89 protein-coding genes and 3 tRNA genes (1 of these 92 running past the window's edge) are annotated in these 115,343 nt (G+C 46.3%); 40 read left to right on the plus strand and 52 right to left on the minus strand.

Going from position 1 to position 115,343, the window contains the following annotated elements; all coding sequences use genetic code 11:
• Positions 1-68: 68 nt before the first annotated feature.
• The 9 genes from ACX0G9_RS02585 to ACX0G9_RS02625 form a co-directional block, all read right to left on the minus strand.
• On the minus strand, positions 69-1,472 hold the full coding sequence (locus ACX0G9_RS02585) for a RagB/SusD family nutrient uptake outer membrane protein (RefSeq protein ID WP_459063285.1): 1,404 nt from the start codon (positions 1,470-1,472) through the stop codon (positions 69-71).
• A 56-nt stretch (positions 1,473-1,528) separates the two neighbouring features.
• Positions 1,529-4,984, minus strand: a complete 3,456-nt coding sequence (locus tag ACX0G9_RS02590) for a SusC/RagA family TonB-linked outer membrane protein (RefSeq protein ID WP_459063286.1) — start codon at positions 4,982-4,984, stop codon at positions 1,529-1,531.
• A 260-nt stretch (positions 4,985-5,244) separates the two neighbouring features.
• A complete protein-coding gene (locus tag ACX0G9_RS02595; protein WP_459063287.1) occupies positions 5,245-6,441 on the minus strand; it encodes a FecR family protein in 1,197 nt (398 codons plus the stop codon).
• Positions 6,442-6,570: 129 nt separating this feature from the next.
• On the minus strand, positions 6,571-7,164 hold the full coding sequence (locus ACX0G9_RS02600) for an RNA polymerase sigma factor (RefSeq protein WP_459063288.1): 594 nt from the start codon (positions 7,162-7,164) through the stop codon (positions 6,571-6,573).
• 90 nt (positions 7,165-7,254) lie between these two features.
• Positions 7,255-8,034, minus strand: a complete 780-nt coding sequence (locus ACX0G9_RS02605; RefSeq protein WP_459063289.1) for an NADPH-dependent F420 reductase — start codon at positions 8,032-8,034, stop codon at positions 7,255-7,257.
• Between the two features lie 7 nt (positions 8,035-8,041).
• Positions 8,042-8,581, minus strand: coding sequence for an SRPBCC family protein (locus ACX0G9_RS02610; RefSeq protein WP_459063290.1), 540 nt, complete (start codon positions 8,579-8,581; stop codon positions 8,042-8,044).
• A gap of 32 nt (positions 8,582-8,613) precedes the next feature.
• Entirely contained in the window at positions 8,614-9,060 is a 447-nt protein-coding gene (locus tag ACX0G9_RS02615; RefSeq protein ID WP_459063291.1) for an SRPBCC family protein, read from the minus strand.
• 147 nt (positions 9,061-9,207) lie between these two features.
• The gene (locus ACX0G9_RS02620; RefSeq protein ID WP_459063292.1) at positions 9,208-9,951 is read right to left on the minus strand and encodes an isocitrate lyase/PEP mutase family protein; all 744 of its coding nucleotides are present in this window, start codon (positions 9,949-9,951) and stop codon (positions 9,208-9,210) included.
• A 28-nt stretch (positions 9,952-9,979) separates the two neighbouring features.
• The gene (locus tag ACX0G9_RS02625; RefSeq protein WP_459063293.1) at positions 9,980-10,693 is read right to left on the minus strand and encodes an SDR family NAD(P)-dependent oxidoreductase; all 714 of its coding nucleotides are present in this window, start codon (positions 10,691-10,693) and stop codon (positions 9,980-9,982) included.
• Positions 10,694-10,842: 149 nt separating this feature from the next.
• Between ACX0G9_RS02625 and ACX0G9_RS02630 the strand changes: the two genes are divergently transcribed.
• Positions 10,843-11,823 (plus strand): GlxA family transcriptional regulator, encoded by a 981-nt coding sequence (locus ACX0G9_RS02630; protein ID WP_459063294.1) that lies wholly within the window; start codon positions 10,843-10,845, stop codon positions 11,821-11,823.
• Positions 11,824-11,906: 83 nt separating this feature from the next.
• Here ACX0G9_RS02630 and ACX0G9_RS02635 read toward each other — a convergent pair whose 3' ends face one another.
• Positions 11,907-12,428 carry a hypothetical protein gene (locus ACX0G9_RS02635; protein WP_459063686.1) on the minus strand — a complete coding sequence of 174 codons (522 nt, stop codon included), beginning with the start codon at positions 12,426-12,428 and terminating at the stop codon, positions 11,907-11,909.
• Entirely contained in the window at positions 12,409-13,089 is a 681-nt protein-coding gene (locus tag ACX0G9_RS02640; protein WP_459063295.1) for a Crp/Fnr family transcriptional regulator, read from the minus strand. The genes ACX0G9_RS02635 and ACX0G9_RS02640 overlap by 20 nt, the downstream gene beginning before the upstream one ends.
• A 241-nt stretch (positions 13,090-13,330) precedes the next feature.
• Between ACX0G9_RS02640 and ACX0G9_RS02645 the strand changes: the two genes are divergently transcribed.
• A complete protein-coding gene (locus tag ACX0G9_RS02645; protein ID WP_459063296.1) occupies positions 13,331-14,233 on the plus strand; it encodes a sugar phosphate isomerase/epimerase family protein in 903 nt (300 codons plus the stop codon).
• Positions 14,234-14,326: 93 nt separating this feature from the next.
• Positions 14,327-16,060, plus strand: a complete 1,734-nt coding sequence (locus ACX0G9_RS02650; RefSeq protein WP_459063297.1) for a tetratricopeptide repeat protein — start codon at positions 14,327-14,329, stop codon at positions 16,058-16,060.
• A gap of 14 nt (positions 16,061-16,074) precedes the next feature.
• Here ACX0G9_RS02650 and ACX0G9_RS02655 read toward each other — a convergent pair whose 3' ends face one another.
• Entirely contained in the window at positions 16,075-17,043 is a 969-nt protein-coding gene (locus tag ACX0G9_RS02655) for a hypothetical protein (RefSeq protein WP_459063298.1), read from the minus strand.
• 283 nt (positions 17,044-17,326) lie between these two features.
• Between ACX0G9_RS02655 and ACX0G9_RS02660 the strand changes: the two genes are divergently transcribed.
• From ACX0G9_RS02660 to ACX0G9_RS02680, 5 genes are all read left to right on the plus strand, one after another.
• Positions 17,327-18,298, plus strand: coding sequence for an aldo/keto reductase (locus ACX0G9_RS02660; protein WP_459063299.1), 972 nt, complete (start codon positions 17,327-17,329; stop codon positions 18,296-18,298).
• Between the two features lie 46 nt (positions 18,299-18,344).
• Positions 18,345-19,154, plus strand: coding sequence for a helix-turn-helix domain-containing protein (locus ACX0G9_RS02665; protein ID WP_459063300.1), 810 nt, complete (start codon positions 18,345-18,347; stop codon positions 19,152-19,154).
• A 160-nt stretch (positions 19,155-19,314) separates the two neighbouring features.
• Positions 19,315-19,614 (plus strand): S24 family peptidase, encoded by a 300-nt coding sequence (locus ACX0G9_RS02670; protein WP_459063301.1) that lies wholly within the window; start codon positions 19,315-19,317, stop codon positions 19,612-19,614.
• Between the two features lie 186 nt (positions 19,615-19,800).
• Positions 19,801-20,268, plus strand: coding sequence for a hypothetical protein (locus ACX0G9_RS02675; RefSeq protein WP_459063302.1), 468 nt, complete (start codon positions 19,801-19,803; stop codon positions 20,266-20,268).
• Positions 20,265-20,792: a hypothetical protein gene (locus tag ACX0G9_RS02680; protein WP_459063303.1), complete on the plus strand. Its 528-nt coding sequence runs from the start codon at positions 20,265-20,267 to the stop codon at positions 20,790-20,792. The genes ACX0G9_RS02675 and ACX0G9_RS02680 overlap by 4 nt, the downstream gene beginning before the upstream one ends.
• A 133-nt stretch (positions 20,793-20,925) precedes the next feature.
• Here ACX0G9_RS02680 and ACX0G9_RS02685 read toward each other — a convergent pair whose 3' ends face one another.
• From ACX0G9_RS02685 to ACX0G9_RS02755, 15 genes are all read right to left on the minus strand, one after another.
• Positions 20,926-22,113, minus strand: a complete 1,188-nt coding sequence (locus ACX0G9_RS02685; protein WP_459063304.1) for an AhpC/TSA family protein — start codon at positions 22,111-22,113, stop codon at positions 20,926-20,928.
• A 12-nt stretch (positions 22,114-22,125) separates the two neighbouring features.
• Positions 22,126-23,574 (minus strand): RagB/SusD family nutrient uptake outer membrane protein, encoded by a 1,449-nt coding sequence (locus tag ACX0G9_RS02690; RefSeq protein ID WP_459063305.1) that lies wholly within the window; start codon positions 23,572-23,574, stop codon positions 22,126-22,128.
• A 9-nt stretch (positions 23,575-23,583) separates the two neighbouring features.
• Complete coding sequence (locus ACX0G9_RS02695; protein ID WP_459063306.1) at positions 23,584-27,057, minus strand: TonB-dependent receptor; 3,474 nt, start codon at positions 27,055-27,057, stop codon at positions 23,584-23,586.
• Between the two features lie 186 nt (positions 27,058-27,243).
• Complete coding sequence (locus ACX0G9_RS02700) at positions 27,244-28,431, minus strand: FecR family protein (protein WP_459063307.1); 1,188 nt, start codon at positions 28,429-28,431, stop codon at positions 27,244-27,246.
• A 179-nt stretch (positions 28,432-28,610) separates the two neighbouring features.
• On the minus strand, positions 28,611-29,168 hold the full coding sequence (locus tag ACX0G9_RS02705; RefSeq protein WP_459063308.1) for an RNA polymerase sigma-70 factor: 558 nt from the start codon (positions 29,166-29,168) through the stop codon (positions 28,611-28,613).
• Positions 29,169-29,334: 166 nt separating this feature from the next.
• Positions 29,335-30,321, minus strand: a complete 987-nt coding sequence (locus ACX0G9_RS02710) for a HipA domain-containing protein (RefSeq protein WP_459063309.1) — start codon at positions 30,319-30,321, stop codon at positions 29,335-29,337.
• Positions 30,314-30,643, minus strand: coding sequence for a HipA N-terminal domain-containing protein (locus ACX0G9_RS02715; RefSeq protein ID WP_459063310.1), 330 nt, complete (start codon positions 30,641-30,643; stop codon positions 30,314-30,316). The genes ACX0G9_RS02710 and ACX0G9_RS02715 overlap by 8 nt, the downstream gene beginning before the upstream one ends.
• Positions 30,640-30,849, minus strand: a complete 210-nt coding sequence (locus tag ACX0G9_RS02720) for a helix-turn-helix domain-containing protein (protein ID WP_459063311.1) — start codon at positions 30,847-30,849, stop codon at positions 30,640-30,642. Before ACX0G9_RS02720 ends, ACX0G9_RS02715 begins: the two co-directional genes overlap by 4 nt.
• Before the next feature lie 884 nt (positions 30,850-31,733).
• The gene (locus tag ACX0G9_RS02725; protein ID WP_459063312.1) at positions 31,734-33,188 is read right to left on the minus strand and encodes a TlpA family protein disulfide reductase; all 1,455 of its coding nucleotides are present in this window, start codon (positions 33,186-33,188) and stop codon (positions 31,734-31,736) included.
• 45 nt (positions 33,189-33,233) lie between these two features.
• Entirely contained in the window at positions 33,234-34,616 is a 1,383-nt protein-coding gene (locus ACX0G9_RS02730; RefSeq protein WP_459063313.1) for a RagB/SusD family nutrient uptake outer membrane protein, read from the minus strand.
• A 9-nt stretch (positions 34,617-34,625) separates the two neighbouring features.
• The gene (locus ACX0G9_RS02735; RefSeq protein ID WP_459063314.1) at positions 34,626-38,171 is read right to left on the minus strand and encodes a SusC/RagA family TonB-linked outer membrane protein; all 3,546 of its coding nucleotides are present in this window, start codon (positions 38,169-38,171) and stop codon (positions 34,626-34,628) included.
• Between the two features lie 160 nt (positions 38,172-38,331).
• The gene (locus ACX0G9_RS02740; protein WP_459063315.1) at positions 38,332-39,543 is read right to left on the minus strand and encodes a FecR family protein; all 1,212 of its coding nucleotides are present in this window, start codon (positions 39,541-39,543) and stop codon (positions 38,332-38,334) included.
• 96 nt (positions 39,544-39,639) lie between these two features.
• On the minus strand, positions 39,640-40,227 hold the full coding sequence (locus tag ACX0G9_RS02745; RefSeq protein ID WP_459063316.1) for an RNA polymerase sigma factor: 588 nt from the start codon (positions 40,225-40,227) through the stop codon (positions 39,640-39,642).
• 145 nt (positions 40,228-40,372) lie between these two features.
• Positions 40,373-42,658, minus strand: a complete 2,286-nt coding sequence (locus ACX0G9_RS02750; RefSeq protein WP_459063317.1) for a Gldg family protein — start codon at positions 42,656-42,658, stop codon at positions 40,373-40,375.
• Positions 42,659-42,665: 7 nt separating this feature from the next.
• Entirely contained in the window at positions 42,666-43,598 is a 933-nt protein-coding gene (locus ACX0G9_RS02755) for an ABC transporter ATP-binding protein (protein WP_459063318.1), read from the minus strand.
• Positions 43,599-44,355: 757 nt separating this feature from the next.
• Here ACX0G9_RS02755 and ACX0G9_RS02760 point away from each other — a divergent pair.
• A complete protein-coding gene (locus ACX0G9_RS02760) occupies positions 44,356-45,744 on the plus strand; it encodes a M20/M25/M40 family metallo-hydrolase (protein ID WP_459063319.1) in 1,389 nt (462 codons plus the stop codon).
• A 408-nt stretch (positions 45,745-46,152) separates the two neighbouring features.
• Here ACX0G9_RS02760 and ACX0G9_RS02765 read toward each other — a convergent pair whose 3' ends face one another.
• The 4 genes from ACX0G9_RS02765 to ACX0G9_RS02780 form a co-directional block, all read right to left on the minus strand.
• Positions 46,153-46,269 (minus strand): type II toxin-antitoxin system HigB family toxin, encoded by a 117-nt coding sequence (locus ACX0G9_RS02765; RefSeq protein ID WP_459063683.1) that lies wholly within the window; start codon positions 46,267-46,269, stop codon positions 46,153-46,155.
• Positions 46,270-46,444: 175 nt separating this feature from the next.
• Positions 46,445-47,398: a hypothetical protein gene (locus ACX0G9_RS02770; protein WP_459063320.1), complete on the minus strand. Its 954-nt coding sequence runs from the start codon at positions 47,396-47,398 to the stop codon at positions 46,445-46,447.
• Between the two features lie 272 nt (positions 47,399-47,670).
• Positions 47,671-47,853 (minus strand): hypothetical protein, encoded by a 183-nt coding sequence (locus tag ACX0G9_RS02775; protein ID WP_459063321.1) that lies wholly within the window; start codon positions 47,851-47,853, stop codon positions 47,671-47,673.
• Between the two features lie 437 nt (positions 47,854-48,290).
• Positions 48,291-48,366, minus strand: a tRNA-Lys gene (locus ACX0G9_RS02780).
• A gap of 209 nt (positions 48,367-48,575) precedes the next feature.
• Between ACX0G9_RS02780 and ACX0G9_RS02785 the strand changes: the two genes are divergently transcribed.
• The 5 genes from ACX0G9_RS02785 to ACX0G9_RS02805 all read left to right on the plus strand — a co-directional run bounded on the left by ACX0G9_RS02785 (position 48,576) and on the right by ACX0G9_RS02805 (position 56,813).
• Complete coding sequence (locus ACX0G9_RS02785) at positions 48,576-49,382, plus strand: SDR family oxidoreductase (protein WP_459063322.1); 807 nt, start codon at positions 48,576-48,578, stop codon at positions 49,380-49,382.
• 9 nt (positions 49,383-49,391) lie between these two features.
• A complete protein-coding gene (locus tag ACX0G9_RS02790) occupies positions 49,392-50,213 on the plus strand; it encodes an SAM hydrolase/SAM-dependent halogenase family protein (protein ID WP_459063323.1) in 822 nt (273 codons plus the stop codon).
• A gap of 165 nt (positions 50,214-50,378) precedes the next feature.
• A complete protein-coding gene (locus ACX0G9_RS02795; RefSeq protein WP_459063324.1) occupies positions 50,379-53,603 on the plus strand; it encodes a glycosyltransferase family 117 protein in 3,225 nt (1,074 codons plus the stop codon).
• Between the two features lie 551 nt (positions 53,604-54,154).
• The gene (locus ACX0G9_RS02800; protein WP_459063325.1) at positions 54,155-55,252 is read left to right on the plus strand and encodes a vWA domain-containing protein; all 1,098 of its coding nucleotides are present in this window, start codon (positions 54,155-54,157) and stop codon (positions 55,250-55,252) included.
• A gap of 34 nt (positions 55,253-55,286) precedes the next feature.
• Positions 55,287-56,813: a sigma 54-interacting transcriptional regulator gene (locus ACX0G9_RS02805; protein ID WP_459063326.1), complete on the plus strand. Its 1,527-nt coding sequence runs from the start codon at positions 55,287-55,289 to the stop codon at positions 56,811-56,813.
• Here the strand turns inward: ACX0G9_RS02805 and murB are convergent.
• On the minus strand, positions 56,806-57,942 hold the full coding sequence (murB, locus tag ACX0G9_RS02810) for a UDP-N-acetylmuramate dehydrogenase (RefSeq protein ID WP_459063327.1): 1,137 nt from the start codon (positions 57,940-57,942) through the stop codon (positions 56,806-56,808). The genes ACX0G9_RS02805 and murB overlap by 8 nt on opposite strands.
• 117 nt (positions 57,943-58,059) lie before the next feature.
• Here murB and ACX0G9_RS02815 point away from each other — a divergent pair, with 117 nt between their 5' ends.
• Together ACX0G9_RS02815 and ACX0G9_RS02820 are read left to right on the plus strand one after the other, a co-directional pair.
• On the plus strand, positions 58,060-58,743 hold the full coding sequence (locus ACX0G9_RS02815) for an NAD(P)H-binding protein (RefSeq protein WP_459063328.1): 684 nt from the start codon (positions 58,060-58,062) through the stop codon (positions 58,741-58,743).
• Positions 58,744-58,885: 142 nt separating this feature from the next.
• The gene (locus tag ACX0G9_RS02820; protein WP_459063329.1) at positions 58,886-59,875 is read left to right on the plus strand and encodes a c-type cytochrome; all 990 of its coding nucleotides are present in this window, start codon (positions 58,886-58,888) and stop codon (positions 59,873-59,875) included.
• A 22-nt stretch (positions 59,876-59,897) separates the two neighbouring features.
• On the opposite strand, the gene priA is transcribed toward ACX0G9_RS02820, so the two are convergent.
• Both priA and ACX0G9_RS02830 read right to left on the minus strand, forming a co-directional pair.
• Positions 59,898-62,336 carry a replication restart helicase PriA gene (gene priA, locus ACX0G9_RS02825; protein WP_459063330.1) on the minus strand — a complete coding sequence of 813 codons (2,439 nt, stop codon included), beginning with the start codon at positions 62,334-62,336 and terminating at the stop codon, positions 59,898-59,900.
• Between the two features lie 18 nt (positions 62,337-62,354).
• On the minus strand, positions 62,355-62,966 hold the full coding sequence (locus ACX0G9_RS02830; protein ID WP_459063331.1) for a DUF4258 domain-containing protein: 612 nt from the start codon (positions 62,964-62,966) through the stop codon (positions 62,355-62,357).
• Positions 62,967-63,082: 116 nt separating this feature from the next.
• On the opposite strand from ACX0G9_RS02830, the gene mtaB reads away from it, so the two are divergent.
• Together mtaB and ACX0G9_RS02840 are read left to right on the plus strand one after the other, a co-directional pair.
• A complete protein-coding gene (mtaB, locus tag ACX0G9_RS02835; RefSeq protein WP_459063332.1) occupies positions 63,083-64,345 on the plus strand; it encodes a tRNA (N(6)-L-threonylcarbamoyladenosine(37)-C(2))-methylthiotransferase MtaB in 1,263 nt (420 codons plus the stop codon).
• A 78-nt stretch (positions 64,346-64,423) separates the two neighbouring features.
• The gene (locus ACX0G9_RS02840) at positions 64,424-64,714 is read left to right on the plus strand and encodes a hypothetical protein (protein WP_459063333.1); all 291 of its coding nucleotides are present in this window, start codon (positions 64,424-64,426) and stop codon (positions 64,712-64,714) included.
• Between the two features lie 8 nt (positions 64,715-64,722).
• On the opposite strand, the gene ACX0G9_RS02845 is transcribed toward ACX0G9_RS02840, so the two are convergent.
• Both ACX0G9_RS02845 and ACX0G9_RS02850 read right to left on the minus strand, forming a co-directional pair.
• Positions 64,723-65,304: a YdcF family protein gene (locus tag ACX0G9_RS02845; RefSeq protein WP_459063334.1), complete on the minus strand. Its 582-nt coding sequence runs from the start codon at positions 65,302-65,304 to the stop codon at positions 64,723-64,725.
• The gene (locus tag ACX0G9_RS02850; protein WP_459063335.1) at positions 65,304-65,876 is read right to left on the minus strand and encodes a DNA-3-methyladenine glycosylase I; all 573 of its coding nucleotides are present in this window, start codon (positions 65,874-65,876) and stop codon (positions 65,304-65,306) included. Before ACX0G9_RS02850 ends, ACX0G9_RS02845 begins: the two co-directional genes overlap by 1 nt.
• 147 nt (positions 65,877-66,023) lie before the next feature.
• Between ACX0G9_RS02850 and ACX0G9_RS02855 the strand changes: the two genes are divergently transcribed.
• From ACX0G9_RS02855 to ACX0G9_RS02875, 5 genes are all read left to right on the plus strand, one after another.
• A complete protein-coding gene (locus tag ACX0G9_RS02855; RefSeq protein ID WP_459063336.1) occupies positions 66,024-68,024 on the plus strand; it encodes a M1 family metallopeptidase in 2,001 nt (666 codons plus the stop codon).
• Between the two features lie 104 nt (positions 68,025-68,128).
• Positions 68,129-69,034 (plus strand): DUF4349 domain-containing protein, encoded by a 906-nt coding sequence (locus ACX0G9_RS02860; RefSeq protein ID WP_459063337.1) that lies wholly within the window; start codon positions 68,129-68,131, stop codon positions 69,032-69,034.
• 31 nt (positions 69,035-69,065) lie between these two features.
• On the plus strand, positions 69,066-69,944 hold the full coding sequence (locus ACX0G9_RS02865) for a bestrophin family protein (protein WP_459063338.1): 879 nt from the start codon (positions 69,066-69,068) through the stop codon (positions 69,942-69,944).
• A gap of 102 nt (positions 69,945-70,046) precedes the next feature.
• Positions 70,047-70,667, plus strand: coding sequence for a hypothetical protein (locus ACX0G9_RS02870; RefSeq protein ID WP_459063339.1), 621 nt, complete (start codon positions 70,047-70,049; stop codon positions 70,665-70,667).
• Between the two features lie 95 nt (positions 70,668-70,762).
• A complete protein-coding gene (locus tag ACX0G9_RS02875) occupies positions 70,763-71,461 on the plus strand; it encodes a hypothetical protein (RefSeq protein WP_459063340.1) in 699 nt (232 codons plus the stop codon).
• A 204-nt stretch (positions 71,462-71,665) separates the two neighbouring features.
• Here the strand turns inward: ACX0G9_RS02875 and ACX0G9_RS02880 are convergent.
• The 4 genes from ACX0G9_RS02880 to ACX0G9_RS02895 all read right to left on the minus strand — a co-directional run bounded on the left by ACX0G9_RS02880 (position 71,666) and on the right by ACX0G9_RS02895 (position 72,798).
• A tRNA-Lys gene (locus tag ACX0G9_RS02880) sits at positions 71,666-71,738 on the minus strand.
• Positions 71,739-71,794: 56 nt separating this feature from the next.
• A tRNA-Val gene (locus ACX0G9_RS02885) sits at positions 71,795-71,872 on the minus strand.
• Positions 71,873-72,021: 149 nt separating this feature from the next.
• Entirely contained in the window at positions 72,022-72,324 is a 303-nt protein-coding gene (locus ACX0G9_RS02890) for a carbonic anhydrase (RefSeq protein ID WP_459063341.1), read from the minus strand.
• A 120-nt stretch (positions 72,325-72,444) separates the two neighbouring features.
• Entirely contained in the window at positions 72,445-72,798 is a 354-nt protein-coding gene (locus ACX0G9_RS02895; protein ID WP_459063342.1) for a hypothetical protein, read from the minus strand.
• A gap of 473 nt (positions 72,799-73,271) precedes the next feature.
• Here ACX0G9_RS02895 and ACX0G9_RS02900 point away from each other — a divergent pair, with 473 nt between their 5' ends.
• Entirely contained in the window at positions 73,272-77,879 is a 4,608-nt protein-coding gene (locus tag ACX0G9_RS02900) for a gliding motility-associated C-terminal domain-containing protein (protein WP_459063343.1), read from the plus strand.
• A 60-nt stretch (positions 77,880-77,939) separates the two neighbouring features.
• On the opposite strand, the gene ACX0G9_RS02905 is transcribed toward ACX0G9_RS02900, so the two are convergent.
• On the minus strand, positions 77,940-78,797 hold the full coding sequence (locus tag ACX0G9_RS02905) for a DMT family transporter (RefSeq protein ID WP_459063344.1): 858 nt from the start codon (positions 78,795-78,797) through the stop codon (positions 77,940-77,942).
• 243 nt (positions 78,798-79,040) lie between these two features.
• Here ACX0G9_RS02905 and ACX0G9_RS02910 point away from each other — a divergent pair, with 243 nt between their 5' ends.
• Positions 79,041-81,398: an ABC transporter permease gene (locus tag ACX0G9_RS02910; protein WP_459063345.1), complete on the plus strand. Its 2,358-nt coding sequence runs from the start codon at positions 79,041-79,043 to the stop codon at positions 81,396-81,398.
• 38 nt (positions 81,399-81,436) lie between these two features.
• On the opposite strand, the gene dinB is transcribed toward ACX0G9_RS02910, so the two are convergent.
• Entirely contained in the window at positions 81,437-82,591 is a 1,155-nt protein-coding gene (gene dinB / locus ACX0G9_RS02915) for a DNA polymerase IV (protein ID WP_459063346.1), read from the minus strand.
• Positions 82,592-82,646: 55 nt separating this feature from the next.
• Between dinB and ACX0G9_RS02920 the strand changes: the two genes are divergently transcribed.
• Positions 82,647-83,411: a class I SAM-dependent methyltransferase gene (locus ACX0G9_RS02920; RefSeq protein ID WP_459063347.1), complete on the plus strand. Its 765-nt coding sequence runs from the start codon at positions 82,647-82,649 to the stop codon at positions 83,409-83,411.
• A gap of 12 nt (positions 83,412-83,423) precedes the next feature.
• On the opposite strand, the gene ACX0G9_RS02925 is transcribed toward ACX0G9_RS02920, so the two are convergent.
• The 3 genes from ACX0G9_RS02925 to ACX0G9_RS02935 form a co-directional block, all read right to left on the minus strand.
• A complete protein-coding gene (locus ACX0G9_RS02925; RefSeq protein ID WP_459063348.1) occupies positions 83,424-85,847 on the minus strand; it encodes an ABC transporter permease in 2,424 nt (807 codons plus the stop codon).
• A 175-nt stretch (positions 85,848-86,022) separates the two neighbouring features.
• Positions 86,023-86,496, minus strand: a complete 474-nt coding sequence (locus tag ACX0G9_RS02930) for a group II truncated hemoglobin (protein WP_459063349.1) — start codon at positions 86,494-86,496, stop codon at positions 86,023-86,025.
• Positions 86,497-86,516: 20 nt separating this feature from the next.
• Positions 86,517-86,882 carry a winged helix-turn-helix transcriptional regulator gene (locus ACX0G9_RS02935; RefSeq protein ID WP_459063350.1) on the minus strand — a complete coding sequence of 122 codons (366 nt, stop codon included), beginning with the start codon at positions 86,880-86,882 and terminating at the stop codon, positions 86,517-86,519.
• A 186-nt stretch (positions 86,883-87,068) separates the two neighbouring features.
• On the opposite strand from ACX0G9_RS02935, the gene ACX0G9_RS02940 reads away from it, so the two are divergent.
• A complete protein-coding gene (locus ACX0G9_RS02940) occupies positions 87,069-87,476 on the plus strand; it encodes an antibiotic biosynthesis monooxygenase family protein (protein WP_459063351.1) in 408 nt (135 codons plus the stop codon).
• Between the two features lie 14 nt (positions 87,477-87,490).
• Here ACX0G9_RS02940 and ACX0G9_RS02945 read toward each other — a convergent pair whose 3' ends face one another.
• From ACX0G9_RS02945 to ACX0G9_RS02965, 5 genes are all read right to left on the minus strand, one after another.
• Positions 87,491-87,766 carry a hypothetical protein gene (locus tag ACX0G9_RS02945; protein WP_459063352.1) on the minus strand — a complete coding sequence of 92 codons (276 nt, stop codon included), beginning with the start codon at positions 87,764-87,766 and terminating at the stop codon, positions 87,491-87,493.
• 151 nt (positions 87,767-87,917) lie between these two features.
• Positions 87,918-88,220, minus strand: a complete 303-nt coding sequence (locus tag ACX0G9_RS02950; RefSeq protein ID WP_459063353.1) for a hypothetical protein — start codon at positions 88,218-88,220, stop codon at positions 87,918-87,920.
• Positions 88,221-88,607: 387 nt separating this feature from the next.
• Positions 88,608-89,402: an SOS response-associated peptidase gene (locus ACX0G9_RS02955; RefSeq protein WP_459063354.1), complete on the minus strand. Its 795-nt coding sequence runs from the start codon at positions 89,400-89,402 to the stop codon at positions 88,608-88,610.
• Between the two features lie 81 nt (positions 89,403-89,483).
• A complete protein-coding gene (locus tag ACX0G9_RS02960; protein WP_459063355.1) occupies positions 89,484-89,951 on the minus strand; it encodes a hypothetical protein in 468 nt (155 codons plus the stop codon).
• 108 nt (positions 89,952-90,059) lie between these two features.
• Positions 90,060-90,185 (minus strand): hypothetical protein, encoded by a 126-nt coding sequence (locus ACX0G9_RS02965; RefSeq protein WP_459063356.1) that lies wholly within the window; start codon positions 90,183-90,185, stop codon positions 90,060-90,062.
• A 301-nt stretch (positions 90,186-90,486) separates the two neighbouring features.
• Here ACX0G9_RS02965 and ACX0G9_RS02970 point away from each other — a divergent pair, with 301 nt between their 5' ends.
• The 13 genes from ACX0G9_RS02970 to ACX0G9_RS03030 all read left to right on the plus strand — a co-directional run bounded on the left by ACX0G9_RS02970 (position 90,487) and on the right by ACX0G9_RS03030 (position 114,130).
• Positions 90,487-91,068 (plus strand): RNA polymerase sigma factor, encoded by a 582-nt coding sequence (locus tag ACX0G9_RS02970; RefSeq protein ID WP_459063357.1) that lies wholly within the window; start codon positions 90,487-90,489, stop codon positions 91,066-91,068.
• 144 nt (positions 91,069-91,212) lie between these two features.
• Positions 91,213-92,271, plus strand: coding sequence for a FecR family protein (locus tag ACX0G9_RS02975; RefSeq protein WP_459063358.1), 1,059 nt, complete (start codon positions 91,213-91,215; stop codon positions 92,269-92,271).
• Between the two features lie 278 nt (positions 92,272-92,549).
• Positions 92,550-96,017, plus strand: coding sequence for a SusC/RagA family TonB-linked outer membrane protein (locus ACX0G9_RS02980; RefSeq protein ID WP_459063359.1), 3,468 nt, complete (start codon positions 92,550-92,552; stop codon positions 96,015-96,017).
• Between the two features lie 11 nt (positions 96,018-96,028).
• The gene (locus ACX0G9_RS02985) at positions 96,029-97,438 is read left to right on the plus strand and encodes a SusD/RagB family nutrient-binding outer membrane lipoprotein (protein ID WP_459063360.1); all 1,410 of its coding nucleotides are present in this window, start codon (positions 96,029-96,031) and stop codon (positions 97,436-97,438) included.
• Positions 97,439-97,594: 156 nt separating this feature from the next.
• Positions 97,595-100,759 carry a prolyl oligopeptidase family serine peptidase gene (locus tag ACX0G9_RS02990; protein WP_459063361.1) on the plus strand — a complete coding sequence of 1,055 codons (3,165 nt, stop codon included), beginning with the start codon at positions 97,595-97,597 and terminating at the stop codon, positions 100,757-100,759.
• Positions 100,760-100,776: 17 nt separating this feature from the next.
• Entirely contained in the window at positions 100,777-102,531 is a 1,755-nt protein-coding gene (locus tag ACX0G9_RS02995; RefSeq protein ID WP_459063362.1) for a serine hydrolase, read from the plus strand.
• Between the two features lie 51 nt (positions 102,532-102,582).
• On the plus strand, positions 102,583-103,554 hold the full coding sequence (locus ACX0G9_RS03000) for a serine hydrolase (RefSeq protein WP_459063363.1): 972 nt from the start codon (positions 102,583-102,585) through the stop codon (positions 103,552-103,554).
• A gap of 50 nt (positions 103,555-103,604) precedes the next feature.
• Positions 103,605-104,657, plus strand: a complete 1,053-nt coding sequence (locus ACX0G9_RS03005; RefSeq protein ID WP_459063364.1) for a DUF1611 domain-containing protein — start codon at positions 103,605-103,607, stop codon at positions 104,655-104,657.
• Between the two features lie 34 nt (positions 104,658-104,691).
• Positions 104,692-105,759 (plus strand): mandelate racemase/muconate lactonizing enzyme family protein, encoded by a 1,068-nt coding sequence (locus ACX0G9_RS03010; protein WP_459063365.1) that lies wholly within the window; start codon positions 104,692-104,694, stop codon positions 105,757-105,759.
• Between the two features lie 71 nt (positions 105,760-105,830).
• On the plus strand, positions 105,831-107,198 hold the full coding sequence (locus ACX0G9_RS03015; RefSeq protein ID WP_459063366.1) for an APC family permease: 1,368 nt from the start codon (positions 105,831-105,833) through the stop codon (positions 107,196-107,198).
• Between the two features lie 5 nt (positions 107,199-107,203).
• A complete protein-coding gene (locus tag ACX0G9_RS03020) occupies positions 107,204-108,385 on the plus strand; it encodes a cystathionine gamma-synthase family protein (protein WP_459063367.1) in 1,182 nt (393 codons plus the stop codon).
• Between the two features lie 45 nt (positions 108,386-108,430).
• On the plus strand, positions 108,431-111,502 hold the full coding sequence (locus tag ACX0G9_RS03025; RefSeq protein WP_459063368.1) for a serine hydrolase: 3,072 nt from the start codon (positions 108,431-108,433) through the stop codon (positions 111,500-111,502).
• A gap of 174 nt (positions 111,503-111,676) precedes the next feature.
• Positions 111,677-114,130 carry an ABC transporter permease gene (locus ACX0G9_RS03030; protein WP_459063369.1) on the plus strand — a complete coding sequence of 818 codons (2,454 nt, stop codon included), beginning with the start codon at positions 111,677-111,679 and terminating at the stop codon, positions 114,128-114,130.
• A gap of 58 nt (positions 114,131-114,188) precedes the next feature.
• Here ACX0G9_RS03030 and ACX0G9_RS03035 read toward each other — a convergent pair whose 3' ends face one another.
• Both ACX0G9_RS03035 and ACX0G9_RS03040 read right to left on the minus strand, forming a co-directional pair.
• Positions 114,189-114,689 (minus strand): hypothetical protein, encoded by a 501-nt coding sequence (locus ACX0G9_RS03035; RefSeq protein ID WP_459063370.1) that lies wholly within the window; start codon positions 114,687-114,689, stop codon positions 114,189-114,191.
• A gap of 194 nt (positions 114,690-114,883) precedes the next feature.
• Positions 114,884-115,343, minus strand: the final stretch of a protein-coding gene (locus ACX0G9_RS03040; protein ID WP_459063371.1) for a polysaccharide deacetylase family protein. 644 nt of this gene lie beyond the right edge of the window; the window shows 460 of its 1,104 coding nt (coding positions 645-1,104); the start codon falls outside the window, past its right edge; it ends in the stop codon at positions 114,884-114,886.

A 115,343-nucleotide genomic window follows, 5' to 3' on the forward strand; every position in this document is an offset into this window, starting at 1 on the left:
GGCCAACTCCCATCTTTTACAAAGCATCAAATGTTAAATTCAAAGAACTCTTCATTTGTTCGTGACACCTAATACCCCGGGTTCTGCTTGATCAACCCGCCTGTAATATCAATTTCCGGCTGAGGAATAGGGAATACATATCTGTTCGCCGGCAATACCCCATTCGGCTGCTTGCTCAGCCGGATTCGGTCATAGCGGTCCTGCCCTTCGAATGCCAGCTCCCATTCCCGCTCCTGCAACAATTGGTCGGTCAGTACCTGGGGACTGGAAAAATTAGCCATAGTATAAGGCATGGGTGCTTGTCCGGGGGGAAAAGACCGTTGATGGATCTGATTGAGTAGATCGATCGAAGGCTGGTTGACCCCATTTTTAGCTACTAGGGCTTCTGCCTTGTCCAGCATGATCTCGGGAATACGGAAGATCACCAGGTTGTCTTTATCATTGGGGTCCGTGAATTTTCGGGGCATGATGTGCGGACTGCCATAGACGTTGACCGTATCGAACATATCCGCGTTGCGAATATCCCCTGCCTGGTAGGTAGCACGGAAACTATCGCTGGCATTGGTAAATCCCTGGAAATACCAGGTATTATTTAGTGCATATTGGGTTGGATCCTGATTATAGCTGACGGGGAAGGCAAAAACGATCTCCTGGTTGAATGGATAAGAGCCCGCTCCGGCCACATTATTCGGGAATACGGATAATATGGAAGGTAGCAGGGTATAAAGGTTGTCGTTCAGGACAGCATCGCAATAGGAACTACAGAGATCGTAATTTCCCATATACAGGGCTGCTCTGGCCGCCAAGGCGGATGCAGATCCCTTCGTAGCGTGGGTACGCTGGGTAAGATCATCAGGGTATCCCGATGGCAGATCCGGTATAGCTTCGCTGAGGTCTTGCAGGATCTGGGCGTATACTAGTCCATTCGTTGAGCGGGGGATATTCTGAGAGCCGTCATATCCGTCGAAAGATTGCAGGCGAAGAGGTACGCCCATATTATTCGCTTTCCCTTGCAAGGCTCCGTCCCCGAACAATTTAAGGAGATTCAGGTAGCTGAATGCCCGGATAAATTTTGCCTCGGCAATATACCTTTTTTGCAAGGCCGAACTAAAGGTTGCCTGATTGGCCAATTTGGTAATACAGACGTTTGCCAGGTTGATCGTGGCATAATTGTTATTCCAGAAGCCAGCAATCGTTCCGTCCCTGGAATCAATAGCCCCGGTGAAATAACGGGGACTATAGTTCATGGCAATACCGGTAGTCAGGTCTCCTAAAAGATAGACATCGCTATTGGAAGCGGTCCATAGGCTGAGATATGCTCCTGCAACCAGGGCTGCCGTATTACCGGAATCCTTCAATGCAGCCTTTTCGGTAAGTGTGCCTTCCGGCGCCAGGTCCAATTGTTTGTTACAGGCAGTCAACGAGCCCGCAACCAATATGACCAGGATAATTTTATGATAGTTCGTTCTCATTGTTCAACTAATTTTAAGAGTTCAGACCAAAATTTTAAGGTTAAAGCTCTAAAAGGTTATAGGCCTAATTTGATTCCGGCGGTAAAGGTTCTGGGTGCGGCCATCGTCAGTTCATCATAACCGGCATTTAGGGAAGAAGAGCCATAGGCGCTCACTTCAGGGTCCAATCCCGAATATTTTGTGATCGTTAATACATTATTGGCTTGCACGTATATTTTCAGGCTGGAAAAGTATTTCGCCCTTTTTATGGTACTTCGCGATACATTATAGGCCAGGGTGACATACCGCAGTTTCACGAAAGAAGCATCTTCCAGGAACCGGGATATATCGCGTCCCAGCGTATAATCGTATGAACTGCCAAAGCTGGCATTCGCATTATTGGATGCATTGATCAGCGCAGGAATATTAGTTTGTTGTCCCACTGCCGTCCAATAGTTCAGGAGGTCCGGTGAAAGATTATTGATCTGTGCATTCGAATAGGTCGACTGGGTATAATTATACAGATTCGCTTTGGCGCCATTGTACATCTTATGGCCAAAAGCAAAAGAGAAAAAGGCATCCAATTCCCATCCCCTATAAGAGAAGGTGTTATCCAATCCTCCATACCAGGTTGGCATAGCATCCCCTTGGGCAACCCGTTGAGTCAGGTAATTCGGATCGCTGTAATTGGCCGGAAAAGGAGTCTCCGTGGTTTTGCCGTTCGTGCTCTGCCATAAAGGATTGCCATTCTGCGGATTGACCCCGGCCCACTGGAATAGGAAGAATTCCGTGGCTGAATGCCCTTCTAACCAATATCGTCCTCCATTTTGTTCAATCTGCTGTGCCAGATCTGTAGGATCGATCTTATGCAGTTTCTGTATAATATTCCGGTTGCGGGCAATATTAAAGTTGGTGGTCCATTGAAAATCCAGACTATGAACGTTCCGGCTATTAATAGTAAATTCCAGTCCCCGGTTATTCAGATCCGCCAGGTTTTGCGTCTGCGAGGTGAATCCCAGGAATCCAGGCACCGCCGACGGCAGAATGGCATTATTGATCTGCTTATTATAGTAATCAAAGGTAAAAGTCAGTCTGGATTGCCAGAGAGAAATATCCAACCCCAAATTATAAGTCTTTGTCTTTTCCCATATCAGGTTGGGGTTAGCAGGCTGTGATACGTTGAGCACCGTCCCATTCCCATATGTGGCGCCATACACATTCAAGGTATACTGGCCCTGGTTACCATAATACCCGCCGCCGCCATCTGTTCCGGAGAAGCCGATACTGCTACGCAGTTTAAGCTGGTCGATGGTGGCCACATTCTTTAAGAAGGATTCACGATTAACTGCCCATCCCAGTGAGAAAGAAGGGAAGCCTACATACCGGCGATTTGCAGCAAATTTAGAGGACCCATCCAGTCGGTAGGTTACTCCGAACATATATTTCTGGTCGTAGGCATAGGTCATTCGGGAGAAATAGGACACCAGGCCCCATTTTTTTTCGAGGGCCGATTGAACACCCTTTTGGGAAGCGGCACTAATGCTTAGAATATCATTATTCAGAAAATTTCTTCCCCAGATGGACGAACTGCTCTCTGTGGATCCTTCGAAGCTTTGCCCCACCACTCCGTTAATGTTATGTTTGGATCCAAAGTTCTTATTGATCGTCAGTGTATTATTGGTCACCCATTTATGATACTGGGTGTTCGTCTCATTGCCAAAACCTCCGGGAGTCTGGGGTTTTACAATATCCCTGCTATAGGCCTTTCCGTTCAGCCAATCCACACCAAATTCCGACCGGAAGGTGAGCCAGGGCGTTAATTTCAAATCCCCGTAAACATTTCCCATCACCCGGCTATCAGGGGAATAATTCTTATAGGTGTTGGCAGTCCCTACTGGATTCAGATCGGCGGTAGGCCCGATGGGGTTGGTACCTTTCCCCCAATTATAAGATCCATCCGGATTATTGATCGCCTGGTTTGGCGATTTGTTGATCGCTCCCCGGTATACGGTCTGGGCATTTAATGCGTTGTTGTTGGTATAGGTCAGGTTCATATCGGTACCTACTGTAAATATTTTTGACAAATGCTGATCGAAGCGAACCCTCATCTGATAGCGGGTATAATCATTATTGATGATCGTCGATTGTTGACGGGTATAGTTCCCACTCACATAATAGGAACCCTTCCCATTCCCTCCCGACAAGGCCAGTGTAGCGTTCGTACTCAAAGCCTGCCTGGTTACTTCCTTAAGCCAGTTGGTATTGACTCCTTTGGGGAATACATAGTTTTGAGCCCAGTAAAAAGGATTGCCGATAGCGTTAATGGAATCCATTGTATGGAAATAGGCCGTATAGAAACCGGCATATTGATCGCCATTCATTAGTTTGGGGAGTTTTTGAACACTGAGGGAGGTCGCCAGGTCAGCAGTAACATTCATTATTCCTTCATGACCTTTCTTGGTGGTAATGAGGATCACTCCCGCCGCCCCCCGGGAGCCATAAATCGCCGTGGAGAAAGCATCTTTCAGCACCTCGATGGATTCGATATCATCCGGGTTGATCGTGGCGAGAGGATTCTTCTCGAATTGGTTGCGGAGTTGTCCGGAAACATCATAATCCTGGGCGGTTTGGTTCCCGCCAAAAGCAAATCCAGCGATGTTCCCTACCCCGAAATCGGCGGTATTATTAGTACGGTCGATCCCATAAATGGGCACCTCATCCACTACGATCAGCGGCGCATTTCCAGTAGTATTCAGGGTACTTACCCCCCGTATCGTTATCGAAGTAGCACTTCCCGGCACTCCCGAGGAGGGGGTAACCAGCACACCGGCGATTTTACCCACCAGGGCATTATCGATGCTTAAGGGAAGGGCCCCGATCTCATTGGCAGGTTTATAAGTACCTACCGCACCCAGCAGACTTCTCCTCTCCTGGCTGCCATAACCCACGATCACAGATTCAGTCAGCAGAGCTGCTCCGATCCTCATGGACACCTGGATGGGAGTCTGCCCTTCTTCCACCTTTACCTGCCTGGGGCTATATCCAACAAAGCTGATCGTAAGAATATCTCCGGCGGAGGCAGTAATAGAAAATTTTCCGGCATCATTCGTAACACATCCGACCTTGGTTCGTTTGTTCCTAACCGATACATTTTGCATCGCTTTCCCTTTCTCATCCGTTACAATCCCCTCTACCGTAAACCGCGGCAGCTGTAGGGCAGGCATCAGGCTTTCCGGCTCTTTCATCTTTATAACAATATTCCGGTCCAGGATGGCATAGGTCAATCCTTCTCCTTTCAGGCAATAATCCAGCACTTCCCCAATAGAAGCATTTTTCATTTCCACCGTTACCTTCCGGGTGTTTTTCAGCAATTCATTTTTGTAAAATAACTGGTAGCCGGTCTGTTTGCGGATCTCTTTGAATATTTTTTCCAGGGGCACATCCCTCTCCGATAGATTAATCTTTTGTGCGGACCCCTCCCTGGCGCTAAGTTGCAAACAGGTGATGAGTAGTAGTACAGCAGTTAGTTTCATAACCAACATAGTTTTGGTTAGTAGCCCGGGCCTGGTACCCCGGTGCATACAGAGAACAGTAATTTTCATACCTTTGTCATGTTTGGGTTAAAATTGTTAAGCAGTCATTAAGCCGATTGTATTTACCGGGTTAACCCAGATACCCGCCGGGAGTGCTGCAAACACTTCCGGCATTTCTTTGGTCAACCTTTTCCTCTTTTTCTCTTTTTCTGCCTGTTCCCGTCTGTTCCCGTCTGTTCCCGATTTATAGGGCAACCGGTTTATCCAGGCAATACGATGACCCTCCTCCCGTCAATCCTGAAATGCACGTCACTTAATTCCAGGATCTTCAGCACCTGGGAGATATTGGTATTCCGGTTCATGGTCCCGGAAAAATGCCAGGCTGGTTTTTTCCCTTCATAACTCACTTCCACATCATACCATCTTTCGATCTGCCGCATGACCGTTTCAATACCTGCCTCATTAAACTGGAAAACACCGTTCCTCCAGGCAACCGCTTCATCCGCATCCGCCTGCTTTATCAATTCAGGAGTGCCGTTCGTCTTAAACCCGGCCTGCTGCCCCGGTTTCAGCAGTATGCTCCCGCCGTCTTTTACCAACTTCACGGCTCCTTCCAGTAGGGTAGTTTTTACCATCTCTTCATTGGCATAGGCGTTCACATTAAAATGGGTGCCCAATACTTCCACTTCGCCTGCGTTGCCTTCCCCCCCGGATGGGGAAACGATCGAGACGATGAAGGGCATCGTCTTTGTTGTCATATGCACCACTTCAAAATAAGCCTCCCCGCTCACCTCCACTCTCCTTTCCCGGCCGGTAAAAGCCGTCGGATACCGGATCGAAGAAGCCGCATTCAACCACACTTTGCTGCCATCCGGCAGGATCAATTGATACTGACCTCCTCTTGGCGTGGAGAGCCTGTTATAACTGACTGCCGCGGTGGCGCCCGTTCCGCTCTGATAGCTGACCCGGCCATTATCCAGTTTGGTAATTTTCGTATTTTCCTGTACTGCGATCGTTCCCGTTTTTGCGCTGTCCAATACGATAGCCGATCCGTCCGCCAGGGTGAGGATGGCCTTATTCCCGCCCGGCAATACATCGTTCTTATAGAGTTTGCCGGTTTCCGGTGGTCGATTTCCTTTTTGCGTTTGGTTCTGCCGGAAAAAATAGCCCCCGGTAACGATACAGAGGATGATGGCGGCTGCAACGGCCACCCTGGGCAGATAAAAGATCCTCCTCCCGGTGATTACCCCTTCAGACCCTGACACAGGTTCATGCATAGCCTGACGGATGCCCGCCTGCAAAGAACTTTCAAAAACTCCCTTTTCTTCTTCCGTCCATGACCATTCTCCGGAAACAGCCATTGTATCGTACCATTGTTCGATCGCTGCGGTTTCTTCCGCAGTGCATAACCCCATCCGGTAACGTTGTAATAATCCTTTTATCTCGTCCTTATTCATATGATCGATAGTTGAAGCGGGGGTAACGCCCTATCAGCGCCCCTCCTCTATTATATTCCCAAAAAGGAAGGTTAGTAGTAGATAAAAGGAAAATTTATTTTTCAGGGGAAAAAGGCAAGGAGAGAATGGCTAGGAGAGAAAGGCTACATATAAAGCGGCTGTTGCGGAGAGACCGCCTACATCGTTTTTGATACTTTTTAAGGCATTGCTAACCTGTTTTTTAACGGTGGTTTCCGCAATCCCCAATTTTTGGGCAATCTCCCGGTAGGAAAGGTTTTCCTGCCGGCTTAAACGATATATTTCACGCATTTTAGGAGGGAGGGCGGCAATGGCCCGGTCTACCCGTTCTTCCAGCTGTCTAAATTCGATCAGGTTGACGGCAGGCAAATCATTCCCAAGTTGCAGATGGTCGGTCAGGGTCGCCAGAAATTGATTCCGGTTAAGATTACGTTCTATGAAGCGGAGAGAGAGATTACGTACGCTCTTTAATAAATAGGCGATCAGGGGGCCCTTGATGACCAGATCCGCCCGTCTTCTCCAGATGGATACGAATACCTCCTGCACGATATCCCTGGCTTCGTCTTCGGAACGGATCACTTTCAGCACATACAGGGCCATTTGTTCCCAGTACCTCCCATAAATTTCGGTAAATGCTCCTTCCTCGCCCTGCCGGAGCAATAGCAGCAATTGCTCATCCGTATTATTGGAAAATGGAGTAGTCATTTGAGCCTTAAGATAGATTAACCTGATTAAAGTTAATCAAAAGACAACAAAGAACCGTTTGCTGGTCATAATAATCTGAGATGGGTCACTTCAAAACCTTCGTCGTTGCAATGTTCTGAGATAAGCCGGATAATCTGTTTTCATAAGCGCTTCATCAGTTTTGCGCTTGGATAGGATTTCATGGCGCATTTGAGACCAGTCGCTGCCTAATTCTTCTACCCTTTTCTTAACTGTTGATAGATTGATATCCCTGCAATATATCGGGCTACCCGGCTGCTGCTTCCATGACTCTTGAATAAGACCAATATCAAAAGGGTCAAAGCCTAATTCATCTACCAACCTAAATACAACCTCCTTTGCGATAGCGTCATCACCGGAAACCGCAATAGCGATGCGATCTTTTTCGCCCCTGGGTTTTCCAAGTACATTTATGCTGGTGGCTAAAATGGAATTAAATACTTTGACGATAGGTACTGCCAGCTGTTGCTGAACCCACAGGCTATCTATACCGCTCTGATCAAGCCCCGGAAGTATGCCATCACGCAGGGTTGGATAATAATTACCTGTATCAATAACCACAACATGCCCTGGGAGACCGGTGAAAATGCTTTTTGGAAGATTGGGTATGCTTTTTTCCGGAATGGAAATGATTACCACTTTTTTATTTTCTGTGACCTCCTCCACGGTGGTTGCTTCTGCCCCGATGTTTCCAGCTACTTGTTTGAATGAATCCGGTCCCCGCGAATTAGCCATGGAAACACGGTGGCCTGATTTGATAAATTTTGAGGCAAGACAAAGTCCCATTTCGCCTGCACCGATTATGCCTATGTTCATAGCTCTTATTTGGTTTTTGGTATTGTTATTTCCCAAACCTGGCTTAACCGATATTTGAGACAGCCTTTATCTTTACCTCATCCGTGGTCATTGGGGTCCCTGTGCTATTAGGTTGTCCTTTGCCTGTGGTTATCAAAGCCAATAAACTTTCACGGATATAGTGGTTCCACCCGTTCTCGCAGATTTCATAACATTCATATTCCGGCACCAGGCCTTTGTGTGTAAATCTGAGTTGTGTTTTGCCATTCTTTTCGGCAATTTCAAAATGAATGGTTGTATTTACCCATTCAGTTTCGTTAGCAATGGCCTCTGCAGTCAATTTATGGGAAGCACCCGGGAAGATTCCTGGCTTAAAATAATTATCCATCACCAGCCATATAACTTTTTGATCAGGGACGACCTCGATCAGTTTTATTTGGCAACGATGGATATCTTCGAAATGATATTTAAATATATCGTGCAGCTTTTGTGTTGGGCCTTCAATTTCTTCCGACCACCAACCGCGCACGTTGTTAATGGCATTGAACACTTCATGTGGAGTTTGGCTTACCGCAATGGTAGCTGTAAAATCTGTAGTTGTCATTTTGTGTGATTTTTATTTTTAGCTTATAAACTTTATCCTAAATTGATCTTCGTGGTTTCACCCTTGGTTATCAAACCAAATAAGCCCTGATGAATAAGCTGGCCCCATGCATTGGAACAGCTTTCAAAACATTCAATTTCAGGACCTAAGCCGATGTGCGAAAAACGGAGTTCGGTTTGGTCATCCTTCTCCCTAATTTCAAAACTAATCTTTGTCCCTGTCCATTCCCTTATATTTTCTGTGAAATTGAGGCTGCTGTCGGTAACCACCCATACCACTTTCTGATCGGGGATCATTTCAACTACCTGCTGTTTCGAAAAATGAAATTCTTTATAACGATAGGTGAATTCGTCGTTCAGTTTGGATGAACTCCCTTCAATTTCGCCCGACCACCAGGCCTGGGGATTATTAATTGCATTAAATACTTGTTCCGGGGTTTGTTCTACGACTATCGTAGTAGTAAAATCATTTTTGTTCATGATTGCTTTTTTTATTCAGTTTGACAATTTTTTGCGTAACCCAAAGGTTACACAAACTTAAAGGTAACTTTTGAGTTACGCAAATTTATTTTAAAAAACAACAATTTTTTTCAATCAGCTAAAGTTGATTTACTACTAAGGGGCAATTTAATACAAAGGGGCAAATGACTGTTCTGTGTGAATATCCCTGAGTACCTTTTCTACCTGATTGTATGTTGCCTTGTATAAAAAAGCAGCCATGCTTATCCGCTTTACACCGCCTTTGGCAAGTGCTTCGATGGATGAAAGGTTGGGCACACCAACTACGTTTACAGGAAGCGTGACCGATGAAGTGATTTCCTTAATGAGCGCAATATCGCTCAGGCCTGTCACAAATAATCCATTAGCGCCGGCATCTTCATATAACTTTGCCCTTTTCAATGTTGTTTCCAGGGGGAATTGCAATTTTTGTAAGAAACCATCTGTTCTGGCATTGATAAATAGTTGCTGGTTATTTTTGGTCAAATAGTTTTTAATGCTGTTTAACTTTTTAAGGTATATTTCTTCACCCTGAGTATCTTCCAGGTTGATGCCAACCACGCCAGCATCAATCAGCTTCTGTATATGATCGTTTAATGTTGTCAGATCGTTAGTATAGCCTCTTTCTAAGTCAACAGACAATGGAATGTTCGTGACGGCTATTATTCTTTGAATAATATATAATAATTCGCTGAACGGAATTTTTTTTCCGTCTGCATAGCCTAACGAATCTGCTATAGCGCCGCTTGATGTTGCAATTGCATCGTATCCATTAATTTCTATGATCTGCGCACTTTTTGCATTCCAGGCATTTGCAATGATCAGGGGGTTTTCCTGATGATGTAGCCTGAAGAATTTTTCGTATTTATTCATATACTTCTGTTGGAATTTAATTATTTACTTATACTGCCTGAACAGCCATAGCGTTCTGGCGCTCCATGGCCTTTGTCCCGCTAACGTTCCAGCTCTGTTCCATGGAAGCCGACATAGGATCGGGGAAAATGTCTTCCTGTTTATCTTCTACTGCGTCAAAGATATTTTGGGCTACGGATTCGGTGGAAGCCTTTGGTATTTCCAGGCCGCGGCTCATCTCCGTATCGACCGGGCCGGTAAGTACAGCATGGACGCTAATATTTTTGGTTTTTAGAAAGGCCCGTAATGATTGTGTCATGGAAAACGCGGCTGCCTTTGAAATACAATAAGACGCGATAGGTGGTAAAGGGGCAAGGGCAAGTATGGAAAGGATATTGACGATTGCACCTTCAGAACCTTTCAGCGCGGGCAGAAAAGCATTTGTAATATTTTGAGTTCCGTAAAGGTTAACTCCAAGATGTTTCTCTAAAATCGTGCTATCACTCAGGTCATCATAAAAGGCTACGCCTGCATTATTGATGAGCATGTCCAGCTTGTCTATCTTTCCGGCAGCTTCCCTAATTTGCTCCATATTGGTTATATCCAGTTTTAGCGGCACTACCCTTTTGTCTGGATGGTCCAGCGCTACACGGGTGCCGGCGTAAACTATCTTTGCCCCTCTTCTGAGCGCCTCTTCCACTAAAGCACTCCCGATGCCGCGGTTGGCTCCTGTAATCAACAGGACTTTGTCTGCTATGTTCATGTTTGCTTGTTTTTTAGAATGAAAAAAAATAACTGGATGTTGACAAGGTAAAATTACTGTCTATATTTAGCATTGAGCTGTGGTGAAATAGACAATCTACCGTGTCGATTTGGACAAAATATTGCCGTAATTTTGTTGGAAAAAGCAAAATGAAGCAGGTAACGATCCTGGTACCAGCCGGTGAAACCAATTTAAGCAGCGTCTTTGGTACGATGGAGATTTTAAAGGAAGCCAATGATTATTGGCAAAGAACGGGAAAAGCACCGGTCATGGAAGTCCGTATTGCTGCTGTCCTTTCCGAATTGAAGCAACATGACCAGTTCGTTTCGATCCATCCCATAGATGTTAGTAAGATCAAAAAACATGACCTGGTGATCATTCCTTCTGTTATTGATCCGGGTGGCTTTGACAGGCTGCTCGTTAATAATAAAATCCTGATTAAATGGCTGTACACGCAATATAAATATGACACAGAAATTGCCAGTATTTGTACCGGTGCATTTTTATTGGCAGCAACAGGTCTGCTGGAAGGAAAAACATGCTCAACACACTGGAGCGCCGAACATGATTTCAGGCGGTTGTTTCCAAATACTGATCTTCATATTGACAAACTGCTGGTAGCTGGACAGGGCCTCTACACGAATGGAGGTGCCTATTCCTTTTTAAACCTGATTTTACTCCTGGTAGAAAAATATTTTGATCGTCAAACCGCCATCTACTGTTCAAAGGTTTTTCAGATTGATATAAGCAGATCCTCGCAATCCCCTTTTGTCATTTTCCAGCCACAAAAGAACCATAATGATGAATTAATTGGCAAGGCTCAAAGTTATATGGAAGAAAACCTGAGCGAAAAAATTTCCTTTGAAAAGCTGGCTTCAAAACTAGCCATCAGCAGGCGGAACTTTGACAGGCGCTTTATTAAAGCTACCGGTAATACGCCGGTCGAATATATGCAACGTGTTAAAATGGAGGTTGCAAAAAACGCCCTGGAAAAAGGTAGAAAAAAAATTTATGAAATTATGGACGAAGTCGGTTATAACGATGAAAGGGCATTCAGGGATGTATTCAGGAAGATAACCGGTTTGCTACCATTAGATTATAAGGCAAAGTATAATAAGGAAATAGTCTGATTTCATGATCTGAAAATTTTGGGATTGATTAAAGTGTGGCAACTTAAAATCAATCCCAATTGTCAGGTTAAATCTTACCTATTTCAAAAATCATGTTTGGCATAAACCGCATGTTCAGCAGTTATTTTTAACCTTTCCCTGTACATCATCGGATTAAAATTTATGCTTTTGTAAAATTCTTTAAGCGATTTCTCAGCATTCTCATAGCTTTCCTGATTCAGCCAGGTGGTAACGGAGATCAAGGTAAGATTTCCCGAATCATCCAGCTTCTCATAAGTTGCGCCATTTAAAAACCCGGGAAGCGTTTTCAAAAACCCACCAGTAACGTTTTGTTGCCTAAATTCCTCCAATGAACTTTGAGGCACAATGACTTTTCCGATTACTACTTTATTTTCCATTTTTTGTTGATTGTTTGAAGATTTCATTTGTGTGGTTTCGGTTTGTGCCCAACTAAGCATAGGCAGTGCCAGCAAGCCTGTTATTACAAGGCTTTTGATTTTAATGAATACCATAATTTTATCAGATTTGTTTACAACAAAGGTAGAGCTTTGTGTACCGAAGGAATTGACATAGATCAAAATCGCATTATTTTTTTGCCTTAACACGGCTAAGGGTTTCTTCTCTCATGTCAAGAAAAGATGCCAATGTTTTATTGGATAGCTTTTGTATCAGGCCCGGGTTGCCTTTTAATAATTTTTGATAACGCTGGGTTGCGTCTAATGTCATCAACGCTTCAATTTTTCTGCTTTGCGTCAAATAAGCCAGCTCTAAACATTTCAGATAAAATTCTTTCCAAAAGTTATCCGCATTAATTTTCCGATGAAATTCCTTATAACTTATTGTCAATAATTGGGTATTTTCTGAAGCTTCAATAAACTGAAGCGAAGGTTGCCTGGATATAAAGCTTGTCCAGGCAGTACCGAAGTCATTTTCACTAATTATGGAGCTTGTCTTTTCCACGCCTTCCTTATCGACAAAAAAAGTGCGAATATTTCCTTGCTGAACGAAATATAACGCATCGCACACTTCACCTTCGCACAACAGATATTTATTCCGGTTAACTTTCAACGGTCTGAAAAAGCCTATGATTTTAGCCAGGTGCGGACTCTCGAAGTGACCGGGGGTTTGATTTATAACTTCGTCTTTCATTGTTAAAGTGGTTGGACCCTGACTATTTTTTTTAAAGTTAACAAATTTGGGCTCAAAACCCAGATCTCCCTGTAAAGTAGCTGATACCCTGTGCTCTACCCGGTTGGCGCCAACCATTTTTGGCAGGAAATTGATTTGTCAGGTCTGTATAAATTCAGAAAGAAAACGATTTAACCGTATAATTTATGCCAATTATTGTAAATCTTGATGTTATGATGGCTAAACGGAAAATGTCTCTAAATGAACTTTCAGAAAAGGTTGAGAATATCACTTATTTAAGATTAAATTGAAAATAAAAGGAAAATTTATGGGCTCCAATAATATTGACAAGACGCAATCAAGAAGAAAATTTATTCAAATGACCACATTGAGCAGCCTGGGTATCCTTGGCGGCTCCTCACTTTTTGCCAAAAACGCTTTATATGGTTTCTCAAAACAACATGCTGTAGTCATAGGTGCCATCACCTATTCCTTTCGCTCCCTCCCGGACGGCATCGATAATATCATAAAATATTGCCATCAAACCGGAATCAAAGCCATTGAATTAAAGGGGGAAGCCGCAGAAGAATTTGCAGGCAAACCCACTCTGAATAAAGAAGAGACGGAGGAAAGCTACAAGGCAAGAGTCCGCAGCTGGAGGGAAACGATAAACTTCGACAAATTCACCGAATGCAGAAAACGACTGAACGATTCGGGCATTTCAGTATATGCCTTCAAACCGGACGCATTGAATGACAGTAATACTGACGGCGAAATCGAATATGCATACAAAGCCGGAAAAGCCCTGGGAGCCAACTCCGTAACCGTAGAATTGCCCAAAGACCCCAATCACTCTTTAAGACTCGGCAAACTTGCCGAAAAAAATAAAATATTTGTTGGCTATCATGCCCATACCCAAGCGACCGATACTGCATGGGATATCGCCTTGAGCCAATCCCCCAACAATAGTATCAACCTGGATTGCGGGCATTATATCGCCGCCGGGGGCGGTAATACCAAAGAAACTTTGCTGGCCTTCATTCAGCAAAAATATCAAAGGATCACCAGCATTCATTTAAAAGACAGGCTATCCAAAGAACACGGCGGAGAAAACATGCCCTGGGGACAGGGAGATACTCCGATCAAGGAAATCATCACGCTGATCAAGGAAAAAAATTATCCGATTCCTATGAGCATAGAATTGGAATATACGATCCCTGCCCATTCCGATGCATTAATGGAAGTAAAAAAATGTTTGGAATTTGCCAATCAATATGTATAAGCCGTTGGGATTAACGTCCCTTCACCCTGGTTGCCCCGGCGCATTCGCAGAAGCAATGGTACAAAAGAAGGAAATAAATAAAATAACAATTTTATGCGTCAACGTTATTTAAAATTTATCGTCATTATTCTCCTTTGGGCATGCAACAACCACCATCCAATCAAAGAAAGTCAGTCAGCCGAAAAAAACTCCAGGATTGTTAGTTGCTCTACCCCTCAAACAAGCGACAAAGACTGGTACAGCTCAGGAAAAAAAGCGCCAAAGCTGGATGGTCTGGAAGGCATTGATTTTAAAATTTCAACCTCCAGTAAAGAGGCACAGGCCTATTTTGCCCAGGGCATGATGCTGGCCTATGGTTTTAACCATGCCGAATCGGCAAGGTCGTTCTATGAAGTAATCCGGTTGGATTCCACCTGTGCCATGGCTTATTGGGGTTTTGCGTATGTTTTGGGCCCCAATTACAATGCCGGGATGGAAGATGATAATTTTCAGCGTGCATACCAGGCATCTTCCAAAGCAAAATTGCTTGCCAAAAACGGTACACCAAAAGAAGTAGCCTTAATCGAAGCATTAACCGCCCGATATGCGTCGAAGCCGCCGGCTGATCGCAGGGCATTGGACTCTGCCTATGCCGCAGCTATGAAAAAAGTTTACATTCGATATCCTTCAGATCCTGACATAGGGGCTTTATATGCCGAGGCGATGATGGACCTGCACCCCTGGGATTTATATGACAAAAAAACAAAAGCCCCCAGGCAATGGACTCCGGGGTTGCTGGCTATCCTGGAGCATCTCATAAAAATCAACCCCAGGCATCCCGGAGCACATCATTTTTACATCCATGCACTGGAGGCATCAGCCACTCCCGAAAAAGCCCTGGCGAGTGCAAAATTGCTGGAGACCTTAGTACCTGGTTCGGGACACCTGGTACATATGCCCTCGCATATTTATATCAACACGGGGGATTATCATTGGGGGTCGAAGTCTAATATTCAGGCAGTGACCGTTGATAGCACATACACTACTGCATGTCATGCACAAGGCGCCTACCCATTGTCCTATTATCCGCACAATTATCATTTTTTGGCTGCAACAGCCACCTTGGAAGGTCATTCAAAATTAGCATGGGAGGCGGCAATAAATCTGCAACGTCATACTGCAGAAGGCATCATGCGCATGCCCGGCTGGGGAACGTTACAGCATTATTATACCATCCCGTATTATATAGCCGCAAAGTTTTCGATGTGGGATACTATCGCTTCTCTCAGACCTCCGGCAAATGATCTTGTATATCCCCGGGCCATCTGGCATTACGCAAGGGGCCTGGCTTATTTAGGAAGGAATAAACTAGCTGAAGCCAAAAAAGAAATGGATACCCTGAACATATTAGCCGCTGACACTAATCTTCAGCACCTTACCGTTTGGGGGATTAATACAACTGCCGATCTTGTGCAGATTGCTAAAAAAGTATTGTCGGCCGGAATTGCATTCAAAGAAGGCAGGTTGGATAAATCGGTTTCTTTGCTGGAAGAAGCAGTTTCCATTGAGGACAATCTCAACTACAATGAACCGCCCGATTGGTTTTTTTCAGTCAGGCATCATTTAGGAGCAGTATTGCTCAAGACAGGAAAATATGCTGAAGCAGAGAAAGTTTACAAAAAGGATCTACAGACCTGGCGAAAAAATGGCTGGGCATTAATCGGATTATATAATTCGCTGGCATTGCAAAACAGATACAGGGAGGCACAAAAAGTCAAATCCTCTTTTGAAAAATCCTGGAAATATGCCGATATAAAAATCCAGACGTCTTCAAGTATCGTGGATTAGAAAAAAAGAAGGAATTAATGTCTTCCGCCAGGAGCTGAAACGGCCTGAGGCGGTTTGCTTATCTTCCAGATCCGGATGATCGGCATATGTCTCCGCGAACCCGCAGCCTGATTGATACCTTCGGCAGGGTCGCTGTACAGGAACTGGTCTACGGCATATAAACAATAATCATCCAGGGACCTCCATTCCGGACTACTGTGCTCCATCATTCGTTCCCAGCCGAATTGCGGACCGGCGATACCCGGTATCCGATCCTTTTCATATACGGGATGATGGGTGGTCTGGTCTGCCCAATACATTTCAAAATTCCGGAAATTGGTATGATTGACCGCGAGTATGGCGGTATGATATCCATTACTCAGGCTGAGGCAGAATACGCTCCATCCTTTTACCCGGGGGAGCATAGACAGGATCGCATGCCAGACGCTGCCTGCAAGGGTGAGCACCCGCAATGAATCGGTAAAATTGTTTTCGTTGATCACCACCGTATCTCCACGAAGATTTTTGCCCAGAAAATAAACGTCTTTGTAATCATTGATGCAGCCTGAATCCGAAAGCATTTTCATCAGATCGATTACCCGGTTGGATCCGGAAATACGGAAAATGGGCCTTTCACTGGTGCTATATTTACTAAAAGGAATTGCGGAATTCCCATAAAAAAGGGTTTCCATCCCGGCCCGGATGGTGTTAATACAGGCAAGGGGCTTCGGGTTCAATGCCCTGGAAGCATTTTTGATAAAAAAAGTCTTCATGGACCTGATCTCCGTGGAAAAGACAAAAATATCCCGGCTGTATATCCTGTCGAGCCGCCGGTTCTTATAAATATTATTGATGGTTTCGTAATAAGGGGAAAGATCCTCTTTGGGAACGATTTGTGACCGGCCATAGCAGAAGGCCAGCAACAACACGAAAAGGAAGATACACCTTGCCATAAGGGTCCGGAACATTGCGGCTGAATTGCGGGTCAGGGGGAAATGCGACATAAAAGTTGGATAGGCCGATTATCTTATCTTCGGCGCTGCTAAAGTAATAAGGTCAATGGAATAAGGAGGAATTTATTTCCTAACTAGTGAAAATTTTCCAACCGAAACAATATTTAAACATTTGCAGTTTTATTGGCGGACAACATTGGTTAAGATTAAAAAAATGGTCGGGCAGTAATAGATGGGGTGGCGAGCCATACAGACAAGTAAATTGAGCCGTGAAGGACATTGCCCATTTGATATAAAGCAGATCTTTGTATCACTACTCAAGAAAATAAAAGCAATGACAACACTAACAAAAATAGCCCTCGGCAAACAGGGTCCGCTCGTGTCTAAACTCGGATTAGGCTGCATGCGCATGTCGTCCGTTTGGGGAGGTCCGGTGAATGACGAAAATGAAAGTATAGCTACCATCCGGATGGCATTGGACAGCGGTATCAATTTCCTGAACACCGGAGATTTTTACGGCAGCGGCCACAATGAGTTGCTTGTAGGCAAAGCCATCAAAGGCAGAAGGGACGATGCGTTCATCAGTGTCAAATTTGGCGCTATCTTCTACGGCGGCAGGTGGCTTGGATTGGACCTGCGCCCCATAGCCATCAGGAACTTTATCAACTATTCTTTGGTACGCTTAGGGATAGATACCATTGATCTTTATCAACCATGCAGATTGGATAACAGCGTTCCGGTGGAAGATGTTATAGGAACTGTTGCCGACCTGATCAAAGAAGGAAAAGTGCGTTATCTCGGCGTTTCTGAAATAACTGCTGATCAACTACGCAAAGCCAATAAAGTTCACCCGGTAACCGCATTGGAAATAGGCTATTCGCTGGCCGATCGTCAGATAGAAAACGATTTGCTTCTTACGGCTAAAGAATTGGGTATAGGGGTTGTGGCCTTTGCCAATACGGCCGAAGGGTTACTTACCGGTGAAATGAAAGCCCCACTTACAGCCGATGACTATCACCTTCACTTCACGCGTTTTCAGGGAAACAATCTTATCAGGAACCTGGAGAAAGTTGAGGTACTGAAGACAATGGCAAAGGAAAAAGGATACACCCCGACACAACTGGCGATAGCCTGGGTGAACGCCCAGGGCGATCACATTATGCCATTGGTCAGCATGAGCCGAAGATCAAGGTTACCGGAAAACATTCAGGCCATGAACATCGTTTTCAGCCCTGACGAGATGAATACCCTTAACACGCATTTTTCGGCAGGCGCGATACTTGGTGGAACGTATTTGCAACGATAGTAGGTGGGGCTGTACATAAGCCCCGCCTATTTTCTATCTTTACAAAATGATAAATCCGACTGAAATAATTCCGGGGGTCATCTTTTACGCCTATCTCTCCACCATGAGAAAGGAGAAAGTGGGCTTTCTGTCGAACAATACCCTGGTATTGCAGGTTTCCGGAAAGTTTACCCTGGAAACGTCCGGCCAGAAAATTTCGATGCGTAGAGGTGAGATGCTGCTAATCGGCAAAAATCAACTGGGGCAGATAACCAAGACTCCACTGCCCGATGAGGATTACGAAACGATTGTCATTTCCCTGCAGGAAGACCTGCTCAGAAAGATCGCGCTGGAAGAGCAAATTGAGATACAGCAGAAATACGTTGGCCCACCCAATATCCTTATTCCCGGAAACGATTTTTTGCAAGGGTATTTTCAATCTATAATACCCTATGTCCGGAATCCGACTGAAAAATTAGCGACGGTTATGGGCATTTTGAAAGTGAACGAGGGGGTGAAGTTGCTGCTGCATGTCATGCCACAGCTCAAGGAGTTTTTATTCGACTTTTCAGAGCCCTATAAGATAGATCTGGAAAAATTCATGCTCAGCAATTTTCATTTTAATGTCCCTGTTGAAAAATTTGCGCAACTCACGGGGAGAAGTCTTGCTGGCTTTAAGCGCGACTTTCAAAAAACATTCGGTAAGCCACCCCGGCAGTGGTTACAGGAAAAAAGACTTGTGGAAGCCCGGCATCTTATAGAAAAAAGAAACAAGAAACCATCTGCCATCTATCTCGACCTGGGATTTGAAAGCCTCTCACATTTCTCGCATTCCTATAAGAAAAAGTTCGGCAAGACGCCTACAGAATGGACGTAAAGCTGCCAGTTTGCCCAACAACCAGTTCGGGGATTTACCTTTACCCGAAAATTTAAGCCGGTGTTTGTTGAAGCATCGCCATACCTCTCCACTCTTTTTAGCGCCTTTTACTTTGACTGTTCAACTTTTATATTATTTTTATAGAATTTGAACGATAATTATGAGTTGGGCTACCCATTTTATAGAAAAGTTGAAAACAGGGGAAACGGTTCAATTCCGGCCAAGAGGATATTCCATGAAAGGGAAAGTCGAATCAGGCCAATTGGTAACTGTAGAACCCATTGCTAATAGGCAATTGCAGAAAGGAGATATAGTTTTATGCAAGGTCAACGGAAGTCAATATCTCCATCTAATCAAAGCTATACAGGGTGAAAGGTATCAAATCGGCAATAATATTGGGCGAATTAACGGTTGGATTTCACAAAATTCGATTTATGGCATCTGTACCAGCATAACCTGAGCGGGATACTTGCGTCTGTATAGATTTTAAAAATCTATATCAAAGTACTACCCGAATTATTACGCTCGCAAAAAAAAAGAATACAGCTTTCTTTAAATTTCCATGTGTCCTATTTTATGCACAATGGACAATATTCAATACCCAATAAACTTTGCATTTTATGCCAAGTTTTCTGTAATTTAGCCTATGGCGATTATCGAGGTGGCTTCTGGTCGAAAACTGACGGCTTCCATTTCTCCCCTTGAGGATAAGGATTTTAAGCTAATAACAAAAAAGAGGCATTCCTTCGACTGGAAAAAGGAAAGAGGCGTCGCGGATTTGTTTAAGTTGACTTTACCGGGAGAATCGGAGATTTTGGGGTTATTGGCGCTCATAGATTTTCCCAGGGAATTCCGGATTCAGATACAACTTCTAAGTGTATCCCGCGAAAACTTGGGCAGGAGTAAGAAATACGAAGGAATCGCAGGTTGCCTCATTGCCTTCGCAGGAAGGATAGCAGTCAGCAAGTATTTTGAACAAGCCTGCATATCTCTGTTGCCAAAAACTGAACTAAGGTCTCATTATAAAAGCAAATATGGCATGCTGGATGGCGGCCCGCAGTTATTCCTGGAAGGTGCCAGATTACAAACGATAATTAAAAACTATTTACCATGAGTTATAAAAAATTGTTGCAGGAACATTCTCCCGAGGAGCTTGCGGAGTCCTTTATCTTTCCGGTAAAGCTTTCTGCTAAGCAGCAGAAGGCTGCGGATCTTCAATTGGCAGAAGCCAGGCTGAAGACCCAGGAAAAAATGACCGATGCTGAGAGGCTGACGGGCAAACTTATGGGGTTAAAATTCCGGATGGAGGATCATTTTAGAGCCGAAAAGCCAAATAATGAGTATTCTTTCGGCTATTTTCTGAAATTATACATACAACTATTGAATAAGAAGCGGCGGGGATTTGCCGACGAAATTAGCATTGATGAAACTCTGTTAAGCCAATTGATAAATCAACATCGCGCCCCACCTGAATATATATCTATTCGACTGGAATTGCATTCCAATAAATCGATCCCCGCAGAATATTGGTTTAGGGTAATTGAAAAAGACCGGGAAGCAGCGATGCTGTTAAACAAGGCAGCGATGAGAAAAAAGGAAATGAAGTACGTAACGGGGGGGATTTCAGTTCGTTTTTAACCAAAAATTGCTCTTTTCCCACAGTTGCGAACTGAACGGAGGCCCAAAAAGCCCTATTAGTCCAAACTATTGATATATAATAAATTATAACCTTTCGGTTAATCTTGTCGTCCCGACTTTGGAAGAACCCAATCTACCGGCCGAATATTTTAGCAAGTTGGACATCCAAAGGTTCCTTATCGCTATCAAACCTTCCTACGATCTTACCATCCCTGTCAATCAGGATCTTGGTAGGCAAAGAGTGAATGCCATATTTCCCACTGATATCGGCGGGGTTTTCTTTTCCGGCACTATTCAATTTCGAATCATACCCTCTCAGAACGTGATGCCATATACCAATACTATCCTTTTCAACGGCCACCTTCCAGGCGGACGGGGAATAGTTGTCATCGGACACTCCTATAATGTCGAAGCCATCTGCATGATATTTCCGGTACACCCCGATCAAATGAGGGTTTCCGTGTCTGCAGGGGACACACCAGCTGGCCCAGAAATCCAGCAGGACATATTTGCCTCTGAAGTCCGACAGATGTAATGGAATCCCTTTTATGTCTGTCGCCGTAAAATCAGCAGCCATACTGCCCGGAGATCCCGCCCTTAGTTCGCTGATTTCTTTGGCTAATGCCTTTCCGGTGGCTCCCCGCTGAATAACGGACCCAAGACGGTCATAAAAGAGTTGCAGGGAATCCAGGGATAAACCGCCGACATATACCCGAAGATTGGTAGCCGTTACATAAGATTGGGGATGCTGTGCAAAAAAAGAATAGGAAATCGCAGCCATTCGGTCATAGAATGGCTCAAAGTCATTATGCATAGCGGCGGCCTTCTCCTTCATCGAGTCCTGCACGGCATCGGGAAGTTTGTCCTGAATAGCTTTAATATAGGCTTCATTGGCTTTATCATAGGCCTGCTTTAAAGGCTTCATATCTACTTTAACAGGCTGCAGCAATCGGTTCAGTACGTTTTGCTCGTCCTGCGTGCGGGAGCCGGTAATTATAGCATCATCAAAATTACCCGTCACAAGTGCCACGGTCATGGTGTCCGGTTCCAGGAAAATGGTAGCCGAATTGTTTCTATCCTGGTAAAGGTAGGCCTCGGTGGGTTCATTCACCAAACCCGTAAACACAAAGGCGCCCTCTTCCACCAGACTGCTGTCATTTCTTTTGTTCCCTTCCCCGTCCGTGAAATATAAACGGATAAATTTTTTATGCGCCCCTGTTATTTTTCCGGTAAGGATAAAACGGCCGGTGTTGGAGGGATTATTTTGCGCATAGGCGCTCATTACTGTCAGCAGGGACAGTAGGGTAAATATTTTGTTCATCGTTTGTATTTTTTAAAAGCCGGGATTTTGTTTGATCAATCCGTTCGATTGTATTTCCACCTGGGGTATGGGCATGATTAAAAGATCTTTAGTCAGCAGGCTGGGCATCCAGGCCTGCAAGGCGGCAAAGGGCAGCCTTCTAACGGCCAGCCAGTCCTGGCCGTCCTCTCCCACAAAATTCTTCATCTCTTCCCTGATGATCAATTGCTGCAGATCTGCCTGGTCTGTTAGTGCATCCACGACGGAAAAATCGGAATACCCCGCGTGCCCCATCACGGTCTTCAGCAGGTCTTTTGCGGTGGCCATATCTGCGCCCGAAGCATTCAGCGCCTCCGCCTCCAGCAAATAGGCCTCGGTGAGCCGGAAAGCATAGGAGTACTCCATAATAGGCGTTGCCATTGGGTTGGTTGTATCTCCGGGAAAATACTTGGAAAACTGTGCCTGGTTACCCAATCCGTAGGGGGAGACGAATATATAATAGTTCCAGTTCTTCCTGGGATCGCCGGCAAACAGGCTTTTCATGAATTTCGTCGGGGCATACTGCCGTTTAGTGAAGTATTCAAAAAACTTCCAGCTTTGCATGGGGGAGACAAAGGGCTGAATCCCCATGATCACTTCATTGCTGCTTAACCCCTCCTTCAGGAAAATATCTTTGACGCTATCCTCCAGGGAATAGGGGGATTGCAGAATGATATCCCGGGTAAGACCGATCACCCGGGCATAATCCCCCGCTCCTCCCCTGTTGATCAATACCCTGGCCATTAATAATTTCGCCGCCCAACCATTGGCCGCGGCTTTGGTGCTGTTGGTATTGGGCAGGTCCGGGATGGCATTATTGATGTCGGCGATGATGGAATCATATACCTCCGCAACCGAAGCCCTGGGCAAACCCGTCGTATGGGGCGTCACAAACTTGTTGTGCAGGATGATCCCGTAAGGACTGGTGGGATCGTAATATTGCCCGAAATGCAGCAACAGGTAACTATCCGCATAAGCCCTGAGGAACTTTGCTTCAGCGATCATTTCCCTTTTGATGGAATCGGGTATGGTTTTTACAGGAGCAATATTTTCCAGGAATCCATTCGCTGCGTTTACAATGTTGTATCCATAGGTCCACATAGTCTGCGCCTCGGAACTGGGCGCCTTATACGTGTGTGAAGTCAGCTCGCTTCCCCCTCCGTAACCGTAATTAAACAAACCGCTCAATTCGGAGGCATACCCCTCTTTTACATCTGCCCATAAAGTGGAAGGGATGGAATTGTAATCGGCTCCGCAGGCGGCAAACTGGTAATACACACCATTCAGAACCGTGGTGGCACTTCTGACATCCACAATAACATTTCCGTTTACCTCCTGCGTGGTGGGAAAAACATTCAATTGTTTTTTGCAAGCCGTCAAAAAAACGGCCGGCAATAGTATGATGATAATAGATCGTTTTATTGGCTGCATGATATATTCCATTTTATACGTTTAAAAACCGGCTTTTACTCCTATGGAGAAAGTTCTTACCGGAGGAAAATTACTTACGTCGAGATATCCGCCACCCACCGTGTAGGGATCATCGGAGGTCTCAGGATCATTGCCGGGATATTTCGTAATAGTGAATACGTTGGTCGCTGACAGGAAAATAGCTGCGTTTTTCACTCCCTTCCTTTCCATCCAGCCTGATTTATCCAGGTGGTAGGTCAGCGTCACTGTTCTTAACTTTATATAAGAAGAATTGAATACGCTCAGACTGGAATTAAACAGTACGGCATCATTCAATAACAGGCGGGGTTGGTTGCTGTTCGGGTTATCCGGCGTCCACCTGTTGAGCATCGCCTGATTGGCGTTGGCCGTCCCGACAAACTCCATGCTATTTACATGATCGCCCCATAAAAGTTTACCTCCTTGTGAAAAGGTGAAATAGAAATTCAGATCAATATGTTTGTAGGAAAACTCCTGGGTAATGCCGCCGAAGTATTTCGGAGCGGCGCTGGCAATGACTGCATTAAAATAAGGATAGGATCCTCCATTCGCCGCATAAGAAACCGTGTCCAGCAAAAACATAGGGTCTCCGATGCTCAGATAACCAAAAGAACCGGCCATGGATCCTAGCCGGGTAGTGTAATCGTCCAGTTGCGCCTTTGTCTTAATTATGCCGGTGACCTTCATGCCCGTAATCAGTCCCAACGGTTGTCCCTTCACCAGGGCCATGTTGGCGCCGCCATATTCCAGACCGGTCAGACTGCCTATCTGGGAGATATCTGCGGTAGGATCCAGTTTTGTCACCAGGGACTTGTTCCAGGTAATATTTATGGAAGCATTCCACCGGAAATTCCGGGTATGGATAAGATCTCCCTGTAGAGAAAGTTCCACTCCCCTGTTCCTGATACCTGCTATATTTTGCAGTAACGAAGGATAAGAGGAACTGGGTGCTAAGGGCAGGGACAACAAGGCGTCATCCGTCTGTTTATTATAATAGTCAAAAGTACCTTGCAAACGGCCTTTGAAAAAAGAAAGATCCAGCCCTGCATCCGTTTGCCTGGTCGTCTCCCATTTGATGGCCGGATTCCCTAACTGCGTCGGCACAAGGGCATTGTTACCATTATAGGTATACGGCGTATATAACGTACGGTACATCTGATCATTGATATTCTGGGTACCCGTCAGTCCATAGCTGCCCCGGAGCTTGATATCATCTATCCAGGGTACATTCCGAAGGAAGTCTTCTTTGGAAATCCGCCAGGCAACGGCGCCCGAAGGGAAATAGCCGAATTTATTATCCGGTCCGAATTTGGAAGAACCGTCCGATCTGCCGGTAAAGGTGAACAGGTATTTGTCCAGGTAGGTATAATTGGCCCGGAGATAAAAAGATAATAAATAGCTCTGTGGTTTTCCCGGATCATCCCCTCTGACATACAAGGGGGTCCCCGCCGAAGAGAGACTGTTCAGGACATTGTCATTGGGAAATCCCTGACCCGTGGCGCTGAAGAAGCTAGTCTTCGTCGTCTCATAAGAAGTTCCCGCCAGGACATTCAGGCTGTTTTTTTCATTAAACTTTTTATCATATGTCAGGGTGTTCTCAAAGAACCAATCATTAAAATTACTGTTGGAATTACTACCGATACCCTCCCCGGCACTAAGGGTTCCGCTATAGCTGCCAACCTGCAGATAGCTGGGTACATAGTTACGCTGGTTGTATTGACGCATGTTCAGGGACACGGTGCTTTTAAATTTCAGGTCATGGGTAAAATCGTATTGGGCCGAAAGAGAACCCAGAAGGCTCAGTGTCTTCGAGGCATTGATGGCGGCGGTAAGGGCCAGCGGATTTTGAAATCCCTGGTAGATGGCGCCCTGTGAGGCAAAATTGGCAAAGGTACCTGCAGAATCATATGGGGAATAATCAGGTCTTGCGTGAAGCGCCTGGCCAAAGGCGCCGTTGGTTATATTTTGGCTGGTATACCCGAGATCGATATTGGTATAAAAATGAAACTGGCTGCCGATTTCATTTTCCAGATTTACCTTGCCGGAAATGCGTTGATAACTGCTTCCCAGGACCACGCCGGGAGTACTATTATAGCCGATCGAGGTATAATACCTGGAGGTTGCACTGCCGCCCTGGACGGCAAGCTGCACATTACTGGAATAGGTATTCCGGGTTACGGTCTTAAGCCAGTCGGTGTTCCCCTTTCCAAAAAAAGAAGAAGGATGGTTCAAAATGGCATCCACGTTGTCCGGAGCAGGGTAGCCTGCGGTCTGGTGATAGTCGTAATCATTCTGTGCGGCCTCGGTCAATAATTTCTCGTATTGTGTCTTATTGAGCAGTTTGGGGTTGATGGGGGTCGTACCTGTGCCATAATAACCAACTGTGATCTGGGGCTTCATATCCTTCTTACCCCGTTTGGTAGTAATCAGGACTACCCCATTGGCCGCTTTAGATCCGTAAATGGCCGTAGAAGAGGCATCTTTAAGAATAGTAATGGATTCTATATCGTCTACGTTTAATCCGCCCAGGTTGTTTAATCCGTTTACAAAAGAAGTAGACATACTTATATTCAGCCCATTGCTGCCCTGGACGGCATTTCCCAGGGGACTAATCAGATCGAACCCGGGTGAGATGTAATTCGATTGCACCTCTAAGGGAACCCCATCGATCACATAAAGGGGAGTATTGCCCCCTAAAAGCGAGGTGGCTCCGCGGACCCTGATACGTACTGCTCCGCCCGGGGAACCATCCGATTTCGTAACCTGAACGCCCGCCACCTTTCCGGCCAGGGCATTGTCCAAGGTAGTAAAGGGAATGTTTTCAATGTCTTTGGAAGAAACGACCGCCAGCGATCCCGTAACGTCTTTTTTCCGGGTGGACCCATAACCGATGATGACCGTTTCGGACAAGCTGGCCATCTCTTGTTGCAATGTAATGCTAACGTTCATTCCATTACCGCTCGCTTTAAATACATCAGCCTTATATCCCACAAAGGTAATTTCCAGCTCATCTCCTTCGCTGCCATAAATATGAAAAACACCTTCTTTATCCGTGGTGGTTCCCCGTTTGGTTTTCTTGTTATACACGGAGGCGCCTGTCACCGGGTTTCCCCGGGCGTCTATGACTTTCCCGTTGATGAGGGCCGGCGGCAAGGGCGCTACCACGACCGGCATGACCGGCTCCTCCGCGGCTTTGATGATAATGGTCTTTTCGGAAATGGTGTAAGTCAACGGCTGGCCTTTGAAGCATTTCTGCAATACCTCTTCCAGCGATGCATGGTCTGCCTCGATGTCTATCTTCCCTGCTTTCTTCATCTGCCGGTCGCTATACAGGAACAGATAGCCGGTCTGAACATGTATGATCCTGAAAACTTTTTCCAGGGAGACATTTTTTTCAGACAGGGTGATTTGTTGAGCTATTCCGTCCGCCCTTGCCTGTAGCAGGGACCCGAACAGCAATACCAACGCAATTCTCATAATCAGTCGCGTTTTGATGGTCAATTTCATACCTTCGTCTAGTTTAGGTTAATGAATCATGTAAATAAATCGTAGTGAAGTCTCTCTGCATTGTTTGCACAGTCAGGCCTGAACACTATTCGCCGGGAGAGGCCCTAATCTCTCCCGGTTTTTTGTGTCCGCCGACAGCTATTTAACCTTATTTTTTTATGGCCTTACCGTAATTTCGTTTGCTTCCACTTTAAAATGAATGTCCTGTGTCAATTCAAGCATTTTTAATACTTGCGATACCTGTGCGTATCGGGATATCTGGCCGGTAAAGGTTTTATCCTCTACCTTTCCTTCGTAGTGAACTTTCACATCGTACCATCTCTCCATCTGTCGCATAATACTTCCAATATCCTCGTTATTAAAGACGAACATGCCCTTTTTCCAGGCCATCACGGCTTCTTCATCCGCCCCTTCGTTAACCTGTATCTGTCCGCTCTTATCCAGGAGTGTCTGCTGACCTGGCTTGGGAGATACGCCCGATGGATTGCCAGAGGCGGCGACCCTGATCCTGCCCTGCAATAAGGTCGTATACAAAATGGTTTCATCTTCATAGGCATTGACATTAAACTGCGTACCCAGCACCTCAATTTCTTCCCTGTCCGCAACCTTTACCTTAAATGGTCTGGAAGGATCGGGGGTTATTTCAAAATAGGCTTCTCCCTTCATCTCTACCAGTCGTTCTTTGCCTCCGAAAGCTACCGGATACCGGATGGAAGAGGTCGCATTCAGCCATACGCTGCTCCCGTCGGGTAATTCCAGCCGGTATTGTCCGCCCCGTGGAACCGACAATAGATTATACAGCACTTCGGCATCAGCCCTGGCAGGTAAGGAATGGTAGGCTAGTGTTCCTTTGGCGGTCTGTTGTACGCTGGTATTGCCTTGCTGAACAAGGATCCCGCTCCGGCTGCTGTCTAATAAAATCTTCGACCCGTCGGCCAGGGTCAATTCCGCCTTATTGCTGCCGGGAGCAATATCCACACCAGTTGTCGCATGACGCTGATGATAGACAAGCCCCGATACCAAACATAAGATCAGCAAGGCTGCTGCTGCCCAATAGGCGGGGAACTTCCGCCTGGATCGGGCCGGCAGGTTCTTTTCCAACTCCAAGGTTCGTAAGATCCCTTGTGCCCTGCCGGACCCTAACTCCAGGTAATTGAATAACCGGTTCTTCATTTTTTGCTCCAATTGGATAACATCCTCTCCTTCTTCTGCGGGTATCTGCGCAACCCATTCCCCCTCCGACGGATTGTCATAATACCACTCATTGAGCATTCGCTTTTCCACCTCCGTGGCTTGCCCGGAGAGGTATTTCTGTGCTAATATGGATAGTTCTTCCTGGGTCATATCAAGGCAATCTTAATGGCTATACCATATAAGTATGGAATAAGGTCTGGAACCCTACCTCACCGGAAAAAAATTGTTGGCTATTAAAAAAGCGGGCTATCCTAACATCGGCCATAAATAAGACAAGCTATCTATAAGACAGGCAATCTATAAGACAGTCTATCGATAAGACAGGCAATCTATAAAAGAAGTAAATGGAGATAGTGTTTTAGCTGAAGACGCAATTTGGTGAGGGCTTTGGTAATATGTTTCTCAACGGACTTTTCAGATATGCCCATTTCTTTGGCAATTTGTTTATTAGACAGTCCGCTCTGCCGGCTGTACTGGAAGACTAATTTACATTTTTCAGGTAGCCGGTTGACTTCCCCGGTGATCATTTGTTGCAGGAATCTGAAATCTATGGCATCATTAAGGGTCGTCTCCGTCACGGAGGCATTGGATAGGGAAATGCCGATTTGTTTTTCGTATTTGGCTAATTCATTGAAAACGGCGTACCGGGTGGCGGCAGAAAGGTAGGCGTACAAGGAACGGATATCGGTCTGTTCTTTATTTTTCCAGAGGCTGGCAAATACTTCATGCACCACATCTTCGGCTGCGGGCTTCGATCCCAGCCGTCGATAGGCGACTACATACAGTTTCTGCCAATACCGTTCGTAAATTCGGGTAAAAGCCCATTCATGGCCCGCTTTTAATTTTTCCAGCAAAGCCTCATCATTATATATAGAAGTATCGCTCACTAATCAGCCATTTATAACCAGATAATAACCCCACCTTCCTTAACCAAGGATATAGCAATAATAATTAAACAAAATGATATTCATCCCATTTCGTTTGTTTTATAAAGAGTGCCCCAAAACCCGATGGATTAGTTTGTGGCTCTCAAAAAAAAGAATACGGCTTTCTTTAAATTTCCATGCGTCTTATTTTATCCGTGTAGGCACTGGCATATTTTACTTTCACTTCATCACTTAAGAAGGATTCCTTAATCATTTCCATGACCCTATCTTTTTCTGATAGGAGAAGTTTTAGAATACGATCTGATCTCGTTGGCAAAAGGCCCAATTTCCCGGCTAATATTTTAAACTCAGGTTTGCCAAAATAGCCATGTTTACAGTAAAATTCACCCTCCGCATCTCCTTGATACAGATCAAGGGCCGTATCTGATTCCAGTGGGTTGTGCAATACGGTACTCATTAGGTCATAAGCAGGAGACAAACCATAATCACTCATGTCCGTTTGAATAAGGGAAAAATTTTTGAAATGAGCGTCTCCATTGGAAAAGATATAATTATACAAAAGCAACCGGAAATAAATTTCCAAGGCCGGTTGATAAGCAGCCACATATTGGCTGATTAGTCTACCAATATCTTCATAAGTTCCATCATACTTAAAATTTTCGCCGTATGTCTGTTTGCTTCTTCCACTGATCTGAGCCATATCTTCCTGGAGGTATTTCGTGCCATCCGGCTTCACATCGAAGCGCCTGGTGATATATCCAGGTGATCCGTCAGAAAAGTAAATCAGCGCATTCTCCGCCGTCTTTATACCAAATACCTGATCTGCAATCTGCATAGTCAAATGCTCATTTTCAGGTGCCTGGCGGGTTTCGGTAATTTGAGCAGAGGGGGGAATGGGTTTTAAAATATATTGGCCTCCTTTATCTGTCAGTAATAAATTATTTCCGTCTAGTCTTAGAGAATACTTTAACTGTACCCCGGATATGGAAAGTCGTTTTGTTTTCTCCTGGTAGATATTAAGATTTTCTGCTTTGGGCTCGTCAAAGGGTAGAATATGACTAACCCTTGCCCCATCAAACAGTTTTTTGCGACAGGAGAGGCAATAACCTTCAACATTTTTCTTATAACATCCGAAGCATTTCATGTCATTCATTGATTTCTTTTACGGTGATCGCACCAATTGTATCATCTCCTGCTGTTTTCAGCAGGCGTGTGAAATCGTCATTTTCATCAATTTTCAAGAGGCGGCATTGAATGTCTTTATTTATTCCTTCTGATAATAACCCCAAAAAAAATGAGAACAACACTTTACTTTGGTACTCACGATGTGTTTTAGGTAAACTAAGGCTAATTGAAGGCTTTGATGGATCTGCGAAGTAGCTGTTCCCGTACACAAAAATATAGTCATCCGGCCCTCTTTTTTCGAGGTGACCCGCGAGCAAACCATTATAGTATACATATCCCCTTTTCATCATTTAGGTTGTTTAATCCGGATGATCAACTCCATGCCTAACACGGTTCCCAGTTTTTCCAGCGTTTTTACAGAAGGATTACCAGCCCCGGATTCTATCAGATGAATGGTTTTTGGGGTTACCCCTGATATTTCCGACAGATCTTCCTGCCGGAGATTCAAAAATTCTCTTCTAAACCTAATTGAATTACCAATTTCGCTTACTTTCATCGGAAATATATTACTGATTTGATGCAAAAATAAGATAAAAAATGAATTAAATCATTAAATAAGAATTATAATGCAGGTCGCCAGAAAAGCATATATCGGAGGAAATTACCCCTGACAAAATTTTCGAGGAGACCGTTCCGCCGGACTAAAATTAAATGAAGCGCAAAAACCGAAATTGTACGAATTACAATTAATGTATAAAACGTTTATTAGCCAATATATCAATGCTACCTCAAGAATATATATATTTATCGCGATGAAACCGGAATAACAGGCTACCCGGTATTTTGGGATTATAGGTTTATTCTTCAGACCGACAATGGAAAATACCTGTAAATTGTTGGTGGAAACAAAAGCTTAAAATCTAATAACCGATTGTAAAAAGTAAATATGGCATGCTGGACGGAGGACCGCAATTGTTCTTAGAAGATGCCAGGTTACAAGCAATAATTAAAAAGTGTTTACCATGAGTTACAAAAAGCTATCGCAGGAGTGTTCTCAAGAGGAATTAGCCGAATCTTTTGACGGGGGGGGATTTCATTGCAGTTATAGTTTCCAGCACATCTAGCGACAGGACGGACGTGGTTATCTCAATTTGGGGGAATGTGATTGGCAGGCAGCACATCGGGATTGAGCCAAATCGATCTCGGAGCGCAAGGGTAAAACCTTTCAAGACCGAAAAGATAAATCAATAAATAGTAGTGCCACCTCTATGTCGAGGTCGAAGCAACTGGAGATGGCGGTACGGTAAGCACCATTGTCTGCCTCTCTCCCGGGGAATTTGTCGCCCTTCTTCACAGCAGGATCTCAACCAGGCAATATATACAAGTGAGCCCCGCGTTTAGCGGGGCTCCATAGCTCGGTCTGCACGACACGATTTATGTCTATTGAATCTCCAATGCGCCATCTAAGATCCGCTTCAGATCAGTTCCGCCATCTTCATTCGGACTGATCGGATTGGCACATATCTTACCATTCTTGTCTACCAGTATCAGTGTAGGATAGCCCGAAACATAGTACCGCCTGATCATCTCATGACCCTCCATTTGCCCGTCCGTATACAGGTTTATTATATCGGGGCTCGTATAGACCTTCGAATTGACGCTTTGTATCCACTGGGCTTTCTGGCGATCGATGCTTACACTGATAAAAACGACATCCTTCATTTCATAATCTTCCTCTATTGCCTTAAGCTTTGGCGCCAGGAACCTACAAGCGCCGCAACCCGTGTAGAAAAAGTCCAAAACCACGACTTTACCCCGGAACTCGCTCAGCCTCCTCATCCGGCCAGAAACATCGGGTAAGGCAAAAGGGTAAGCCACACTTCCTTTCGTTCGGCCAGATCTGATATGCTCTAAAAATTGAGTAAATGCCGCTATTTTAACATATTTCAGCGCATTATCGACCAGCGGACCCAGATCTGTCGTGCCTGAATTCCTGTATTCAAACACGAGGCTGCTGAGTAGCATGTCCCTTTGAACACCCGTGTAGCGATCAGCCAACTGTACACTTACCTTCAGCGCCAGGCTGCTGTCAGGCTCCGCTCCACAAAGACATCGGGCCTTTTCCCTATTGATGACAGCTTCCCCAAATTGACGACAATAAGGCGCCATCGTATTATGGCTTAGCGCCAACAAGGCCATCTCTACCAGTCCCTGATCATGGTAAAGGGAGATCCCATCCACGATCACCTTGTAGTTTTCCCTGGTGATCCTATAAGGACGGACGATCGCTGACAGCAGATCGGCTTCCAGCATATCATATACTTCAGATGACAATAACGATCGCTTACCGGACAAATACCTCAATTTTTCCAGGCAGACCGAATCGTATCGCTTACGGAAGGCAGCAAATTGCTGCCCATCGGACATAGTAGGATCATATACGTCCGGCCATTCATTGAGTGTCTTGATTATGGCGTACTTCCCGGCGCCCTTGCCCAAAAATTGAAACGGAATTCTGTTCCTGGTATCATAACCCGTCCTATCGAAATAACGGGTAATTACCACGTCTTTATCCCCAAAGTCTACATCGATCTCATCGCCGCTCTCCAATAGGTACCGGGAGATACCCAGTGGCGAGAGTGTCTTGGGAGCCAGTCGAAAATAACTGGCATGTTCAAGCTGCGCCGTAAATTTGAATCGGTGATTATACACCGTAGTGAACAAAACCTGTTCATAATCCTGGTTACCTGAAATACCGTATCCATACAAGGTCAGCAACATGCTGTCTCCATCATTCAATTGATAGACCGTACCTGTTATGATGGCCGGCTTTTCAGCCGCCACCACTATATGAGAAACGATCAATAAAAGACACGACAATGCCATTACTCTCATAAAAAAGTATTTTTAAATTGTTGTATAAGAATTATAAGGCTCTTATCAGCGTGGATTCTGTGGTACACCGCCAAGGCGGATCTCTGTATCGGGCAGAAGAAACGCGTATCTTAGGTCATTCGGGGGCAGCGTGTAGGTCACTCCGTTGAGTATCCTTGTCAGCGTGATCGCCCGCTGTGGCTCCTTATTCAGCCTACGCAGATCCATCCAGCGGGTACCTCTATAAAGTAATTCTTTCCGTCTTTCGAGGAGGATTAGGTCCAATGCCGCTTCAGCCGAGGAGGCTGTGTAAGGTACGAATGTACCCGTCTTCCAACGTTTGACCAACAACGTATTTACATCTCCGATAGCTGCGTCCGTATTTCCGGCCCTGGCGTTGCATTCGGCCCTGATCAGGTATAGTTCATCATTGGAAATGCCGCTATAATTATAACCCTTGTAATCATAGGTCCCTGTGTAGTATGGCAGTCCATTTCGGATCAGGGCAAAATAAGACTTACGCAGATCATTATTGTCATAGGACCAATATACCGTAGAGTCCATAACCGCTATACTATTAGGAGAGATTGGATATGTTCCGTTCATGATCGTATGAAAGACGTCCTCTTCCAGAAAATGATCGCTGAGCGTACGGGAATCAGGTTGTAATGAATTGTAATCAGTAAGCACAGAAAATTGTCTCAGACAACTGTCTGCATAGATGTAGGCCTTCGGATATTCGGCTCTCGTTAGATAAATCCTTGCCAGCAAGGCCCTGGCTATCAGCTGTGAAGGGACCGTTTTGGACGGCGTGGCTGCCGGCAGAAGCGTTTCTGCCGTTTCCAGGTCATGGATGATCTGATCATAACATTCTTCTACTGTAGCACGGACAGGTTTTTCATTGATGTCCGCATGTTTGCGTAAAGGAATGCCCAGATCCGTTGCCGAATTCACCGGATCGTAGGGCATCGAATAGATCTGCAATAAGTTGAATAATACATTTGCCCGGAAAAAGAGCGCCCCCCCCATGATCTGGTCATGGCTGGCTTTTTCAGCAGTTGAATAGGCAATACCGGGCAACACATCCAAAATCACATTTGCACTGTAAATGGTGGCATAACCCGATACCCAATCATAATCATATCCATTGGGATTGTACGTAAATGGCGCCCAGGTCAGTTCATTGATCTCGAAATAGGCCAGATCGCCCAGATCTTTGGTCTGCACATATCCTTCATCGGAAGAAACCTGTCCCATGGCGGGAGAATTGGTGTTGAACGTAGATTCATTCTGCAATAGGGATTGAAGATCCGATAAGCTGCTAGGTATAACAAGATCATCCTTGGGCTTTGCATCCAGGAATTCATCCTCTTTTTTGCAGCCCGCAATAGCCAAAATGAATGCACAGATTATAAAAAATGAATACGGGCGTATAGATTGATAGGTCATACAATAGTTTTAGAAGTTTGCTTTGATGCCAAATGCGTATGTCTTGGGTACAGGCAGGGCAGTCGTCAGGGTCTGCGCCAGATCCGGGTCTACATGGGAATGGTTTGCCCGCCAGATAATGCCGAGGTTATTCGCATAGACGTTCAGCTGGAGGTGGCTGAAAGGCATTTTTTTGGCCTGCACCTTGTCCAGATCATAGGAAAGACTTACGTCCTGCAGCCGGATATGATCCGCCTTTTCGACCAGGGCAGAGGAGTTGGCATAGAAGCTCTCGCGGTAGTAGTCGGCGGGAGGATATTGAAAAGACATGACATTCGTATGCAATTCGTCACCCGGCTTCTGCCATCTCTTATAGTAATCTGCCTGGAATCGATCGGGCAGCGATGCCGGGCTGTAAGATGCCCGCCTGAAATAATAATTGAACTTATATATCAGGTTGGCAGACAAGGTAAATCCTTTATAAACAAACGTGTTCCGGAAAGAGCCGGATAAAGTCGGCCTGGCCGATCCATTGTGGACCAGGCTGTCGAATGGGGTACTGTACAAAATGGTATTATAGTCCTTGCTAACGCTTTTACCAACATATCCTAAGGGATCGCCCGTCGCGTGATCCAGACCAGCCCATCGATAACTATACAGCGCATATATGGGTCTGCCCGTCGTCGGATATAGATTACTTGCACTGGCATAAACATATGATGATGGGTTCAACGCAACATCGTATTTCGCAACCACGTCAGATACCGTTTGTAATTGCAGGTTGGTCAGCCAGGTAAAATTTTTATAGCTCAGATTTCTGCTGCTGAGAGAAATATCCAACCCATGCCCCCGGATGCTGGCTGTATTGCCGAAAAAAGTAGTAAATCCGCTGGATGGAGCGATGGACGCGTCACCAAACAAATCGAGCCCCTTTTTAAAGTAATATTCGACGGTGCCCGTCAGCACTTTGTCCTTCGTTCCAAATTCAAATCCCGTATTGACGATCCGTGATCTCTCCCAACGCAGGTCGGAATTCCCGGGACTTGTTACCTGCATGGATGGAACACCGGAATAAGGTGACGATCCCAATAATCGCAACGTGGTAAACGCTGTCGAACTCTTATTGATATTGGCTGTATAACCATAAGACCCTTTCACACGCAGGTATGGCAGCCATGGGATCTTGAAGAACTTTTCCCTGTTTAACTCCCAGGCTCCCCCGATCGAATACAACGGCACTCCTTTCTGGTTGGTATTAACACCGAAAAGGTTTGATTTGTCCTTTCGAACGCTGTAGGTTACCGTATAGCGCTTCCCATAAGTATAGCCCGCTATCCCAAAATAATTGATGTACCGGTCCAAAGTTCCTGAGAATCCATAAGGATTATTCGGGACCTGTTGGCTATATCCGCGGGGAGTGACGGGGTAAGGGGTCGAATAATCTATATTGGTGAAGCTATTGCCTGTCTGCTTATCATATCCATAAAAGCGGCTGGTATTGTCCTTGTAGCGGTCCTGGCTAACCTCCGTGCCCCCCAGCAATGTCACCTGGTGGTCTCCCCAGGTACGATCGTAATTCAGCAACCCCCTGAAATGCCTTGCGACCCGTTCGGTGTTCGTCAGCTGGAGTATACCTCCGACAGGCACAGGATGGGTGACATTACTATTGTTGTCAACCTGGGTATAACCATTGATCAGATCCCTGGCATAATAGCTGGCTACGCTATAATTTTGGTTTATAGCTGCGCTCATCTGCTGGTATTGAAAATTCAGCTCAGCGTTAAGTCCCTTTAGAATAGTATATTTCAACCCAAGGTTCAGGCGAGCTTCGGTGGAGGTCGTGACATTGTCAGCATTATTCAGTTCATCATAAGGACGATAATGCCAATCTTGGTAGACACCATTATTGCTGACGGAGTCTGAAAAATGAGTCGAATAATCTCTGGCGACGGCCATTGCATGACCACTTCCATCCACAAACTGTTCGTAGGGATAGAGGGCCCGTTGGCCATTGGTAAGATCACTGGCAACATCGTTGTTCCTCAACGTATTTTGCACATAGTAGACCTTAGTCGAAAACACAAGGTTCTTCAGAGGATAAAAATTATAGCTGCCCGACAGGGTATTACGCTTTGATCTGTTACCTGTCATATTGGTCCGGTTATTATCCAGGCCCAAAGAGAAGAAATAATCGCTGCTGGCACCCCCACCCCGCAGGTTCATAGCATATTGCTGACTGATCGATTTCTGAAAAAAATACTTGCTCAGCTGTTGACGTACATCATATCCCCGGTAGGCATCAATCTGGGATTTAGCCTTCTCCGCGGAGATCAGGCCCGCCCGTTGATCAGCCAGGATCTGCACTACAGGCGTGACTGGGTCGAAATACGGACTGCTAAGTTTTGAGTCGTAGATGCCCCTTTTGAAAAGCTCCTGCTCCAGATCGACATAATCGCTGGCTGGCATTATTTTACTATCATAATATAGATTCGGCCTGTCCCCTATGGTGACATTCCCTGCGAACTCAACCGACAGTTTTTGGGATTGACGGCCTTTTTTAGTCGTGATCACGATCACTCCGTTACCTGACCGTACCCCCCACACGGAAGCCGCGGCTGCATCTTTCAGCACCGTAATGCTCTCGACGTCGTTTGGATTGAGATTTTTGATATCGCCATCATAAGGAAAATTATCTACCACCACCAGTGGCTGATCATCTGCATAAAGCGTGCTCAGTCCGCGGATGCTGAGATCGATGCCCTCGCTCTCCTTCCTGATGGTATTGGTATTAAATAACAGCCCCGGCACCACCCCCTCCAGCCTACTGAGCACATCCGTGCCGATCCGCCTGTTGAACAGCTTGTTGTCGACCTCAGCAAAACTTCCTGTCGTCCTTTCCTTCGACAACACCTGATATCCTGTATTAAAAACGACTGTCACGTCTTTCATCTGCACTGCAGAAGGACGCAATGCAAATAAGAATGCTTTGGGGTCCCGAGGCACCTTATAGGTCCCCATCTCATAGCCGACATAAGAGATCAAAATCGTTTCTCCGGGTGCTGCCTGGATCGTAAACCTGCCTTCTGCATCAGTGATGGCAATACCGTGCTTGCCACGGACTGTCACTGTAGCCCCTGATAAGGGAGTGCCCAAGGAATCCGTGATACGACCGGTGATCGGCAACGGAGGCGCATCGGTAATATCGGGGACATTCACTGAGTCTCCATTCGACACCCTTGAAGACAACATGATCGTTTTCCCTTCGATAGTATAGCTCATCGGTTGGTCACTCAACACCAGATTTAAAAATTCGGTCAGTGGCATGTTATGTACGTTCACCGACACCGGAACGCTATGCTCCAGTGCACTGATATTCCCAAACACCACAAAGGCCGTCTGCCGCTCTATGGCCGAAAAAACTTTTTGCAGCGGCATGTTCTTCCCTGAAAGCGTGACGGTCTGGGCAATTCCGCTGGCATGCGACGAAAGAATGGCCGTTGTCAACAATAATAAAGTCAGCTTCATCACTAACAGCGTTTTTGTTTGTTCGGCAGATAATTGCCATTTTTTTTGCATAAATTGCAGTGGTTTGTTGGTTAATAATTTGCTCGTCGAACAGCATTACTGATCAATACAAACTACCGCCGGAAGCAGTTCAGAGCGCTTCCGGTTTTTGTTTGCCTATCAGGCATATCTATAGAGGAATTGGTTTAAGGTGATTGGAAAGGCTCGTCGTTCATGGACCAACGATAAGCGTACCACCCGGCTCGATCCGAAAGTGCAAGCCGGCCCCCTGAAGTCCTTTCAATACACCTGCCAGAGAAGTACTCTTATCCATTTTGCCAAAGAATTTTATAGGAGGAGGTTGTTTTTCATATACCACGTGGAAGTCGTACCACCGCTGCAATTGCATCATCACTTCCACAAGATTGGCACCGTCGAAGTTGAACAATCCATTCTTCCACGCTATTACTTTATCAAGGTCCACATCGTTTACAACAGCCATCCTGTCGCCGGGCCAGGCTTGTGCCTGTTGACCGGGCGCAAGCACCATCTTTTCAACTCCATTAACAACCCGCACGCTTCCTTCTAATAAAGTAGTCTTCACCATCGGTTCGTCAGCATAGGCATTTATGTCAAAATGAGTTCCCAAGACCTCTACCCTACCCTTCCGCTCCATATCCACAATAAAAGGCATGCCGTTTTTTTTGGCGACCTCCACATATGCCTCCCCAAGGACCTTTATCCGCCGCGAGCCTCCAACAAAAGAAGTAGGATAGGTTACCGAGGACAAAGCGTTCAACCAGACCTTGCTGCCGTCCGGTAGCACCAGTTGGAATTGTCGTCCCCGGGGAGTGCTCATCGTGTTATAACTGATCGCACGGGCATCGGAAGCGTCATAGGTCAGTTGACCATTGGAAAGGCTCACCTGCGTGCCGCGTTCATCGGCAATGACCCCGCTTTGCATACTGTCTAGTGTGATGGTGCGTCCGTCCCCAAGCGTCAGAATAGCCCCGGGATGCCCTGCCTGCACATCTGCCATTACCGGCGTTTTACCATCCGCCACTGGTAAGGATGGTATTTGTTCAAAATGCCACCACAAATACCCACCGCCGATCAACAGAATAATAGCCGCCGCAACCCGCACAAAAGCCATCCGGAGAATTGGTACCCGACCGGTAGCCAAAACGCCTTTCTCAACGGGTGGCAGCATATTTTTATCAGCGGCTATTGCGGCACGCAACTTTTGTTCCAAACGCTCGTACACAGCCTCTGAAGGTTGGTCTATATCCAAAGATCCGTTATGCAACTGCACAAGTAAGATTTCTCTGAAAGCCGCTTCATAGTCGGGCTCTTTCAATAACCCGCTAAGTTCCATACCTTCATCGCTGGTAATAGTCTCCAGCAAATAAGCAGCTGTCAGCTCCTGCAACCTTTGTTGATCCATACGCGAAATACTGATTTTCGTACATGAGGCTAAAATCTTTTCCCGGACAACTATAAAGACACATGCACAAGGCCTGATAGAGTAGTGATCTAAAAATTATTTTATCTCTGCGATGAGAATGATCACCCAGAGCGGAACACCCGCATTTTCCTGCACGTAAACTTTCAGAAAGCCCAACGCCTTGGTCAGGTACTGATACACCGTATCCTTATGCATGCCAAGCGATTCGGCTATCTGCTCGTTGGTCATACCTTCGAAACGACTCATTTTGAAGACCCTCTTTCTTTTTTCCGGAAGCAGCTCGACCCCTCTCAGCAGGATCTGGTAGGTCTCCCGGTATTCGGTTTGTTGATGGGGCAACGGGTCGGCCGCATGTATTTGATCGGAAGGAAAGAACAACCGGTCGATCCTTTTACGCGCCTCATTATAGATATGATTGCGCGCGATAATGAAAAGGTAATTTTTCAAACTTTTCACCTCGGAAAGCGTTGACCTGCTCCTCCATAATTTCAGAAAAATGTCCTGAGTAGTCTCTTCCGCACGCTCGACAGACTTCAGGTAAGCCAGCGCATGCGAGAAAACCGTATTCCAGTACTTGCGCAACACAGCAGAGAATGCCTGTTCATCGCCATTGGCAATACGTTGCAACAGTAAAGTCTCGATGTCTGGTAATAAGTTGGACACAGATCGGTTATTTAATTGATTGCATGGCTAAGCAAGGTCAGGTAGGAAAGGCTGGATTAGAAAATTAATTGCGGGTGCCTCCAGTCTATAAATATACAAAAATGCCGGAACAAAATATCCGGCATTTGAAGCATAAACCAATAATTTAATTCCTCTTTCTCCTGACCAGAAACACCGTTCCACCGATAAGCAGCAGCCCCGGTAATATTCCCAAAAATGCAATCCTGATAATGTTCACCCCCCCCTGCTCTATCCTCATTTTATCATCTCCCGTTGACGGTCTGTAAGTGTCGATGGGAAACGCCCCCATGCTCAGCCATCTGAAAACCTGCGTCGAGAAAATAAAATTCTGTGTGTTGACATTGTACCTGCCTATCTCGGAATTGCTCATAAAATCGGCGTCGCCAATAACTACGATACGCTGCTCTTTTCCCCCCGCATGACGAGTCAGCGCCAGGGCCGTAGGCAACTGTATACGCCGGTCTCCACGTTCAGCCGAATATTGAACAAGGCCCGAATCGGCATTCAATAATTGCTTTTTCAACCAGGTATTTTTCATCGGTGCTGTAAGAATTGGAATTACGTTGAGCCCCTCTTGCCCTTTGTACTGTAGTCCCGTCGCCCCTTGCATGACGACAATCGGCTGCTTTTCCGTAAAACGACCGAAGCTGGCAGATATTTCGGTCGCCCGCGTTGCGAACTCGGCCATCAGAAAGTCCGGAGCGAACTTTTTGCTCTCTTCTATCAAGACACCGTCTGCAAAACTTACACCCAAAGAACTGACGATCGGATTCAGAATAGCACTCTTTCCCGGTTCGCCCGCAACCAGCAAATTGCCGCCACGCGTGATATATTGCTGAACCCTCATTAGTGCGACTGCGGAAAGCGCCGTCCTGGGGTCCGCGACAACCAGCACATCGATATCCGAGGGTATCTGGCGCTCCAGATCGACCTTGGTGAAGTTAAATCCCTGGTTGATAAGCGAATAACGGAAAGTCAGCGACTGCGTAAGGCCTTTATAATCTTTGTCCGCATCCCGATCGATATCCCGCTCATTATCACCCGTAACAAATCCAACTTTTGGAGCCGGCACCAGCAGCCTTTTTAACGCCGCAGAAGTTTCCGTCTCACTGGGATACTGCGTCGGATCATTGAACATTCTTAAGTACGAACTCCTTTTTCCCAGTTTCAACAGTCGCGTAAACCGGTGTTCCTCAGGGGCCAGGTCGATCATACCCCTGATCTGGGCCGGCGCCATAAACCTGCCAAAGTCGATCCGGTAAGCCTCGGCCTTTCTTTTGGCAACATCCCTCACTGATATATTCTCACTGGGATCAAAAACATTTTTGTCTTCCACCGTATCATAATAATAAACATACTGCTGCTTCATATCAGGCAGATAGCGGGTATAAAGGTCGAAATGCTGTTGATCCCGCAAACGCATCTCAGGCAAACCATAATAGGCAAAATTATCCACCAGATTTACATAGGCGGTCATTGTAACGGGCTCTTTGATCTGTCGTACGATCGCCTGACTGTTGGGTGTCAGGGTTTGCCGTTTCATTCGGGTCATATCCAGGTAACCGATCATAGAAGGCCTGGCGCTGACGTATCCGATAACCAGAACGATGGCCAGCAATGACGAATACCGGGCGACTGTAAGTAGCACCGACCCCGATTCCCTTCCCGATTGCAACTTTAACATACAAAGCCCCAGGAACAAAATGATCACCACAACAAAATAGATAATGTCCTTACTGGTAATCATACCCTCGATCATTTCAGCGGAACGGCCTGAAATTGACAAAAAATTAGTAAGATCACGCACAAAATCGATATCCTGCCAGAGATTTCCCACATATTGCAATATGCCCAGTATAAACAGCGTGCTGATCGCTGCCACTACCTGGTAAGAAGTGAGACTCGACATGAATAGTCCGATGGCAGCATATGCGCAATACAGCAGGTACATCCCGACTATTCCCGATAATACCATTTTTAGATCCAGGCCTCTCACCGAATACGTGGCGGCCATTGCAAAAACAAATAGCACAAGCATCAACAGCAGGCCATATAACATGCTGGCAAGATATTTCCCCGTAATGATCTCGACGATCCGGGCGGGCGAAGATAACAACAACTTGATCGAACCGCTGCTGATCTCTCTACTCATTAATCCCATCGTCAATAACGGTACATACAGATATAACTTCGATTGCACAAGCGGCCATAGTCCATGAGGGAAAGAAAATAATCTTATAGTCAGCTCATCCACATTTGCCCCCATATGTTGTGATGAGACCCACCGCTCCACATTGGACGCGAAATCGATACCATTCTGAAAAATGAAAATGATCAATACCAGCCAGGCGATCGGAGAAAAGAAAAGGATGCTCAGCTCCAGCCGGGCTATTTTTAAAAGCGTTCTCATGGTTGAATCAGTTTTTATTTGCTTGGTTAGATAATTTGGCGAACACCGCGTCAAGCGAGCTCTTTTCCAACGATACTTCGCGCAGGCACCACCCCTTTTGAACACTGGTTCGTATGACTGTTTCTGCGATCGAGGGTCTGCCGTCGAAACTCAGCCTAATCTGCTGGTCACTTAAAAACTCCACGCCTGTTATACCGGGTATACTAGCCAGTTCTTCTCCCGGCGGCAAGTTTTCCATCCATAATAGCATGCTTTTTGGCTCTATATAATTGTTAAATGCGTCCATGGTGTCAGCAAATACCATTCGACCCTGCTCGATCATTTTGATCTCTTTGCATAAAAGCTGCACCTCAGAGAGGATATGTGTAGAAAATATCACCGCCCTTTCCGCTGCAATCTCCCGTATCAGCTTGCGCACCTCGATGATCTGGTTCGGGTCCAAACCGTTGGTTGGTTCGTCCATAACCACCAGTTTGGGATGGTGAATGATTGCCTGGGCAATGCCTACACGCTGCCGGTAACCACCTGACAGGTTGGCTATCAGTCGTTTACTAAAATGAGCTAGGCCACATTTTTCCTTCGCCTCTTCAACGGCCTCCCGGATCTTACCTTTATTTATCAGCCGGAGATTTGCACAATGCACCAGGTACTCGTCCACTGTCAGGTCATAGTACAAAGGCGGGTTCTGCGGCAGAAAGCCGATCTGTTTCTTCGCCTCACGGGCATCTTCCCGCATATCGATCCCGTTGACCACCACCTTGCCTTCTGTCTGGTTCAGTACTCCGCAAAGGATGTTCATCGTGGTCGATTTGCCGGCTCCATTGGACCCCAGTAGCCCAACAATGCCAGTTTGATTGATTGAAAAACTGATATTACGGATAGCCCAGGTCTTGCTATATCTGTGTGAAAGGTTGTCGATTGTTAGAATACTTGCTTGCATGTCAATAAAGACACATCAAAAACTCAAAAATAGAGTAGGGCCTATAAAGTATTGTTCAATTCAATCAAATTTGATGGATTAGACAAATATCTAACCGTGATTGGTACATTTGGGGCAACTCATTGCACTTTTAACAAGATTGATAAATTGATCGAAATGATCAAGGAGAACAAGAAATTATATGAAGCTCTCATGCTGGTTGGCTAAAAGAAAATACAGGGTTTCCAGCTTGGTATGGGCTTGGGAGATCAATTTGTTTATGATGGACAGCTCTTTATTGGCGGCTGTCCCTATTACCAGCTCCGAATGCTGGTCCCAATAAAGGTTATCACAATATACGGCACCAATAAAGGGACCCGATCAGGACTTTTTTCGGACCATTTTCTGCTGAAGATGAAGAAGATCGGCGGTCTACAATTGCCGAAAGCCAGCTAACTCAATGTGGTTCGATCCCAGCTTCAGGAATCTGTGTTTTTAAATTTGCAGTAAATACCTTCAATCCCTGTTGTTTTCCTTGGTTTTTGTATATAGTTTTATCGCAAACACAAGCTTGGTTGTATTTATCTTTTTATGTGTATACAATGGCAGTATACAATTCCAGGCGATATCCGTTAAATTCAAAACAATAATTACAATGACAATTTCGAAATCAATAACCGTGTCGATCTTTGTTTGCTCAACTCTATTGACTAATATAAATTCGACAGCTCAGGATACTAAATCTAAAACTTCGAAAAAGGAACAAATAAAATCGTCCATGACATCTTATGAAAAATATATTGATGCCAACAACGATGTACATTTAAAAGAATTCATTGAACTGGTATCTATACCAAGTATATCTTATATTCCATCGCATAAACCGGATGTTGAAAAAGCGGCTTCATGGATAGTGAATAAATTAAAAGCTATCGGAATGACAACTGCACAAACAATACCAACAGACGGAAATCCTATGGTGTATGGAAGTTGGGACAAAGCGCCTGGTAAACCCACGATTTTAATTTATGCTCATTATGATGTGCAACCAGTAAAAGAATTGGAATGGGATAACCCGCCTTTTGCACCAAAAATAAAAGATGGGAAAATATTAGGGCGTGGTGCGAGCGACGATAAAAGTGGCATTATGATACCTATTTGGGCAGTGGAAACGATATTACGTACTGACGGAAAATTGCCTGTGAACGTAAAATTTATATTTGATGGCGAAGAAGAAAAAGGTAGTCCAAGTTTTAAAAATTTCCTTATCGCAAATAAAGAGTTATTAAAGGCTGATTTCGCTTTGAATGCAGACGGTAGCCAATACAGTGAAACTACGCCATCAATTTTGATGAGTTTAAGAGGGTCTGCAATTCTGGAGTTTAATATAAAAACAGCCAATACTGATGCTCATTCGGGACAATTTGGTGGAAAGACACCCAATGCTGCAGTAATAATGGCTCAAATCATATCTTCTTTTTATACCAAAGAGGGAAATGTAGCAGTTGAAGGCTTTTATGATAAAGTAGTCCCAACAACTTTAGAAGAAAAAGAAATGATAAAAAAAGTGCCCTATAATAAATCTGATGATATGAAATTGTTAGGCACAACAGCAGAAGCAGGCGACACTACTTTTTCGTCATTTGAACGGGTCTGGTATCGTCCAACGCTTGAAATAATTGGCATGCAAAGCGGTTATACAGCGGCAGAAGGACATGCAAATATTATTCCTGGTAATGCTATGGCGAGAATAACCTGTAGATTGGTAAATAATCAAACCGGATCAGAAATTATTGATTTGATTGTGAAGCACATTAATAAAAATTGCCATGCTGGGGCGACAGTTTCTTATAAATTTACCAAAGGTTACGCAAGTCCCTTGAAGTTTCCTGCAGACACTAAAGCCTATAATTATGTATCCGATGCATTAGTCAAAATTTATGGGGCAGCGCCATTACAAATTGGTGCAGGATTTTCTACCGGGGCTTTGATTGATATTAAAGAAACGTTGGGAATTTATCCCTATTCATTAGGCTTTGAACAAGCTGACGAAAGGTGGCATGCTTCCAATGAATTTTTCAGGCTATCAAGTATTAGTAAAGGACAATTGATCTATTGTTATTACTTACAACATGTAGCCGACAAAGAAAGTGAACTGAAAAAGTAGAAACCACTCCGTCTTACGTGGGGTTTAGCATTATTGGGGAAGGACGTTGTTCTCGCTGGGACTATCCTAAATGATTGACTTAATTAATTAGGAATCACTTTTAACCATACCGACCCGAATCACGACCCTCGATATTTTAGGTTAAAAAAGTGGTGATATTTTTCCCTGCAGGGTTCCTGTTTACTTGAAGTCATAATTGAGCCTGTTGGACCAAAGGAATTGAAAGCGATTGACTCTTCTAAACAATTTGGGTATTTGATAGCTTCAATGGGGCTTGGAGCATTAATAACATAGTGTTTGTCTTCGTAGTCTTTAATCAGCAAAGCAAGAACATCGGCTTCGTCGCTTTGGGCAGATCCTGATTTGACTTGAAAAATATCTTCGAACCTTTCTAGTGATTAGGTGGTTTTATTTGTGAACTTTAAATTGATTTACTGTCTCGGGATTTACTTTGTCATATTCTGCATGGGTACCGACAAACTTGATAAACACCCATCCTTTTTGATGGTTAACTTCGACAATCAGCCTGTAATCGTTTTAGCGCCGATACCGGGCATACGAATCCCGGACTTGCCGTTCATGCGTTGGAGGAACTTTGACGGGTCCAACTTAAGCGGGATACTCGTACGGAAGTTTACATTAAAAAAGGTACCGTCCCCGTTTGCAAAACGGGAGACGGTCTCTTATGTCAATATGCGGATTAATTGTCTTTTATCCGGAAATAACGCAGTACCCCCGGGTAATCTATTGAAGCCGGAACATTGACGCCTCCGGGGATAATGATGCACCTGAACTGGTGGGCGTTGGAAATCCCTCCATAGGCATTCGTACTACTGGTTAACTGAATCCGGACATTGGACAGGGTGACTAATGCAGACCAGGTGTCAATATTTGCAACAGCACCATTCAGATAGGTAATGGAAATAGGAAGTTGAGCTACCTGGCTGGTAGGCCAGATAACCGGATTATAGCCATCCAGTTTCCCATACGTGAGCACGGCCCCTCCATTCAGTATGGCCGATGTAATAGCCGGAATGGCCTCATCATGATAAAATCCCCATATGCCGAAAACGGTGTCCTTGATATAGGAAGACGGGGTAAACCAGTTCGTGTACATCACATTGGCCGTCCCTGGAGGACCCTGAGGGCCGGTAGCGCCAAAGGATACCGGCGCTCCCCATCCTGAAACTGTTTTGGGGCCGTACAATAAATAATTGGTTTTGTCCAGGTAATAGTCTCCTGTGACGCCCGATGCTGCCGCTGGCACACCGCTGCCACTGAGCATCCGGCTGCCCGCAGCGCCAGTTGCCCCTGTGGCGCCGGTTGCCCCATTTGCGCCATCTGCGCCAGGCGCCCCTACCAGAGAAAAGCCCACTCCCCATCCCGAGGACGTTTTGGGGCCGTACAATACACTTGCCATCTGGTCGAGGTAGAAATCTCCTAAACCGCCGGTCGTACCGGATGGAGCACCCGATCCACTATAGATCACGGTGCCGTTCGCCCCGACGGGGCCTACTGCCCCGGTTGCTCCTGCAGCACCTGTAGCTCCTGTAGCGCCGGTTGCACCCGCAGGGCCGGTATCGCCTTTAGAACAACTTACTCCCATAAAAATCAAGGAAAGCAAAATCAACTGATAGCGCAATTTTCTTTTCATACAACGAAATTTAGTGATTGAAAACAGTAATTAAATTATCCTAAACTGCGACTTATGTATGAAGGGCAATACGAAGATATGGTTTATTAATAAATTATATTACAATTTACTATAATATTAAAATATGGCTTCACGAGACCATGAACAAAACCACTTATATAAACAGGGGCTGAACGGGAATTGAAGAAATACATCCCAAATCCGGTTGCAACAGAGCTATACAAGAACGTTATACCCGAAGCCTGAATCACGCAATTAAAAGTTCGAAAGAATCAGAAGAACGCATTGATCGTTGAGATTAACGAATTGAATACATGGATCACCAGTGGAAGGGAAAGGAGAAAACGGAGGAAAGACCTGAAGGAATTATGACGGCAGATGGTCAAGGATTTATTCACCGCCTCATCAAGCTGGAGAAAATATTGGAATAACTCCTGTTCTAATGCTTTTGTCATATACTCATCCTTTAGTACTCTTTACTAAGGTATCCAATGGAATATGCAATTCCTCATATAGTTTACGGATCATAGCCAGAGGATTTGTGCCAAGTCCTTGTTTGTTAACCCTTGTTGTTCCATGCGGTATTTGATAGCTTCAATGGGGCTTGGAGCATTAATAACATAGTGTTTGTCTTCGTAGTCTTTGATCAGCAAAGCAAGAACATCGGCTTCGTCACTTTGGGCAGATCCTGATTTGGTTTGAAAAATTTCTTCGAACCTTTCTAGTGATTGTTGATAGTCCTTTTTGTTTTTAATATTTTGAGAGGCATATCAGGTGGTTTTATTTGTGAACTTTAAAACAGAACGAAGCGGTTCAATTGATATACAGCAGGACGCCACTTTTCGAGAAAATAAAAATGGGACAAGAAGCGATTAAAGCAACTTGTCCCATCTGGTGATCCCGCTGGGACTCGAACCCAGGACCCATACATTAAAAGTGTATTGCTCTACCAACTGAGCTACGGAATCAACGATCTTTTCTACCCCTGAACGGTCAACTTTTTGAGGAGTTGTTGTCGTTTTTGGGAGTGCAAAAATAGGTGAAATTCAGTTCGCAACAAATTTTTCTGCAATTATTTTCGCACGATTATTCTTGGGTTATTCCTTTTTTCTTTTTATAAGCCACTTTAAGTCTCCTATTTTTGCACCCACATAATTATCTAATCTTCATATACTGTATGTCTTTTTTCAACAATAAAGTAGTAGTGGTCACCGGGGGTAGCGACGGCATTGGCAAAGCTCTCATTGCAGCGCTTGTTCCCCTGGGAGCGAAAATCGCCACCTGCGGGCGTGACCATGACAAATTGTATCACTTGCAACTGCAGTATTCCAACATTCTTCTTCATGCCCGCGCGTGCGATATCAGCAACGAAGCGGATTGCCGGAACTTTATCGAATCGGTCATCGAAACCTTCGGCGGAATCGATATCCTGATCAATAACGCCGGTATCAGTATGCGCGCCCTGTTCCTGGATTCCTCCACGGAGGTCACCCGCCGGGTCATGGATGTCAATTTTTTTGGATCGGTCTACGCCACCAAATACGCCTTACCCTCCATCCTGGAACGAAAAGGCACCATTGTCGGGGTGTCTTCTACCGCAGGTTATCGCGGCCTGCCCGGGAGAAGCGCCTATTCGGCCTCCAAGTTCGCCCTGCAAGGCTGGCTGGAATCCCTGCGCGTCGAATTGTATAAGACCGGCGTCCACGTCATGTGGGTCTGCCCCGGTTTCACGGCCTCCAATATCCGCCATGCAGCCCTCGATCAGAACGGCCAGGCCAGGGGTGAAAGCGTACTGAACGAACAAAAGATCATGACTGCCGAAACCTGCGCAGACCATATCATCCGGGCTATCGAAAAACGCAAACGAACGATCATTCTGACCTTAACCGGAAAAGTGACCGTACTTTTGAATAAGCTGCTCCCCTCCCTGGCAGACAAGCTTACGTATAAGTATTATTACAAAAACGGGGAATTCGTAAAATAAAAAACAGCAATGGCCTTAGTAACGCTCACTTCTGACATCGGTCAGCAGGATTATTTGGTGGGAGCTGTAAAAGGCCAGCTAACACAGATCAACCCGGCATTTACCCTGCTGGATATCTCCCACGGTCTTTCCCCCTTCAATTACCCCCAGGCAGCTTATGTCTGCCGCAATGCCATTAAGAACTTTCCCCCATTTACCTATCATATTATCCTGGTCAATCTGTTCGAAAAAAAGCCGGAACAACTGCTCCTGGCCTTCCATAACGAACAGTACCTCTTATGCGCCGATAATGGCCTGCTTTCCATGATCCTGGAAGGACGGCCGGAAATGGTCATCGGTCTGCCCCTGGATAAACTGGCGGTCAAAAACACGCTTTATTGCGTCAAAGTGATGGGCCAGGCTATTCAACAACTCGTTAACGGCAGTGGCCTGCTCGATATCGGTACTCCGGATCCTCCTTTTACCGAAAAAAACCACCTTCGCCCCCTCTTCGGAGACAACTGGATCGAAGGCCAGATCATCTTTATCGACCATTTTGAGAATGTGATCGTCAATATTACCCGCGACGAGTTCGAGGAAAGACGTAAAGGAAGGAGTTTCCGGATCGTTTTTAAACGGGATGAGATCATCGAAAAGATCAGCGAGACTTACGCCGATGTCGGAGAAGGCGAAAAACTCGCCCTTTTTAACTCCGCCGGCTACCTGGAAATTGCCATCCAGAAAGGGAATGCCGCCGGCCTCTTCGGCCTCCAGGGCTTTACCGAGCAGTCTCAGAACCAATATCTCCAAAGCCGCCTTTTTTATCAGACCATCCGGGTTTATTTCGAATAAAAAGGGCCATTTCCCTCCAAACCGGGTTAATTAGTGGTTAAATTTCTGGAGCGGCGTTCCGGTCGCGGCTTTTTGGCGAATATTCGCATGATTTGCGGTTTTCGGATTTGTGTGTATGTGCAAAAAACGCGTCCTTTGCGAATTGTGTAAAAAATCAGGTTTTCTATGAGTTTTAACAGAGTAAATAATATAGTCGGCTGGATCGTAGGTGTGATTGCTTGTACGGTCTATGTCATGACTATGGAGGCCACCGGCAGTTTCTGGGATTGCGGTGAGTTCATTTCCAGTTGTTATAAGCTGCAGATCCCCCACCCGCCGGGCGCCCCTCTCTTCGTCCTTATTGGCCGGTTCTTTATCATCCTTTTTGGCGATAATCCGCTTACGGCAGCCAGGGGTGTCAATTTTATGAGTGCTATAGCCAGCGGCATGTCGATCCTCTTCCTGTTCTGGTCCATCACCCATTTTGCCCGTAAGATCGTGCAAAAAAGCAGCCTTCCGGCAGGTAGCCCGACTAAAGGAAGCCTGGACCCGAACGGTACTTATTCACTGGCGGCTCTTACCAGCCAGCAGATCTTCACCATCATGAGCGCCGGTGTCGTCGGCGCCCTCGCCTATACCTTCTGTGATTCTTTCTGGTATAGCGCCGTTGAAGGGGAAGTATACGCCTCTTCCGCCTTTTTTACGGCCCTGGTCTTTTGGGCCGCCCTTAAATGGGAGCACAATGCCGACCAGCCCGGCTCCGATAAATGGATCATCTTCATTTTTTATGTGATGGGCCTTTCCATAGGGGTACACTTGCTGAATCTGCTGACCATTCCGGCCATCGTCATGGTCTATTATTTCAAACGCTATAAACCGACCCTCTGGGGAACAATTATCGCCTTTGTCATTGGCTGCGGTATCACCGGCGTCGTGCAGAAGTTCGTCATTCAATACACCATCAAGGGAGCAGGCGCCTTCGATATATTCTTCGTCAATTCCCTGAACATGCCCTTCTTCGTGGGTTTTGCCGTATTCTTCGTTTTATTGACGATCGCCCTGGTCTTCGCTATCCGCTGGGCCGTCCGTAAACAATATTATTACCTCAAGCTGGGTCTTTGGTGCAGCTGTTTTATGCTGCTGGGTTACTCCACTTATTTCACCACCATTATCCGCTCGAATGCCGATCCTGCAGTGGATATGTATAATGTCGACAACCCCGTGAGCCTGATGGGCTATCTTAGCCGCGACCAATACGGAGACTGGCCCATCGTCTATGGACCCGATTTCCAGGACCAGGCTCCGCGCGTAAAAACCGGAAACCTGTATGTAAGAGGAAAGGAAAAATATGAAGTGGCTGGTAAGACCACCGGGCAGGATTGGGGCAATACCCCATCTTCCCATCTCTTCCCCCGTATGTGGGATGGAGGAAATGACAGGAACCAGGTCGACGCCTACAAACAATTTTCGGGTATGAACGAAGGAGATGCGCCTTCAATGGCTGATAATATCAAATACCTAATGCGCTACCAGGTAGGCTGGATGTACCTGCGTTATTTTATGTGGAATTTCTCGGGCAAACAGAACGACCTGCAAGGGTTCGGCAATTTGCGCGACGGTAACTGGATCACCGGGATTTCCTTTATCGATAATACCCTTTATGGCGATCAGAGTAAATTGCCCGACAGCATCCATACGAATAACAAGTCCTATAACCGGATGTACCTGCTGCCCTTTATCCTGGGGCTTATCGGGCTTGTCTTCCAGTACACCCGTAACCGGAGAGATTTTATGGTGACCGGTCTGCTCTTTTTCTTTACGGGTTTTGCCATTGTGGTCTACCTCAACCAGGCAGGCTACCAGCCCCGTGAACGGGATTATGCCTACGCCGGCTCCTTCTATGCCTTTGCTATCTGGATTGGCCTGGGCGTTATCTGGGTGAAAGAACAGCTCGAAAAGGTAATCAAGGGACCTGCAGCCAATTACGCCGCAGCCGGTCTTTGTTTCCTGGCCGTTCCCATGCTGATGGGCAACCAGGAATGGGACGATCATGACCGAAGCAAAAAGACGCTCGCCCGGGATATCGGAAAGGATTACCTGGAAAGCTGTCCTCCCAATGCCATCCTGATCTCCTTCGGGGATAACGATACCTATCCGCTCTGGTACGCCCAGGAAGTGGAAGGCATTCGTCCGGATGTCCGCGTCATGAATTACAGTCTGCTGGGAACCGACTGGTATATCAATCAATTGCGGTATAAGGTCAATAAAAGCCCCGCCGCCGATGTGATCTTTACTCCTGAACAGATCCAGGGCAGCAGCAGGGAAGTAATAGGGATCGGTAATATGCCGGGCTTCGACCAGAATAAATACTACGACCTTTTTGATATGATGAAAAATATCGTCGGCAGCGACGATCCGAAATATACCAATCAATCCGAAGACGGCGACACCTATAATTTCCTGCCTGTCCGGAAATTGTCCGTTCCCGTAGATGCGCGTGTGGTGCGTGCAAATGGCACCGTGAATCCGGGTGACAGTGTAGTCAGCAGTCTTCAGCTGGAGATCTCCAAGAACAAAAATTACCTGTTCAAAAATGAACTGGCTGTGCTGGCCCTGATCGCCGCCAATAAATGGGAAAGACCGATCTGCTTCAATTCCACCTACGAACTGGAAGACCTGGGCCTGGCTAAATATATACGCCAGGACGGGCTCGCCGGCCGTTTGGTACCGGTAATAGACGGAGGTTCCGCTTATGGCAGTTATAATAATGATCTGGCCTATTCGAATATAATGACCAAGTTCGCCTATGGCAACGCCAATACGCCCGGGGTTTATTATGATGAGGAGAATCGCCGTCACCTCAATACCATCAGGGCCGCACATGCGCAACTGGCGCTCAGTCTGACCGATGGCGGTAAAAACGATTCGGCCCGAAATATCCTGGAACATTTTGACAAAAACGTACTGGAATCCAATTTCCCGTATGGTATGACCTCCAATCGGGGCAATCAGCATAACCGTATTTCCATGAGTTTTCTGCTGGGTTGTTACCGTTCAGGAGACCAGGCTTTAGCCAAAAAGGTCGCGGCTTCTTTGAAAAAGGACCTTCAACAGCAGTTACGTTATTATAAAGGTTTGGGTGAAAGCATGCCGGATGAACAACTGGCGGTAAACGCACAAATGATCATGCAGGGAAAAGGCGGAAATCTTTCAGACCGGCAGGTAGGTTTCGTTCAGGATATCATTTCCTCCTACCAGATGCTGCTGAATCTTGCCGATTGGGAAAAACAATACGGACAGGCAGGCGCAGCTTTACCTCAGCCCGGTTCTTCCGAAAAGAACCCGACCATGCTCAGTAACGGTGCTGCACCCGCAAAAGGTGGAAAAGCTCCTAAATCGGACACACCCTGACAACTGGATGAAAGGAATAATCACCCGGTAAGGACAGATCGCCCCCTAAAAAGGGTAAGCAGTCTTAAAGACTATGGCAAATACCAAATAACATTTGAAAGGGCCGCCCGTTGATGGGCGGCCTTTTCCAATATACCATGCCAGCGGGCCGCCATCAAATCGTTAATTAATTACAACTAAATCATTAATTAATTTGTTTTTAACCATTAGGTTGGTCTCCGGGGGGTATTGGAGGTATAGGGGAGTTACAAAATTATCCTTAACTTCAATCAGATGTGCACCGGGGATGGGTTGAAAAATCCGAAATACCCCAATCCGGAGCACCAGAAACGGGAATACATAATGACCCGGACCGGACCAGCCAAAGCTTGTGGAATAAATCGGAAGGTCTGATTTCCCGTATATATTTTATCATTTAGGTATCCGGAACCATTTTATCCGATTTTACTACATTATCCAATTTCAGGTTAATTTTTAAGGGGGATAAAGACAGATCAGCCGGAGGGTTATTGTAAATTATTTTTCTCATTCATTCAAAACAGGCTGCGTGTATGATAGGGTTCCATTTTACCGGATACGACCCCAATGAACAGGACAAATCCAAGTTTGACCAGTTGCTCGACGTATTTATGCAACTCCTCAGTTATACCAACGGGGATGTAAGCGAAACCTTGCAATGGATGAACCAGCTGGACAAAGAATACCAGTTATCGGACAAGGATTATGGCATGGGGGATTTTATCGATGATCTGAAAGACAAAGGATATATCGACGAGAATAATCAAACCGGAGAGATCAAGATCACCCCCAAGACCGAGCAGGGTATCCGTAAACGTTCGCTGGAAGAGATCTTCGGTAAATTAAAAAAGACCAAACAAGGGAATCACATTACCTATAAACCCGGTCAGGGAGATGAAATGAATCCCGAAAGCCGGCCATTCCGTTTTGGCGATCAGCTGGAACAGATCGATTTTACGGAGTCCATCCGAAATGCCCAGATCAATCATGGCATCGATAGTTTTAATATGCAGGAAGACGATCTGAAGATCCGGGAAATGGATTATAAATCACAGACCTCCACAGTGCTGATGATCGATATTTCCCATTCCATGATCCTTTACGGGGAAGACCGGATCACACCTGCCAAAAAGGTGGCTATGGCGCTCAGTGAACTGATCACCACCAAGTATCCAAAGGATACCCTGGATATCGTTGTCTTTGGGAATGATGCCTGGCCGGTTGAGATCAAGGACCTCCCCTATCTGCAGGTGGGGCCTTATCATACCAATACAGTCGCAGGGGTGGAACTGGCGATGGACATCCTGCGGCGAAGAAGGAATGCGAATAAACAGATCTTTATGATCACCGATGGCAAACCTACCTGTCTGAAAATAGGAAAACGTTATTATAAGAACAGTTTTGGGCTGGACCGGAAGATCACCAGCCGGTGTCTGAACCTGGCCGCCCAATGCAAAAAACTGAAGATCCCGATCACGACCTTTATGATCGCCAGCGATCCCTATCTGCAACGTTTTGTAACTGAATTTACCGAGACCAATAATGGAAAAGCCTTTTTCGCTTCACTCGATCACCTGGGGGCCTTTATCTTCCGGGATTTTGAAAGCGGTAAACGAAAGACGGTTTATTAGAAAATAAGTTAAAAAAAAACTGGAAGCCAAAAAAATGGACATTTCAAAAGTAAAGACACTGGGAGATTTAAAGAAAGCGGGATATGTACATAAGTCCGTAAAAGAAGAGATCCGTACCAACCTTATTAAAAAACTCCAGCATAAAGAAAGTACATTTCCCGGGATCATCGGTTATGAGGATTCCGTTATCCCGGACACGGAAAGAGCATTGCTGTCCCGTCATAATATTTTATTCCTGGGTCTGCGCGGGCAGGCCAAAACGAGAATGGCCCGGCAAATGATCGATTTGCTGGATGAATATATTCCCATGGTCGCCGGCAGCGAAGTCAATGATGACCCCACTGCTCCTATCTCCAAGTATGCCCGGGACCTGCTGGCAGAAAAAGGCGATGCTACTCCCATCACCTGGCTGCACCGCAGCGAACGTTATGGCGAAAAACTGGCTACCCCCGATGTAAGCGTTGCCGATCTGATCGGAGATATCGATCCCATCAAAGCAGCCAATCTGCGTCTCAATTTTGCCGATGAGCAGGTGATCCACTTCGGAATCATTCCCAAAAGTAACAGGGGTATTTTTGTGATCAACGAGATCCCTGACTTGCAGGCACGCATCCAGGTTTCGCTCTTTAATATCCTGGAAGAAGGCGATATCCAGATACGGGGTTTTAAACTGCGTATGCCCCTGGATATGTTATTTGTATTCACCGCCAACCCCGAAGACTATACGAACCGGGGATCGATCGTTACGCCACTGAAGGATCGTATCGAAAGCCAGATCCTCACCCATTACCCAAAAAGCATCGAGACCGCCCTGGCCATTACTGAACAGGAAGCGGATATTCACGCCGATCAAAAATCCCGGGTAACCATCAGCGATCTGGTCAAAAGACTGATCGAGCAGGTGTCTTTCGAAGCCAGGAGCAGCGAATACGTTGACAAAAAGAGCGGAGTCTCCGCACGTCTGACGATAGCGGCTTTTGAAAATGCCGTCAGTGCCGCCGAACGAAGGGCCATCATTAACAATGAAAAAGATACGCAGGTATGGATGAGTGATCTCGTGGGCATTGTCCCCTCCATTACCGGAAAGATCGAACTCGTATACGAAGGGGAACAGGAAGGACCATACCAGGTAGCCTTTAATCTGCTGGAAAAAGCCTTCCGCACCCAGTTCAGCCATTATTTCCCGAACCCGGACCAACTGAAGAAACGTAAAGTGGAATCAAGGGAAGAGAATCCATTCAAATCCATCACGCATTGGTTCGATAAAGGAAACCAGATCAATCTTTTCTTTAATACCAAGGATGATGAAAAGATCCTGCAATTGTACAAAGTAGATGGTCTGCATTCCGTGGTAAAGAAGTTTTTTAAACAAGCCAACGAAAAAGAAACGGCGCTACTTATGGAGTTTGTATTGCATGGTCTTGCCGCGTATTCGTTGATCAGTAAAAAAATTATGGAAGGAAGGATCGAGTTCAAGGACCTGATCGGATCGATGGTTAACCTGGGCTCGGGCAACTTTAATAACCCGGATGAGGATTTTGAAGGGGAGGATTTTAATTAAGAGGCTGGTTACGAAAATCCCTCGGTTTGGCAGGCGGAAGGATATTTACTTCCCGCTCCAATTCAATATTAAACTTTTTCTCTACGCTTTTGAGGATCTCCTGGCTAAGATCATAGATCTCTTTACCCGTGGCATGACCATAGTTAACCAGAACCAGGGCCTGACGGGCATGGCAACCCGCGTCACCCCGCCGGAAACCTTTCCAGCCGCATTGTTCGATCAGCCAGCCTGCAGCGAGTTTTACCGGGAAGGGGGTTACCACTCCGCTCCCGGCCTGGTCGGGGGCTTCTTCCTCTTCAGCGCCCAGGGCTGCCTGGGTGGAGGAGGATGAATTAGAAGGATAACCCGGGATACCTGGAAATTGCTCCTGCAGCTCGGTAAAACGGTCGGCCGTTACGGTTGGATTTTTGAAAAAGCTGCCGGCGTTGCCGATCTGTGCAGGGTCCGGTAATTTGGATGAACGGATCCGGATCACTGCATCCGAGATAGCCTGTATGCTCAGTTCCTGAACCCCTGCTTTCTCCAGTTCTTCCCGAATGGCGCCGTATTCGGTATGGAATTTTGGAGTTTTATTCAGCCGGAAAGTAACATTCAGGATCACGAACCGATCCTTGTATTTTCGTTTGAATATGCTCTCGCGGTACCCGAATTCACAATCATTAACACTAAAGGTGTATACTTTTTTCTCTTCCAGATTCCAGGCCTCCAATTCATAGAATACATCCTTTATCTCCACCCCATAGGCACCGATATTCTGCATGGGACTTGCCCCTACGTTTCCCGGGATAAGGGAAAGATTTTCCACGCCCGCCCAATTCCGTTGGAGACAATACAGGACAAACTGATGCCAGTTCTCCCCCGCTCCTGCCTTCACATAGACATAGTTATCATCTTCGCTCACCTGTTCTATTCCCTTTATCTCATTATGCAATACCCACCCATCGACATTTCCGTTAAACAGGATATTACTCCCCCCTCCTAAAAAAAGAACAGGCCCTTTGGTACCGCTGGCGAATTTCAACAATTGCCCCAGTTCATCCTGGCTGGCAAAGGTGGAATAATAACTGGCATTTACGTCAATACCAAAGGTGTTGAAAGGTTTTAAGGAGATATTTTCTTTGATTTCCATGGTTATTAGATTTCTTTGCAAGTATACGTAATACACGCATATGCAAGTATACGTAATACCCGCTTAACGAAAAGAAGGCTATAACAGAAAAAGGTTATACTTTTCCATAAAAAAACCATGCCAGCAAATACTGCGATCGTATTAGGGGCTACCGGGCAGGTAGGAAATCTGCTGGTTGATCATCTGTTGCAGGATCCCTTTTATGACCGGGTCAGGGTACTGGTCAGAAGACCTTATGACCGGGAAGACCCGAAGCTGGAAAGCCGGATCGTGGATTTCAAGAACCTTACCACCCTAAAGGAATCGCTGGGAGAGGGCCTGACTATTTTTTGCTGTATCGGAACCACCATGAAACAGGTAAAAGGCGATAAATCACTCTATCGGGAAATCGATTATGATATACCCGTGAATGTGGCACGCCTGGCTATTGAGAACGGTATCTTCCGTTATATGCTTGTCTCCGCCGTTGGGGCTAATCCCCAATCAAAGAATTTTTATCTCCGGCTAAAAGGCGAGGTCGAAGAACAACTGAAAAAACTCCCCTTCGGCAGGATTTACCTGATGCGCCCTTCCCTGCTCATGGGCCCGCGGAAGGATCCAAGACTTATGGAGAGGATCAGCAAGGTCGTTATGAAACCTTTGTCTTTCCTTTTTAAGGGAAAACTGCTCAAATACCGGCCCATCGAAGCATCTGATGTGGCGCTGGCCATGATTGTGGCTTCAACGCTGAATATCCCCAGTGCTTACGGGATACAGGTCTGTGAGTATGCGGAGATGATGGATCTTATTTCCAAAGGTTGAACCAGATCTTTACGAAAAATTGTATCCGCCCTTGGTTCAGAAGGTTAATAGAATATATCTTGCAAATCAATACATAAGTACTCTCCTATCTATGACCTGTAGGGTATTTATTCACCCTACACATTAACAATCAAATAGTTACATGAAAAAAATTGCAAAAATTATTGGCGCTGTTCTGGTGGTTCTCATTCTGGTCCTCTCCGGTTTACTGATCTATGTCAAAACAGCCCTTCCAAATGTTGGAGCAGCGCCGGTGATAAAGATCGAATATTCACCGGAGCGGATAGACCGCGGTAAATACCTGGCAAACCATGTCGCCGTCTGCATGGATTGTCATTCCACCCGTGACTGGAGTAGATTTGCGGGGCCTTTAACCGAAGGATCTTTGGGCAAGGGGGGCGAACGATTTGACCAAAGCGTAGGTTTTCCGGGTGTCTATTATTCTAAGAATATTACACCTGCCGGCATCAGCCGTTATACGGACGGAGAGCTTGTCCGTTTGATCACTACCGGTGTGACCAAAGAAGGCAGGGCCATGTTCCCCGTCATGCCCTACCAGCATTATGGGCAAATGGACCCGGAAGATATCAATAGCATTATCGCCTATATCCGTAATCTTGCCCCGATTCAAAATCAAGTCCCGGAATCGGTCTCCGATTTTCCGATGAGTTTTATCATCAATACGATCCCGGCTAAGGCCAATCCACAGAAAAGACCCGCAGTTTCCGAACAGCTGGACTATGGAAAATATATGGTCAATGCCTCCGCCTGTATTGAATGCCATAGCCAGGTCGATAAAGGCAAAGTTATTCAGGAACTCGCTTTTGGCGGCGGAAGGGAATTTAAGATGCCGGATGGCTCCATAGTGCGGTCCTCCAACCTGACACCGGATATTTCCTCCGGAATCGGAAACTGGACAGAAGCAGCATTTCTCGCCCGATTCCAGATCTATGCCGATTCTGCTTATAAACCGCAGCCTGTTGAGCCGGGAGCCTTCAACACGGTGATGCCCTGGAATATGTATGGCAAAATGACCAATGAAGATCTTGCCGCTATTTACCGGTATTTAAAAAGTTTGAAACCCATTAAAAATGAGGTCGTAAAATTTACTCCGGCTCAAAAGGCGAAATAAATTTCGTAAAATTTATCGGCCTCTATACCGCATCCACATCAGGAATGATGACGACGCTTTTGAATTTGGGGTGATTATGCAGGATGGCGGTTTGCTGGCCGATGACCTGTTTGGCATAGGAGATGGTATGGCCGTCCTTGGGTAATTTGAGCAGGATCTCCATCAGGAACTGGTTGCGTATACGGGCGACTACCGGTTCTGCCGGGCCTACGATATATTTCCCGAATTCCTGTTTGAGGTTATTGGCAAAAAAGAAGGCGGCCGAATGGACCACTTCCTTGTCCTTGTGTTTGAAGGTGATCATGATGATCCGGGAAAAGGGCGGATACAGGAAGCTTTGCCGCGCAGGAATTTCGTTCTGAAAAAACAGGGCATAACTATGCGACCGCACATAACCCAATACGGGATGATGCGTGTTGGCGACCTGAATGAGGACTTTTCCCTCGCCATCCTTCCGACCGGCCCGGCCGCTCACCTGTTCCATTAATTGAAAGGCCCGTTCATTGACCCGGAAATCGGCAAAACTCAGGATACTATCTCCATCCAGGATGCCCACCAGGTTGACATGTTCGAAATCCAGTCCTTTCACTACCATTTGCGTTCCCACGAGAATGTCTATACGCTGTTGCTCGAACAGATGGATCAGGCTGTCATGGGCCGTTTTGCCCCGCACGCTGTCGACATCCATCCTGGCTACTTTGGCCTTGGGAAAATTTTCCTCCAGATGCTCTTCGATCTTTTCGGTCCCGAAGTTGCGTTGAATAAAATTATGATTGCCGCAGGCCGCACAAGTATTCAATGGCGGATAGACCGTTCCGCAATAATGACAATGCAGCTTATTGGTCAGTTTGTGAAAGTTAAGGGAGACATCGCAGTTTTTACATTGCGGTATCCATCCGCAAACTTCACAGACCTGGTAGGGAGAATATCCCCGGCGGTTCTGAAATAAAATGACCTGTTTGCCCATCGACAGGGATCGTTCGATCTCCTGATGCAACTGGGGGCTGAGGATGATCTTGTTCTTATCCTTGTTGATGATCTTTTTGGTATCTATGATCTCTATATCAGGCAATTTTACCTGTCCGAACCGTTCGAGCAGACTGACCAAACCATATTTACCGGAAGAGGCATTGTAATAGGTCTCCACAGAGGGCGTCGCACTGCCCAGAAGAACTTTTGCCTGGAAAAGGGAAGCATAATAGATGGCCGCATCCCTTGCATGATAACGGGGAGCGGGCTCCTGTTGTTTGTAAGAGGCATCATGCTCCTCATCCACCACGACCAATCCCAGATCTTCGAAGGGCAGAAAAAGGGAGGACCTTGCCCCCAAAATGATCTTTAACTCTCCCGTCCGGATCTTGCTCCAGATCTCGAGTCTTTCGTTCTGGCTGAATTTACTATGATAGATGCCGATATAACCGCCAAAATGTTTTTGCAGACGCCGGATGATCTGCGAGGTAAGGGCGATTTCGGGAAGAAGATAAAGAACCTGTTTGCCCTGCCGGATGACCTCCTCGATCTGCCGGATATAGACCTGGGTCTTACCGCTCGCCGTAACCCCATGCAACAGACAGACCTGCTTTTCCCGGAAGGCCTGGATTACCTCGTCCAGGGATTGCTGCTGCGCCGGGGTCAGGTCAAAATCGATCTTGATGTCACGGGGGAGATATTTTATCCGGTCTACATTTCGTTTTTCGATGCGGACGATGTTTTTTTCCACCAGCCCTTTTAATTGGGCATCGGAAGCGCCCGATTTTTTCAATAGCGCCGGTTTGGTGACTTCGCCCTCCGTTTTGGCTAAATGTAAATATGCTAGCAAGAGCTCCATTTGTTTGGGCGCCCGGCTCCAGTTATTCAATAGGTCCGCCAGTTTTTCCTCGCTCCCGTATTCGGTATTCAACACTACATAACTTTCTTTTTTGGCCGAATAGGTTTCTTTTAATGCCTCCCAGACAAAACAGGCTTTTTTTTCGATCAGCCGTTTGATGACAGGATAAACATGCGAAGAATCCAGGATCTGCTGTACTTCGGATAACCTTAGCTCTTTTTTGAGCAAAAGCGCCTCGGCAACCAGGTATTCGTCATGATCCAGGGTGGAGAAATCGTCGCCCATTTCCTCATTAAAGACCAGAACGGTCTCTGAACTAAGTTTGAAATGGGCCGGAAGCGCGGCAGCCATCACTTCTCCTTCACTGCAGAGATAATAACCGGCAATCCATTCCCAAAGCCGGAGTTGGTTCGGATGAAGGATCGGCTCGCTGTCCAGCAGGTTCAGGATCTCTTTTGGCTCGAAGGCCTGAGGTTTCTCGGTATGCAAACGCCGGATGATCCCTGCGTATTTTTTGTTTTTTAACTGTACTTCCACCCGGCATCCCTCTTTGGCCAATGAACGTAACCGTTCCGGTACCGTCCAGGTATAGTTTTTGGGTAGGGCGAGCGGTATGATGACTTCGGCGTACATAAAGGGTGTCAAATATAGTCAATGGCAATCGCATTGCCATTCAATTCCCAGTTCAATACAGGTAATGACCACCAGGCCCCGGTCCGACGGAGCGAATACGACGCGCAGATGCTGCCCTTCCTTCGTATGTCCTTCCAGGGCGTATTTTGGATCGGGATGGGAACGGAGCTCGCTTTTATGATAGTTGATCTCGCCATTCTGCAGGATCTCCCTGATCTCGACTTCCGTAATATGCCGGCATCCCATCCGGCACCGGGCATGTCGGGTATAGATCAGGTGTTCCGCCTGACGGTCGATCGGATCCAGGTCCAATACCTCGTCCGCCGCATGGGCGGCATCGTTTTGCCGGGACCTGTTCCCGGCTTTGCCTTTTTGATTTTGGGAAGGAACCTGTTTTTGCTGATCACCTTGCCGCTTATCACCTTTGTGCTGACCCCCTTGCTGCTGATCGCCTCCGGAAGAAGGCTGCTGACATCCGTTCAGGCTATTCAGCAGGAGGAAAAATCCAAATGCCGGGATGAAGGATCGAAGCAGGGCCCTTTTCCCCTGAAAAAACCAGGGGGTTTCCAGGAAACGCAGGGATTTCGCCCTGAAGACCGGTGGGAATATCCTTATCAATGCCTGTTTCACCTTATGAAGATACGGCCATCCCTTGTAATATGCCCTTCCAAAGGTATCTTTGCTGATTGAATACTTTTATGATCCAAGAGGATAGTTTTATACCTGACCTACCTAAAACGAAGAGCGTGGCCTTCCATACGCTGGGCTGCAAACTAAACTATTCGGAAACCTCTACCCTTTCCCGTCTGCTGGAAAACGAAGGTTTCGAAAAAAAGGAGTTTACAGAAAAGGCCGATGTGTATGTGATCAATACCTGCTCGGTCACGGATAATGCCGATAAAGAATGCCGCCACCTGGTCAGACGGATCCAGCGGAACGCACCGGAAAGCCTGGTGGTAATAACGGGTTGCTACGCACAGTTGAAACCAAAGGAAATTGCCTCGATCCCCGGCGTTGACCTCGTCCTTGGCGCTGCTGAAAAATTCAATATCGTTCAGCATCTCAAGGAATTGTCCAAAGGGGATTCGGCCAGGATCTGCAGTTGCGATATCGATGAAGTGAACGTATTCCATCCCACTTATTCCCTGAACGACCGCACCCGTACCTTTCTAAAGGTCCAGGACGGCTGTGATTATAACTGCAGTTTCTGCACCATTCCCATGGCCCGGGGAAAAAGCAGGAGCCATTCCATCGACCGTACGGTTAAACAGGTAAAACAATTAGCCGAAGGCGGGTCTGTCAAAGAGATCGTGCTGACGGGGGTGAACCTGGGTGATTTTGGTAAACCCGGCAGTAAGGACGAACCGGACCTGAACGAGGATTTTTTCGGACTGATGCGCGAGTTGGATAAGATCGATGGTATCGAGCGGTTCCGCATTTCTTCTATCGAACCCAATTTACTTACCCCCGAAATGATCGAATGGGTGGCCGGTAGTAAAAAATTCATGCCGCATTTTCACATACCGCTTCAGAGCGGCAGCGACCGTATCCTTGCTCTGATGCGGAGACGATATAAAAGAGATCTTTACGCATCGAGAGTGAAACTGATCAAGGAACTGATGCCGCATTGCGCCATCGGTGTAGATGTGATCGTCGGTTTTCCCGGTGAAACGGAGGAGCATTTTAACGAAACTTTTCAATTCCTGCATGAACTCGAGGCATCTTATTTTCACGTTTTTACGTATTCTGAAAGAGACCAGACCAAGGCCCTGGAAATAAAACCCGTTGTCCCCCCCAATATCCGCCATGACCGGAATAAGTTGCTCCGCAACTTATCCTATCAGAAAATGCAATATTTTACCCGGCAACATGATGGCCAGACCCGTAAGGTCTTGCTGGAAGGCCATGTAAAAACGCCCATGATGGAAGGTTATACGGATAACTACATCAAGGTCACCACTCCCTACCAGGAGAATTGGGTAAACCAGGTGATCGATTGGAAATTGTAAACGCCAGCTGCCATATGCCTTTTGAACAATCCTTTGGAAGGTTTGTTAGTATATGTTATGATCACTCAACTGATGCCGATGCGAAAGTTCCAGGTTATTATCCAGTTTGAAATGAACGATGAGTTTTCAACGCTCGTTCCCCCTCACCGCTTATACATTAACCGGTTAATCGAAAAAGGGATTATTGACCATTATGTGGTAAGTATGGAAACCCAGCGGGTCTGGATCACCTTCTCCGCTGAAGATAAGGAGTCCGTAGAAAACTATCTGTCCAAATCGCCGCTGTTCAAGTTCTGGGATATCGAGATCAACGAGCTTTTTGTCGTGGATGGTCTTCATTACCGCCTGCCTGTCCTGCAAATGAATTAAGGCCTGGCTTAATAAAAAAGGACATATTTGTAGAACGCTACAAAATCCCTTAAAATACCATAGGTGTCGTTCCAATAAAAAGAATCGGAAGACTCTCCATATACCGTTGGATATCCCAGTTTACGAATGATATATTTGGATCGGGTAATGTGATAAAAACTAGACACCACAAAAGCGGAAGCATAATGATGTTTTTCATTGAGTGCATTAAAATTAACCGCCGTCAGATAGGTATTATCCCCCTTATTATCGACTATGATTTTTTCCGGCGGTACCTTTTGGCTGACCAGGTATCTTTTCATGGCCGTTCCTTCCGGCACTCCATATTCGCCGCTGCCTCCGCTGACAAAGATTTCCCGGACGCGGCCTTCCCGGTATAATTTCAGCGCCTTGTCAACTCTGCCCTGCAATACCGGGGAAAGACTGCTATCCTTATCCACCCGGTTACCCAGAACAATGGCAATGTCGGCTTTGCCTTTCGAATTACGCATCCCGTCAATGGTCATATAAAGGATATGGATCAGGAACCAGACAACAAGCAGTCTGAGGACGAACGATGCTTTTTTACCGAACTGCAATGGAATTTTCATTATTTCTTTTTAGTCATCCACATTGGTTTGTGCTTCTGCACTTTCTTATAGACGGGGCAGCTTTCTATATGCGCACCCGCTAAATAACCGCTGCTCATTAAAAATTCTCCGACGATCTCGCCACCCGTAAAACGGAAGTTCTTTTTAAACAGAGCCACCCACTCTTCCCTGGTGAGCAAATGATGCATATCCAGCCAATGTTTAAAGGATCCGAATTCCTTTTGAAGGGACCTGATCTTACGGGCATTCTCGATAGCGGCATTGACCTTTAGTTTGTTCCGGATGATACCCGCATCGTTCAGGAGCCGATCTATCTGGCGCTGGCCGTAATTAGCGACGGTGCTTATATCAAAGTCATCGTAGGCCCGGAAAAAGTTATCTTTTTTATTCAGGATCGTCGTCCACGACAGGCCGGCCTGGTTGATCTCCAGTACCAGTCTTGCAAATAAGCCATTATCATCCTCAATGGGAAACCCGTATTCTTTATCGTGATAATGAATATGCACGTTACCCTTATCCATTCTTTTGATGGCCTCACAATAGCTGGAGGGTTTTTGTTGTTTGTCTGCCATACCTGATAATTAAAGTTCGCCGGGAGTACCCGGATGATGTCCGGTATCGGATGATGTCCGGTACCCGGACACGAAAATAAACAAAACAGCGGCTCCCCGCGTTGCCTGATAAAATTACTATATTGCAACAGGTAAATTTATAACCCCATGTTAAGGTTCCGGTTCTTCGTTCGATTGGCATCGCTGCCCCTCTTTACATTATCTCCTCTTATCCTTTGTTTTTTTATTGGTCTGTCGGATCTGAAGGCCCAGGAAAGGGGTTATGACCCACACGCTTTGTTTGTCCCGGGATTTTATCCCGGACAGAGCCAGAAACTCCGTAATGCGAATGGCGCACCCGCCGCCAATTACTGGCAGAACCGGGCCGATTATACGATTCAGGCCAGCCTGGATACCGTTACCAATGTCCTGGCAGGGAAGGTAACCATTCATTATTCGAATAACAGTCCCGATACCCTGCATTCCCTATGGTTGCAAATGGATCAGAACACCTACCGGAAGGAGGCCCGGTCCAATTTTTTTACCGGTTATGCCAGCACCCGGTTCACCAAAGGTTATGAACTGGAATCCGTTACGCTGGAACAAGGCGGACAGCTATATCCCGCCGATTATATCGTAAACGATACCCGTCTTCAGATCCGCCTGAAGAAGGCCTTGCCGGCAGCCGGGGGTAATATCAATATATCCATCCGCTATCATTATACCGTTCCCGGCGATTTTGGGAACCGGACAGATTATGTATCCACCCGAAACGGAAAGATCTATGAGATCGCCCAATGGTATCCGCGCATGTGCGTGTATGATGACCGCCAGGGCTGGAATACACTTCCCTTTCTGGGCAGCGGGGAATTTTATTGTGAATATGGCGACTTCGATTATAAGATCACCCTCCCCTGGGATATGATCGTAGCCGGCTCGGGCGAATTACAGAATCCCGGGCAGGTCCTTACCACCAAACAAATTACCAGGCTGAATACCGCCAAAGCAAGCGATAATACGGTCATGATCCGGTCCGCAGCAGAACTCAACGATCCGGCCAGCCGTCCCGTCAATAAAGGCACCCTGACCTGGCATTTTAAGATGTACAATACCCGGGACGTTGCCTTCGGCGCATCCAGGGCCTATATCTGGGATGCCGCCAGGGCTAATATGCCCGAAGGTAAAAAATCCCTGGCCATGTCTGTTTATCCCGTGGAAAGTGCAGGTGACAGCGCCTGGGGACGGGCCACGGAATATCTGAAAGGCTCCATGGAATATTTTTCCACCACCTGGTTCCCTTATCCTTACCCGGTAGCGGTCAATGAAGCCGGGATCGCCGGAGGGATGGAATACCCCGGCATTGTATTCGACGGGATCACCGACAAAGGCAAGGAATTGTACTGGGTCACCGCGCATGAGATCGGCCACAACTGGTTCCCCATGATCCTAGGTTCCGATGAACGCACCTATCCCTGGATGGACGAAGGGTTCAATACCTTTATCGATATTTACGCCTCCGATCTTTTTAATAAAGGCGAATATGCCCCCAAACGCGATGGCGAATATGCGCCGGGAGGCGGCAATCCCGCCGATGAAATTACCGCCCTGCTGAAGGACCCTGCCGCCCCGGTCATGATAACGCGCGCAGATGCCATTCCCGAGAAATACCGTCATCCGATGGCTTACTATAAACCTGCGTTCGGATTGGTGCTTTTACGGGAAGTGATCCTGGGCCATGATCGTTTTGACTACGCCTTCCACCGTTATATACAGAACTGGGCCTATCGCCACCCCTCTCCTTACGATTTTTTCCGCACGATGGATAATGAAGCCGGTGAAGACCTTTCCTGGTTCTGGCGGGAATGGTATTTCCAAAACTGGTCTTTCGACCAGGCCATACTGAATGTACAATATACCGGTAACGATCCGGCCAAAGGCATAGAGATCACTATCGTCAACCTGGACCGGATGGCCCTGCCCACTACGCTGGAGCTTGTACGGAAGGATGGTAGTAAGGAACGTATCTCCGTACCCGTGGAAACCTGGCTGCAATCCGGAACGCATGTGCTGCGGCTGCCGGGCGGACAGGCCTTGTCCACCGTGACACTGGATCCCGATAAGTTGCTGCCGGATGGAAACAGGGCGAACGATAGCTGGAAAGCGAATTAAGATGGCAGATTATAAGATTATAATTTAGGATTAAATTATTAAGGATTTTTTAAGAAGCAGTACACGATCTTTAGGGGCCTAACTCAACCTAAATTTTGACTATTATGCCAACCCCTTTCCGCAAAAGACTCTTCAGACTTTCCCTCTGGATGGTCAGCCTGTTCGTCGTTTTATTCCTGTTTCGCCTATTATATGGATTTTATGGAATGCGGACCGATGAAACAGGGTTCGCGAGTCAATCCGGCGGTGATTTTTTCGGAATGCTTCAGAACCAGCGAAAAAATTATGCCTCGGAAAAATTTTCCAATACCTACAGTAACGGACCTAGTACCCCACCCTCCCAAACCGGCAGTGCATCCTCCCAGAAATACGAAAAGACGGCTACCGTTCAATCCAAAACACTGCACTTCGAAGAGGACGAGGCCCTGATCCGCAAAACTGCCGCAGCCTTTAATGCCCCGATCCAGTACGAACAGGGCCAGGGTAAAAAAGGTAACCGGGAACTTTATCTTTCTATCGGTATTACCCCTTCCTCTTTTGATACGCTGTACCTGGCTGTTCAGAAAATCGGCCTTCTTCGTTCCACCACCATCACCAAGACCGATAAAACCAATGAATACCGGCAGCTGAATGCCAAAAAAGCATCTCTGGAGAAGATTCTGGGTTCGCTAAACGACCTGAAGAACAAAGGCGGGGCTATCAGCGATTTTGTCGAACTCAATGAAAAGATCCTGGAAAAGGAAACCCTGTTACAGGAATTAGGCGTTGACCTGGGGAATTACAATACGGAAAACGAATTTTGCACCCTGCGGTTCTCCCTGTTCGAAGGGACGCCTGGTACCAAAATCGGCTTATTCTACCGGGTCAAGATCGCCCTGGAATGGAGTCTGAAATATTATGCGGTAACCATGATCGCCCTGGTCTGCGTGGTGATCGCTGCCTTTTTCCTGCTGCAGGTGCTGGATAAGTTAAAAGTTATCTCTGCAGTGACAGGAAAACTAAAGGACTAAAACCGCTTATCTTTGAGGGCAAACGGCAGATATGATCGATTATAATCCCAAAGAATGGTTTTCGTTTATTATCAGGTTCCATAAAGCAGATACTTTTCGAAAATTATTCTGGCTGATCATGGCCATATGCGCCTATGCCTGGGCAGTAGCCTACCTGGAAGTCAGCGTACTTAAGCTCTCGGAGAACAGCCAGGTTCGTAATATCACCCAATTGCATTCTTTGCTGGGTTTCGTAATTTCCATGCTGTTGGTTTTCCGCACGAATACGGCCTATGACCGCTGGTGGGAAGGTCGCAAACAATGGGGAGCCCTGGTCAATACCAGTCGTAACCTGGCCATCAAACTGTCGGTTATCCTGGGAAAAGAGGACGAGGAAAATCTTAGTTTTTTCCGAAAGACGATTCCCGCCTATGCGTCAGCGCTGCGGGACCATCTGCGCAATGAGTTCACCCGGATCGAACTTTTTGAAAATAATCCTGCTCTGATGGACCAGATCGATCACAAAAAACATGTGCCCAATCAACTCGCCCGGATGATGTATCAAAAGATCATGGATCTGCATCGCGCGGGGCGAATCAGCGGGGATCAGCTGATCGTGTTAAACAACGAATGGCAGGCCTTTACGGATATCTGCGGCGCCTGCGAACGAATTAAGAATACGCCTATCCCCTTTTCTTATGCCTCCTTTATCAAAAAATTTCTCTTTGTTTATGTCATGAGCCTCCCCTTCGGCCTGGTTTTAAACCTGGGGTATTTCGCGGCGCCGGTTACGGGTTTTGTATTTTATGTGCTGGCCAGTCTCGAACTGATCGGGGAAGAGATCGAAGATCCTTTTGGCGGCGATCCCAATGATGTGCCTACCGATAAGATCGCCCATAATATACAGCATCATATCGGGGAGTTGTTGTAAGAACTGCTGGAAATTCCGGGCAATTAATCAGTTTTTATATAACTGACTAGTAACAACTAAAATAATTCATTATGTTTGAGGGCTCCTAAAATCCCTATAAACATGCTCCGTATCTTATCTGTTGTTCTTTGTTCGTTCGGTATTTTTTTATTTACTGGTTCTGCAAATTCACAAACTTACCTGGGCGGAGGTTTTGGAACGTTCAATATACCAGGAGCCAGTATGAAATTCAGGGGAACAGGTCCTACCTTAAAATTGGAACATATTCAAGACGACGATAGGACCATTCTGTATCTGGATGTTTCCTATTTTTCAAAATCACTTTCTGACGGAACGGCAGATATATACAATGCCAATGGTGTGCCTTTAGGCTCAGTACCCATTACCCGCAAGTTCTCTTATATATATAGCCAAATGGGCGGAAAAGTTTTGTTGGGAGGGGATGCCGACGAAAAAAAGATTATTCCCTATATTGGCGGAGGTGTGGCCATTTTGTATAAAACGATCAAAACTTCTTATCAATCCACGTATGACCTGAGTGACGATGTGACCAGCGCATGGTTATATGGTTTTCATTGTAACGCTGGGGTACAATATAATTTCGGCCCTGTAATATTGGAATTAAGAGGAAATCTAGATCTGATTTTAAAGCCTCTGGTTGACGATGTGTCCAATGTCCTGACTAATCTCAGATTATCTGCATCAATACCTATCCTAAAGTAAAAATTTAAAGATCACATTAACTATTTCCCAACATGAGCAGACAAATCTACTTAGCCCTTCTTGCCGCAATTTTATTATTTGGATGTCAAAAAAAAATGAACAGCAACGGTTGTTTTGTCGGTCTGCGACTTACGCCCAAAGATTCAATACCCTTTGCCGGGGACGATCTAACGATTTACGCCAATCAAATTAACCTGTCGTATGAATGGTCAGGCCCCAATAATTTTTCATACCATGGTTATACCGGTTCGAATAGTGTAACCATTCCGGAGATTAAAATAAAACAATCCGGCTGGTATTACTGTACAGCTTCTGTGCCAGGTTGCAACTCTTATACCGACAGTGTTTATATTCGCGTTCAATTCAATCAGGGTACTCCTTCCTGCAATTTGAACAATAATCAAATAACTTCTACGGCAGGCCTGCCGGATTTTAATGCGGTTTCGGTTACAAAGAGTTACAGTACCAGCTATAGTGCCATTTTGGTATCCGCTTATGCAGGGATGGGGTTCCCGGAATACAATTTTGTATTTAATTCATACTATGGAAATACAGAGCCTAAGGACGGTATATACTATACCACCGACTCCCCCATTTCCGATCTGCAGCAGGATGCGAATCTTATCAACATGAACTGCATTTACGGACCTTATTATTTTAGCAGCTATGCAAACGGGCAAAAAATATATGTATCACATGTAAACGGGAAACTGAGAATTGCCTTTTGCAGTATCGAAGCAGGAGATGGAGGTGGAGTTCATGGTTTATTTACAGGTGAGTTGACCGAACAATAATAAAAAAGCACCTACAAATTTTACTTCGTAAGTGCTTCATTTTCAGTGTCCCCGGACGGGTTGCCTTCGGCGATCCGAAGCGCATTGGCCTTACTCAAAGCCTCCATTCGCTTCGCTCATTTAGTTTTTACCTTTTTCCGAATCGGAGATCAAGATCTCCAATCCTCCAAAATGCAAAAACCCCGCACTATGTGCGAGGCTTTGTGTCCCCGGACGGGTTCGAACCGTCGACCCATTGATTAAGAGTCAATTGCTCTACCAACTGAGCTACAGAGACATCAACAATCCTTAAATTTAATTCTTTTAAATCAAAAAGTCCCTGATGGGACCTCTTGGTGGGAGTTGACGGGTTCGAACCGCCGACCCTCTGCTTGTAAGGCAGATGCTCTGAACCAGCTGAGCTAAACTCCCTTTCACCTTGTTTTTCCTTCTAAAGGAGTGCAAAGATAAGGGCTAAATTATTTCTACAAAATTTTTTTTGCCTGTTTGGGAGATTATTTTTTTCATAAGTCTCAGAGGATCAGGCTAAGCCGAAAGATCGGCCAGGAGATTCACGAAGCTTACCTTGCCCTTCCAGCCTTCGTAGCCTCGGGTATTTCGATCAATTTACCTGTCTTTACATCATAGATGTATCCGTAGACAGGAATATATGCCGGTACAAGCGGATGGTTCTTTATCCTTTGTACATCCTCCAATATACTGGCCGCCTGGTTACTGATGGTGAGAAAGGAAATGTGCTGCGCTTCTGCCGATCCGCCTTCTTCGGTCACGTTCTTCCAGCCTTTTTCATCTACCGATGCAGTAGCCAGGCTTTTGGCCAATAACCCGCGGATGATATCATCTGTTCTCCTGCTGTAATACAATTGACTGGCTCATAAATGATTATTTATTGATTATCAGATGGTTTGTTTTAGCTCATCACTTTAGTCCACTGAAATGATAGACTAAAATTACGAATAAAAAGAATGGATAGTTTTTTACTTCTATAGTTTTTTCAATTCCTCCAGGTCAAAAGATCGTTTAAAGAGAAAGAAATGGACATTCCCTTCAACAGAAGTGTTAACTAATTCCCACCCAAGACGGGTCATATAATTTATGGCATCGATTCTGGTAGTAAATACATTGACCTTCTTCAAATCAGCCAGGACAGAGGTATCTTTAAATGAATAGATGGGGTCAGGCGCTCCTGTATCGATTTGTATTTTAGCTTTATAAATAGTAAATTTTTGTACACAAATTATTTCACAATACCGAACAATCTTTTGAGCATTGGCGGTTTGAGCGTAGGAGGATCCCAGGAGCGAAAATACAAGGACAATCGTAAAAGCTATTTTCATCGTTGTAAGATTTAAGGTTTATAATGATTGCCAGGTTTAAGGGGATTGCCAGGTTTTGGGATAACCCTTAAATCTAAGAATTTTAATCACGCTTCAAACAGGCCCTCGCGTTATTGACCCGTTAAATGGTTTGCCGATGGGCAAGGTTGGAATAAACCTGGACAGACCTGCTCCTATATTACATTTTAACTTAATAACTCCTTGCCAAATAAAGGTATACGCTGAATTTGCCTTTTCCGGCCTTAATATTTATCTTACGCCAGCAAACCCAGAAACCCGGCATACACTCAGAACCCAGCATACACCCAGAACCAATGTGGCACCAGCCAATTAAAACCTTACACTATTTCTCCTTACGCCTATTCCGTCTGTTAATGGGGAAGCCCTTACTAATTATTAGTTCTGTACTATTATTCAGTGCTGTATTATTATTTACTGGTTCCGTACACGCACAGGTAAATGCCAATTTTTCTATGGACAAGCCCGGCGGCTGTTCCCCCCTGGTCATCAATTTTACCAATTTAACGACGGGGGCCTCGGCAAATGCGGTGTATAAATGGGATTTCGGCAACGGAAATTCTTCTGCCTTACTCAACGGAGGAGCGGTATATACGGCAGAAAAAAGCTATACGGTTATCCTTACCGTTACAGATGGAGGTAATACCTCTACCCGGACGCAGCAGGTTACGGTCTATAAACCGCCGGTAATCACGGATTTTACGGTTGCCCCTTCAAAAACCTGTCTGGGCATGCCCGTTACCTTCGTCGGCAAGGCAACCCCCGGAACAGGCAGCATTGCCAGCTATACCTGGGATTTTGGAGACGGATCAACGACCCAGGAATATAACGGCAACCCATCCTATACCTATGCAATTGAACAGACGGCCTCCGCCAGTATGACGGTTACCGATATTTATGGCTGTCACAGTACCCTGCACAAAAACAATATTGTCACGATCATCCCCGCCCTGACCGCAAATTTCACGGCTGATAAAAGGGTGCTCTGTCTTATTTCCGATCCTATTCAATTTACGAATTACAGCGCCGGGCCGGGAACCCTGGATTATACCTGGGATTTCGGCGACGGTCATACTTCGACGCAAAAAAATCCTACCTACGTTTTTAATAAAAAAGGAAATTTTGCCGTGAGTATGAAGGTCCACAGTTCAGAAGGCTGTACCCTCACCACCACGCTGAACAACCCCGTCAATGTGGCTAATTACAGTACTTCCATTTCGGCCCCCCCTCTTATCTGTAAGGGAAGCCAGGTTTCCTTTACGAGTCAGAGCTCGCCAACTCCGGATAATAGTGTATGGCTGATAGATGGTTCACCCCAGTATAATTATGGGACCTTGTACACCTCTTTTTCAACGATTGGGGCACATACGATCACCCTGAGCAATACTTTTGGAACCTGTCCGCAATCGGCCAGTCAGCCCATTTCGGTTAAAGACATTCCAAATCCGAGCCCGTTCTCCGCTGATATCCAGGGCAAATGCGGAACACCGGTAGCCGTAAAATTTAATGACCCTACAGCAGGGGCGGTCAAATGGGCCTGGGATTTTAATTATACGTATTACAATGGCCCCCGGATCGGTTCAACTATTCAGGCCCCGACATTCACCTATACCAGTGATGGATCCTATTTAATCTGGCTGCAGATGACCAATGCGGATGGCTGCACCAATACCATCTCTCAATATATCCAGATAACACGCCCTACCGTCAGCCTTTACGCTGGTGGAGGTACGCTGTCTTCCTGTACTACGCTCCTTACCAATACCTTCAGTACGTATTCCTCGGAACCGCTGGCTTCTACAAAATGGAATTTTGGGGATGGCAGCACTTCGACGGATGCCAGCCCCACGCATACTTTTAAAAACACGGGGAGTTATATCGTCACGCTGAATTATACTACCGTGAACGGCTGTACAGGAACGGTAACTTTTACGCAATACAGCCTTTATCCGCCGCCACCGGTAACCATTTATACGAATCCGGCCAACCCGGCAACCTGTACAGTACCCATAGCCGTTACATTTATCGCCAACTCTTCCGACCCGGTGGCTACGGCGAACTGGAACCTCGGAGATGGCAATACGTCTACAGACCTGTCGCCAACCCATACCTATCTCAACATCGGCAGGTATAGCGCCACGTTGAATTATACGACAAAGGCCGGATGTAAGGGAACAGCCTATTATAGTACGGTAATCATCGATCCGAGATTAAAAATCGATTTTTCTATCAATCCCAATCCTGTCTGTGGTTCGAATAGCGTAAACTTCACTACCACCGCGAATAATTATTACATCAATACCTTCAACTGGGATTTCGGGGATGGCGGGTCTTCCTATAGCGGCAGCCCCAATTCTTCCCATAATTACGCAGCCGTAGGAGATTACACGGTTAAACTATATGCCAGGAATGCCGGTGGCTGTGATACGACCATTACCAAAACGGTGACCGTCAAACCTCCGTTCCCGCAGATAACCGGGCATACCAATACCTGCGATAAAACAAGAGGGGAAGTGACATTCACGCAGGCATCGGTTCTGGCAACCTCGATTACCTGGAATTTTGGTGATGGAAGTACCCTGATCACTCCGGGAGACCAGACTACAGTCAAACATACCTATACCAAAACGGGCAAATATTCCGTATCACTGACCGCTACGAACGGTCAATGTACATTGAGCGCCGGCGATCCTTCACCGGTATATGTGCTGATAAAACAAAACCCCTTACTGACCGGAACACCGGCATCGGTTTGCAGTAATACACCAGTGGCCATGCAGATCACAAAGCTGGACAAAAATCCTTACCAAAGCGATGTGATTTATACCGGCTATTATTATTCCGGTTATTATTTCCAGGGTGCGCAATACGGGGACGGCAGTAATTTTGACGGAAGCCGGTCGGACCAGGGTTATGATTACCGCTGGACTACCACCTATAACGGAATGCTGAATAATTTTACGATCGGCCAAAAAAATCTGCGGTTCATCCTGACCAGTTATGTTTTTGGATGCCAGGACACAACTAATTTTATGCCTCTGACCGTAAAAGGAGCCAACAGCGCCCTACAGGTCGTCGCCGATAAGCTTTGTTACCAGTCACCGGTACAGTTACAGGACAATTCTACTTCCACCCCCGATAATCCCATCCTTTCCCGGCAGTGGAATTTTGGTGACGGACAGACGCTAACCAAGGATAAAGGGGGCATAGTTACGCATACGTATGCTAACCCCGGAAATTATCCGGTCACCTTACTGATCACCGATAAAGCCGGTTGCTCGACGAATGGTCCTGCGCAATATATCAGTGTAAACGGACCCAAGGCGGCCTTCTCCCCTTCCGGTACAGATGTCCATCTCAATACAACCGTATATTTTTATAATTATACCAACGATTATGGAAATTCGGGGACCGTGTATAGCTGGGATTTTGGGGACGGCTCCACCTCCCCGGATGCCTATCCTTCGCATACTTATCCCGTACCAGGCACTTATATCGTAAAGATGACAGCCAGCAATCCAACGTTGCCTTGCAGTTCGACTGCCACCCCGGTGACGATAATCGTACGGAATTTTAATTCTGCCTTCGGGTTCAATTCATCCTATGTGGCAGGCAGCTGCCCGCCGCTGAGGGTTTCCTTTGTAAATACTTCCTATAATTATATCCGGGTGACCTGGGATTTTGGGGATGGCAATACGGCGGATAATGTTAATTACCCAAGTCATGTTTACGAGAAACCGGGAAAATATATCGTTACGCTAAATGTATTTGCCTATAACGGCATCCAGGGTAAGTATATCGATTCCATCATTATAAGAGACCCGGTTGTTACACTGCCTAAAGCCCCTGCCGAGAATTGTATCGGCAGTACGATAGCCTTAACGTCGTCCGTGGTCGACGCGAGTTCCTATACCTGGGACTTCGGCGATGGAAGTCTCGTTCCCAGCCCGGATGGGAACGCCCAACATCAATACCTGACCGCAGGATCGTATACGGCCACCCTGCTCATGAAAAATAACGATGGTTGTGTCAAAGATACCACGCTGCAGGGAGCCATTAAGATAAGACCCAATCCTGTCGCCACCATTTTACCAAAGGACCCATGGATCTGCCTGGGTAAGTCCGTTCCGTTAGAGGCAGATGGAGCAAAGTTCTATTCCTGGTCACCTGCCACCGGTTTGAATGATAATAGTATTTCCAACCCGGTTGCCTCGCCTGCGGTCACAACCGATTATCTTCTTACGGTAAAAGATGATATCGGTTGCCAGAATACGGCGCCGGTGACCGTAAAGGTTACTCCACCCGGAAACTTAAAGGTCAGCCCCAACGATACGGTATGTTTTGGAGAGTCCTCTCAACTGACAGCCAGCGGAGAAACGCTCTATCAATGGATCAATAATACCGAAGGTCTGAGCAATACCGGAATACCCAACCCGGTAGCCCTGGCTTACCTTACGACGACCTATACGGTACAGGCTTCCGATGAACATTATTGTTTCATACACAAAGTAGATGTTTCGGTAACAGTCCGGCCCCTGCCGACGGTAACCGCAGGTCCTGATATAATCGTTCAGGCCGGTTACGATGCCACCCTTACGCCCACGGGCAGCGATGATGTGACACAATGGAACTGGCTTCCGGAAAAATACCTGAATTGTTACCATTGTGCCTCTCCCCTCTGCACCCCGCTGGCCAGCACTGAATATACCGTAATGGTAAAAAATCAGTATGGTTGTAAGGCCTCCGATACGATGGTCGTTGCAGTCGATTGCAAAGAGGCCAGGGTAAGAATCCCCAATGCCTTTACGCCAAATAACGACGGCGTGAACGATGTTTTTATTATAAAGGGGATCTCCATTATCAAACATATGGCCATCTTTAACCGGTCCGGTGAAAAAGTCTATGAACGCAACAATTTTATTTCCGGAGAACGGGAGCACTGCTGGGATGGAACGTTTAAAGGCCAAAGATGTCCATCCGGAACTTATGTTTACTTCGTGGAAATGGAATGTCCGACGGGCGGTGTTTTTTCGAGGAAGGGAAGTTTTGTACTGATACGTTAGAAAAGATCCTGGTATGGCTGGTCTGCCGGTTTATTTCAGGCAGGTTAACTGTTTGGGTTCTCAGCTCATAGCCAGAACCACGATTCCTGCCAGAATGATCAAGGCGGCGATCAGCCGACGCAGGCTGTCCTTCTCTTTTAAAAACTGAATACCGAAGAATACCCCAAAAACGATACTGAGTTCCCTTACCGGGGCAACATACGTCACCGGGGTTGTTTTCATGGCGGCCAGGACCAACAGATAGGACAAGGGTTGAAAAACAGCCACCACTACTATCTGTTTCCAATGTGTTTTGATCTCGAGTTTGACTTCCTCTTTTTTCCGGAGGGAGACCGGCAATAGCAACAGCATGGGAAAAATCATGGAAGCAAAACTGATCAAAACGGCGGAAACCTGGTGATCTACCACCCCTGCCCTGTCCCATAAGGTATAGGAGGCAATAAAAATCCCGGTCAGCAAACCGTATTCTATTCCCTTCATCACCGGCGTTCCTTTTTTGATCTTAAACCCCGTCATTATCACCACCCCCGAAATGATCATAAGGATACCGGCAATGGACCATAATCCTGGTCTTTCTCTGAACAATAGAACAGCGCCAATTACTGAAAATAAAGGACCTGCTCCTCTCGCTACCGGATAAACGACAGAAAGATCAGCTTTCCGGTAACCTATCTGTAAGGCCAGGAAATAGAAAAGATGCAGGATAGCACTACCCAATCCGAAACCCAGGGCCACCTTTCCGTAAGAGATATGCTCGTAACGAAGCTGATAGATCAAAAAAGGGAGAAAAAGTACTGCCGAGGTTATAGATACCAGCCAGAAAAAAGGAAGACTGCCCTTTACCTGTTTGACGGTCAGGTTCCAGATCGCATGTAATAAGGCCGCTGCTACCACTAAAGCCAATGCCGAAAATGTCATGAAAGGTGCTTCCGTTTAAGACACAAATTACTCCTTTCTGTGCCAACACGAGCCACCATGTACGTTAACGATACGGTCTGCTGTATCGTTAACGTACATTTCCATTGGAAGACACTATCTAAACAAATGAATTCCAATAAATTACAAGATGGCATCTTATTAGCACCCTTGACAAAAACTCCAATGATGACAAGGGACAAGTTGAGTTTGCCTTTGAAATACAGTTGGATTTAAAACAAGCCTATGTTTAAAAATTATTTTAAGACCGCATGGCGGAATTTGCTGAAGAATAAATTTTATTCGGTGATCAATATCGCCGGTTTAACAGCAGGATTGGCTATTGGCATCCTGATCCTGTTATGGGTGCAAAATGAATTAAGTTTCGATACTTTCCATAAACAAACACCTGATATTTATAAACTGGAAGCTTTCGGAGGTACCGGAGCCAGCCGTCAGATCTGGACCCAGATGGTAGCCCCTATCGGACCGCTGGCCAAGCAGGAACTTCCTGATGTAAAGGATCAGGTACGTCTTACCAGTAATGAACTTTATTCGCTTTACAAATACCAGGATAAGGTTTTTGGAAAAGAAGAAGTGGTATTTACCGACCCGTCTTTTTTTACTGTTTTTGATTTCCCCCTGGTAACCGGAAATCCTGCCAATCCCTTCCCTGACGATCATTCGGTCGTTATTACCCAAAAGACGGCTAAAAAATTCTTTGGCAATCAGCCTGCGCTGGGCAAGGTGATCAGCGCAGATAATACGACGAATTTCGTGGTGACCGGAGTGATCGGCGATTTCCCCCGGAACTCCAGCATGCAGATGGACATGCTTATGCCGATGAGCCTGCGGGCAAAAAAGTTGCTGGAGGATAAGATCGATATCCAAAACAATTTTTCTTTTTTCGACTATACGACCTTTTTATTGCTGAAACCCGGCGCATCGTTAAAAGATCTTTCCGCCAAATTATTTACCATCCATATCAAACATAAACCGGACGATACGGATATCGAATATCTGTTATCCCCCTTATCCAGGATGCATTTATATCATGCCGACGGAACAAAGGCGGGGATAGAAACCGTCAACATTTTTACGATTATTGCCTTGCTGATCCTGGCCATTGCCTGTATCAATTATGTAAACCTGTCCACTGCCCGGGCCACGCTTCGTTCAAAAGAAGTCAGTATGCGCAAGATAGTCGGCGCAGCCAGGATCCATCTGATCCTTCAATTCATGGTGGAAACCACGCTACTGTTCCTGCTGGCCGCTACTTTAGCTTTATTCATTTTACCTCTGCTGATCCCTTTCTTTAATGAAATATCAGGCAAGGAGCTTGTCTTCAATTTGTCCGACGGCCATATATGGCTGATCATTTTTTGCACGATAACAGCCACGCTGGCGGCATCCAGCATTTACCCGGCCTTCCTGCTCTCTTCTTTCGAGCCCCTGAAAGCGTTAAAAGGAAAGATCTCTGCCGGGATCGGAGACGTACTATTCCGAAAGATCCTGGTTACCACTCAATTTGTTTTTTCGGTCGTGCTGATTGCCGGAACGTTTGTGATCAGCAACCAATTGAATTTTATTCGTTCCCGGGAGCTCGGTTATGATAAAAGTCATGTTTTTTCATTCTGGATGCGTGATATGGGTGCCCATTACGATGCTGTTAAAGCCAATTTATTAAAACAGCCGGGGGTGGAAAGCGTTACCCGTGCCAGCAGCAATATTGTGGACCTGGGCGGCATTACCGGGGACAATGACTGGGATGGTAAAACAACCAATCAAACGTTTATTCTCCGGCCAATGGCCATCGATAAGGATTTTATTCCTTTCTTCAAAATGCATCTGCAGGAAGGCAAAGGCTTTACGGATGCCAAATCCGATTCTGCCCATTTTATCCTGAATGAAGCGGCCATAAAGGAGATCGGCATAATAAACCCTATCGGTAAACGGTTTAAGTTATGGAAGACCAACGGAACCATTATCGGTGTGGTAAAGGATTTTCATTTTGCCTCTATGAAAGAAAAGATCGGCCCTGCCATCTTCTTTATCCAGCCGGACCGATTCTATCAGATCTATATAAAAACCAAAGGAAAGGACGCTGCAGGGGCAATCGCTGCCGCGCAAACCCAGTTCAAACAATATAACGCCGATTATCCTTTCGGATATTCATTTTTGGATGATACGTTTAACCGGCTTTACCAGTCGGAGCAACGCGAAGGATCGCTCTTCCAAATTTTTTCTACCATTGCCATCCTTATTTCCTGTCTGGGACTGCTGGGTCTTGTTGCCTATACCGCGCAGGTACGCAACCGGGAGATCGGGGTAAGAAAAGTATTAGGGGCAAGCGTAACCGGGATCATCCGGTTGCTGGCCAAAGATTTTATTAAACTCGTGTTCATCGCTATATTGATCGCCACCCCCATCGCCTGGTATGTTATGAATAGCTGGCTCCAACAATTTGCCTACCGGGTTTCCATTGGCTGGCCCCTGTTCGCCTGGACAGCCCTGATCATAATCCTGATCGCACTTGTTACGCTAAGTTTCCAATCGGTAAAAGCGGCCTTGGCCAATCCCGTCAAAAGTTTGCGGGCGGAGTGAAATGAAAATGGGTGGCGGTGTCCGCACATGTAGCTCATTTAGAATAACTCCAATTGCCCCGGACGATTTCGGCCTTGCCCTCGTTGATTTTTACCAGCAACTTTCCGTTCACGGTCCTGTTCCGGGTTTGCGGCCGCATCGTCAAAATTGGAAAGGGAGATGCCCAGTAAACGGACCGGCTTGCCTTCAGGATCGGTGCCGGTTAATAATTCGATCGCCGTGGCGGATATGGTTGGAAAGTCGTCCACAGGTTCCGACAGGGAACGGCTTCGGGTGATCTGTTTGAAATCGTTGTATTTTATTTTTAGGGTGATGGTTCTTCCTTTCAGGCTATACTTTTGTAAACGGGTACAAACTATCTGTGCAATTTTTTCCAGCTCCGGGCTCATTTCCTCCAGGGTAGTCAGGTCAAAGGCAAAGGTATCTTCGGCTGCCAGCGATTTGGTCTCCCGATGAGGCTGCACTTCCCGGTTATCTATTCCCCGGGCGATCTGGTAATAAAAACGTCCGGTCTTTCCGAAATGTTTGACCAGTTCCGTCTCCGTCATTTTTTTCAGATCGCCCCCTGTATGCAGATTCATCTTTTTCATTTTTTCCGCAGTGACCCTGCCCACTCCATAGAATTTTTCTACGGCCAATGCTTCGATAAATGATTCCACCCGGGAGGGTCCGATAAAGGTAAGCCCATCCGGTTTGTTCATGTCGGAAGCGATCTTGGCAACAAATTTATTGATGGAAATTCCGGCCGAAGCGGTCAATTCTAATTCATCCTTTATGGCCTGTTTGATTTGTTTGGCGATCTCGATGGCAGATCCGATCCGGAGTTTGTCTTCTGTTACATCCAGATAGGCTTCATCCAGCGACAAAGGCTCGATAAGATCGGTATAGCGGCGGAAGATCTCCCGGATCTTTCCGGACACCTCCTGGTAAGCATCAAAGCGGGGTCGAAGAAAGGTCACCTCCGGGCAAAGCTGCAAGGCTTTTTTGGAGGACATGGCCGATCTTATCCCGAATTTACGGGCTTCATAGCTGGCTGTAGCTACTACCCCTCCCCGGCCCTCCGGCGAACCACCCACTACGATGGGTTTGCCCCGGTACTGCGGATGATCCCGCTGCTCCACGGAAGCATAGAAGGCATCCATATCGATATGAATGATTTTCCGCTGCATAACAGGTGATCCAGAAATTTCCACAATTTAACCTATTTGAGAAGTGCTAATTTACGACACAGTAGTTAATTTTGCAGATATGGCCAATCCGTTACATGAGCTAGACCCAACCGGGCGGTTTTCCAACCGGGCGGGTAATTATGAAAAATACCGTCCCTCATATCCCCCTGAGATCATCCCCTTCCTGGAAAATACCATTGGCTTACGCAAAGGACAACAGATCGCCGATATCGGTTCGGGTACCGGCATTTTTACAGAGATGCTCTTATTGAAAGGTTACTCCGTGACAGGTGTGGAACCGAATATGTCCATGCGGCAAACCGCGGAAGAACACCTGGGCGGTTATGAACGTTTCTTCAGTCTGGACGGACGGGCAGAAAAAACCGGTCTGGCAGATCACCATATCGACCTGATCACTGTCGCCCAGGCTTTTCATTGGATGGATCCCAGGGAGACAAAAGAAGAATTCCTGCGCATTCTGAAACCCGGCGGCCATATCGTACTGATCTGGTATGAACGTCTGACCCATACGGCATTTTTAAAAGCCTATGAAGAATTCTTCCTGTCCTTCGCAACGGACTACAAGGGACCCGGACGAGCAAACGAACAGGTCATTACCTCTTTTTTTTATCCCTATGCTATGGGAACCCAGGTATATTCCACTATAAGGCTCCTGGATTTCGAAGGATTAAAAGGTCTGGTGCTTTCCTCCTCTTTTATACCTCAGGAAAATGATCCCCGTTATGCGGATATGATCGAACGTTTGGAGGAATTATATGCTACGCATAAAGAGAACGAACTTGTTAAAATGGAGTACGAGACGAAGTTGTATTTTACTCAGTGATTGGTGGTAACCTTACTCAGTTCTCAAGCTCTTTATAGGATTAACAATTGCTGCTTTTACAGACTCATAACTCACCGTTATCCATGCTATTGCTAATGCACCTAATGAGGCTATCAGAAAAATAGTCCAACCAACATTTATACGATAAGCAAAACTGCTGAGCCACTTATTGATGGCAAACCATGCAATAGGTATGGCAATTACAATGGCAATTAATACAAGTTTTGTAAACCCTGTTGATAACAAATACACAAGATTGAATACTGATGCTCCCAGCACTTTTCTTACACCGATTTCCCTGGTGCGTTGTTCAGCCATAAATGCCGACAACCCATACAAACCCATGCAGGAAATAAAAATGGCTATTATCGCAAATACATTAAACAGATTGCCCATTTGTTGCTCACCCTTATACAAATTATTAATATCCTGGTCAACAAAACCATAGGAGAAGGGGAAAGCAGGATTTAGCAGTTTGCTTATTTTCTCTAATGCCTGAATGGTGGCTTCTGTTTTTCCGGGTTGGGTACGCACTAACACAATTCCTCCATTCCATTTATTGAACGCAAGGATCATTGGCTCAATGGCTGTTTGCGCCGATTTATAATTAAAATCCTTTACTACTCCTACTATAATTCCTTTGTCGCCCGAAAACGTAAGCGATTTACCAATGGCAGTTGTAGGGGTCATCCCCATAATCTTTGCCGCTTTTTCATTAATCACATAATTACCCGAATCGGCAAATTCAGTAGCAGACAAAGCTCGTCCGCTTGCCATCTTCATTTCCAGGACATCGAAGAAACCATCGGTCACCCATGTTTTTGAAAACCAGATATTTTTATCCGCCAACGTACTTCCCTCCCATTCTACGCCGTAAGTGCTGCTGCCCAGATCGGATATCTGGTCGCTAATGGTTGTAAAGTTTGCCGTAAGCGGGTTCGTTTGGAGCTCCGCTTTTAATGCTCTTTGTTTGTCCCCCATATCTCCGGACATCGGCATATAAAGCAGGTTCGATTTATTATACCCAAGATTCCTGTTCCTGATATAATTCAACTGTTTGTAAACAAGGGCCGTCCCTGCGAGTAATACTATCGAAACAACAAATTGCACGACCACCAACCCATTACGGAAATTTAAATTACTCCCCATCATTTTCATGAACTTCGCCCAGAGCGTCGTCCCTTGCTCCGGGCTCGATCGTAACCATCGGCTGCCTCGGTTACCTTTCAGCACTTCCACCGGCTTAAAACCAGATAAGAACAAAGCAGGATAACTGCCGGAGATAAGCCCGGTACATAATGCGAGGCCGAGCAGCAAGGCTATTAATTTTCCATCCAATAATTGTATAGAAAGTTCCTTGCCCGCCAGGTTACTAAAAACAGGTAGCAACAAGCCTACCAAACCAACAGCAATCAACAAAGCAATAAATGAAATGAATAATGACTCGCCGAGGAACTGACCGATTAGTTGCATGCGGCCCGCTCCTACCACCTTGCGCAGGCCCACTTCTTTTGCCCGGCGCGCAGACCTTGCGGTGGCCAGGTTCATAAAATTGATACAGGCTACTGCCAGAATAAACAACGCCACAACAAAAAATGTGTTTACATACTGGATATTGCCCTGACCGGGCAAACTGGAGTGGTAATCAGAGCGCAAATGAATATCAGCTAAAGGCTGCAGTTTGATATTGGGTGGATTCTCTTTTATATGTTCTCCGACAATTTTATTTATCTGCCTGTTAAGCCCCGCTAAGGCAACTGGCGTGGCCTTGAATTTTTCATCGAGTTGTATATAGTCAAAGAAATCATAACTTGGCCAGATGTTATCCCGCAAACGCCAGTCCGACTGTGCAATGGCGGACATCGGCATAATAAAATCAAATTGCAAATGAGAGTTGGCCGGAATATTTTTGAGCACGCCTGTAACCACCAGGTTGTCTTTGTTATTCCTTTTTAAAATTTTCCCCATCGCATCTTCATGGCCAAAATATTTCTTCGCCATATCCTCCGTTATTAAAACAGCATCGGGCCTCGTCAACGCGGTTTCGGCACTCCCATTTATTAATGGAAATGAAAATACCTGCAACAAGGTAGAATCGGCATAGAAGACGGCTTTTTCTTCAAACCTTTTTGTGCCCATTGCAAAAACGGTAGTCGTGGGCTGGACAAATAAGAGGCGGACAAAGTTTTTTATAGCGGGAATTTTTGCCTTCAGTTCGGGGACCATGGGCCCGGAATTGGTTGCACCACCAGCAGTAAGGCGGTAAATAGTACCCGAGTTTTTGTGGAATTTGTCGTAACTCAATTCATTTTGTACCCACAGCAAAATGAAAATGCTGCAGGCCATGCCAATGGCCAGCCCTGCAATATTGATGGCCGCAAAGGCTTTGTGCCGGACTATATTTCTGAAAGCGATCTTAAAATAGTTTCTTAACATTTCTGTTTTATTTGGTTTCCATACTGAATAATAAGGATACCCAAAGAAATGCCAAATTATAATTTATTGTTATTTAGTTTATTATATATATTTTATTTATTTAAACTGTCCGTATATGATATTGATTATGTTCGCTTTCAAGAGGACAAATACATAGCTGGGCTGTGGTGGATACTTATCCGGGTAAATAGGGACCTCCGGTCTCGCCCCATCCCCAGGCAGGCATAGGCTCCCCTTCTTTTATGGGGTTTTCTTTCGTTTGGGAATTAAGGACCGCTAAACGGGTACCCCACTCCAGATAAGCGACAAAAGCAGACCTGAATTCCGGGTCATCCGCAATCCCATTCTGATCGGCCGTCTCCAATAAAAGTTGGATCCATCTTTTGCGGTGGGTTTCGGTCAGCATCTTGTTCAGGTGATGGCTGACCATGTCAGCATGGCTACCCCCATCCCCTTCCGTATACAAACGAGGCCCTTTGAATACTTCCGCGATAAAATGAGCAACATGCAGCCGGTGTGCCTCCGACATATTCATAAATACCGGAGCCAGTATCTCATCCTGCAATACTTTATCGTAAAAGTCGGACATCAGTTTTTCCAGTACTTCTTTGCCACCGGCCCAATCATATAATGTCGGAATATTTTTCATGGCTATGCCTTTTCGAATTTTTATTTGTACAAATGCTGATCCTGTAGATATTCGATCCCGTTCTCCTTCAGATACCGGATCCCCCATTCACTGATGAAATCAAACAAAGGGGATAAGGAAATACCAGTTTCTGTCAGATGATATTCCACCCGATAGGGCTTGACGGATATCACTTTTTTTTCGATCAATTTATCCCGCTCCAGTTCTTTCAATTGCTGACTCAGCATTTTTTCTGATACACCCGGAAGATCGTTCCTTAATTCACTAAAACTTTTTTTGGCATTATGGTGCAAACCTGAAAGGATCAGCAATTTCCACTTACCTCCGATAAAACCAAGGGTCACATCTACCGGGCAGGTAAAGTTTTTATCGTTTAATTGTATCATTCGGGTACAAAGTAAGTGAAAATAGGCGATAGAAAAATTTTTTGCATGGGCCTACTTTTTGGTAAGCCCGGAGGGTCTGCCACCCTACTTTTTAGTAAGGTATTGTTTGGATAATCCGCTATCGCTAATCTTGTCCTTCCTTATTAAAAACATAAAATTTTTACTTCACTTTAAAAAACAAAAAAAATGAAAAGGAATATTTTATTCGCCTTATTATCCCTGCTGATTTTCAGCCGTAACAGCCATGCTCAAAACACAAAACAAAACGCCATGAAAAAAGAAAATTATTCGATGGAAGTTATCCGGTATACGATACCAGCCGACAGTCATAACAATTTTGAACTGGCCTACCAGGAAGCAGGAAAATACCTGAAAGCCTCTCCTTTCTGTTTGGGCTATCAGGTGATCCACGGTAATGAGGAACCCAACCATTACATTATTCTAATCCATTGGACGTCCGTGAACGACCATCTCAACGGTTTTAGGAAAAGCGGTGATTTTATGCCATTTTTTAATCTGCTGAAACCCTTCTTCGGAAACATCGACGAAATGAAACACTATGACCTGACCTCGAACGCCTGGCAAAAAGAGTAAGGAAGGATGAAACCCTATGCAAGGATCTCTTCGATCTTTGCGGCGATCAGTTTTAGCAAGGATATATCCATATGGCCGGCGGAATGTCCGGCTTTATGGAGATCCTGGACTCCATCCGGCATTGGTGGAAGTATGGCCCGGTAACTCCCTTCTTCATCTCTTTCGAAATATACATCGGTACCCTCCACATTAACCTGGAATTTATGGGTATAACCCTGCTGCAATAATACGGATTCAAAATCACGATCAGCGCCTTTGTATTGAACAGTAATGATAAATGAATCTTCCATTTGGCAAATTTACTACAAAAATAAATTATGCCCGAAACAGGAAGAGAAAGGGAGGCAGGGAAAGAAAGTGAGGCAAAGAAAATCGGGGCCAGAGAAAATGTGGCGGTAAAAAATGTGTTAGGAAAATAGGTGCCTTGAAAAAAGAAAAGAGCTATTTTTTTAAATTTAGCCATTCGGCATGGATGATCTCAAAGATTTTCTTTTCTTCCACACCGATCACCCGGGCCATGGAATAAATATCGCCCAGCATAAATAAAGCAGGATTCTCTATCAATTTATTGAATCGCTCCGGGCTGGTCCGGATATCGCGGGCCAAAGGAGTTTTATCTGCTTCTTCTAAAAGCTGGCTGAGATTTTTTATATGGCCTTCCGTAAGTAGAATTCTAACCGTCTTATACCTTGGATCCATTTCCATGGTGCAAATAAAGGCCCGATGTTCTATAGAATTATCCAAAATAAATGATTTAATGGTTCACGATAGCCAATTCACTGATTTCAAGTAAACGAATTATTTATTTTTATAATTATTAAATAGTTTATATCTTGGCTTTTTATTAGGATTTAAAGTAGACAGGTTAGGGCCCTCTGATTAGCTCTTAAAGCCCTTACAGAATAACGCTTCGTACAGTTCATGTCAATTTTTCGACCCTTCAAAATTGACCTTTCGCAAAGAGTTTGTTAAGATTTTACTATAAAGATATCCCTTACCCGACGCGGGTTGCAGGGGGCTGACGATATTCCAGTTAATAAACAAGGAAGAGGCAGCATTTAGTAGTACGTTATTAATCAATGGTAGCCCTTTCTATTCTTAGCGGGGGCTTTTTTTAAAACAGGCGATGTTTTAAAACAGGCTTTTTTGATCGGCGGGATCATCCACTCCCAGGGGAGGAAGGTTTGCCCATTCGAAAGGCTCTGTCTTTGTCTTATGATCCGGACGCTCCTTGGTAGTACGGATAGTGAAAACCGGCCAATCGTCCAACTCTTCCGGTGGTAATTCATAATCCAGGATCGATTGAAGTTCCTCGTCATTCAGATCGGGCTTCAGCCATTCCAGCTCCTTTTCCTTTGGCAGGAACAAGGGCATTCGCCCCGCATTTGGCCCTCCGTTATGGATCTTTTTCATCAGGGCATTGGCAGACCGGGTGATCACTGTAAAGGTGCCCCTTACCTCCCCTGTCTCCAGATCGGGAACAGGAGAATAGTTATACAGACCCGGAAGACAAAATAAAGGCCGGTCAGCCTGGTGAATCAAATAGGGGACTGTATTTTTCCAACCCTTTATATGACGATGCTCATAAATTCCTGTAACCGGGATCAGCAGGCGTTGTTTGCGAATCCTGCGCCAATATGATTTTTTATCTCCCAGGATCTTTTCACTCTGGGCATTGCACATCCAGTTGCGGTTCTTTTTTATCGCCTCCGGGGTATTCATATAATCCGCAATTACTCCCCATTCAAAAGATCTGAGTTTGTACTCCCCTGCTTCGAAAAGAATAACCGGATACTTTCGGTAGGATTGGGCCTGTACATGATCAAAAAGTTCAAAAGGAATATTGAGCTGCTCTTCAATATGCAAACCGGGCAGATAATCGGTAATAAGTTCGATACCGGAGGTATAGGATATATCGTAACACATGGTTAATAGATTTCAAGGTTAATGGTTAAACTGAAAAATGCTTAAACTGATAAATGGTTCACAGGTCAGGAACTTGCCGGATCAAATATGGTCAATGTCAGCCAGCGGCACGCTTACTTCACGGGTTTGGAATTTTAAGATAATAAAAAGCTCGCCAAATTTCGTAAACAATTTCGCCTCGACCTTGTCCTTCCTTCCGGGCATCCAATGCAACCGTCGTTTAAGATAAAGACGGATTTTCCGTTCGATCAGACCGGTTGGATGCCATTCATCCTTCAGTAATGCGGTGTAGATCTTGTAACCCGCCGGCTGACTGGCCGCTACCATTAACTGCTGCCGCTGTACAGGGTTCGACAGGGCATAAATTTTCCGGTAGGGATCGGATCCTATGGCCTCATAATGACGGGCGGCATCTGCCCGGTCATGGTAATGACTGATCAGATACGCGCCGTTTTCCTCATTAAAAGTCTGTCGTACAAACCATCCATTCCCGGATCTGACCAGAGAATCCAATACCCCGGGAGCTAACAAGATAAAAGGATTGTACATGAAAAGGATTAATACAGCTGCAATATACTAATATTTTTAGCAAATTGGAGTAAAAAACATTAGTTTTTTTGGGAACTAATTCTAACTTTTTTGAATTTATGGGAGATTTTATTCGGTCCGAAGATTTTTTTCCGGGTTGGTAAGGGCTGCCTTGACAGATTGATAGCTTACAGTCAGCAGGGAGATCAGGAAGGAGGCAAAAAAAATGATCAGCATGAAAAAGATGATCAGCATGAAATTAAAAATATATGAGCGAAAAAAAATCTGATAAGGTGCTTTTAATCTTATTTAACATATACTTACACATATTTGCCTAATTCATATATTAATAATGTCCCTAATTTATTCCTCTAATCCATCAAGTACCTTCTAAATTATTTGAATATTTTTCCTAAACATGGATAAAACCTACCTTCCAGGAGCATAATGTTTATTATCATTTTTTATAAACAACTGAGTTCTTAAAATTATTTTTTTATTACCTTTAGCATTGATCGGGTAAAATCCGAAAGAAAAAGAACAATAAACCACCTAATTGCATAGAAATTTGGATTTGCATCATACACATGGGACAGGAGCAGAAAAAGCGTCTGAACTGGTTTTTGGAGATTTGTACCAAAAGCTGGAACAACCCTTATATCGTCTCGTCTTTCGTGTTACCAAATCCGATCAGCAGTCCAGGGATATCTTACAGGAAGTCTTTCTGAAACTTTGGGAACACAGGAGAAGATTGGGCGACATTCAACATGTCGAAGCCTGGTTATACCGGGTTACAGAAAATAAACTGATCGATTTTCTTCGAAAAACGGCTGCCGACCAACGCCTCCTTGAAGCACTCTGGAAAAAGACCAATTTTTCCATCCTGGAAACGGAGGAATTGCTGCAGGCCAAAGAATGCCACTCCATGATCCATAAAGCCGTGGACCAATTGCCCCCTCAACGTAAGCTGATCTACCGGCTCAACCGCGAAAAAGGATTGAATTACCAGGAAATCGCCGATGAGCTTTCTATCTCCCGGCATACGGTAAAAAACCAGCTTTCCCTTGCGCTGCATACCATTCAGCGTTTTCTTTCCGGTCTGGTCGGATTGATCCTCCTGTTTTGGAACAGCCTGTAACCTTCCTGAAAATCGTTCCCACTCTCCTGAAAAAAAAGTTTCCCCGGCAATAGGAACATCTTCTCCCTGCTTCGTCTATATGATTATACCCTCCGGTAATCTGCCGGTCGGACTCACACTTATCCTGCATTTATACTTTTATTAATGGAAGAACGGATCAAATACCTGTTTGGAAAATACCTTGCCAATACTTGCACCAAAGCCGAGTTTGAAGAGGTCTTCGCTTTTTTGAAAAGGGAAGATAGCGACCCTGTCTTCCGGGAAATGATCCGGAAAGCCTATGAAGAAGAGCTATATGCCGAAAATGGGCTGGAACCAAAGATTATGCCGCTGAAGGAAGAAGAAATAGTAACAAGGCAGCCCCATGGAGTATTTGTGGATAGCTCCGGTGAGTTGTCGGCTGTACCCGGGCTGGGTGAGTTATCTCCAGTCAGGGACACTAAAAGGAGAAGACGGCAAATCCTGTCTTTCACGCTAACCTTGCTGATCCTGGCAGGAGGAATGATCTGGATGAAGACGAGGCCTGCACATGCTTATAAGGCTGATGGTCTTTCGGCCGCCGGGCAATTGGTAATGAAAAAAACAGAAAGGTCCGAGTACAAATACCTGTTGTTGCCCGACAGCACACAGGTCTGGCTAAATTCAGCCAGTACGCTGGTATTCCCGGAATCCTTCGGCAAAGACAAAAGAGAAGTCGTTTTAACCGGAGAAGCATTTTTTGATGTTAAACACGCAGATAAGATCCCTTTTATTATTTACTCCGGGAAAGTTAGTACGGAGGTTTTGGGAACCGCCTTTAATATTAAAGCCTATCCTGGTCTTGAAAAAATCACGGTTTCCGTTCAACGGGGAAAAGTAAAAGTAAATTATGCCAATAAGGAGGTTGCCCTTCTGACCATGGGACAACAGGTCAGTATCGGAAACCAGGATAATGTCGTGAAAGAAAAAAAGGTCAGAGCAGACGAAACCTCTGCCTGGCAGGCCGGAAAACTTATCTATGATGATTATGCCATGGCAGATATCATATCGGACCTGGAAAGGATCTACAATGTAAAGATCGGGATAGCGGAGGAGTCCGTCAAACACTTACGGGTATCCACTTCACTATTGAAGGAATCCGGTCTGAAGAAGGTTCTTGAGGTGCTCTGTGAATTGACGGACACCCAATTGGTCACCGGTAAGGACGAGTTTACGATTAAATAATTCAATGTGTAAGGTTATAAGCCAATTATTTATAAAACATATAAAACATATATACTATAGAAAAAATAAAAAAATAGGTCACCCCCTAGCGTAAAAAAAAGGCCAAACCAGTCGTAACCTGGTCCGGCCTGAAGTTTAGTAAATCCTGTTCAAGAATTTTTAAACCAACCAAAGCTATGATTTTTAATCAAAAAATGCACGGTAATTTATCGCCATGCGTGGTCAGATCCAGTTCCTGTCTTAAGGCAACGACAGAGCTTAAAATGAAAGCACTACTTATGAGAATGATGATCCTGGCCTTTTTTCTCTCCCTAAACGGACTACTCTGGGCTAATGCTTCTTCGGGGCAGGATCTGACAAAGATCAGGATCTCCCTGGATCTGAAGAATGTAACCCTGAAAACGGCGCTGAGGAAAGTAGAAATGGCCACACACCTGCCCTTTTCGTATAAGACCGGCGACGTAGCCGAATATACGAATATCAATTATGCAGCTGAAGACAAAAGCGCAGATAAGGTATTAACCGAACTACTGACAGGAACCGGCTTGCAATACGAAATGGTGAACGGGAATATTATCTTCAAGAAAACCAAAAGCCCTTTATCCTCTTCCGAAACAACTGCTCCCGCTACCAATGAAACAGGTGTGCTGGCAGATGGCGGTATCAAAGGAAAGATCACCAATCAAAAAGGAGAGCCTCTTGCCAATGCTTCTGTTATCGTATTGGGTATCAATAAGGGAGGTGCCGCGGGTGAAGACGGTCAGTTTTCGATTTCCGGTATTAAGCCGGGCCGTTATAAATTACAGGTTTCCGCCATCGGATATGGAAGCGATATCCGAAATGTGACGGTAACAGAAAATGCGGTTGCAACAGCCAACTTTATCCTGTCAGATGAAAAATCGAACATGACGGAAGTGACCGTTACGGCTCTGGGTATCCGCAAGGAAAAAAGGTCTCTGGGTTATTCCGCCCAGGAAGTAAAGGGGGATGCGCTGACTGCCAGTCATCAGCCAAATATCGTCAATGCCCTGCAAGGCCAGGCCTCCGGTTTACAGATCAATTCCGGTGGCGGCGCTCCTGGTCAGGGAGCCAAGATCATCCTGCGGGGGATCAATTCACTTGATCCTGCAAAAGATTTTCAACCTCTCTTTATTATAGATGGGATTCCAATCGACAACACATCGGACGTCAGCGATGGAGCTACCAAAGATGATGCTACCGGCAGCAGTCTCATGGGTATGGGTAACCGGGCCTCTGATATCAACCCCGATGATATCGAATCTGTTAATATCCTGAAAGGTGGTGCTGCTACCGCCTTATATGGTCTTCGCGCTGCAAATGGTGCTATTATCATCACCACGAAATCCGGAAAGGCCGGTAAATTGCGGGCTAGTTATACCAGTACTGCGAGCAGGGACCAGATCGATATGTATCCCGAAACTCAAACTAAATTTACTCAGGGATGGATGGGGGTCTATGACCCTACCAGTTTCTGGCCAGCTTATGGGCCTACAATAGCCGAAGCCAAAGTAATCGACCCAACACACCCCGACCATATTTTCAACAACTATAAAAAAGGGTTTAAAACTGGCAATTCCTTCCGGAACAGCCTTAATATTTCAGGCGGGACAGAAAAGGCCATCTTTAACGGATCTTTTTCCCAGTTTAACCAGGACGGTATTATGCCGTTTACAGATTATAAAAATTATTCGGTAAAGGCAGGAGGCGAATTCACCTTTTCCCCAAAGGTTAAAATGGGTACATCTTTAAATTATATAAAATCAGGAGGCCGCCGTGGAAACGCGGACAGATATAGCGAAAACCTGACCTATTGGGCGCCACGGGTGGATATGTGGGATTATATTTTGCCTAATGGAGCCGAAAAAGTCTATGGCCCGGATAATTACAACCCGATTTATCTGCTTTATGGAAAAAAATATGTCGACGATGTGGATCGCATTGTATCCAATACGCATTTTACTTATTCACCAGTAAAATGGCTGGATCTCAATTACCGGTTTGGTGCTGATTTATATAACGATGCCCGAACCCAAACAACTCCTGGCCCTCTGGGTGTAACAGGAGAAATCTATCCTGATGATTTCGGATATGGCACCATTCAGGAGTACCGCGCCAAGAACAGAATTCTGAATTCAACCTTCATGCTGAACTTTAAGAGTAATGTCGGCAGTCACCTGACCTCTTCCTTTAAGATCGGACATGACCTGTTCGATACCCGGAGAACGTCCATCTTTACGAGGGGCGATACGCTTGTTGTTCCTTCCTTTTACAATATGAGCAATGCTAAAAAGGTTACTGGAAAGAACACGATCAGAGATTATCGGATCATTGGTGTTTTTGCCGACTGGACAGTAAGTTGGGATAATTTTCTCTACCTGACACTGACAGGAAGAAATGACTGGACTTCAACCCTTCCCAAGGAGAACCGTTCTTTCTTTTACCCTTCGGCCAGTCTTAGCTGGGTATTCTCGGAAAATTTCAAGCTCCCGTACTGGGCCTCTTTTGGAAAATTACGATTCTCGGCGTCCAAGATCGGTAAGGATGCAGCTACTTACGCTACTTCGAATGGATTTGATATAGGCACCCCTTATACCAACGGTGTTCTGCCCTTTAGCCTGAATCCGCAATCAGGAGATCCGCATCTACGTCCTGAATTCACTACCTCCTATGAAGGCGGAGCAGAGTTGAAGTTCCTGAAGAATCGCCTGGGTCTGGATTTCACTTACTATAACAATACCAGTAAAGACCTGATCATTCCTGTAAAAGTGCCTGTTCCAACCGGATTAGACGCTGTATACCTGAATTCCGGAAGTATCCGCAACTCAGGCATCGAGCTCAGCATTAGCGGAACTCCTATACAAACCCCAAATTTTGGATGGGATGTGAAATTGAACTTTACCCGCAACCGGAATAAGGTATTGACCATTTATCCCGGACTGACAGAAACTCCCATGGGAAGCCAATATGGTTATCTGAGTTCTACTGTAACGCAGAAGTTCATCCCAGGTTATCCGGTAGGCGCTTTATTTGGTCGTACCTATCAACGTTATTTCGGAAGCGATCACGAGGATCTGGCCAATCTCGATAGAAGCCGCCCCATGGTCATCGGAGCAAATGGATTTCCTGTTCTGAATCCGGCAACCAAACAACAGTATATTGCTAATTCCCAGCCAAAATGGATCGGAAGTTTCAGCAGTACCTTAAGGTATAAAGGGTTCAGCCTGTTCTTCCTCTTCGACGCACAACAAGGATTATATCGCTACAATCAGTTGGCTAATTTTATGGCTTCTTTTGCCTTGCAGAAGGGTGCTGAAGACCGTCTCGATACCAAGGTATTCAAGGGCGTATTGGCCGACGGAACCCAAAATACCAAGGCCGTATGGTTAGGCCAGGGAGTAGGAGCCGATGGAGTTAATTATACGGGTGGTTATTATAGGAATAATTACAGGGGCGCCTCCGAGACCTTTATAGAAAATGCCTCATGGCTTCGCCTCCGGACAGCCAGCCTGGGATATACAATTCCATCAGCATGGCTGACTCCGACAAACTTTTTGACAGGAGCTTCGGTCACACTTTCAGGCAATAATCTCTGGATTCATTCGAAATGGACAGGTTATGATCCGGAATCCAGCAGCACAAGTGCAGGAAATGTATCAGATGGTTTCTCCGGATTTACATATCCGGCCACACGTAGCTTTATTCTTTCTGTAAATCTCAACTTCTAAATCCCGGCAAAATGAAAAAATTACATAATATTGCTATAGCTGCTTTTCTGATAGCTGGTTTTACGGGTTGTACCAAATACCTTGATAAACTGGATAATCCCAATCTGGTCACCGACCCTCCCCTAAACGGTCTTTTGGGATTCAGCACTTATAATACTGCTTACGACGAATATTTGATGGGGAAAACTGTTTCCTATTTTACACAATACCTGTCTTCTGATTCTAAAGCAAGTGATGCAGATATTTATAATGAAGTGGATTATTCCTCCCGATGGACATCCTTTTATACAACGATGATGAACATCAGGCAGATGAACGATAAAGCAGCGGCATCAGGCGCAACTCTCCATTTAGGAGTCGGCCAGGTATTAATGGCCTTGAACCTGAATATGCTCACCAATACCTTTGGCGACGTCCCTTACAGCGAGGCGCTAAAAGGAAAAGAGCTGCTGATTCCTCATTTTGATAAACAAGCTGATCTCCAGGATTCCTGTATAAAACTGTTGGACGCAGGCATTGCCAATCTGAAAAAGACCGATGCTATCTTTACGTTGGATCCGGCAAGTGATCTAATTCATAGCGGCGTTGTTTCCGCTTGGATTAAAACAGCATATGCCCTGAAAGCCAGGTTCTTAAATGAGTTGTCTAAAACCAGCAGCTATAATCCCACTGCTATCCTGGACGCCTTGAGTAATGCCTATACCAGCAGCAATGACGATGCGACCTTGACTGCTTTTGACGGCAGAAGCCCCTGGAACCAGGTTGCCTACGATAATACACAATTAAATCTGGACGGTTGGCTGAGTTCACAATTCGTAAATGCACTGAATGGTACAAACTATGGTCTTCCCGACCCACGGTTACCACTAATCGCCTCTATTACCAAATTCGGAGATTACCGGGGTACTCCTAACGGGGCCGGCCGTATCGGAACAGGTACCAACCATGAGGAGTCCTATTTGTGGATCGATGGTTTTTATTCCAAGACAGGCGCTCCCTTGCAATTGGTAACTTATGCCGAAATGAAGTTCATTGAATCCGAAGCGGCCTTCCGTTCCAATGACAAACCCCGTGCTTACCAGGCCTATATCGAAGGTATCAAAGCGCATATGGATAAATTGGGAGTCGCTCCGGCAGACAAGAATACTTATGTGAACGATCCCTCTGTCAGTGTTGGTGATGCCAATATTACACTCGATCTGATCTTTAAGGAAAAATATGTGGTCATGTTCCTGAATCCGGAAGCCTGGGTAGATGCCCGGCGTTATGACTATAAATATAAAGGGTTCAGCCTCCCGCAGAATGCAGCCATGAGCAGCTTTATCAGAAGGGTCGCTTATCCCAGTATTGAGACCAGTCGTAATGGGGCCAATGTTCCTACGATCACCGGATTGGACGAAAAACTATTCTGGGATAAATAGAGCAGCATGCATGCACATTGCAGGAGTTGAATATTCCTGATACAAAAGAATATCGGTTTTTACAAAGAAGATGGCCTTAACCGGCCATCTTCTTTACCCAACCGGGCAAAGCCAGGCCAAACCTGGTGGGTACCTGACTCATTCAAATTCTTCCTGATGAAAAAAGGATCCCTGTTTTTCATTCTTTTTCATATTATTTTTCTGTCGGAAACCTTTAACGGATCGGCTCAAACCCGGTTCCAGCAAAAGGTTGACACTAAGGGAAAGGACAACCCTTTTACAGCAGAGGCAGTCACCGGCTATCCCTTTCCGTCAGAGCTTACCAGTGCAGCCACGGGATCCAGGATCGCCCTGGCCATCAATGAAAAAGGCATACGGAATATATATGTAGCCGAAGGGCCGTCTTTTTCGCTGCGAAGACTGACGGATTATTCCATTGACGAAGGACAGGAGATCAGCGGGATTACCCTTTCCTCCGACGGGAAATGGGTCGTGTATGTACGGGGCGGCGATCATGGCGCCTATGATGGCAGCACAGCCCGGAACCCTTCCTCATCACCCAATGCGCCAAAAGTACAAGTAATCAGTATCCCTTTCGAAGGAGGTAAACCCAACATCCTCGATAACGGCGATCATCCCGTAATCGCCCCGAATAACAGACAATTGGCTTTTATTAAGAACGACCAGGTATGGATCTCTCCCATTGACGGATCACAAACCGCCAAACAACTTTTTTTTACAAAGGGCAAAAGCCGGTCCATCGCCTGGTCACCCGATGGTTACCGGCTTTCCTTTGTAGCTAACCGGGGAGACCATTCTTTGATCGGTGTATATTCGGATTCCCTCTCTCCTATTCAATGGATCGCCCCAGCTTTTTCCCGCGACCAATTCCCCAATTGGTCTCCGGATGGAAAAAAGCTGGTTTTTATACGCCGGCCGGCATCCGGCGGCGCTCCCGATTCGCTGACGGCACGAAATAAAGAGCCCTGGGCTATCTGGTCTGCCGATGTGGCCACGGGAAGTTCTGCTGTTGCCACGGGAAAAGCCACGCTGTTATGGAAAGCGCCGGAAACGGTGGAAGCTTCCGCTCCGTCCACCCAGGGCGGGTTTAATCTGCACTGGACAAGCACCGGACGGATTGTGTTTGTATCCTTCCAGGACGGCTGGCCACATCTCTATTCCATGCCTGCCACCGGAGGCAGTCCGCTTTTACTGACAAATGGGCCTTTTATCGCAGAACATATCCGGGTAAGCCCGGACGGCAAATGGCTGGTGTTCAGCACCAATACCGGGCCCAAACCCGATGACAGGGACCGCCGGCATATTGCCCGGGTTTCTGTGGATAAAGCGGATATGGAAATACTGACGCAAGGCGATGGAATCGAAAGTATCCCCGTCATTACCGGTGATGATTCCACGCTGGTTATGATCAGCGCGACGGCTCAACGACCCGGTCTTCCTGCGCTAATATCTTTCCAACCTGCAGGTGGTATACCAATACCCTTACCCGGCGGGCAACTTATCCGCTCCGATTTCCCTCTTACGCAGCTGGTGACGCCAAGATCGGTTCAGTTTACCGCCGCCGACGGCAAGCCGGTTTATGGGCAACTTTTCGAACCGGCATATAAAACTGATAGAGCAGGCAAAACCTTGAACAATACCAAAAGACCCGCCATCCTTTTTGTTCATGGTGGCCCCGAAAGGCAGATGCTTTTGGGATGGCACTATGGAGATTATTATTCCAATACTTATGCCTTGAACCAATATCTCGTCAGTCAGGGATTCATCGTTCTTTCCGTGAACTACCGGCTTGGGATAGGTTATGGTTTTGATTTTCAGAACCCGCAAAATGCCGGTATGTATGGCGCCTCCGAATACCAGGATATTAAAGCGGCCGGGCAATGGCTGGCCGCCCAACCCCAGGTGGACGCCAAACGTATCGGTATTTACGGGGGATCTTATGGCGGATTTCTTACCGCGCTCGCCCTCGCACATGATTCCCGACTTTTCGCCGCCGGGGTGGATATTCACGGGGAACATAATTACCTGGAAGAGGGGCCCGACCCTAAAGGCGAGCAGGCTCCCGATGCCGGTCTGGCCCGGGAACGTCTGCGTGTGTCCTCCGCCATCAGCTTCCTGGATACCTGGACTTCTCCGGTACTCCTTATTCATGGAGACGACGATGGCAATGTTCCCTTCCATCAGACCCTTGACCTGGTGCGGCGTTTTGAAAAAAAAGGTTTCCCCTTTGAACAACTGATGATTCCCGATGAGACCCACCACTGGATGAAATATTCCAATATGCTAAAGGTGGATGAGGCTGTCGCGGATTTTTTTACCCGTAAATTGACCGTTGCGCCTGCTACTGCGCCATCCGTAGAAACCCCGAATAAAAATAGTTCTTCCTTGTCCGGTAAGATCATTTGCATCGATGCCGGTCATGGAGGCACCGCAAACACAGATCATTACCGGGTCGGCCCTTCCGGAGAACGGGAAGAATGGATCAATCTCCGGGTCGCCCTGGCTCTGCAAAAATTGCTGGAAGAAAAAGGCGCCACGACGATCCTGACCCGGCTTACGGATGTGGTTGTTCCTTTGGATGCCCGCGCCAAACTAGCCCTCGATGGAAAAGCAGATGCCTTTATCTCCATTCACCATAACGCCACGGCCGATAGTGCTGTAAATTTTCCCATAATTTATTTTCACGGCAGCGCTTCGGAGAATCTTGCGGGTGTAGCCCTGGGGAAATTACTGGCCCTTTCTTTGGAAAAAAATTTTTATCCCGGAAAAACAACGCTGAGTCTTAATTCGGATTATACCGTTTTCCCTACCGACGGAGCGGCAGTTCTGCGAAACACCTACGGAATCCCCGGCATTTTGGCCGAAGCTTCTTTTTTTACAAACGCCGGAGAAGAAAACCGGCTGAAACAGGAAGCGTATAATGCCCGGGAGGCCAGCGCATTTCTCCTTGCCCTGGAAGCATTTTTTAAAATGCCGCTGCCCCCTGTCCAACCGAATCTGATCGCCAAACAACTCCCACCCTTTCCCGTGATGGAAGAAGCCGGACGCATGAACCCGGTTGCCCGGGAATGGTACCGGGATTTTCTACAAGGAGCAGCCCTTCGTAATAATAAGGATAGTTCCCTGCTGAAACAGGGTTATGCTTTACTGACACGTTCTGCCGGCTCTTTTCCAGATTCCTATGTTGCGGGAAAATGTCAGCAGTACCGGGCAGAAATCCTGGAAAAATTAAAAAGACCCGAGGAAGCCAAACAGGAACGGATAAGGGCAAAGGAATTTTATGTGGAAAAGATCAATTGATTATATAAAGACAAGCCATGAATATTTTTAAATATAGATCCTATAGTTTCTCTTTATTGCTGGCTGCTGGCCCCCAACTGACGATGACGATAGCAATGACGTTGGCGTTGACACTGATATTGGACTTGCCCGTGGCCGGGCAATCTGCCGTAAAATCGACCAGACAATCTACCGGAAAATCTGCAATAGGAAGAACTGGCCACGTTTCGGAAATTCCCGCCGGTCTTCCACCCGGTCTCGACAACTATATCGAAAAAGCATTGCAGACTTTCGAAGTACCGGGATTGAGCATATCCATCGTACAAAATGGAAAAGTTTTGCTGACCAGGGGTTATGGCCTAAAAAAACTGGGAGACACCGCTCACGTTGATGCTCATACCTTATTCCTTATCGCCTCCAATACAAAGGCCTTCACGGCCACGGCTCTTTCCTTGCTGGTCGAAGAAGGCAAATTAAAATGGGAGGACCCTGTTATCGATCACCTGCCCTGGTTCCGGATGTCCGATCCCTACATAACCATGCATATGACAATCAGGGATCTGCTGGTGCATCATAGCGGGATACCTGCTTATGCAGGCGACCTGATGATCTTCCCTCCTTCCGCCTACAGCCGGAAGGAGATTGTGGGTAAACTCTCCCGGATTCCCCTGACACGGGGTTTCCGGACAACCTATGCCTATGACAATATCCTTTACCTGGCTGCAGGTGAGGTAATAATAGCCGTTTCAGGTATGGAATGGGAAGAATTTATCCGAACCAGGATCTTCGATAAGCTGGGCATGTCCGAAAGTATTTCCCGTTTTTCAACGTTGAAAGACCAATCCAATGTCGCCATGGCACATACCCGGTTGGACGGAAAGGTAAAAACGGTGGACCGTTTTATGAACCTGGACATCGGTGATGCCGGAAATCCTGCCGGAGGAATCTGTACGAATGCAAACGATATGGCCCGTTGGCTGATCACACAACTGGATTCCGGAATGGCGCCGAATAAGACCCGCCTTTTCCAGCCTTCCGCCACCCGTGAATTATGGAAGGTGGTTACTCCTATGCCCATCGAGAATATGCCCGAAGAACTTAAACCGGCCCAAATGAATTTCCGCGGTTATGCCCTCGGGTTCCGGTCCTTTAATTATGGAAGTACACAGATCGTCTGTCATGGAGGTATGCTGAGCGGCTTCGTCTCCCAAATAGCCCTGGTCCCCAAACTTAACCTGGGAATTTCCATCTTCACCAACCAGGAATCATCCGGAGCTTATTGGGCCATCATATACCAGATACTCGATTATTATTTACAAAATGGCCAGTTCGACTGGATCGGCGGTTATAAAAAACAACTCGATTCGGCCCTGGTTAAGGAGAAAAAAGAAAGGGATGAAAGAGATAACCTGGAAAAAAACCGGGAGAAAAGAGAACTGGCAGCAAGATCCGCAGTAACGGCCTTAGGCAAGGCTTCGCTTCCCATGGCAAATTATGCCGGTGCTTATACAGATACGCTTTACGGCCCTGTCGATATAACGCTCGAGAACGACCGTCTTGTTCTCCGGTTCAGGAACCTGCCGGAACTGGCTGCCGATCTGGATCATTATCAGTTCGATACTTTCATTGCCAGGTTCCGTAACAGGGATCTGAAAGCAGATGCCTATGTCAGTTTTGCCCTTGATCCACAAGGGACTTTCGACCAGGTTAAACTGAAGGGCATCGATCCTGCGTCGGATATGGATTTTGACGGGGTATTGCTGAGACCGGTCAAACACGGAAAAACCGAATAGCTGAGATCGAATCGATATATTCAATTAATTAATATTTTTAAAATTAATAGTATGCTACATTTTTTTGGTTTTATCCTGGCCACCGGTCTTCTTTCCGGTTCGAATAGCCCGGCTGTTCCGACTGCACCGAATTTTTCAGCTTTTACTGCTGGTACTGCCTCTTCAGTTATTCCCGACGTTAAAGCTGCACCGGGAGACACGGCTCAGCTAAGAAAGGATATCCTGGCTGAATTCGCCAAACAACCCACCGGTACTTTTGCCGTAGCTTTTAAGGATCTCGGTACCGGGGAAACATTCTTTTATAATGAACATGATAATTTTCATGCGGCCAGTACGATGAAAACACCGGTGATGATCGAGACCTACAAACAAGCCGCCGCACATAAGTTCGCGCTTACGGATTCGGTGATCATCCATACCAATTTCCTAAGTATCGTCGATAACAGTCCGTATAATCTCGATTCGGTCCAGGACAGCGAAACGGCTCTTTACCGGATGGCCGGTACGAAACTGCCCATTTCTGAACTGCTGTACCGCATGATCACGCAAAGCAGTAATCTGGCCACCAATCTGATGATCGAGATCGTTGGCGCTAAAAATGTCATGAAGACGATGAAATCGATCGGCGCCAAAGATATCCAGGTCCTCAGAGGCGTGGAAGATGACAAGGCGTTTAAGTTAAATATGAATAATACGACGACCTCCTATGACCTGATGCTTGTTTTTGAACGGATCGCCAAGGGAAAGATCGTTAGTAAGACCGCCTGTGAATCGATGATCAAAATTCTGCTGGATCAGCATTTTACCAATAAGATCGCCGGCAAACTTCCAAAAGAGGTAAAGGTGGCCAGCAAGAGCGGTTCGATCGACGGCATTTGTCATGATTCCGGTATCGTCTTCCTGCCGGATGGCCGGAAATATGTGGTCGTCCTCTTATCCAGGGGTATTGCCAGTCTCGATTCGGCAGCGGACACGGAGGCCAATGTATCGAAGATCCTTTATGATCATGTGATGGGTAAGTGATAATTTAGCGGAAAGCCAATTTAGCGCAGAATCGTGAAATACGTGAAATTATGGAAACAGCCATTGTATTGACAGCAGGTTTATTACATACAGCAGATGCCAAGACCGCGCATGGTCTTATCCGGGAAAGCAATCGTTTCAGGATCGTTGGCCTGGTCGATCCCTTGCAGGCCGGCAAAGACGCGGGAGAGGTACTGGATGGAAAACACAGAAATATACCCGTTTATGCTACGGTCGGGGAAGCCCTGGCTCATAAACCAGCCTTTTGTATCGTCGGGGTGGCGACAACCGGAGGGATTTTTCCTCCTTCCATGATCGATGATGTCCGGACTGCCATCCAAAACAAGGTCTCGATCGTAAATGGCCTGCATGATTATCTTTCGGAACGTGCCGATATAGTAGAGCTGGCGGGAAAGTACGGTGTTCAGCTCATCGATGTCCGCAAACCCAAACAAAGAAAAGACCTGCATTTCTGGACAGGAGATATCCTTGCTTTAAAAACGCCCATCGTCGCCCTGCTGGGAACCGACTGCTCGCTGGGCAAACGGACTACCGCGCGGTTCCTGATGAATGCCAGCCAACAGGCAGGCCTAAACGCACAGATGATCTATACCGGGCAGACCGGCTGGCTGCAGGGAGGGAAATATGGTTTTATTTTCGATTCGACCCTGAACGATTTTACCGGCGGAGAACTGGAAAACGCCATTCTCACCTGCGCCAAAGAAACAAAGGCCGATCTGATCCTGATCGAAGGCCAGGCAGCCCTGCGAAATCCCAGCGGCCCCTGCGGTTCAGAAATGCTGATCTCCGGAAGAGCCCGTCACGTAGTCCTGGTCCATGCCCCCAAAAGAAAATATTATGATCATGTGGAGCAATGGGGTAAGATCCCTTCCCTGGATTCAGAAATGGAACTGATACGTCATTACAGATCGAGGGTCATTGCCATCGCGCTGAATACCGAGGATTGTTCACCGGAAGAAGCAGCGGCGTTCCGCAATGACTATGAGATAAAATACCAGATCCCCGTTATCCTTCCCTTGCAGGAAGGCTGTGACCGGGTAGTGCCCTTGTTAAAGAAACTGGCAGCGGAACAATTGGTGTAACTTATTATTCAGCGTACGAAATATCAAGTATAAGATGACCATTAATTCGATCCGGGCCTACCGGACATTGCTGCCGCTCAAAAGACCCTATACGATTGCAAGAAGTACGATCTCCGATTCCGAAATTGTTTTTTTCGAAGTGGAATTGGCTAATGGCATAAAAGGGATCGGTGCCGCCAATACGGAGTTCGCCGTAGTGGGAGAAACCGCTGCCATGACCATCGAACACCTGGAATCCGATAAGGTAGCCACCCTGGTTGGTAAGGATATCCGGCAATTCTTATCGCATATCCGGTATTACCGGGAAGAATATGCCGGCTTCCCCGGCACCCAGGCAGCCATCGACATCGCCTTACACGATGCCTTCGGGAAATGGCTGGGCATCCCCGTACTTGATTTTTATGGCAGATCTCATTCGAAAATGCTTACCTCCGTTACTATCGGCATTAAAGATGTCCCGGCAACACTGGAAGAGGCCCAGGAATATTTTGAATCCGGTTTCCGGGTACTGAAGGTAAAAACCGGGCTGGATGCAGAAACGGATGCCGAAAAGATCCTTAAGTTGCGGGAACGTTATGGTAATCATTTTACGATCCGTGTAGACGCCAATACCGGCTATAACCCTGACCAGCTGAACAGCTTTGTGAAAAGAACGGAAAACGCCAACCTGGAACTTATCGAACAGCCCTTCCTGCCCGGCATGGAAAATGAGCTGCTGAATTTCCCCTGGACTATCCGGTCCCGGCTGGCTGCGGATGAATCGCTGAAGGACGCCCGCTCCGCCCTGACCCTGTCGCATCAACTTCCCTATGGGATCTTTAATATCAAATTGATGAAATGCGGTGGGATCACCGGCGCTTTCGAGATCGCCAACATCGCCAGGCAAGCGGATATTTCGCTCTTCTGGGGTTGTAACGACGAAAGCAGGGTCAGTATTACGGCCGCGCTTCATGCCGCTTTCGCCTGCCCGCATACCCGTTATATCGATCTGGACGGCAGTTTCGATCTGGCGGAAGATGTCGTGACGGGAGGGTTTATCCTGGAGGATGGGTATTTAATTCCCAACCAGGAGCCGGGACTGGGCGTAACATTGATGGGCTGATCGATTTTTCTATCGATTTTTTTTACCCGGACTATTTGACTAATTAATAACATTTATACCTGACCGACAATATGAGCGATCCTCAGTTAAAACGCACCGTAACCCGCCTGCCGGCAATACTGCTCGTGGTAAGCGCCATCGTAGGCTCGGGTATTTTCAAGAAGATCGCCCCCATGTCGGATGGGCTTCGCTCTCCCCTATGGGTGCTGATCTGCTGGGTCGCAGCCGGGGTGCTGAGCCTGATCGGCGCCTTATGCAATGCAGAGCTGGCAGCCATGATGCCCGCCTCCGGAGGGGAATACGTATATTTCAAACGGATTTACGGCCGGTTCTTTTCCTTTCTTTACGGCTGGGCCAATCTTGCCATCATCCGCGGCGCAACGATCGCCGCGCTGGCTTATATCTTTTCGGAGTCTTTTAATTCCATCTACCCGCTCCCGGAGTTGACCCTCCCTTTGCCGGGAGCCATCGGCGCCAATGCCAGTGTAAAGATCCTCGCTTCGGTGCTGATCCTTTTTCTAAGTTATATCAATCATCGCGGCGTTGTGCTCAGTGAAAAATTAAGCAGGTACCTGATCGTCAGTATCATGATCGTCATCCTGAGTTTTGTGGTGTTTGCCCTTTTATCCGGAAAAGGAAGCGTGGAGAATTTTAAACCTGCCGGAGAGACACCACACGGATGGCGTTTGCTGACGGCCTTTTTTGCCGCCTCCATCAGCGCATTCTGGGGTTATGAAGGATGGAACAATATCGGGTTCATCGGAGAGGAAGTAAAAAACCCGCAAAAAAATATTCCCTTTGCCCTTGGTGTCGGAACCCTGGTGGTTATTTTGCTCTACCTGGTGGTCAATACGGTTTATCTCTATGTATTGCCCATAGAACAACTCGCCTCTTTCCGTCATGCCGCCAACAAGATCGCGGCCGTGGAAGTGGCGCGTGTCATCAGCGGAAGCGGAGGCGCTCTCCTGCTTTCCTGTCTGATCCTGCTGACCACTTTTTGCTGTACCAACAGCACGATCCTCATGTCTGCGCGGATCAGTTTTGCCATGGCCCGCGATGGCCTGTTCCTGAAAGGAGCCGGAACGATCCACCCCACTTATCATACCCCTTCCAAGGCTATCAAATGGCAGGGAGCCTGGTCCCTTGTCTTGCTCTGGTCCGGAAGTTTTGACCAGCTGACCGATCTGCTGATCTTCGCTTCCTTTATTTTTTACGGAGCGACATCGCTGGGTGTGATCGTCCTGCGGAAAAAAGATCCGCATACCATCCGCCCCTACCGGGTGGTCGGTTATCCTGTTCTACCCATCATCTTTACTATATTCTGTTTGATGCTGGTGGTGATAACCATCATCCAGGAACCGGTATCGTCCCTGATCGGGTTGATCCTGATCTTCTCCGGTATTCCGGTATATCTATATTATAATAAAACAAAAAAATAAGTAACATGGATCATTCTAATTACCAAAAAGGTACGTCGGCGGTCTGGGCAGGTGAAGGCGATCTGAATGTGAAAGGAGCGGCGACCTCTCCTATTGTCAGCAGCGTTGCCTTTTCTTACAAAGACCTTGACGAGTGGTACGATGTAGCCACCGGAAAAGCAAAAGGTTTTATTTACAGCCGTAATACCAACCCCACGGTTGCCGCCCTGGAAGAGAAAATACGGGTTCTGGAAGACGCCGAAGCCGCCACTTCTTTCGCTACCGGTATGGGAGCTATCAGCAATACACTGTATACCTTCCTCACCCCCGGCAAACGGGTCGTTTCCATTAAAGATACTTACGGGGGTACCAGTAAATTATTCCTCGATTTTTTACCGATTTATAATGTAGACGTTAAGCTTTGCGATACCACCGATCATGATCAGATTGAAGCGGAGATCGCCAAAGGCTGTGACCTGGTCTATCTCGAAACCCCTACGAACCCTACCCTGAAGATCATCGATATTCGCCGGCTGGCTGCCGCTGCCAATAAAGTGGGAGCCGTGGTAGTGGTGGACAGCACCTTTGCCACTCCTGTCAACCAGAACCCGTTACAACTGGGGGCCGATCTGGTCATTCACAGTGCCACCAAATTTCTCTGCGGACATTCCGATGCGATGGGCGGTTTGCTTGCCGGTAAAAAAGAACTGGTTCAGAAAGTTTTCCATTTCCGGGAGATCACCGGGGCTAGTCTGCAAGCGGATCCGGCCTACCTGATCGCCCGTGGTATGAAGACACTGGAATTACGGATCGAAAGACAGAATGCTTCGGCGTTAAAAATTGCCCGTTATCTGAAAGCGCATAATAAAGTAAAAGATGTTTATTATCCCGGGCTGGAATCACATCCGGGTCATGTCATCGCCAAAAGCCAGATGAGCGGTTTTGGTGGTGTGCTGAGTTTTGCCTTCGATGGCAGTTATGACCTGGTCAAGAAGTTCCTGCCGAAGCTCAACCTGGTTCATCTAGCCGCCAGCCTTGGTTCGGTAAGTACTTTGGCAGGGCCACCCAGAACGACCAGTCATGTGGAATTGACGGAGGAACAACGTGCCTTGCTGGGCATTCCCGAAAGTCTGATCCGTTATTCGGTGGGGATCGAGAATGTGGATGATCTTATCGGGGATATTGAACAATCACTGGCGACCTTGTAATTTTGGACAGATATTGAAGGGGAAAAAATTGTAAATTTTTTATTTATGAACAGTTTCGGTAGGATGGGTTCTTTTTTTCTGGTTGGTTCGTTGCTGACCTTTTCCGGTACAACCGCCTTGTTCGGGCAAGCCGGAGTAACTGCCCCGGGTACCGGGGGCGTTGGAACAACCGCGCCTGCGATCGAACGGTCTATCCTGGAAGACCGCAATAATTTCTATTTTATAGATTTTAAGAAATATCCTTCCGGCGATCCTGCTCTTCCAATTGGGGTCTTCGATTCCGGCACCGGAGGGCTCACGATCCTGGATGCCTTGCTGACCTTCGATCAGCATAATAATACCAACGGCAGTTCCGGAACCGATCATATCCCCGATTTCACAAAAGAAAAATTCATTTATCTGGCCGACCAGGCAAATATGCCCTATGGGAATTATTACAGTGAACATAAAACGGATCTGCTCATCGAACACGTAGTGAAAGATGCGCAATTTCTTCTTTCTGATAAGTATTACACCAATTCAACCGCAAAATCGGCCAGTACCGATAAACAACCCATCAAGGCCCTGGTGATTGCCTGCAATACCGCCACCGCCTATGGGAAAGAAACCGTCGAGGCCTTTATTAAAAAAACCGGCATCGATCTGAAAGTGATCGGTGTCATCGATGCCGGAGCGAAAGGCGTGCTGGATGTATTTGGTAAAAAAGAAGACGGATCGATCGGAGTGCTGGCCACCGTCGGAACTATCGCCTCCAAAGGCTATGAAAACACCATTCTCCGGTTAAAGGACAACTTGAGTTACCAGGGCAATATCAAGATCTTCAACCAGGGTGGACAAGGAGTTGCCGAAGCCGTGGACCAGGAACCAGATTTTATCAATCCCAAGGCCACAGCCCCCAGGGATTCCTATCGCGGCCCTTCCCTGCAAAATCCCGATTACCGGATCGACAAGACCCTGATGGATATATACCGTTTTGACTTCGACCGGAATAAAATGTTATGCGATAACAAAAACACCGATGATTGCCAGATCCTGCAATTGAATTCTACGGATAATTATGTCCGTTATCATCTGGTATCGCTGATGGAAAAGATCCGCAAAACACCGGGCGCTCCTCCTTTAAAAGCCATTGTCCTGGGTTGTACGCATTATCCCTACCTGATAAAGGATATAACCGCTACCCTTGCCGATCTTTACAATTATGAAAAGGATGGCAGGTTCATCTACCGCCCATTTATCCAGACTCCTGTTAAGATCATTGATCCCGCCGTCAATGTGGCCAAGGAGCTCTACGATTATCTGCAGCAAAAAAAATTATTCAACCCCGCCGGGGATAACCGCCAAAGCGAATTTTATATCACCGTTCCCAACAAGGATAATAACGATGTCAAAATAGACGACCAGGGCAGGTTTACGTATGCCTATAAATACGGAAGAAACGCCGGAGAGACCCAGGAATATGTAAAGATCGTTCCGTTCAGTAACAGGAACATTCCCGCTGAAACGATCGAACGGTTCAAAGCGATCATCCCTTCTACCTTTGAATTGATAAAAAATTTCGATGCGGCCAGTCCTAAACTGCGGTCCATGGAAGGGGCAGAAAAGATCGGGGGAATGAGTTCGGGTGGTGGACCTGGTTCGGTGTCTGGTTCGGTTTCGGCAGGGATTACGGGTAGTGGAAGCCTTGAAGCCGCATTTCCAGTGATCGATAAGATCTTTGCGGATTTTGCAGCAAAAAATCATTCACCCGGTTTGGTATATGGTCTCGTAAAGGATGGAAAACTGATCTATTCCGGGAGCCTGGGATTTGGAAACCTGGAGAAAAAATACCCGGCTACTCTTCAATCCGATTTCCGGATCGCGTCCATGACCAAGAGTTTTGTTTCGGTGGCCATCCTGCAATTAAGGGATGCCGGTAAACTCCGGCTGGACGATCCCGCGCGGCTGTATATTCCCGAATTAAAGGATCTGGCATATCTGAACGGAGACGCCCCTGAATTAACATTACGGAATCTATTGACGCATTCGGCAGGTTTCCCGGAAGATAATCCCTGGGGTGACCGGCAACTGGGTATTAGCGATGAGGCCTTGCTGGCCATGGTCCGCAAAGGCATTTCCTTTTCCAACAGCCCCGGAATTGCCCACGAATACAGCAATATGGGTTTTGCGCTCCTGGGTATGATCATTAAAAAAATCTCCGGCCAACCCTATGAACAATATATCACCCAACATATCCTGCAGCCCCTGGGTATGGACCATACCTATTGGGAATATACCGCTGTGCCTGAAAAACAACTGGCACTCGGATACCGATGGCTGAATGGAGGCTGGGTGGCTCAACCTCTCCTGCATGATGGTGCCTATGGTGCCATGGGAGGCATGATCACGACCATGGAGGACTTTTCCAGATACATGGCTTTTCATATGGCGGCCTGGCCTTCCCGTTCCGGAAAGGATGACGGACCGCTGAAAAGAAGTTCTCTCCGCGAAATGCAGCAACTCTCCATATTCAATACACTCAACCCGCATTATACTTATCCCAGCGGACGCGTTTGCCCGATGGCCTCCGGATACGGTTATGGTTTGCGCACGTTCAAGGATTGTAAAGGCCGCTCCATGACCGGCCATAGCGGAGGTCTGCCCGGTTTTGGCAGCAACTGGACCCTGCTCCCGGATTATGGGATCGGGATCATCAGTTTCAGCAATGTCACCTATGCCTCGGCCGCTGCCGTTAATATGTATGCGTTGGATACCCTGATCTCCCTGGCTGGCCTGGAGCCCCGGAAAATCCCCGTCTCTCCCATCCTGGAACAACGAAAAAAAGAATTGATCGCCCTGCTGCCCAACTGGGATCTTTCGGGTGCTATAAAAAATATTTTCGCAGAAAATTTTTTCCTGGATTATTTTCCGGATTCCCTCAAAAAAGAAGCCGTCGGTATCTTTGCCAAAGCAGGAAAGATCCTCAATATCCGGGATCTGATTGCCGAGAATGCGCTGAGAGGTTCTTTTATCCTGGAAGGAGAAAATACCGATATAGAAGTAAAATTCACGCTTACTCCGGAGAATCCGGCATTGATACAACAGTACGATATCAGGAACCTTTCTAAAAAAAGATAAAGGCCGCGGAAGCCGGTTGCGAATGTTCTGAGGGAACGGTCAGCCGGAGCGGGCAGTAGTTGTATCACCATCGAACAGTCAGGAAACGAACTCCCGCCTATGCCAATGATTTTCAATAACATATAAGATGGCATCTTTTTGGGGGCAATATATTCCGAAGAAAAATTAATTTTTATGCTTCAGAGTTATATTAAGATCGCCATCCGAAATCTGCTGCGGAGTAAATTGTTCTCCTTTATCAATTTATCGGGGCTGGCCATCGGAATGACCTGTTGTATGCTGCTGTTGTTGTATATCCGCAGCGAAACGACATTTGACCGGCATCAAGCCTTTGCCCGGAATTTATACCTGGTCAATAGCCAGGCTGTCCTCAGTTCCGGAGCCAAAGAAGAATTTCCGATGTTGTCGGCTCCTTATGCAGCAGCCATAAAGACGGAATTCCCGGAGATCTTACAGGTATCCAGGCTATGGGGAAATATGATAGAGGACAAGGCCATGCTACAGGTGCGGGAAGCCGGCAAACCGGTACGGTCCTTTTATGAAACCAGGGGTTACCAGGCCGATTCCACTTTTTTCGACCTGTTCACCTACCAATTTACAGAAGGCAATGCCCGGTCCGCTCTCCGCGATCCGCATTCGATTGTCCTGTCTGAAGAATTGGCCAGTCAACTTTTTGGAAAGATCCCTGCCCTTAACAAAACGATTGCCATCAGCGGTATTACCGGGGGAGGTGAATTGTTTAACGTGACCGGCGTCTACCGGGATGAAAGCCGCCGGTCACATATCGACGCCCGCTTTTTTGTTCCCCTCAGCGCAGGTTGGGTAGGTGGCTTTTTACGAAACCAACCGCAGAACTTCTCACACAATAACATGTTCTATACCTATCTGCGGCTACGCGCGGATGCCGATCCCAAACAACTGGAAAAAAAGCTCCCGGCTTTTATAAAGAAGTATGCCGGCAAGGACCTGAAAGCTGACGGCTTTGATAAAAATCTTTTCCTGATCCCTGTTCCGGAGATACATCTCTATAGCAAGCTCCAGAACATCGTTACGCCGACCAATAGCAGGACCTATTTGTATATCCTGGCTTCAATCGCTGTGTTCACCCTGCTGATCGCCTGTATTAATTTCATGAACCTGTCTACCGCCCGCTCGGCCAAACGGGCAGCAGAGGTAGGGATCAGAAAAGTAATGGGCGCAGGGAAAGGGGCCCTGATCCGCCAGTTTTTAGGAGAATCCATGGTGCTGGCTCTTTTATCCCTCGTATTGGCAGTGGGTTTGCTTACGGTTTTGTTGCCTTCGTTCAACCTGCTCACGGGTAAGGGCTTTATCGCTTCCGATCTGATGGAGCCCCGTATAATCGTTGCCTTTATCATCCTCGCGCTGGTTACCGGTCTTATTGCAGGCAGTTACCCGGCATTTTATCTTTCCGTATTTAACCCGGTCCAGGTTCTCAAAGGCAAATTCGTCAATTCCATTTCCGCTGTAACCTTACGACGGGGACTGATCGTATTCCAGTTTGTCATTTCCATCGGGCTGGTCCTCGCCACGATCGTCATTCAACGGCAAATGCAATTCCTCCGCGATCAGCCGCTGGGTTTTACCAAAAGCCAGCAAATAGTCATTCCCATTCGCAGTGAGGAAGCACATAAAGCGTATACCACGCTCCGTACGGAGATCCTGCGGGGCAATGAGGTCCTTGGTGCGACGGGGACACAATATTATCCGGGAATTCCCAATGCAACAGATTATAGCCTGTATCGCCCGGATCAAACCGTAAACGATTTACAAAGCGTAAGAATGAATGCGGTAGCCCCCGACTTCCTGCAGCTAATGGGTTTTCAATTGATAAAGGGAAGACTGTTTTCGGAAAATAATAAAAGCGATACGAACGGGCGGATGGTGGTCAATGAAACCACCCTGCATAAATTTTCCATTCCGTTGGAAAAAGCAATAGGACAAAAACTCTATTTCAATTTCCAGGGCCAGACACAGACCTTGGAAATCGTGGGCGTCGTTAAGGACTTTCATTTCGAAGATCTCCACCAGGCTATACAACCTTATGCCTTCTTACTGAATAACAATACCGATTTCAACTACCTGATCGTCCACGTAAAAACGGAACGGGTGCAAAATACGATCGCCTTTTTAGAAAATAAATGGAAAACGGTCCGCCCGGACGAACCCTTCGAATATAGTTTTCTGGATGAAGATTTTCAACGGAACTACCATGCAGAGGTCCGGACATCCCATATCGTAAGCTGGTTCACCAGCATTTCGATCTTCCTTTCCTGCCTGGGTCTTTTCGGTCTGGCCGCTTTTGCTGCCCAACAGCGTACCAAAGAAATCGGTATCCGTAAGGTACTGGGAGCCACTGTTGGCGATATCACCACCTTGTTATCAAAAGATTTTATTCGCCCCGTTCTTTTAGCCCTGGTGATCGCCAGCCCGCTATCCTGGCATTTTATGCATAAATGGCTGGAAGGGTTTGCTTATAAAACGAACATTCCCTGGTGGATCTTTGTATTGGCAGGTGTGATTGCCTTAGCGATCGCCCTGATCACGGTAAGTGTACAGGCGGTTAAAGCAGCCTTAGCCAACCCCGCTACCAGTTTAAAATCGGAATAGCGTTGAAGAAGGGGAAGTTAAAAAGGGTGAAGTTGAAATGGGTGAAGTTAAAAAAGAATCAATCCATGGAAATTTGTTCCAGCCATTGTTCAGCCTCCTGACGGCTGGTAAAAAAACGTTCGTGGTCCGTTGCGAATTTCCGGTTGAATTCGAACATTTTATAGGTATCGTGGGAAACATGCGCTATCGCCACACACTGGATGCCCCTGATCTTTCTTAATGGTAATATCAGGTTCTCCACGGAATCGGGATAACCTACCCGGAAATGATAATTCGCAAGAAGCAGCGGGATGATCGGCCGCATCGCCCGAAAAGTATCCAGATCAACGGGGTGAAAATGACTCATATCGATGATGGCCTTAAAACGGCTGTTATCTTTTATCTTCCGTATGGCCGATCTAACCTCTTCCTCCCATTCACATAAGCCGTCCAAATTCATCTCTCCTTTCGCCTGTACGAGGAAAGTTCCTGTCTCCGGGATCCAGACACCGCTGCGTTTTGCCAATCCCTCTTCGCCGGAAAACGCCTTCTCCTGAGCATTTATATATTCGAGTACCATATTATCAATTCGTTATTATTCCCGTAAAATTACCCCAATCTGATGAAAAAGCATATACCTGTTTCTGGGGAGTTTTTCGTATGGCGGAGCCAACGATCCGGGATAAGCGTAGAAAAACACCGGATGAGTTCGTAGAATTACGTGATAAGAATTGATAAACCCGATTCGTTATTTAGATTCCTTATTTAGATTCGTTATTTAACCTGTTTGCGACGTTGTAATAATTCCCTCCAGGTAGTGAGGATAATTCCCTTTGATTGTATCCAGGCTTTTAAGGTTGGGTCCATCATCGCCAGCATATCTGCATACCGGGAATCCCCTGAATGACTGATCTGCCTGAAATCATCCGTCACTGCGGTGCTGTGAACGATGAACATGGCCACGCCGGGCTCCATGTTCTCCATTGCCTCTTCGAATTTCCGGACCTTGAATTTGGCATAGGCTTCCGGGGTAGGCTCTCCTCCAGGGGTGGCAGGTTTCCAGTCACCGCTGATGGTGAGCAGATCATCGAGGACGGGCAAACCGGCTTTCCAGATCATGTCTCCCACTGGCCCCGTACCTTTTACAACAGCCGGCACAGGAAGAACAGTGCCTTCCTTCCATTTACCCTCCGCCTTCATTTTTTTTATAATCGGCAGGTTCATCGATTCAATC

It is taken from the genome of Flavitalea flava (assembly GCF_054461575.1).

Coding starts and splice junctions, on each gene's coding strand:
- ACX0G9_RS02585 (WP_459063285.1), bottom strand. CDS start 1,472: ATGAGAACGAACTATCATAAAATTATCCTGGTCATATTGGTTGCGGGC.
- ACX0G9_RS02590 (WP_459063286.1), bottom strand. CDS start 4,984: ATGAAACTAACTGCTGTACTACTACTCATCACCTGTTTGCAACTTAGC.
- ACX0G9_RS02595 (WP_459063287.1), bottom strand. CDS start 6,441: ATGAATAAGGACGAGATAAAAGGATTATTACAACGTTACCGGATGGGG.
- ACX0G9_RS02600 (WP_459063288.1), bottom strand. CDS start 7,164: ATGACTACTCCATTTTCCAATAATACGGATGAGCAATTGCTGCTATTG.
- ACX0G9_RS02610 (WP_459063290.1), bottom strand. CDS start 8,581: ATGACAACTACAGATTTTACAGCTACCATTGCGGTAAGCCAAACTCCA.
- ACX0G9_RS02615 (WP_459063291.1), bottom strand. CDS start 9,060: ATGAACAAAAATGATTTTACTACTACGATAGTCGTAGAACAAACCCCG.
- ACX0G9_RS02620 (WP_459063292.1), bottom strand. CDS start 9,951: ATGAATAAATACGAAAAATTCTTCAGGCTACATCATCAGGAAAACCCC.
- ACX0G9_RS02625 (WP_459063293.1), bottom strand. CDS start 10,693: ATGAACATAGCAGACAAAGTCCTGTTGATTACAGGAGCCAACCGCGGC.
- ACX0G9_RS02630 (WP_459063294.1), top strand. CDS start 10,843: ATGAAGCAGGTAACGATCCTGGTACCAGCCGGTGAAACCAATTTAAGC.
- ACX0G9_RS02640 (WP_459063295.1), bottom strand. CDS start 13,089: ATGGTTGGCGCCAACCGGGTAGAGCACAGGGTATCAGCTACTTTACAG.
- ACX0G9_RS02645 (WP_459063296.1), top strand. CDS start 13,331: ATGACCACATTGAGCAGCCTGGGTATCCTTGGCGGCTCCTCACTTTTT.
- ACX0G9_RS02650 (WP_459063297.1), top strand. CDS start 14,327: ATGCGTCAACGTTATTTAAAATTTATCGTCATTATTCTCCTTTGGGCA.
- ACX0G9_RS02655 (WP_459063298.1), bottom strand. CDS start 17,043: ATGTCGCATTTCCCCCTGACCCGCAATTCAGCCGCAATGTTCCGGACC.
- ACX0G9_RS02660 (WP_459063299.1), top strand. CDS start 17,327: ATGACAACACTAACAAAAATAGCCCTCGGCAAACAGGGTCCGCTCGTG.
- ACX0G9_RS02665 (WP_459063300.1), top strand. CDS start 18,345: ATGATAAATCCGACTGAAATAATTCCGGGGGTCATCTTTTACGCCTAT.
- ACX0G9_RS02670 (WP_459063301.1), top strand. CDS start 19,315: ATGAGTTGGGCTACCCATTTTATAGAAAAGTTGAAAACAGGGGAAACG.
- ACX0G9_RS02675 (WP_459063302.1), top strand. CDS start 19,801: ATGGCGATTATCGAGGTGGCTTCTGGTCGAAAACTGACGGCTTCCATT.
- ACX0G9_RS02680 (WP_459063303.1), top strand. CDS start 20,265: ATGAGTTATAAAAAATTGTTGCAGGAACATTCTCCCGAGGAGCTTGCG.
- ACX0G9_RS02685 (WP_459063304.1), bottom strand. CDS start 22,113: ATGAACAAAATATTTACCCTACTGTCCCTGCTGACAGTAATGAGCGCC.
- ACX0G9_RS02690 (WP_459063305.1), bottom strand. CDS start 23,574: ATGGAATATATCATGCAGCCAATAAAACGATCTATTATCATCATACTA.
- ACX0G9_RS02695 (WP_459063306.1), bottom strand. CDS start 27,057: ATGAGAATTGCGTTGGTATTGCTGTTCGGGTCCCTGCTACAGGCAAGG.
- ACX0G9_RS02700 (WP_459063307.1), bottom strand. CDS start 28,431: ATGACCCAGGAAGAACTATCCATATTAGCACAGAAATACCTCTCCGGG.
- ACX0G9_RS02710 (WP_459063309.1), bottom strand. CDS start 30,321: ATGAATGACATGAAATGCTTCGGATGTTATAAGAAAAATGTTGAAGGT.
- ACX0G9_RS02715 (WP_459063310.1), bottom strand. CDS start 30,643: ATGATGAAAAGGGGATATGTATACTATAATGGTTTGCTCGCGGGTCAC.
- ACX0G9_RS02720 (WP_459063311.1), bottom strand. CDS start 30,849: ATGAAAGTAAGCGAAATTGGTAATTCAATTAGGTTTAGAAGAGAATTT.
- ACX0G9_RS02725 (WP_459063312.1), bottom strand. CDS start 33,188: ATGAGAGTAATGGCATTGTCGTGTCTTTTATTGATCGTTTCTCATATA.
- ACX0G9_RS02730 (WP_459063313.1), bottom strand. CDS start 34,616: ATGACCTATCAATCTATACGCCCGTATTCATTTTTTATAATCTGTGCA.
- ACX0G9_RS02735 (WP_459063314.1), bottom strand. CDS start 38,171: ATGCAAAAAAAATGGCAATTATCTGCCGAACAAACAAAAACGCTGTTA.
- ACX0G9_RS02740 (WP_459063315.1), bottom strand. CDS start 39,543: ATGGATCAACAAAGGTTGCAGGAGCTGACAGCTGCTTATTTGCTGGAG.
- ACX0G9_RS02750 (WP_459063317.1), bottom strand. CDS start 42,658: ATGAGAACGCTTTTAAAAATAGCCCGGCTGGAGCTGAGCATCCTTTTC.
- ACX0G9_RS02755 (WP_459063318.1), bottom strand. CDS start 43,598: ATGCAAGCAAGTATTCTAACAATCGACAACCTTTCACACAGATATAGC.
- ACX0G9_RS02760 (WP_459063319.1), top strand. CDS start 44,356: ATGACATCTTATGAAAAATATATTGATGCCAACAACGATGTACATTTA.
- ACX0G9_RS02770 (WP_459063320.1), bottom strand. CDS start 47,398: ATGAAAAGAAAATTGCGCTATCAGTTGATTTTGCTTTCCTTGATTTTT.
- ACX0G9_RS02775 (WP_459063321.1), bottom strand. CDS start 47,853: ATGACAAAAGCATTAGAACAGGAGTTATTCCAATATTTTCTCCAGCTT.
- ACX0G9_RS02785 (WP_459063322.1), top strand. CDS start 48,576: ATGTCTTTTTTCAACAATAAAGTAGTAGTGGTCACCGGGGGTAGCGAC.
- ACX0G9_RS02790 (WP_459063323.1), top strand. CDS start 49,392: ATGGCCTTAGTAACGCTCACTTCTGACATCGGTCAGCAGGATTATTTG.
- ACX0G9_RS02795 (WP_459063324.1), top strand. CDS start 50,379: ATGAGTTTTAACAGAGTAAATAATATAGTCGGCTGGATCGTAGGTGTG.
- ACX0G9_RS02800 (WP_459063325.1), top strand. CDS start 54,155: ATGATAGGGTTCCATTTTACCGGATACGACCCCAATGAACAGGACAAA.
- ACX0G9_RS02805 (WP_459063326.1), top strand. CDS start 55,287: ATGGACATTTCAAAAGTAAAGACACTGGGAGATTTAAAGAAAGCGGGA.
- murB (WP_459063327.1), bottom strand. CDS start 57,942: ATGGAAATCAAAGAAAATATCTCCTTAAAACCTTTCAACACCTTTGGT.
- ACX0G9_RS02815 (WP_459063328.1), top strand. CDS start 58,060: ATGCCAGCAAATACTGCGATCGTATTAGGGGCTACCGGGCAGGTAGGA.
- ACX0G9_RS02820 (WP_459063329.1), top strand. CDS start 58,886: ATGAAAAAAATTGCAAAAATTATTGGCGCTGTTCTGGTGGTTCTCATT.
- priA (WP_459063330.1), bottom strand. CDS start 62,336: ATGTACGCCGAAGTCATCATACCGCTCGCCCTACCCAAAAACTATACC.
- ACX0G9_RS02840 (WP_459063333.1), top strand. CDS start 64,424: ATGCGAAAGTTCCAGGTTATTATCCAGTTTGAAATGAACGATGAGTTT.
- ACX0G9_RS02845 (WP_459063334.1), bottom strand. CDS start 65,304: ATGAAAATTCCATTGCAGTTCGGTAAAAAAGCATCGTTCGTCCTCAGA.
- ACX0G9_RS02850 (WP_459063335.1), bottom strand. CDS start 65,876: ATGGCAGACAAACAACAAAAACCCTCCAGCTATTGTGAGGCCATCAAA.
- ACX0G9_RS02855 (WP_459063336.1), top strand. CDS start 66,024: ATGTTAAGGTTCCGGTTCTTCGTTCGATTGGCATCGCTGCCCCTCTTT.
- ACX0G9_RS02860 (WP_459063337.1), top strand. CDS start 68,129: ATGCCAACCCCTTTCCGCAAAAGACTCTTCAGACTTTCCCTCTGGATG.
- ACX0G9_RS02865 (WP_459063338.1), top strand. CDS start 69,066: ATGATCGATTATAATCCCAAAGAATGGTTTTCGTTTATTATCAGGTTC.
- ACX0G9_RS02870 (WP_459063339.1), top strand. CDS start 70,047: ATGCTCCGTATCTTATCTGTTGTTCTTTGTTCGTTCGGTATTTTTTTA.
- ACX0G9_RS02875 (WP_459063340.1), top strand. CDS start 70,763: ATGAACAGCAACGGTTGTTTTGTCGGTCTGCGACTTACGCCCAAAGAT.
- ACX0G9_RS02895 (WP_459063342.1), bottom strand. CDS start 72,798: ATGAAAATAGCTTTTACGATTGTCCTTGTATTTTCGCTCCTGGGATCC.
- ACX0G9_RS02900 (WP_459063343.1), top strand. CDS start 73,272: ATGGACAAGCCCGGCGGCTGTTCCCCCCTGGTCATCAATTTTACCAAT.
- ACX0G9_RS02905 (WP_459063344.1), bottom strand. CDS start 78,797: ATGACATTTTCGGCATTGGCTTTAGTGGTAGCAGCGGCCTTATTACAT.
- ACX0G9_RS02910 (WP_459063345.1), top strand. CDS start 79,041: ATGTTTAAAAATTATTTTAAGACCGCATGGCGGAATTTGCTGAAGAAT.
- ACX0G9_RS02920 (WP_459063347.1), top strand. CDS start 82,647: ATGGCCAATCCGTTACATGAGCTAGACCCAACCGGGCGGTTTTCCAAC.
- ACX0G9_RS02925 (WP_459063348.1), bottom strand. CDS start 85,847: ATGTTAAGAAACTATTTTAAGATCGCTTTCAGAAATATAGTCCGGCAC.
- ACX0G9_RS02930 (WP_459063349.1), bottom strand. CDS start 86,496: ATGAAAAATATTCCGACATTATATGATTGGGCCGGTGGCAAAGAAGTA.
- ACX0G9_RS02935 (WP_459063350.1), bottom strand. CDS start 86,882: ATGATACAATTAAACGATAAAAACTTTACCTGCCCGGTAGATGTGACC.
- ACX0G9_RS02940 (WP_459063351.1), top strand. CDS start 87,069: ATGAAAAGGAATATTTTATTCGCCTTATTATCCCTGCTGATTTTCAGC.
- ACX0G9_RS02945 (WP_459063352.1), bottom strand. CDS start 87,766: ATGGAAGATTCATTTATCATTACTGTTCAATACAAAGGCGCTGATCGT.
- ACX0G9_RS02955 (WP_459063354.1), bottom strand. CDS start 89,402: ATGTGTTACGATATATCCTATACCTCCGGTATCGAACTTATTACCGAT.
- ACX0G9_RS02960 (WP_459063355.1), bottom strand. CDS start 89,951: ATGTACAATCCTTTTATCTTGTTAGCTCCCGGGGTATTGGATTCTCTG.
- ACX0G9_RS02965 (WP_459063356.1), bottom strand. CDS start 90,185: ATGCTGATCATCTTTTTCATGCTGATCATTTTTTTTGCCTCCTTCCTG.
- ACX0G9_RS02975 (WP_459063358.1), top strand. CDS start 91,213: ATGGAAGAACGGATCAAATACCTGTTTGGAAAATACCTTGCCAATACT.
- ACX0G9_RS02980 (WP_459063359.1), top strand. CDS start 92,550: ATGAGAATGATGATCCTGGCCTTTTTTCTCTCCCTAAACGGACTACTC.
- ACX0G9_RS02985 (WP_459063360.1), top strand. CDS start 96,029: ATGAAAAAATTACATAATATTGCTATAGCTGCTTTTCTGATAGCTGGT.
- ACX0G9_RS02990 (WP_459063361.1), top strand. CDS start 97,595: ATGAAAAAAGGATCCCTGTTTTTCATTCTTTTTCATATTATTTTTCTG.
- ACX0G9_RS02995 (WP_459063362.1), top strand. CDS start 100,777: ATGAATATTTTTAAATATAGATCCTATAGTTTCTCTTTATTGCTGGCT.
- ACX0G9_RS03000 (WP_459063363.1), top strand. CDS start 102,583: ATGCTACATTTTTTTGGTTTTATCCTGGCCACCGGTCTTCTTTCCGGT.
- ACX0G9_RS03005 (WP_459063364.1), top strand. CDS start 103,605: ATGGAAACAGCCATTGTATTGACAGCAGGTTTATTACATACAGCAGAT.
- ACX0G9_RS03010 (WP_459063365.1), top strand. CDS start 104,692: ATGACCATTAATTCGATCCGGGCCTACCGGACATTGCTGCCGCTCAAA.
- ACX0G9_RS03015 (WP_459063366.1), top strand. CDS start 105,831: ATGAGCGATCCTCAGTTAAAACGCACCGTAACCCGCCTGCCGGCAATA.
- ACX0G9_RS03020 (WP_459063367.1), top strand. CDS start 107,204: ATGGATCATTCTAATTACCAAAAAGGTACGTCGGCGGTCTGGGCAGGT.
- ACX0G9_RS03025 (WP_459063368.1), top strand. CDS start 108,431: ATGAACAGTTTCGGTAGGATGGGTTCTTTTTTTCTGGTTGGTTCGTTG.
- ACX0G9_RS03030 (WP_459063369.1), top strand. CDS start 111,677: ATGCTTCAGAGTTATATTAAGATCGCCATCCGAAATCTGCTGCGGAGT.
- ACX0G9_RS03035 (WP_459063370.1), bottom strand. CDS start 114,689: ATGGTACTCGAATATATAAATGCTCAGGAGAAGGCGTTTTCCGGCGAA.